Raw genomic sequence first — 115,343 nt, forward strand, 5'->3', positions numbered from 1 at the left:
TTCATCGTCAAGATCGTAGCCTTCAAGATTAGCAGCATAGCGGTCGTACTCATCTTGCTCGATAGCAGCGTCAACCATTTCAACAAGAGCATCGAGAGTCTGCTCAAAAGTCAAATCAGAATTATCTAGCGTTGTAACACCGTCTGCTGCTTGAAGAAAATGCGTAACTTTAGCATCTTTAGCGTCACGAGCGTGAATATCGTCTTCTTCAGATTCATTATTTTTAGATTCATTATTTTGCAAATTTTCTTGCGCAATATTCTGCTTGTTTCTGCGAGCTTGACGCACTTCTTCGCGTGCAGTAAGAAGCACTCGAACTTGAGCATTAGGAGCAACAACAGTAGTAATATCGCGTCCTTCTGCAACTATTCCCTCTCCGCCTGAGAAAGAATCTTCATCTGACTCTGAAGCAATATACGCACGCTGAGCAGCAATAAGCATACGGCGAACTGCAGGAATCGAAGATACAGTAGACACATGCGAAGAAACTTCGCTGGAACGCAATTCTTCGCTAATATCCTCACCTTCAACAGTCACTACAGGATTCTTAGGATCAACACTAAAGTCAGCGTCACTTTCAGTAAATAAGGCTCCAACAGCTTCAATGATTTGATTAAAACGTTCAGTATCCGCTGGATTTACAGGATTTCCTTCTTCATCCAATTCAAGCTTCGTGCTTAAGTCAATACCTTGTTTCAAGCACCACCAAGCAGCAGCTCTATACATTGCACCCGTATCTAAATACGCAAAACCGTAGTATTGTGCTAAAGCACGAGAAGTAGAAGACTTACCTACTCCTGCTGGTCCATCAATTGCTACACAAATCACAGGCCAACCTCCTTAGAAAGCGAACGCACTTCTGTTTGAGAAAGCACGCGATACGATCCAGCTTTTAAGTCACCCAATTTAATAGGGCCAATTTGCGTACGAACAAGACGCTTTACAGGGTATCCTACGGCTCCAAAAATCCTGCGAACAATACGATTTTTGCCAGAATGCAACACAACTTTTACCATGGTTGTGTCGTGATTCTGGTCGATTATTGCGCAGCGGTCGAGCTTAATCCAACCATCTTCAAGATTCACGCCTTGCGAAACCAAGCGGCGGCAAACCATACCGTTGATTTTGCCTTCAACAGTTGCAATATAAGTTTTCTCAACCTCATACTTTGGGTGCATTACGTGCTGGCTTAGCTCGCCATCGTTGGTCATTAAAATAAGACCTTCAGAATCGTAATCCAAGCGTCCCATGTGGAAAATTCGCTCGTACTTGTCTCCAACAATATCTCTTAAAGTAAAGCGACCTTTTGGATCGTCCATTGCGCTAAGAACTCGCTTAGGCTTATGCAATGCGAGCGTTACTAGCTTTGTGTTGAACTTTACGCGAGATCCATCAACGCGCACTTTTTGACGTTTTGGATCTACTCGAGTACCAAGTGTTGTAACCAATTCGTCGTCTACTTCAACACGCCCGTCAAGAATAATCTCTTCACACTTGCGTCTTGAACCAAATCCAGCTTCAGCAAGCAGCTTCTGCAGTCGAATGGCGTTCTTGTCATCTGAATGCGCCTGATTGGCGCGGGAATATGCGTTTGGCATCGTTCTCCCAACGTGACCTAAAGAATTACATACATACTTGCGCCAGAATTTACTTAAGAATACGCAATATAAGCAATTCATTACTCATTAACTTACTAAATTTATGTGGCAATTTATTAAATTTGCAATAAATCAAAAAACACCACATCTTCCTATGTTACCGTATGGCATAGCCGTGATAATATAGCCTAGGTTTCATTGTGTTGCAATCATTAACAAAGCGGCACAACTAAAATTAAGGAAAGTTATGATTAAAACTACAGATACACCGTGCAGCACAACTAAAACTGCTGCGCCACTTATTGTTCGTATTGGTACTGAATTTATTGCTACAGCTTTAGCGATGTTCGTTGTTTACACTTTTTATTCTCTTACTACCGTAATGTACGGAATCAACGTTTTAATGATTGCTGCCGGCACTGGTATCGCTTATGCTGCAGCGACATATATTGCATCTAAAGTTTCTGGAGGCCACCTTAACCCTGCAGTAACAGTTGCTTCGATGCTTACTGGACGCACTTCATACACTGCAGGATTATGCTACATTGTTGCCCAAGTTCTTGGTGCTATTGCAGCTGCAGGATTGTTCATTCTTATTATTCCTCAGCAGAATTCAAGCATTAATCCATCACAAGTTGGCCAAGGCTCAGGTTTTGACAAAAAGTATTGGTTTGTTTCAATAGTAAACGGATTCGAAAAGGCATCTCTTTCTGCACGTCAACTAAAAGAAATAAACTTGTCTTTCGGAATAGTATCTGCGTTATTAGTTGAAGTTATTGCTGTTATTTTGATTGTTGCCACTGCATTGCGCAGCACAGACCATGAAGGTAATACTAAATGCGGTTATGCAACACACATCGGTATTGCATACGCAGCTGGCGCTTTCATTACATATCAAATTACAGGAGCTGGTTTGAATCCTGCTCGTTCTACCGGCATTGCATTATTCGCAAACTCTCATGATTTGGAAGTTAAACCACTAAGTCAATTGTGGGTATTCTGGATTGCTCCAATTTTTGCTGCAGCGCTTGTTAGCCTAGTTTTGCTATTAACAAAGCTTCTTTCAAACTCAGCACAAAAACCTGCTGTATCAAATGAAACAAATCCTGCACCAATACAAAACTTTGCAGACACAAAAGCAGATGCTCCTGTAGCACCAGATATGAGCTATGAATACGTTCAAAACGTATCTGACAATAACGTTGCGAACAATCTTTAAGAATAAAATTATAGCAAAAATATAATTGAAGCGTATGTTATAAGCAAACCTATGCCGAGCGTAATACTGATGAAAGAATCAAAGCCAACTGAGCGAACTTTCCAAGGGCTACGCTGACGCATAATTAAGCGCATAACTCCTAGAAGTACAGCCGTCACAGAAATAACAACTGTGGCGGCTTTTACATATCCTATAAATGCCAATAATGCGCAAAGTCCAATAATAATTGCTACAATCCATTCAGCATAAGGTTTACCCTCACGTTTTTCCGACACGTACGGATGTTCCGTTTTAGTGCTTCTAGTCTGATGCTCACTATCTGTCATACTTGTATCATACCTGCTCCGCGATAAGAAAACATGAGTTGTTTTAGGTACCAACACAAAGATGCAGCGCTTGAAGTACACAAACGCTGCATCCATAATATTGATTAATTTATTTGTCTATGAATCTTAGCTAAAGCAATTTTAGTGGAAGAAGTGACGAGTACCGGTAGTGTACATCGTTACACCAGCTTTGCGCGCAGCTTCGAACACTTCTTCGTCGCGAATAGAGCCACCAGGCTGCACGATTGCGCGAACGCCAGCTTCAATCAAAATTTGCGGACCGTCAGCGAATGGGAAGAAAGCATCCGAAGCCGCAACAGCTCCACGAGCACGTTCAGCACCATCAGCCAAAGTATTCGCACGTTCAACAGCCAAATGGCACGAATCCACGCGATTAACCTGCCCCATACCAATGCCAACAGTAGCATTATCATGCGCAAGTAGGATTGCGTTAGACTTTACACAACGAAGCGAACGCCAGGCAAATTGCAAATCGCGCAAAGTACCAGCATCAGCAGGATCTCCAGAAACAAGCGTCCAGTTTTCAGGATTATCACCAACTGCATCAATCTTATCTGCAGACTGAACTAAAGCACCGCCGTCAATAGGATGAACTTGCAAACCTAAAACTGGCGGAGTTGCAACCTTCAAAATGCGGAGGTTCTTTTTTTTAGTGCGAAGCAATTCCAAAGCTTCAGGCTCATAGTCTGGAGCCACAATAACCTCTGTGAAAATTGGACGCACACTTTCTGCCATTTCTAAAGTGACTGTAGTATTTGAAGCAATCACACCACCGTAAGCACTTACAGGATCGCAAGCGTGAGCTTTCTTGTGAGCTTCAGCTGCATTAGCTCCAATAGCTAAACCGCATGGATTATTATGCTTGCAAACAGCAACTGCAATTTGTGGAGCAAAATCCCAAACCGCACGCCAAGCAGCATCCGCATCCACATAATTGTTGTAGCTCATAGGTTTTCCGCCAAGAAGCTCAGCTTGAGCTAAACCGCCCTTATGCAGAGGATCTAAATACAATCCTGCTTGCTGATGAGGGTTCTCGCCATATCGAAGCGTATGCTCTAAGCTCCAAGTGCGCGTGTAGTTTGCAGGAAGCTTCACAGATTCAGCATTTTTACTATCTTCTTCATCATTTGTGTTCAAACTTTCAGGCTTCTGCCATGCTTTACTTGTCCACTCAGATATAGAAGCATCGTAAGCTGCTGTATGAGCAAATGCTTTACCAGCCAAATATTCGCGCTCTTGCAAATTAAAGCCTTCACCTGAAACGATTCTATTAGCTAAAAGCTGGTAATCTGCAGGATCTGTAATAACGACAACAGACTTATGATTCTTTGCTGCAGCACGAATCATAGAAGGTCCACCAATATCAATTTTCTCAATAATTGCGTCACTATCAGCACCGCTCATTACAGTGTCTACGAACGGATACAAATTAACTACTACAGCATCAAACGGCTTTATGTTTAGCTTTTCAAGTTGCTTTACATGATCAGCATTACTCATATCTGCAAGAATTCCAGCGTGAATATGCGGATCTAAAGTCTTCACTCTTCCATCAAGACTTTCTGGGAAACCAGTAATGTCAGAAACTTCAGTAACATGAACGCCAAGTTCCGCCAATTTAGCAGCAGTAGAGCCGGTTGAAACTACTTCAGTATCAGCCTTTCTAAATGCTTCAGCTAATATTTCAAGTCCTTCTTTATGAAAAACTGAAACAAGAACTCTACGAATTTGCTTTTCACCTGTGGTTATCAGCACATTTGCGTTTGATTCTTTGCTCTGTGTCTGTTGCACGGCGGCCTTCCTTCCCAAAATAGTAGTGAGGAATTATTTTCTTTTAGCCTTCGATGAAACCGTCCTAGGAGCGGCTTTTTTCAAAGGCAAAGGTTGATTATTTTTATTACTAGCCTTATTTTCGATTAATTCTGCAAATTTTACAGGTTTATTCGACTTACTAGCAGCAATAAGATTTAAGCAATATCTCGCACCACAAATAAGTAGAATACTAAAAATTGAAATAACCAATGCTACAGCAGAAGCGTATAGAGTAAGATGACCAACAGCTCTAGTACTTTCAATAATGTCAACTCCAATATAAGAAAGTCGACATTCCCCTAATGAACCATTTGCTATTGAAAAAACAACAGTCCACATAATTGTAATTAAAGCGGATACGCCAACACTATCAGTTGCAGCTTCTATAGCGTTCAACATAAAAGACTCACGCTCAGTTTTATCAATAATATTTTTTAGGCGCAAGCCACAGCCGCTTTTATGCAATAAAGCTACAAACATTACAATAAAGCATAAAGTTGGAACTATAGAGTAAAAAACAGTGCGATGCACAACGTCAATAACAGCATCAGGAAATATTCCAAAAACCGGAATAGGCGGCAAAGATTTACGTTGAGAAACTGTTAAAGTAAATTGTGCAACAGATCCAATATTAAATCCAGATCCACAAATCCAAGATAATGCCCAAATAGCAACATTAGGCAACCAAACTAAGCAAGCAATAGTTGTAAGAATACGCGAACCATTTTGCATGCCTAGTTTATTGAAATATGAATTAACATAACCAAAATTTGTACAAGCCCAAACCACAACAGTTATTAACGCAACAAACGCATATAAACCGAACAAAATTACCGCAGTTCGCTTAGTAATACGAATATTTTTTTGAATATACTCAGGACATATTTGCTTATAACGCTGCTTAGCAGATACAAACAGCGAGCTTCTTGGGAAAACCGCTATAAGTAACGAAATTAAATAAACACAAGAAGATTTACAAGCAACAATAAAAGTAGAATCAAGTAAAGTAACATGCGTATTTTGAGAAAGTATCGCATTAATAGCAGCCCAGACTACAAGCCCAGTAAAATATGCTATATTCCCACCTTTAATACGACGAATTAAGCATACAAGCGTTGAAATAAGTAGAAAAGTAAGGCCTAAAGGAATAATCGTAAGAATGCAATTTCCAAAAGTAAGACCCACGCCTTGAGCAAACATAAACACAGCCCAAGTCATAGACATTGCAGATTCAGAAAGATTACCTGTTCCTTCTTCGATAGAAACCACAAGAAGTGTGAGAGATAAGAAAAGACCTATCGTAAGAGAAAAAATAAAAATAACAATAACAGGAGTTATTACACCTTTAGACATGTTTATTAAGGATGACTTAAGCTTTTCAACCATGCCTTTTCCTTTCAATTCTTTTAGGTGCAAAACCAATATATTGTTTTAAATAGGATATTACTTTAATAATAAGCGATAATAATAAACTTTTAAGCTGGCATAGTAATTAAACTACTGCAAGGATAATCGCATAACTCACTCATTCCACTAATACCAGTAAGTTCAATAACAAAACTAAAACCTGCAACTATTCCTTGAGCGCGCTTGACAATATTTGCAGCAGCTTTTGCAGTGCCTCCAGTTGCAATAAGATCGTCAACAATAAGCACACGTTGACCTGGCTTAATAGCGTCGCTTTCAATTTCAATACTTGCCTGACCATACTCAAGCATGTATGACTCAGTAATAACTGGAGGAGGTAGCTTACCAGCTTTACGAATAGCAAGAAAACCTTTGCCTAACCGAGATGCCAACAATGGTCCAAAAAGAAAACCTCGAGCTTCAAGCCCAGCAATCAAATCAATTGAATCAGCTGGCACAGGCAAGGCATCAATTAAAGAATCAATAAGAATTCGCGAAGAGCGCGCATTTGAAAATATAGGAAGAAAATCACGGAATATAATACTAGGATTGGGGAATCCTGGAACGGTACGAATCAAAGAAGCAAGATAAGCGGCATCATCGTTGCTTACTGTTTTCAACGTTTTCACTGTAATATCCGTTGCTGTCATAATCCTAACGTTCTTTTCTTCACAAGACTTGTTATTGGAATATGGAAAGAATGTCACATATTCGCGTGATGCGTGAGACATGTGCTGACTCACACATCACGACTTAAGTATTAAATTATAAATTTATGAGATAAAAGTTATTACTTTTCAGATTCTGCAGATTCTGATACTGGCTCGTTATCTTCGCTTACAGATTTATTTGCATCATCTTGCTTAGCTTCTTCAGCTTGTGCAGCTTCTTCTGCTTCTTCATCGCTAATAAACGCTGGACGCACATACAATCTGTTCACAGCGCGGAAAGATACTCGCATCAAACTACCTTCTGAATCGATAACAATCTCTTCATATTGAGTATCTACGCTTACAATCTTGCCGATAATGCCGCCGATTGTAATAATTTCAGTACCTGGTTCCAAAGATTCATGGAAGGAACGCATTTCAGCTTGACGCTTCTTAGCATTGCGAGTCTGGAACATCATCATGCAAACCATTGCTACAACGAGAATAATAAGCATGCCATACTGCTGGAAAAATTGAGGCAAAGTAAACTCCTTAAGTATCCAACCCTAAGACGGTCGAAATGCCGTCCAAGTTAATTATTTTAAGCTAGCTCACTGACATTACTAGGCTCTTTAAAGCCCAAATGTTTCCAAGCTTTACTAGTTGCAACACGACCTTTAGGAGTGCGAATTAAGAATCCTTCACGCACTAAATATGGTTCACATACTGTTTCAACAGTTTCAGCTTCTTCACCAACCATTGCAGCTAGATTATTAAGACCAACCGGTCCACCGTTAAACTGACAAACCATAGCCTTCAAAACTGCAATATCAAGTCGATCAAGACCTTGTGTATCAATCTGGTATAAAGCTAACGCTTCAACAACAGCTTCATGATTTACTTCTGACAAATCATGCACAATAGCCCAATCTCTGACACGTCTCAACAAGCGATTCGCTATACGAGGAGTGCCACGAGAGCGTAACGATAGCTCTTTAGCAGCTTGATCTATAAGGCGAATTCCTAAGACTTTAGCAGATCGCTCAATAAGTTTTTCAAGCTCTTCGTGAGGATAAAAATCAAGGTGAGCAGTAAAACCAAAACGAGCGCGCAATGGAGAAGGCAACATTCCTTCCCTAGTGGTAGCTCCAACTACAGTAAAACGAGGAAGAGTTAGCGGTATTGATGAGGCACCAGGACCTTTACCGACCATAACGTCAACGCGAAAATCTTCCATAGCAATATAAAGCAACTCTTCTGCAGCACGAGGCAAACGATGGATTTCGTCAATAAACAACACCTCACCTGCGTCAAGCGCACTTAGTATAGAAGCTAAATCTCCAGCATGCTGGATGGCAGGACCTGAAGTAATTCGAATAGGAACTTGCAATTCATTAGCAACAATCATTGCTAATGTAGTTTTTCCCAATCCAGGAGGGCCAGCCAATAACATATGGTCAGGCGCAACATCACGCTTTTTAGCAGCATCTAAAAACAGTTGCAATTGCGCTTTTAAAACTGGTTGACCAATAAAACCTTCTAATGCGCGAGGACGAAGTTCCTCATCACTGAGTTGCTCATTTCCTAAAGGCGTTGAAGAAACCATGCGTAAGGATTCTTCAGCAACACCAGTATTTAGCGCAGAAGTATACTCTTCACTCACTTCAACTCCCCCAATACTAGATTCTTTACAAACATGATTACCTACCCCTATCAAGTGAAGCTAATGCCATTCGTAAAACATTAGGCAAATCTGCATCAGATATAGGAGTAGAAATATTATTATCTGCACAAACTTGCTCAACTGCTCTTTGAGCGTCAACTTGTCTCCAACCCAATGAAACAAGACCCTCTATTACGCATTGCACGCTAGAATCAACAATCTGCTTATTAGATTGAGTAGAATCATTAGAACTATCTGCCAGTATTGAAGAATCAAGAGAACCCTTCAATTCCAAAATAATCTTCTGCGCACCCTTTTTCCCTAAACCAGGAGCAGAAGAAAGAGAAGTTACATCTCCCTCAGAAATAGCTTGTAAAAGACGATCAACATTCAAAGTTGAAAGCATAGAAAGAGCAACTTTAGGACCAATTCCACTAACTTTTTGCACTTGCAAAAACATTCGTTTAGCAGCTTGAGTTGTAAAACCATAAAGAGTTAAAGCATCTTGCGAAACTTGAAGCGACGTATAAACGCGAGCTTCCTGGCCTTCATGCAAAGAAGACAAATCTTGAGAAGGCATATAAGTCTCATAGCCAACTCCAGAAACAACAATAAGAGCAGAACGAGCATCAATTGACGCAACTTGTCCAACAAGCATTCCAATCATAAACTCACTCCCACTTAACAAAAACTCATAGCTTAAAGCACATAAAGTCAAATACAATTATAATAGAACATCTGTTCTATTAATATCCTACATGCCTCGAACGACAGAAGAAGATTTACGCGCCTGAGCTTGAGCTAAAGCCCACTGTTTCTGCGCAGCAGTTAGATGCTGCTCGCGCTCGCCACCTTGTAAAGCACCAGAAGGACGAAGAGCATGACAAATAGCTTGAGCTAAAGCGTCGGCAGCATCAGCAGGAGTAGGCAAAACATTAAGTCCAAGTAGTCGCGCGACCATGCGCTCTACTTGAGGTTTTTGAGCTTTTCCGTTTCCAGCTACAGCAAGTTTAACTTCAGTAGGAGTGTGTAAAGCAACAGGAATATTGCGCTGAGCTGCAGCAAGCATTGCAATACCTGCAACCTGTGCAGTGCCAAGAACAGTATTTCGATTTTCTTGCGCAAAAACACGTTCAATAGACACAGTATCAGGCGAAAAACGCTCAATTTTTTCAACTAATCCATTATAAATCTTTAAAAGTCGCAAATCTTGCGAAAGATCAGGCTCAGACCTCAACACATCGACGTGAATAAAAGAAAGCCGACGCGAGACGCCGGCTTCAATCACGCCGACCCCGCAGCGAGTAAGCCCGGGGTCAACGCCCAAAATCATCATAGGAGACTATTCATCTTCCTCAAGCTGAGCCATAACTTCATCTGAAGCGGTCCAGTTGCTGTAAATATTCTGAACATCGTCCAAGTCATCGAGATTATCGATTAAGCGAGAAACCTTTTGAGCATCTTCGAAGCTCAATTCAACCTCATTATTTGGATGCATAATGATATCTGCAGAATCATAGTCGAAACCAGCTTCCTGCAAAGCCTTACGCACAGTTACCAAATCACTGGAATTGGTGTAAACAGAATAAACATCGCCATCATCAGCAACATCTTCAGCTCCAGCTTCAGCTGCAACTTCGAAAAGCTTATCGTAGTCAACACCTTCGGATGGAACTTCAATCAAACCTTTACGTTCGAAGTTGAAGCTCACGGAACCGCTTGTTGCCAAAGAACCGTTGCCCTTAGTAAGAGTTGAACGCACATCAGCAGCAGCACGATTACGGTTATCAGTAAGGCATTCAATAATCAATCCAACACCTGCAGGAGCGTAACCTTCGTAAACAATCTCTTCATAGTTTGCGCCGCCAGCTTCTTCACCAGAACCACGCTTTACAGCGCGCTTGATGTTGTCAGCAGGCATGGAAGCCTTTTTAGCTTTAACGATGGCATCGTACAGCGTAGGGTTACCATCAGGATCGCCACCACCCAAACGTGCAGCAATTTCAATGTTCTTAATAAGCTTGGCAAAAAGCTTGCCACGCTTTGCGTCGATAGCGGCCTTCTTGTGTTTTGTAGTCGCCCACTTGGAATGACCTGACATGATACTCCTAAAACGTACAGTTAATCAAACGAAACGATTTTATTGCGCTTTCGCGACAAATTTTATTTATCTTTTATATCAAGCCCATGCTTTACTTCAAAAATACGCTGGAAAACTGTAATAATACCGCCAATAGCAAGCAGAATCATAGCAAAACTTAACCAAAAAAGTTGATTTGTAAGACCAACAAGCCCCATAGCAACAAGAATCACAGCAACTCTATCTGCACGAGTTATTAAACCTTTTTTAGAATCTACATTTATTGACTGACCGCGAGCGCGAGTGTATGAAGTTACGAAAGCTGCCATAAGAGCAACCAAACAGCTTAATAATCCTACACACTTTATTGCATTGCCATTCAAAGTTGAAATCCAAGTGCACATATCTTTTTCGTGAGCTTCATACAAACAAATGCATACAGAGGAAAATAATGACCAGTCTGCAATGCGATCGAGAGTTGAGTCAAGAAATGCACCAAATTTTGTGCCGCCTGTTGTCAAAGCAGCAACAGAACCATCTAAACTGTCCGCAAGCACAAAAATAGTTAAAAATATAGTGCCAACAACAAACTGTTTAGTAAAAGCAGTAACAAAAGCAATAATAACTACAGCTATTGTTCCGACAATTGTTACACAGTTAGCACTTATGCCTAATCGGACTAGCAATTTTGCAATTGGAGAAATAGTGCGCTTAAACCCGCTGCGTAATGATTCCAACATTGAATGCAACCTTCCTAGCGTAATCAAGCAAATAAAACTTGGGTTCAATAAACAATCTCATATTAGTCAATCGGCTGTAATACACACAAAAGCCCACACAACGTTAAGAAGTGTGGACTTTTGCTTATTTCGTTTATTTATTGCAATTTAGTTTTCAAGCGAAACTGTGCTGCTTAAGTAACGTTATTTAAATTACATAACTTAAATAGCTTATGCTACTTAGTGTAGCGCTCGAAATCTTCTGCAGTATTGACCTGAACGCGCTGCTTAATGATGGACAAAATCCACTCTTTAGCTTGCGAAACAGGAACGCCATTCAATTGGCTGCCATCGCGGAAGCGGAAGCTCACAGCATTGTTGTTCACATCCTCTTCGCCAGCAATCAAAGTGAATGGCACCTTAGACTTAGAAGCGTTACGAATCTTCTTGCCGAAGCGATCGTCAGAGTTGTCCATTTCGCAACGAACCATATTCTCTTCCAAATCGCTAATCAATTTTTGCAAGTGTGGAGCGAACTCGTCTGCAACAGGAACGCCAGTTACCTGAACTGGAGCCAACCATGCTGGGAACGCGCCCGCGTAATGCTCGAGCAAAATAGCGAAGAAACGCTCAATAGAGCCAAAGAGTGCGCGGTGAATCATCACAGGACGCTGGTGGCTACCGTCAGCCGCAATGTACTCCAACTTAAAGCGCTCAGGCAAGTTGAAGTCGAGCTGAATAGTAGAAACCTGCCAAGTGCGACCGATTGCGTCTCGAGCTTGCACGGAAATCTTCGGGCCGTAGAATGCAGCTCCACCTGGATCGTCCACGAGTTCCAAACCAGACTCTTTAGCAACCTCTGCCAAAGTATTAGTTGCTTCTTCCCAAATCTCGTCGGAACCGACGAACTTATGCTCATCCTTAGTGGAAAGCTCCAAGTAGAAGTCGTTCAAACCGAAGTCTTTAAGAAGACCAAGCACAAAGTTAAGCAAGCTCTTCAACTCATCGCGCATCTGCTCGCGAGTGCAATAAATGTGCGAATCATCCTGAGTCAATCCACGAACACGAGTTAAACCATGCACAACGCCAGACTTTTCGTAGCGATACACAGTACCAAACTCAAACAAGCGCAAAGGAAGCTCGCGATAAGAACGCTGGCGAGACTTGAAGATCAAGTTATGCATTGGGCAGTTCATTGGCTTCAAGTAGTAGTCAGCACCTTGGCGAGTTACGTTACCGTTTTCGTCGCGCTCTTCGTCAAGCTTCATTGGAGGATACATGCCATCCTTGTACCACTGCAAGTGGCCGGAAGTCTCATATAAGCCACCCTTAGTAATGTGCGGAGTTTGTACGAAGCTGTAGTGATGCTTTCTGTGCTGCTCGCGCGAATAATCTTCCATTGCGTTAATAATTGCAGCACCCTTTGGATGGAATACGGCTAAGCCTGGGCCAATCTCGTCTGGGAAGGAGAACAAATCCATCTCTTGACCAAGCTTGCGGTGATCGCGCTTAGCAGCTTCTTCCATGCGAGTTGTGTAAGCTTTAAGCTCTTCCTTGCTAGGCCAAGCAGTGCCGTAAATGCGCTGAAGCATAGGATTCTGCTCCGAGCCACGCCAGTAAGCTGCAGCCACACGCTCAAGCTTAAAAGCCTTAATGTAACGCGTGTTTGGAAGGTGAGGTCCGCGGCACAAATCGCTCCAAACCTTGTTTCCTTCGCGATCTACATTGTCGTACATGCTAAGCTCATGCTTGCTGATTTCGCCAGAGGCAGCAGGATCAAGAGCTGCTTCCTTATCCCCAATCAACTCCAACTTATAAGGTTGATTTGCTTCTTCTTCGCGCGCTTCGTCCTCTGTTACAACGCGACGACGGAAGCTTTGAGACTCTTTAATAATGTGCTGCATATGCTTTTCGATTTGCTTCAAATCGTCTGGCGTAAATGGAGTATCAACATCGAAATCGTAGTAGAAGCCGTCTTTAATTACAGGACCTACGCCCAACTTTGCGTCTGGTCGAATTTCTTGAACAGCTTGAGCCATCACGTGAGTAGCGGAATGACGCATGATTGCGATGCCATCTTCACTATCAAGGGCCACTGATTCCACGGTATCGCCGTCATGAAGAGACGTGTACAAATCACGCAACTCGCCATTTAAACGCACAGCAATAATATTCTTATCTTCCGCGAAAAGTTGGGCGCCAGTGAAGCTTGCATCCACCTCCTTGCGTTCCTCGTTTACGGTGATGGAGATGGTATTTTCAGCCATAATTGTCCTTTTCTATCGGGGTCTTGCGTTACTAATGTGCAGACCTGGACTTGTGTGGCGTCGATAAACTTACGCGATTAAACAATCAACAAAACGCGCAAAAACGACGTCAATCGCGCGCATTTTTCACGCGCAATTCGTTGACATTCTAGGACAACAGAGCGACTTTTAAAACTCTTTTGCTAAATAGCGTTTTCGGCTACTTTTTCTCGCCTTGCATGCAATCTTGATGAAAAATCATTAATTTTTATAAAAATGCTTTCGCCAATCTTGACTATTAAGAAGAAAGCTCCAGCGCAAATAGCAATAGTGCCACCGGCAGAAAGCTTCAGTATTACAGCTAAAGCTAGTCCAATTAAAGCAATTGAAACAGCAGTAATTACGCATGCAAGTACGAATTTATTTATAGAAGCAATTCTTCCCTTTAATGCTGCAGCAGGAGCAGCAATAAGAGATACTGAAACAACTGTACCAACTGCTGGAATAATAACGGAAACAGTAATAATAATCAAAGCAAGAACCATGCCCTGTATAAAACCTGATCTTCCGCCTGCAGCACGGTAATTAATAGGGTCAAACGAGCAATGCACAAGATTAGCAGAATTAAAAATCCATAATCCCAAAACAAGCAAGAAAGCAACAGAGGCTGAAATTACGTCTGCAGGAGTGCAATTAAGCAATGATCCAGTTAAAAATCCCTCAATACGCAATGGCAATGGAGCAAACCACTTATTTAAAAAGTATCCACTAGCAAAGCCAACAGTTAAAGTAATACCAGCTGCAGCTTGCGAAGAAATGCCTTTAAGATGCGAAAGTGCATACATTACTAAAGAAAGTACAACACACGCAACAGCAGCACCGACAAAAAGCCCAAGCGACAAAATATTTTGATCTATTGTATAAGCAGAAGTTAAAACTACACCTAATACTGCTCCAGGAAAAGCAGCATGAGTAATAGATTCAGTAAAGAATATTCGCTGATTAAGAAGCGCGAGAGAGCCAACAAAACCACATAGAGCACCTACAACAATTGCTTCAACTATAGGTAGAGCAATAATTTGCCAAATACTTACCATCTATTCCCTACCTTTACAAGATTTTGCTAAAACATGCATATCGGTACCGCTTGTATGAGTTTTATGCGCAAAAACTATAGATGAAATGACTTGGAATAGCCAGCGTACAATAAGCACAACTACGAACATTGCACACATGCTTAATGCAATTGCAGCTTGAGGAGAAATAGGATGATCAAGCTCCAAATTCATAACGTACATACCAAGAACAACTCCAGCAATACCAACAAAGATACCAACTGCAACCATACGCCCAACTGTTCTAGACACTAAACGAGCACTAGCTCCTGGAATAATAAGGTACCCGATCACAAGAAGAACACCAACAGCTGAAGATGCAGAAACAACAACCGCAGCAATGCCAACGTTAAGAACAATATCGACAAAAAGAGTATGCACTCCCATTAATGGAGCACTTGCTCGATCGAAAGCAACAATAATCTGCTGTTTCCAAGTTGCCAAAAGCACAATAATTGCAAACAAGCAAATCCACATTGCTTGAGTCATTCGCTCATCAGTGACATCAAGCAGCCTACCAAACATCAATGCCTCGAGCTGACCTGACATATCACCTTTTTTTAGTGAAATTACTACACCAAGAGCAAAGAAAGTAGTTAAAACAGTTGCGATAATCGATTCATTTATGCGAGTTGAACGAGAAGCCCACACTAATGCAGCAACTAAAAATACTGAACAAATTGCAGCACCAGGAATAATTTGATCTATGCCACCGTATAAAGCGCCTACAACAATTCCAGGAAATATGCCATGCACAATAGCTTCCGCATTAAATTCAGCACATCTCAAGTTCACAAATACACCAACGATTCCGCTAGCTATAGATAGAACTATAAGTAAGCAGAACGGGCGAAAAATATAAGGAGCAGAAGCAATAAAATCAAAACCAGGAATTGGTTCCAGAACTTTTCTTAATGACTCAACTAATTGGGCAAGCATTGAAAATCAGCCTTCCGCAATTTCCGAAAAAGTAAGACCTGCAGAAGCAGCAGGCATGCTTCCACCATATGCACGAGTAATATTTTCTTTAGTCATTACTTCTTTAAGCGCGCCAAAAGCAATCTGCTTGCCAGCTAAAAGTAGCGCTTTTTCACAAATAGCATCTGCAATAACTAAATCGTGCGTAGATACAACAAAAGCAATACCTTCTTGCTTTGCTGATTTCATAATATTAAGAAGTTCTCGGCGATTCGGTTCATCAAGACCATTAAAAGGTTCGTCGAGCAAAATAAGCGTTGGCTTTGCAACAATCGCGCGCGCAAGAAGAATGCGCTGGCGCTGACCGCCAGAAAGGTCACCAAATCGCACATCTGCGCGATTTAATAAACCAACATGATTAAGAGCATCCTCAACAGCTTTTTTCTGATCTTTTTTAAGCAATCCAAGAAAACCTGTCTGTCTACTTAAGCCCATTGCAACAACTTGCCGTGCAGTAATCGGGAACGTTAAATCCAAATCAACCTGCTGTGGAACATATCCAATAGACAAAGCCTTAGGCATTTTCAGTTCACCGCGACTTACGCGCACGATACCAATAATAGCCTGCAAAAACGTTGTTTTCCCAGAACCATTTGGACCTATTAAAGCCAAAGCTTCCCCGGCTTGCACACTGCCATTAATACCAGTCACTACAGTTTTATAACCGTATGCCAGGTCGCAATTTTTCATTGCAAGGACGCTCTTATTCACTATATTTCCAGTCTTTTCAGTTTATTAATAAGTATTCGTAACAGTAACTTCTTGCTTTCGCTATTAAACTTTCGCTATTAAAGTTACTGTTACGATACTATTATTTTTACTGTTATTTATATGTTACTTCTTCAATGCAGTCTTAACTGAATCTGGAAGTTCAGGAACATTACCATTCCAAGCTTTCACCAATGTTTCAACATTGTGAACAATGGAACCGATGTAAGTTTCGCCTGCAGATCCGACTGGTCCAAGCGAATCTCCATAAAGTGCGTCGTCGCCAATAACAGCCTTTACTCCTGCTGCTGCAGCAACAGCCTTGATAGACTTGGAATTGTTAGAATTCTCAGCAAAAATCGCAACAGCTCCGGACTTCTTGACATCTTCTGCAGCTTTCTGAATATGATCTGCAGTAGCATCCTGCTGGCTGTTGAAATCAGAAAGTGCTGCACCAATGAACTTCACATTGTAGTCACGAGAGAAGTAACCGAATGCATCGTGAGAAGTGAAGAGAACACGATGCTTTTGTGGCACACTATTCAAAGCTTTAGTTGCCCAAGCATCCAAATCAGTCAAAGACTTAACGAACTTTTCAACATGCTCATCGAAAATAGATTTACTCTTAGGAAGAGCTTTTCCGAGGAAATAACCGATATTCTTAACCTGAATCATCGTGTTCTTCGTGCTGGTCCAAATATGTGGATCGTACTGGAATTCAGGCTCCTTCTCGCCTTCTTCTGGAGGGAATGGCCACTTTTCAGCATGCACCTTAGCGATACCGCGATCAACCTTGTATGGAAGATCCTTTTCCTTAGCAGTCTCAGCCTTTGGATCCTTGATTTCGTCAGCAGTGAGAATACCGGAAGTTACACCCATAGTGCCCTTAAAACCGGTAGCTTTCACAGCTTGATCCAAGAAGTGCTCGAGATCTACACCAGAAACAAGCATCAAATCAGCCTTAGAAAGAGCTTTAGATTGAGCTGGAGTCATTTCATGCTCATGAGCAGAAGCGTTTGGCGCAAGCAAGCAGGTCAAATTAATTGTTGACTTTGCTTTGTCTTGAGGAGCTCCGATTACAGACTTCTTGCCCTGAGAATCAGTCTTATTGAGGCTCAATCCAGATTTTGCGTCAGCAGTTGAAGCGATTTGAGTTACGTAATCGCAAATTTGAGTTGTAGTTGCCACTACATTTACTTGATTGCCCTTCGCCTTATTTTCGGCATTTTTTGCGGAGCCGCAAGCACCCATAGAAGTTGCTAATAATGCAACCGCAGCTGCAGTTGCGAAAATTCGTGAAGTTTTCACACTCGTTCCTTTCGGGAATCTTTAACTGTTATTGCATGGGTTGATTGTGAGAGGTACTCATGAAAGCTATTCATGAAAAAAATAATCATTCGCAATAACGCTTATAGCATAAGAAAAATATACGTGACGGTCAATAAAAAATGTGAAAAAATATAATTATTTTTGCAAAAATGCGTTTCGTGAATTTTTCATCTGCTATAATGCAAAATTTCAAAAAAGACCATGCTGCTTTCTGCTTTATCTTGCATTAAAAAACGTTAATATACCAACGAAAAAATAAATGTGATTATAACATTTGGACAAATTTATTAATCAGGCATTTTTGTTTATTTTTTACGCAAAACTAGTAGCGACACGCCATAATATTCACGACACGCAGAATAACAAAAAAATTACAAATATTTTCAAAATGTTTACAAATTGTAACAATACATAAGTTTAGACAGTAATACACATGTTTAGCCAACTCTGCATGTGCTTAATGACGATTACACTTAATACTATGTTTGGCAATACAGATGGTATGAATTACATTGCAAAACCTGACAGTTCGCACACTGACGCTAAAAACTCTGCAAATAATGAAATATCAGTAGATATTCATCTTGCTTCCACACCATTGCGCACGCCTCATGCAAGCGATAATAAATATTCAAGAGGCGTTCTAGGCGTAATTACCGGTTCAAACGACTATCCCGGAGCAGCAGTGTTAAGCACAAGCGCTGCAATACATGCAAATATTGGAATGGTCCGTTATTCAGGTCCTCTTCGTGCACAAAATTTAGTATTGCAAGCATCCCCTGAAGTAGTAGCATACGAACAATTAAACGGAAAAATCGACGCAATAACAGTTGGATGCGGCATACCAGACGAAAGCCATTGCAACGACGAAACGGCTTTATCTCAAAGAAAATACATTGCTAGCATACTTGCAAAATACTCCAACGAAAACGAAAACGACAACAAAAACGACAACAAAAACGACAACGCTGAAACGCAATTAAATAACAATCTTCCGCCAATATGCGTAGATGCTGGAGCATTAGACTTACTACCAAAACAAGTTTGCGAAAAAGTAGTTCTCACACCTCACGCAGGAGAATTAAGCTCGCTTTTTACTAGATACGATTTAGAAGTAAGCGCACAACAAATAGCCAGCAACCCAACACACTACGCTCAAAAAGCAGCCGATCTTACTGGAGCAACTGTGTTAGTTAAAGGCGCAACAACAGCAGTTGCATCACCATCAAAATTGCACTCTCCTATTTATATTGCACAATACGCTCCATCCTGGCTAGCAACTGCAGGCTCAGGAGATGCGCTAGCAGGAATTTTAGGAGCATTGCTGGCTCAGCACGAAAAAGATAACGAAAACAACGCGAACAACAACGAGAAAAACAATGCGAACAACAAAAATTACGCACTTATTGCAGCGAGCGCAGCTGTGATTCATGGAGTTTGCGCAGTATTTGCGTCACGCAGTAGCGGAGGAAACAATTACACTCAACTAGTGCAAGACATAGTGAAATCAAAGCGTGCTTTAACTTTGGAACATCCAATTGTGGCAAGCGACATTATAAATGCATTACCGCATGTTCTTGGGATTCTTATTAATATAAAGTAGCGCGCGGAATAATATCAGCAGTGTACAAAATTAACGCATGAAACAAAATACGCGAATGTAAAATAACGTATGAAACAAAATAGAAGGAGTAGAAATAAATGACTAACGCACAAAATATTGAGATCCATGACGTCATGTTTGATTATTGCAGAGTTCTACTCGAATGGAATTGCCGAAACTGTTTGCAAAACCAGTTCCCGAATTTAGTTGATACTATTTGCCCTAATGGAAGCTTTGGAAAGAACGATTTAGCCGGGTTCTATGAATTTGAGGACCGCATGGATGGCGGCGAGCTTTTGAAAGATCTTATGCCTGAATACGAACGTCGCTTTGGAAGCGAACTTGCTGAAGCTTTCCGTTGGTATTGCGCTCATTATGACCAAGTTTTGACACGAATGATGCCTGGAATGGTTGATTTATTGCATGATTTACGTAAAGCTGGATACGGCGTATGGGGCTTAACAAATTGGTCTAAAGAAACTTTCCCACTTGCGTTACGCAAATTCCCAGAACTTTCTACTCTTTTGCAAGGAACCATTATTTCCGGTGTTGAGCATTTGCATAAGCCAGAACCGGAAATTTTTGAACTTGCTATAAGTAGATTTGGATTAAATCCGCAAACAACTGTTTTCTTCGACGATAAGCCAGCAAATATTGATGGAGCTCATAGAGTTGGCATGCATGGATTTGTTTTTACAACTGCAGAGCAAGCGCGTAAGGATTTAGCTTCAATAGGAGTAAATCTTTAATAATTGCTTAAATATTTAGCTTATACTACTAAGATTATATATAAAACTATGGTTATGTGGAACTATGGTTATGACAACTAAGAATTAGGTTATGCCTATACCTTTTGCTAGATTCGTTAGCGGCTCATTTATGTGATTTTTGATGATTATCGTAACTTTTAGCTCACGAAAGAAGCTCGTATGACTTTGCTACAACTGAAGTATATTGTAAAAATCGTTGACTGCGGTTCAATGAATGAAGCAGCACGAGCACTATATATTTCACAACCAGCATTGAGCTCTTCTGTAAAAGAGCTTGAAAGAGAACTTAACATTGAAATTTTCACTAGATCCACTCAAGGAATTGCATTAACAGCTGATGGAGCTGAGTTTTTGACGTACGCTCGACAAGTAATTGAGCAGGCGGATCTTCTTGAAGAACGATACAAAAGTACGAAGCCTCGCCCACAATTATGCAGCGTTGCAACACAACACTACATGTTTGCTGTTGAAGCATTCGTCGATATGATTCGCAGTATTCATTCTAACGAATACGAGTTTTCAATTCGCGAGACGCGCACAAAAAATATCATTAAGCAAGTAAGCGATATGCGCGCAGACCTTGGAATTCTTTATCTTTCTGACTACAACAAGGATGTAATCGGCAAGCTGCTTCGTGAAAAACATTTGGAATTCCACCCGCTTTTCCGAGCAAAATTGCATGTTTTTCTTTCTAGAAATAATCCGCTTGCAGTGCGAAAAAGCTTGAGCTTGGAAGATTTGAAACCGTATCCGTTTATTCAATACGAACAGGGAGAAGAAGGAAGTTTCTTCTTCGCAGAAGAAGCGGTTTGGCCTACTCGCCCACCGAAAAAGATCAACGTTTCTGACCGCGCTACCATTTTAAACTTTATTATTGGGTTGAATGGTTACACTGTTTGCACTGGAATAGATAACGGCGATTTAAACAATGAAAAAATTGTCACTATTCCGCTTGAATGTGATGACACTATGCTTGTTGGCTGGATTACCAACGAGCGCACGAAGCTTTCAAGAGCTTCACTCGCTTATCTTACGCAACTTAAATCTGTGCTTGTAAGACATGGTTACGCGCTTATAGATTCACGAAATTAGTTTATTAACTTACTCGCTTATTAACTTATTGCATGTTGAACTATTAAATGATTAGTTCGCAAAACAACAATCAAATAAGTTGAACTTGCAAAATAACACAAACTAAAAAATAACTCATAATACAAGTTGTCCACATTTCTTTAATCGAATTGACGCTCACTTTTTCCATTCATAAAATCGCTATTAATTTGTTGCAAAGAAAAAGGAGATGCGTGATGGGCATTATTAATGTAGCGGCAAAAATATTGGAAATTATGGGACCAATGACAACTATGAAGCTGCAGAAGCTTGTGTATTATTCTCAAGCGCACAGCTTAGCTACAACTGGATTGTCACTATTTCCGGAAGATTTTGAAGCTTGGACGAACGGTCCGGTTTCATTGGAACTATTTAACAGGCATCGAGGAAGATTCACAATTCGCAAAGAAGAACTACTGATTTCTCTTCCAGAAAGATGCGCAACTTTAGAATATGAGCAGGTCAAGATTATAGAGGAAGTGTGCGCAAAACTTGGAAATCTTACAGGAAATCAGCTCAGCGAAAGAACGCATAAAGAAGATCCGTGGATTCGCGCGAGAATCGGCATATCTGCAAATCAAGGCAGCGAGGAAATAATTTCCAAGAAGTCAATGCACGACTACTACATTAAGCATCCTATTGTGTAAATGCGCGAATGTCCGAAGAGCGCCAACTAGAGACCGTAACGCAGTATGCGCTCGCGCGGGTAACGCGCTCGCTTACGAAACTCGCGTTGGAAGTCCACTGGACTTCCAACTTAAGCGAGTTTCCGCTCCGAGTTGCTTTCGCGCGCTACGCTCTAAGCGCGAAAGCAGGTCGGAGCGCACACAAACAATTAAGGCGAGCACGTTGTTATTAGCAAGTGCCCACCTTAATCATTAAAAAACATTCTTATTTTATAGTACATCTAAATCGCAGTGCCGTGCTCGTCAAGGCGCGGATTCTGCCTAGAATTACTAAAGCTAAAGAACAAGCCAAACACGCCTAATGCAAACAAAACGGAAACTACCACAACAAGCACAATAGGCTGGCTAGGAAGCCACATAATCACCAAGAAAGCAAGCGCGGAAAGCAAAATCACAGCCCAGGAAAACACTCCGACAACTTTACGAACAACATTCCAAGTATCATCGCCCAACTGAGATCGCTTAACATTGCGAGCCAGTCTCTCCTCCTCAGCTGTCACGTTAGAAGTTGGCTTCCAAGGACCAGTTCCCCTCTCTTGAAGTCTTCTAGAGCGTTCTTGTAAATTGTATTCGTCAATCATGCCTCCGCGAGCGCGACCTTTTGTTTCATCATATTGAGAAGGAATCCCCTTGCGGCTCTGCCTTTCCTTCGCGCGACGCTCTTTGCGGTTTGCCATGATTGTTCCTTTCTACATTGAATTTTCGTATATCAAGCATTTATGACACAATACGCACTATTTTAGCACGGTAAGGCCTTCTTCACACGCGTCGACAATTCTTTCTATTAATAAATCGTTGAGCAGCCTACCTTTGCGTGTTGCGATAATGCGATTTTCGTGCAACACTGCCAAATCTTCCTTACACACTTCGCGTAACACTTTTTGCAAATGCGAATCATCGAACACCTTATTAGTTTCGCGCATCTTTTCGCACAATTGCAAAATATTAAGACCTTCTTTAATGCGAAGCCCAAGCATTACTTCTTCAATAAGCGCATCTTCAGCATTTATACACTCGTAGTTTTGCCACGGCACATTTCCAAGATTTATAGCATGCGCCCATCGTTTTGGGTGCAAAATATCCCATGAGCGAAGGTTATAAAACTCGTTTGGATTAGCTAAAGAAGCACTATCATCCATGCTTTGTTTACTAATACGATTGGCAGCATTGTAGTGCGAATGTGCTCCAGGACCAATTCCAGCCCAATCAATATTTCGCCAGTAGCCAAGATTATGTTGAGATTCAAAACCCGGACGCGCCCAATTAGAAATCTCGTACCATTGTAATCCAGCAGAGTTAAAAAGTTCGTCTGCCAACTCGTATTTTTGAGCTTCATCATCGTCGTTTGGCGCTTGAATAGTGCCAGCAGCGATTTGACGACCCATTTTTGTGCGCGGCTCTACCGTTAGCGCATATGCAGAAATATGGTTAACACCTAGGCTTAAAGCCATTTCTACTGACTCTCGCCAATCGTCTAGACTCTCTCCCGGAGCGCCATAAATCAAGTCAACACTTGAACGCAAACCACATGCGTTTGCTGCTTTTACACCGCGAGTTACGTTTTCTGGAGTATGCGTGCGGTCAAGAGTTTTAAGAACATGCGGCACTGCTGATTGCATTCCGAAAGATATTCGCGTAAATCCGCCTTCTGCAAGCGTTTCAATATACTTTTCGTCTGCAGTATCCGGATTTGCTTCAGTAGTTATTTCCGCGTCTTTATTAAACCCCCACAAGTTGCGTATTTCTTGCAAAATTCGCACTAAATCTTGCGCTTTAAGAACTGTTGGAGTGCCTCCACCGAAGAAAACAGATTGCGCTTTAGGTTCGAAAATTCCGTGATATTCCTGCCATTTTTTTACAAGACGCATCTCTTGAATCGCAACATCCGCATAACCTTCGCGACTTGCACCTTCACCCAAATCGCGAGCAGTATACGTGTTAAAATCGCAATAACCGCAGCGGCGCAAGCAAAACGGCACGTGCACGTACACTTCAAAAGGCATACTTTCAGTTTGCATAGCTGATTTATTTAATTCAGCATCCAACTCTAAACTCATCCTTCAGACTTTTGCGCTGCGCGAATCTTATCTTTAGTATCGCGATCGTTTGCGCTCTCGTCTGTAGCCAAAGCCGCAACGAATGCTTCCTGCGGAACTTCAACATGTCCGAGCATCTTCATGCGCTTCTTACCAGCCTTCTGCTTTTCAAGAAGCTTACGTTTACGCGTAATATCGCCGCCGTAGCATTTAGCGAGCACGTCTTTTCGAAGAGCGCTAATAGTTTCACGAGCAATAATTCTAGAGCCAATTGCAGCCTGAATTGGAATTTCAAACTGCTGACGAGGAATAAGTCCACGAAGCTTCTTAGTCATCATAACGCCGTAAGAATAAGCCTTATCTCGGTGCACAATCGCACTAAAAGCGTCAACCTTATCTCCCTGAATAAGAATATCAACTTTCACTAAATCGGCAGCTTGCTCGCCATCTTCGTGGTAGTCAAGAGAAGCATAGCCTTTTGTGCGGCTTTTAAGCTGATCAAAGAAGTCAAAAACGATTTCTGCAAGAGGAATCCTGTAATGCATTTCCACGCGGTCTGCACTAATGTATTCCATTGTGCCCATTTCTCCGCGATGATCCTGGCACAAATCCATTACAGCACCAATAAATTCTTTCGGCGTAATAATATCTGCAGCAACCATTGGCTCAATAATGCGCTTAATCTTGCCTTCTGGAAACTCGCTAGGATTTGTTACGTGATGTTCTTTACCATCTTCGCTAGTGACGTCATAAGTTACGTTAGGAGCAGTGGAAATAAGATCCAAGCCAAACTCGCGGCTTAAGCGCTCTGAAACAATCTCCATGTGTAGAAGACCTAAGAATCCACAACGGAAACCAAAGCCCAACGCAACAGACGTTTCTGGCTCGTAAATAAGAGCTGCATCATTAAGTTTTAGCTTGTCGAGAGCATCTCGAAGATCTGGGAATTGAGCGTTATCAATTGGGAAAAGACCTGCGTAAACCATAGGTTTAGGGTCGCGGTAGCCATCCAAAGGCTCAGATGCAGGATTTACGGCGCTAGTAATAGTGTCGCCGACTTTAGATTGACTCACGTCTTTTGCGCCTGTAATTACGTAACCTACTTCCCCAGCTCCAAGCGCCTTTGTTGGAGTCATATCTGGGCTAATAACGCCGATTTCAATAGGATCGTGCGTCATGCCGATTCCCATCATATGCAATTTTTCGCGCGACTTAAGTTCGCCATCAACCATACGAATATAGGTGACAATTCCGCGATACGAATCATATACTGAATCAAAAATGAGCGCGCGAGCAGGAGAATCAGGATTTCCGCTTGGGGCTGGAACTTCCAGCACAATTTGATCAAGTAAGTCTTTAACACCTTCGCCGGTTTTACCAGAAACGCGCAACACGTCCTCCGGCTTGCAACCAATTAATCCAGCTATTTCTTCAGCATGCTTGTCTGGCTCTGCGCTTGGCAAGTCGATTTTGTTAAGCACAGGAATAATCGTCAAATTGTGGTCGATTGCCATATAAAGATTAGAAAGCGTTTGCGCTTCAATGCCCTGAGTTGCGTCAACAAGCAGCACCGCACCTTCGCATGCTGCCAGCGCGCGTGAAACCTCGTAAGTAAAATCGACGTGACCAGGAGTATCAATCATGCCAAGCGAATACTCTTTGCCTTCAAAAGTCCACGGCACTCGAACAGCCTGAGATTTAATAGTAATACCGCGCTCTTGCTCAATATCCATGCGATCCAAGAAACGGTCTCGCATTTCACGCTCTGGCACGATTCCTGAAAGTTGTAAAATGCGGTCAGCTACAGTAGACTTGCCGTGATCGATATGCGCAATAATGCAGAAATTGCGTATCAACGATTGATCCGTAAATCCTGGCTGGTTATGCGGTGTAATCAAGGCAAATATCTCCTTTTAAGAATGCGAATACATGAAAACATGCAAACATAAATCAAGCACTATAACTAATCAATATTAGCAAATCTACTACCTTAGCGTAAAGTGCAAAATACGAAAGTTATTTATTAAATAGCATATTCAATAAGTTTTTAATTAAACCAACAATAACAAATTAATTATATAAACTACTATATTTATCTAATAAGCATGATACACTTATCATTTGTATGTCCTTATATAGCAAACGTCGTTTGGAGTAACAGTGGCAAACATTAAGTCGCAGAAAAAGCGTGTTCTCACTAACGAGAAAGCACATAAGCGTAACGTAGCAGTAAAGTCTGCTTTGAAGACTGCTATTCGTGCTACTCGTGAAGCCATCACCGCTGGTGATAAGGCTGCAGCGCAGGCCGCTTTCGCAGTAGCCGCTAAGAAGCTTGACAAGGCTGCAGGTCGTGGCGTGATTCATAAGAATCAGGCTGCAAACCGCAAGTCTGGTCTTGCTGTAGCGATTAACGCTCTGTGAAGTTTGTGCAGGTAACTGCATAACACAGCATGTAAGGAAAATCCCCAGTACCAATCGGTGCTGGGGATTATTTATATCACTCTATCGGCAACGTAATTTAGACGATATACGCCAATACGAGTACCACTACGAGTATAACTGCCACGGCAGCAGCAAACACCACGTAATCCATCGGCTTCACATGGTGATGCTGCAACAATGCATGGCATACAAACGCTGCAATCAGCAAGATTACCCCTGAAATAGCATTGGCATACCAAGGTAAATGATTGATGCACGAGAAAACAACACTCGTCAGCCAAATGGTAGCAAACGAAGCAAGCCATGACCGATGCCCTGTTGTGGCATGCTTCTTCGAAATAGTTGCATCATCCATATTAACACCCCAATGCTGCTGTCAAAGTGCCACCTGCAGCGCTACAAGCTATATCAGCCGAAACACCAGCAATTGGTGACGCCAATCCAGAAATACCAAGTGATAATGGAGTACAAACTGTTGCATCCCATAAAACATTCCATCCCACACCAATCCATTTAGGAATACAATGATGTTTCTTTCCACCACGTTCTAAAGCTGTCTCTAAGGAAACAGTAGGAGCAATCCTATGAAGAACTTTGCTATAACCAAAATCAACATGCTGCCCGTCATGAACTGTTAAATTGATAGTTGCTATAGTATGATTTGTTGCATCTCTCCAAGTAGCTATATTATTCTTTACTACGATAGTATCACCAGCTAGCGTATGCACATTCAATCCTTGTCCAGATACTGGAACAATTGAACGTCGACCATCTGGAGAACGCAATCCTCTCATTTCAGACTTAAAATTCCCATATTGTGATGTTGATTGAACTGCAAAAGATGGAGTTGCAAACACCATACTTCCAAGTAATGATGCTGCAGCTATTAACAATGAACTAACTTTCTTCATCATAAGATGACCTCTCTAATATTGGCCTTATCAATTAGTGAGTAAGCGTATTCCAGTAAACAGCATGTTGGCCAAACATGTGGTGAGTGATTCACGTTGTTATGCTCACAAGGCGATAATATAATACTTGATTGATAGAAACGCCGTCATAATCAGGTAAGCGGCAAAAGTGTGTCTGTAAACGTGTTTATTCAGGCGTGTCGTTAGTGTAGTGTTCCTTTTCTAATTGATATATCTGGGTAGTAATCTGCCCTACATAAGTCAAAGCTTGTATCGAAACCCGAAGACCCAATTGATTGCTGGTCATCAATAATTTTCTTTGTTACACCATTGCAAAGCAATAACTTTACCCTTGCTTGCCGCGGTTAATAAACACCACCCGTATGGAAGGTATGTTCCATCGATTTGAACATAGTCATAAATTTCGCCTGTCTCGGGTAATTCTGGTTTAACATTCCAATACCATTCAATCCGATATCGCCATGTTCTATCAGAACCACTAGGACAGGCTTCACATTGAGTCTGGTTTCCCATAATCCAATGAATGAATTTATCAAATTGTGCTACATGTGTAATATCTTCACGTTTCCTTGTAAAAGACATTCCACATGCAGTACATCTCCAACGGATAGCACCTTTACGTGTTCTACCATTTCTCTTCATTGAATGAGAGCATATTGGGCAGCGTTTACTACTTAATCTAGGCATGTATTAAGCACATCGCACGCCTTATACCTCTATTTGTTTTCAATGTCAAGTAATACTAAATGTTAAGCTTTTTAGCTTAATGACAGCGAGCTTCCCTTGGTATTTCAACGAAAACTCGGGTTTTTAGACACACTTTTTTGCCGCTTACCCAATATTAACGATGACGACGATTATTAATACGACGAATACGAGGACGTCTAACCTTAATAGGTTCCGTGCGGTTCATTGCTCCAAATAAAGTTAAATCTAGTTTCACAGACAACAAACGCATTGCAACAACAAGAGCAACAATAAGGACATCAAGCAATATTTCAACAGTTAAACCAAAATAACCTGCATGCCTTGCTTTTACAACAAAAACGGTTAGTACACATCCCACTGAAGCAGGGAAAGCGTACCAATGCTTATCCCGCACAATAACAGGAACTTGGTTCAAAATCATGTCGCGAATCAAACCGCCTCCTAAAGCAGTTGCCATTCCTAAAAATACTGAAGCCATACCAGACATGTGGAAATCCAAGCCTTTTGCTGTGCCATTCACCGCAAACAAACCCAATGCCAAAGCATCAAGCGTAAGCATAAGCCAACGCCATTTATCAATCTCAGGGTGAGCAACAGCCACAATAACACCAGAAAGCAAACCTGTAATAACAAAACCACGATCAGCAATACCAACAGGCGGCAATGCTCCAAGCAACACATCACGAACAATACCGCCACCCAATGCAGTTATCCAAGACGTAGTAATAATCGCAAAAACATCATAATTCTTACGAATAGCCCACATGCCGCCAACCATGCCACAACATCCCATAGCAACATACTCAACTATAAGAAAAAAGATGTTATCCCCTAACGCACCTTCCAAAGCATTTCCCTTCAAATAAATTCACCAAAACACTGCGCGCATAACAAACAAACGCGTTGTACTCTATACGATATCTAAATATAGAGTACAACGCGCCATAAGCAACATTAGATTAGATAATATTAACTAACTTATATAAATCAGTCGCAAACTTTCCACATCCAGTTATGCTTATCTTCGACATCACCGAGTTGAATGCCAAGTAACTCATCGCGCAAAGCCTGAGTCAACTCACCAACACCACCATCGGCAACCTTAAGATCGAATTCATCGGACTTAAAGCGACCAATTGGCGTAATGATTGCAGCAGTACCGCAAGCAAAGACTTCAGTAACCTCGCCAGAACGAATGTCGTCAAGCAACCCTTGAAGAGGAATCATGGTTTCAACAACCTTATGTCCTGCTTCCTCAGCAAGCTGAATCAAAGAACGACGCGTAACGCCAGGAAGAATACTGCCAGTAAGAGATGGAGTTTCCAAATGGCCATCCTTGTGGAGTGCGAACATATTCATGCCACCAAGCTCTTCCAAATAAGTCTTAGTTGCAGCATCGACGAAGCACACCTGCTCGCAACCGTGCTCAATACCCTTGTATTCACCAAGCAAGGAAGCAGCGTAATTTCCACCGCACTTAGCAAAACCAGTACCACCAGGACCAGTACGGAACCACTGATCTTCAACCCAAATGCTAACAGGCTTCAAACCACCCTTGAAGTATGGGCCGGATGGAGAAGCGATAACACAGTATTCAACTTCGTGAGCTTCGCGCACACCGAGGAACGGCTCGGAAGCAAACATGAATGGACGCATGTAAAGCGTATACTCTCGACGGCTCGGAACCCATTGCTTATCTCGCTTTACCAAGGCTGCAACCGATCCAATAAAATCATCAATAGAGAGTTCCGGCAAATACAAACGCTTAGCAGAATTTTGGAAACGAGCAGCATTAATATCTGGGCGGAAAAGCCAAATAGAGCCGTCGGCGCGCTTATAAGCCTTCAAACCTTCAAAGCACTCCTGAGCATAGTGCAACACAGATGCACCTGGATCCATTTTCAATGGACCATAAGGCTCTACACGACGATCAGACCATCCTTCGCCTTTAGTCCAAGACATATGAACCATATTGTCGGAGAAAATCTGACCGAAAGCAGGCTTATCAATAAGTTCGTTGCGCTTTGCGTCCGAAACTGGATTATCATTCGGCAGAACTTCAAAGTTGCCAGCCAATTTGTTCAACAGAGTTGTATCGCTATGATCATAAGACTCATAAGCGTCAGAAAACTCTGGAGCTACTTCTAAATCAGCCATTATGTCTCTTTTCTATGTGGATTATTTCTACTTGCCTTTTACCGCAATTAACGTATAGAATAATACGATTCTTGTTTTTCGCAAAACTTACACGCCAAAATTTTTCAAAAAATATTTCAAGAAATACGCTTTAAACTAAAATTTATTTAGCAAATTCATTGATTTATACAAAAAGCCGCATAAGAACTGACTTATGCGGCTTAAAATTTTAAACTATTTTATAAGTTATAAGTGAATACGTTAACTTACTTTTCTTCTGCAGCAGGAGCAGCAGCTGGAGCGGCGGCAGCAGCATCTGCAGCAGGAGCAGCAGCTTCGGCTGTAGCAGCATCTTCAGGAACAGTGACGCTCACAACGGATTCTTCGCCATCCATATCGAGCTCAACACCCTCAGGAAGCTTGACATCCTTAGCAAACACCTTGATGCCGTCGGTCAAACCATCAACGTTAACAACCAAACGCTCTGGCAAGTTAGCAACGTCTGCGCGAACCTTGAGCTCCTGGACATCCACGAATGCAACTGCAGCACCCTTTGGAGTGCCTTCAACGAAGACTGGAACTTCAACGTCAATCTTTTCGCCAGCCTTAACTTCGTAGAAGTCAATGTGTTCTACAATGCGCTTAACAGGGTTACGCTGAACATCCTTAACAACTGCAATGCGAGATTCCTTGCCAAACTTAATAGTGAACAAAGCATTAGCGTGACGCAAAGCCAAAGTGGTTTCGCGCATTGGAAGAGTAACATGCACTGGTTCAGCACCGCCAGCATAAAGGCTTGCTGGAATCAGCTTAGCTACGCGCAAACGACGAGCAACACCCTTACCAAACTCAGTGCGCAATTCGCCTTCAAGAGTAATTTTTGTAGCCATATCGGTCTCCTTATGGTCTGGATAGTTTAGTTTGTTAATCCAGCTTCAGGCGCACCGACGCGCCGAAAACCATAAGAGGCTATCAGCCCAGTCGATAACGGAACTCTGCCACAAAGCTAGCGGCATATTCCCTCGCCAAAGCAACTTTGCTATTCTAACGACAGGCTACGACTTATGGCAAATACAAAATTATTACTAATCAAATCGAATATAACTGCTACTTGAGCATACGAACGATTATTATAGTTAATAGTATGCAAGTGCATAGCATGATACTATGATGTGCGCTTAATCCGCAAGCCGTTTGGCATAATGAAGGAGCAAATGTGTCCGTTTTTAATGCACTCCAACAGCAAGCGTTTAATCTTGCCCGTAAAGCATTGCGTATTGGCAGTAACTTCGCGCACCCAGTCAGCGATGACCGTGCAGGCGAACCAGACTACCTTAATACGGATCAAGAAAACACAAATACTTTACTTTCACAAAAGCAACGCCTTCCACACGTAGAAGAGTGGGGCGCGCAAATGCCAACAACGACGTTTATCGATCCGGAAACAGGCTTGCTGACCACAAAAACCGAAAGCGCAGCACCTCTTGACGAAGGCACAAGCATTTATGACTTATATGCAGATCGCGCAGCACGTATGGGTGACGATCCGCTTTACACTTATAAAGAAAACGATAAGTGGGTCACAAAAACAGCTAATCAGTTCCTTCAAGAAGTACGCGATGCTGCAAAAGGTTTGATGCACTACGGATTGCGCAAAGGCGACGCCGTTGCCCTTATGTGCAAAACATCATATGAGTGGGACGTCACCGACGCAGCAGTTATGGCTTGTGGTGGTGTTCTTGCAACTATTTATGACACGGATTCAGCTGAGCAAATTCGCAATATTGTGAATAATTCCGACTCGCGTTTCCTTATTGTTGAAACAACTGACATGCGAGATAAAGCTGATGGAGCTATTGAAGAATGCCCAAGCTTGGAACGCATTATTTGCATTGAAACAGGCGGTTTAGCAGAACTTCAAGCTTTCGGATACGCTGTTAGCGATGAGGAACTAGATGCTCGCATTGATTCTGTAAAGAAAACAGACTTGTGCTCTATTGTTTACACTTCTGGTTCCACAGCTGCACCTAAAGGCGTGGAAATGACTCACGAACACTATTGCACTACAGCGTTGAATTTGCCTGTTTACTTGCCAAATTTGCTTAGCGAAAAAGACGGTTCTGTGCTTTTGTTCCTTCCTCAAGCACACTCTTTTGCAAGAGCAATTAACTATATTGTTGTTGCAAGTACGTTGCGCATTTATATTGCTCAAGGTATTCCTACTTTGATTTCTGATTTGCAAGTTGCAAAACCTACGGTTATGATCGTTGTCCCTCGAGTTCTTGAGAAGGTTTATAACGCAGCTTCGCAGAAGGCTGGTCACGGTGCTAAAGGCTTGGCTTTCCAGGGTGCTGTTGTGACGGCTCAACAGTATATGAAGGAAGTTCAGGAATTTGGTGATGCTAAAGCTCTTACTAAAGCTCGCCGCACTGCTTACGATCCGCTTGTTTATCGTCCACTTCGTCAAGCTCTTGGCGGTCGCGCACGCTGGATTGTTGCAGGTGGAGCTCCTCTAGATCCTGAATTGCTTTCATTCTTCCGCGGAGCAGGAGTTCCTGTCTACGAAGGTTATGGTCTTACAGAAACTACTGCACCATGCGCGTTTACTCCTATTGGAGTTCCATTCCGAGAAGGTTCTGTTGGCATCGCATTCCCAGCTTTTACTTTGCGAATCGCATCCGACGGCGAAGTTCAAATTAAAGGCACTTGCGTATTCCATAAGTATCACAAAAACGATGAAGCAACAGAAACTTCATTTACTAAAGACGGATGGTATGCAACAGGCGATTTGGGACGAATTGACGACGATGGCATGCTTTATATTACCGGACGTAAGAAGGATTTGATTATTACTGCTGGCGGTAAGAATGTTGCTCCTGGACCTATTGAAGAGATGATTAAGAGATGCGAACTTGTGTCTCAAGCTCTCGTTCTTGGAGATAAGCGTCCGTTTATTTCTGCACTTGTTACTTTAGACGAAGAAACTTTACGAAATTGGCTTAAACTCAAGGGTCTTGACGCCACTATGAGCATGGAAGAGGCTGCTAATAATGCTGTTGTTCGTGCTGAAGTGCAAAAATTTATAGATCTTGCCAATGAAGGCGTGTCACGCGCAGAATCTGTGCGAAAGTTCATTATTTTGCCAGAAGAGTTTACGCAAGAAAACGGCTTAATGACTGCGTCTATGAAGATTATTCGTCCACGAGTTATTAAGCGTTACACTACTTTACTTAATACACAAATGTATACGACGCGCAAAAAGTAGTTTGTTTAAATTAACTTAACTAAGTGCATATCGCAAAACCGCGGCTTAACTTGTTTTATTCAACTTGCTCGCCGCGGTTTTGCATTAATTTACGACAATTTTGTGCAAACACATTAGGCTTAAGGCACAATAAAATTAAGTAATTGTCCAATAATATCGAAATAAGCAAAATATGCTCTACTAGAACCCTAAACGCTCAAGCTTCTTAGGGTCGCTCTGCCATCCTTTTGCAACTTTCACGTGCAATTCAAGCACAGCTTTTGTTCCAGTAATACGATTTACCGCCGTGCGCAAACGCTTCTTTACGCGCACTAAATGCTCCGCACGATGACCAATAATAATCGGCTTTTGAGAATCACGCTCAACATAAACAGATACAAGCACATGCGCTTTGTTGTCTTCGTATTGAGTATCTTCGCCATCCCCCGGATACACAATATCGTCAACTACAACAGCTAAAGAATGAGGCAACTCGTCGTCCAACTCTTCCAAAAATGCGCCGCGAATAAGCTCCGAAATCATGCTTTCTGTGCTTTCCTCACTAAGCTGATCCGCCGGATACATTTGCGGACCTTCCGGCAAGTTTTGAATCAAAACATTCTTAACTTCGTCAACATTGTCACGTTCCAACGCACTCACAGGCACAATATCCGTAAAATCAGCAAACTGCTGAATTTGAAGCAAATGCGTAACTAACTCACTGCGACTAAGCGTATCGATTTTCGTAACAATACCGATAAGCGGAACTTTCCAAGTCCAATTGCCCTTCTCATCTTTTTTAGCAAAATCAGAGCGAAGACGGCTTAAAATTCGCCTATCTCCTGGTCCTATTTCCTGGTCTGCTGGGAGCAAAAATGCAATCGCGTCAACATCTGCAAGCGACTCGTCAACAATATCGTTCAAACGCTGACCAAGAAGCGTACGAGGACGGTGAATACCAGGAGTATCAACCAACACCATTTGTGCATTATCGGTAGTAACAATCCCTCGAATAGCCTTACGCGTAGTTTCCGGACGAGAAGACGCAATAGCAATTTGCGTACCAATAAGAGCATTCATAAGCGTAGACTTACCAACGTTTGGTCTACCAACTACAGCTACGAAACCGGAACGATAACCGTGAAAATCAGGAGTAGAAATCGTTGCGCAAGTTGAAGCGTCTAGATTTGCAAACATCTCGTCGTCAAAGTCATCAGTGTCATCGAAGTCATCAGTATCGTCAAAGTTGTTAATATTATTCACGTTATTCTTACCGTCCAGTTCTTTATTTCAGCATATTCGTTTGTTTCATAGTACTAGCTTGCTTCAAAGCATTGGTTTGTTTGCTTTCAGCAGATTTTTCGGAAGAGCTAATGTCATTTTGATTATCCTTAGACTCTTCCAAAACTTGCGCATCTCGTTCTACTAAAATAGTAGATACTTTCTTTCGCCTACCAGCTGAATCTACAGCAGTTAATTTTAGTCCTCTTGTAATAGCACTGGAACCAACAATCGGCACATTACCAATCAACTTCGTAAGCAAACCAAACACAGTATCCACATCGTCTTCGTCAATATGAACTTCAAAAATATCTTCCAAATCTGCGATTGACGTTCGAGCAGGCATCTTCCACACGCCGTCACGTATTTCTTCCGGATCTGCATGCTGAGTGCGATCGTGCTCATCTTCCAACTCGCCAACAATTTGCTCAATAGCATCCTCAATAGTAACCAAACCAGCAATTCCACCATATTCGTCAACCACTACTGCCACATGCTGGCGAATTCGCTGCATTTCGTGGAATAAATCGTCAACCGGCTTCGACTCAGGAACAAGCATAGGGTCTCGGCTAATTGTTTCAACTGCTCTAGAAGATGCTGCAGGATTAAACACAGTAGCGCGTACAGCATCCTTCAAATAAGCAACACCTACTAAATCATCTACAGAATCTCCAATGACGGGAACTCGAGAAAATCCTGAGCGAGAGCATAATTTAAGGAAATTTTCCAGCGTTTCGTCGCTTTTTACGCAAATCATATCGGTTCTAGGTACCATTATTTCGCGAGTCAAAGTATCTGAAAGCGTGAGCACATTGCGCATCATTTCCGAAACTTCCGGATCGAAATCATTCGCTTCAACAAGTCGGTCAATACTAGCCTTTGCTTGATCCAGCTGAATATCTTCCAAAGCTTCATCATCTGACGGATCAACATGCTTTTTCCTAGAAGTGACGTCAACATCGCTAGCAATATGCACTAAAGGATTAATCGCAATAGCAATAGACACAATGCGAGAAAGCCGCATCAACTTTGCTACAGGTTGAGCCGCACCAACCGAACGTGGGCGAACAAGAATAGAAATCACAGCTACAACTACTGAAACAACAACACCAATAATAAGAGTTACCCATAAAGGCGAGCCGAAAAATGCAGCTAAAGAAGCAAACAAAACTCCATCTAAAACGTTACATAGCACACGCACAAAAGCGCATGCTCCAGAAGTTGTATAACGGTCAGCAATCAGTTTTTTTACACGATGGATTCTAGCAATTCGACGCATACGCACTATGGCACTAGTTTCATCATCATGCGTTTGCGCTTCAATCATAAGATTATTTAAGCTTGCACGAGTAACTCTAGGCACTGCACCTTCTGCAGCAGCCATCGCAAGCGAAAGCCATACAAGCAGCATTGCCAGCACAAGCAATGCGGCTAAACCAATCCAGACATGCAACGGCAATTGCGGAACTGATATGCTAGAAAATATTCGTTTAATATATTCCATAATTATGCTCTTAATGCGCTTTAATGCTGTTTTTTATTTTTATTTTTGACGCTACTCGCTTCATGCTCAGCATCGTAACGCTCAAGCTCGTTTATTGCACCTTCCGGCAACGTAGCATCATACAATTCTCCAGATCGAGCAGCGAAAAAAGTAAGCATTAGTTGACGTTGCAAACCAAACATTTGCTTTTCTTCTTCCGGAGTAGTGTGATCATAGCCAAGCAAATGCAAAATACCGTGAATAGTTAGCAACAACATTTCTTCCATAGTACTGTGCCCAGCTGCGAGCGCCTGCTGTTGAGCAACCCACGGGCAAATCACCAAGTCTCCAAGCATTCCTTCAGAAACTTTTTCATCGCTTCCAGGAGTAAGCTCGTCCATTGGAAAACTCATAACATCCGTTGGGCCTTCTAGGTTCATCCAACGTTCATGCAAACAGGCAATTGGCTCTGGATCAACAAAAGTAATCGATAAATCCGAATGCGTACTTACTTTCATTTGTTGAAGAACCCACATTCCAAGATCTGAGAAGATTTTAGCGTCAATATTCCACACTGTTTCATTCATGACTTCAATGCTCATGATTTATCTGTTATTCCTCTCAGTAGATTCTTTAGTACGTTCACGTTTTTTATGTTCAAGCATTGCATCGTAATTTTCGTATGCTTCCACAATACGACCAACCAAAGCATGACGCACAACGTCTTCTGCTTGCAAATGCACAAAAGCAATATCTTTAACTTCGCCCAAAATCTTCTCAATAGAAACAAGACCAGAACGCACAACTGCTAAATCAACCTGCGTACTATCTCCTGTAATCACCATGGTTGTATTAAAACCGAGTCGAGTTAGGAACATTTTTAATTGCTGAACAGTCGCATTTTGCGCTTCATCAAGAATAACAAAAGCATCGTTTAATGTGCGACCTCGCATATAAGCAAGAGGAGCAACTTCAACAACATTCTCGTCAAGATAGCGTTTTAGTTGTGCAGATCCAAGCATATCAGAAAGCGCATCATAGAGTGGACGCAAATATGGATCAACTTTATCGTTTAAAGTGCCAGGCAAGAATCCTAAGTTTTCGCCAGCTTCAACAGCAGGACGAGTAAGAACAATTCTGCGGACTCTTCCATCTTCCAATGCACGAACAGCTTTAGCAACTGCTAAATACGTTTTTCCAGTGCCAGCAGGACCAATTCCAAACGTTACAATATTGCAATCCATTGCTTGCACGTACGCCGTTTGACCAGCAGTTTTTGCGCGAACAGGATTTCCTCCAGCAAACGTAATCACGCCTTTACTCATTCGAGCTCTTCTGCTCATAGCACGGCGATGCGCTTCTTCACTAGAAGGCAACAGCTCACTTGAATCTCTTGAAAACTCATTTTCAGCGCGCGAAACAGAATTATTAATTGCATACGACGAAGAAATAATACTATTCCCAAGCACTCCACCATCATGACCGATACGGTTTATACGCACATTGTGTTCATCGTTATGCAAAATATCACGCTCAAGCATGCGTCTTACTTCGTACGCATCCATAGGTTGCTCGTAAGCTGCATCAATCATGCGCCTAAACGCATACTCAGCTTTAGCTGCATCTTCATCTGCTCTAGCTGAACGAGCAACAATTTGAACATCTTTGCCTCGCACAGTAATATCTGCTTCTGGAAAAGCATGTTCTACTTCACGCAAACCAGCATCTGCAGCACCTAAAACTGCAACCGAGCTTAATTCGCTAGGAATTTGCACAAAACGCGTAGTACTTTTCGTCACGGTTTACAAGCTACCTTCTACAAGTTTTTCGCCAGTCAATACATGAGCATGAACATGAAACACTGTTTGACCAGCATCAATACCAGTATTAAATACGAGTCGATAATCACCGTTGAATTCATCATCAGCAATTTTTTGCGCAACACCAGCAATATGAGCCAAAGTTTCAGGAGCCTTACTAGCAAGCTCAGCAACATTCTTATAGTGATTGCGCGGCACAATCAGCACATGCACTTTTGCTTGCGGATTAATATCTTTAAAAGCAACTACCGAATCGTCTTCATAAACTCTGCTGCTTGGTATTTCTCCAGCAACAATTTTACAAAAAATGCAATCAGCATCAGTATTGTAAGTGATACCACTCATGGTTTCTCCCCTATTTGTTACTAAATGAAATCAATGCCTTAAACCAAAAGCAATCGACATGCTTCTTACTATTTTACACAATTATGAGCACTTTTAGATACGATTTATGCGATTATTCGTAACGTCCTAAAGCGCGCGAAAGAAGAGAAAGAGCTACAGGTCCTGCAGTAGATGCGCGAAGAATATTACTGCCTAAAACGCAGCTTTTAGCACCAGCATCAATAAACATTGACACTTCGTCATCACTAATACCACCTTCTGGCCCAACTAAAACGTAAACAGTGCGCTCTTTACCATCCTCCAAACAGCGCTCGCTAAGAGTATTTACTGCTTGTTCTATTTGATTCCAGCAATCAGTTGCGTCTTGATGCAATACAATTACGAGATTTCCGTAAACGCACGCACGCCTACATATTGCCACTATTTGCTTGCTTGAAACACATTCTTGAAGTTCAGGCATCCATGCGCGACGAGATTGCTCTGTAGCAGACTGTAAAACTTGGCTCCAACGCTTATCTGTGCGACCAGGTTTCCACTTTGCAATTGAACGATCCGCGCACCAAGGGATTACTTCATCCACGCCAATTTGCGTAGCCATATCAATTGCTTGCTCATCGTGCCCTGTTTTTGCCAAAGCTTGAACAAGTGCAAGTCTAGTCATTCGCGGAGCTTCCCTAGTAAACGCTTCTACACGAACTAAGCCATTTTCAACATCCGTCACCTTTGCATGAATGCGCAAGCCTTTGCCGTCAGAAAGTTGCAAAGCATCGCCTTCTAATAGTCGCATGGCAGATATAGCGTGACGTTTTACTTGCGATGGAAGCGTAATCGTCCACCCTTCTTCGATTCCTTCTGCAAGCACAGGAGCATTATCGTGATCAGTATCAAGCAAAAATAAAGCGTCAGTCATAGTTCAAGCCTAACGTGAGGATGCGCCAAGTACTAAAAAATGTTTCTGTGCAAGTATTGTGGCAAACTAGAACAGTACGTATTGGAGGTTTGCAATGAGTAATGAGCTTGGTGATAACACTGCGCTTGTTACTTTGCGTATTTCACGCTTTACTCCATTTAATAAATCTGAAGATGATTCAAACAGTAAACAGACAGGGCGCAAGCGCAGAGAAAGTCCTTTTGCACGTAGAAAGCGCAGTAATCCTTTCGCAAAACTAGATTCTTCAGAAAATAACATAAATAATTCTTCCGAATCTAGTGAATCCAGTGAATCTTCCGAATCTTACGAATCTTCTCCAAAACGAATTCAAGGTAAGCATTGGGTTCAAGATTACAGTTTACGCGTTCATTCTACTGACACTATTCTTGACTGTTTACTAGCTATTAAACGCACAATCGACCCAACTTTAGCTTTCCGCTACTCGTGCGGTCACGGCGTTTGCGGTTCTGACGCTGCAAACGTAAATGGCATGCCAACCTTACTATGCAGTGCAACTATTGGCGCAAACGCACGTCCTGAAAGCACAAATAGCGTGCAATCTCGAGGCTTTAGAAAAACTGGCACTACTAGCAGCTCCGCACAGTCGACAAAATCGCCAACTTTACAGCAAAAATCTAAAGAAACTACCACTTTGCAAAATGGCACTTTTGGTGTTATTGAACTTGCTCCACTTTCAGGATTTGCAGTTCAGCGAGATCTTATTTGCGATATTTCGCCTATGATTTCGCAAATAAAACGCTTAGAACCTTATTTGCAAGCATCTAACGTTTCTACGAGAAATACTGAAGGGAAACTCCAGCTTATTGAGTTTTTGCAACATCCTGAGGAACTTAAAAAATTTGAGCTTTTGAGCAATTGCATTATGTGCGGTGCTTGCGAAGGAATTTGCCCAATTTATGCAGGCGGAGAAGCCTTTATTGGACCTGCAGCATTGGTTAACGCGGCTCGTTTTATTTATGATTCCAGAGACAACGCAACAGAGCATCGCCTTGATCTAATAGACAGCAGCGACGGTATTAGCGCATGCCAGTCAGTTAGAGCATGTTCAAGACAGTGCCCTCGCGGAATTGATATTGGCGAAGAAATTTGGCAGCTTACAACGCTTGTAAACGAGCGCAAGAACTCTTAGATTATTCAATTCCAGATGCTATTCGCACCGCCTCTATTGGGTCGTCTGTGACAGCAAATAAGTGCAGATCTAATGAAGAAATAAAACCTCGTTGAATTACTGTAGACTTCAGCCAGTCAATCAAACCATTCCAATACGAAGTACCGAAAAGAACAACAGGCACGCGCGCAACTTTATGCGTTTGCACTAGAGTCAAAGCTTCAAACATTTCATCCATCGTGCCAAAACCGCCAGGGCACACAATAATTCCAGAAGAATACTTCATAAACATTGTTTTACGCACGAAAAAATACCGAAATTGCATGCCAAGATTAATCCACTTATTCAAACCCTGCTCATGAGGAAGCTCAATCCCCAATCCTACAGACGTACCACCAGCTTCTGCAGCTCCACGGTTTGCAGCTTCCATAATTCCAGGACCGCCACCTGTAATAACAGCAAAACCACGTTTTGCAAGCTCTGAACCCATAGTACGAGCTAAAGAATACTCAGGATCATCTTCTTTTATTCGAGCAGAACCAAAAATACTAACAGCTTTACCTAACGATGCGAGCGCGTCAAAACCATCAACAAACTCAGCTTGAATACGAAGCGCACGCCACGGATCCGCGCTACGCCAATCCCATTTCTTATCTACTTCTACACCAACTCCAGAAACAAGCTGCTGATTGTTATCGTTACGAAGAAGCGTTTCTGTAGTGCTCTCCTTAGGAATCATAGAACCGCGCATTACAACAGAACCACGATGATACGTGTTATTCCAAGGTGGAACATCTACTGAAAAATCTTTACTATTAGACATGACTTCTCCTAGAAATTTACTTTCAAATATGTTGAAAATAATAATTAAAAACTATTCTTCAACCTCATCTAATTCTTCTTCCATATGCTTTGCTTGCATAGAAAGTAAGAAGCCAGAAACTCCTGCAGCAACAATAGAAGCAACAAGAACGCCAAAACGTGCTTCAGCAGACAAATCTGCGTCAGAATACGCAAGAGAAGCAATAAGAAGAGAAACAGTGAAACCAATTCCACACGCACATGCTGTAGGCATTAAGTCTACTACGCGAAGACCATCAGGAACTTTCAAACCTAGAACACGCTTTGATATCCAAGCAGTTACCATAATTCCAACAGGTTTACCAATAACAAGAGCAATAGTGATAGCAATCAAAATTGGCGAGAAGAACAACTCCCAAGTCAATGTTTCAAAATGCACTCCTGTAGCGAAAAGAGCGAAAATTGGAAGAGCCAGTAGCGCAGAAACAGGCTGAATTTTTTCGCGATAGCGTTCAGCACGAAGCGTTTTTTCGCCATGAACTAAATGCGCAGGAGTTAGCAAACCAACCATCACTCCAGCTAAAGTTGGATGCACGCCAGCTTCATACATCATAACCCAAGCCATAATTCCTACTATTGCAACCAACGGCCATGGGACGCGCTTCAAACGCACTAAAGTAGTCCAAATCAAACCGCAAGCAATTACTCCAGCAAACCAATACCACGCGTTAAGAGATGAGAAGAACACAGCAATAAGTGCTATTCCAAGCAAATCGTCTACTGTAGCAAGAGTCATAAGAAATGCACGCAAAGCGTGTGGCAAAGTTTTTGCAAATAAAGCAAGAACAGCAAGAGAGAAAGCTATATCTGTTGCCGTAGGTATTGCCCACCCGTCACGAACCATATCAAGCGAAGGTAAAGCACCAGAAGTAAGACGCATAATCTCCTGCCCGGCATGCAATTCAGAAAATACAGTTACTGTAGCAACAAACAGTAAAGGAGGCACAATCATTCCGCCAACAGCACAAATCATTGGCATTGCAGCTGCTCGAGGATCAGAAAGCGAACCAGCAATAAGTTCGTGTTTTAAATCTAAGCCAACTGACAGGAAGAAAATAGTGAGCACGCCGTCTTGCACCCAGTGACCAATTGACATGTGTATATTCGTCCACGGAATGCCTACATGAGTATGCGATACGGCTTCAAATATTGGCGCGGTTAAAGGAATGTTTGCAAGCAATAGGCCGGTAAGAGCAAAACCAAGCATAATTAATCCAGAAATTCGCTCATTATTTGCAATATTGCAAGCTATTCTCCAACTGCGTCGTATCATATTGTAAATATTTCCTCCACTAAATGCATTTATAGCGTTTATACGTTTATATAACGTTTATAACGTTTTATAGTGCAAAATATGTGATTCGCACTTTTAAGTATAACCGAGAGGCATAAACCGAGCGAGTTGCATACGAATTAAAAAAAACGCGGAGCAAAAGCTTCGCGTTTTGTTTGTGCGCCAGACAGGATTCGAACCTGCAACCTTCTGATCCGTAGTCAGATGCTCTAATCCGTTGGGCTACTGGCGCATGTTTCCAGCCTCAAGAACCATGTCCTTGTTTCCGGCAACTTGACTAATATACAACCATCCGCACTAAAACACAAACCCCGGCGTGTCGACCGGGGTTTGTTGTTAAGGAATGCAAGAATTGATAAATTCTCGCTAAGTTGTAAAGATTGAATTATGCTCTGCGCTCAAGCACTTCGTCAACCATTCCATAAGCTTTAGCTTCTGGAGCAGTCAAAATAGTATCCACTTCAATATCTTTACGGATGCGCTCAATATCTTGACCAGTATGCTTTGCAAGAGTTGATTCTAACCAAGAACGCAAACGCAACATTTCCTTAGCTTGAAGCTCAATTTCAGTAGCTTTACCAAAATCTTGACCCATTGCAGGCTGATGAATAAGCACACGCGCATTCGGCAAAATCATGCGTTTACCAGCAGCTCCAGCAGCAAGAATAATAGCAGCAGCAGAAGCAGCCTGACCTAAGCAAACAGTTTGAACATCTGGATTAATGTATTGCATTGTGTCATAAATCGCAGTCATAGCAGTCATCGAACCGCCAGGTGAATTAATGTACATCATCACATCGCGATCAGAATCCATGCTCTCTAAAACAAGCAACTGAGCCATAATGTCATCAGCAGAAGTGTCATCTACTTGCACACCCATGAAAATAATGCGATCTTCAAACAGCTTAGTGTAAGGATCTTGCGTTTTCATGCCGTATGGAGTTTGCTCGCCAAATTGAGGCAACACGTAACGATTAGTAATGCGCTGGGCAGAAGTGACACCGCCAAAACCAGCTAAACGCTCAGCACGCGCAACAAACTTTGCTTCTTCACTTGCCATAATTACTCCTCACCGCGCATAGAAGCAGGAGTGGTCACAATCTTATCTACGAAACCATACTCCAAAGCTTGCTGAGCTGTAAACCAGTGATCATATTCGTTATCTCGGTAAATCTCCTCTACCGTATGACCAGTCTGCTTTGCAGTCAATTCAGAAAGCGTTTTTTTCATATCCATAATAAGCTCTGCGTTAATTCGCACATCCGTAGCAGTGCCACCGACACCGCCAGAAGGTTGATGCATAAGCACACGAGCATGTGAGGTAATATAACGCTTACCAGGAGTGCCAGAACTAAGCAAGAACTGACCCATAGATGCAGCCATGCCAACAGCAATAGTCGCAACATCTGGCTCAATTAATTGCATAGTATCGTAAATTGCCATACCAGCAGTAATTGAACCTCCAGGCGAATTAATATACAGCCAAATATCCTTCTTAGGGTCTTCCGCAGCAAGCATTAACATTTGTGCGCAAATAACATTGGCATTCTCGTCTTTTACTTCAGATCCCAACCAAATAATGCGATCTTTTAGCAATCGATTAAAAATAGAATCAGTTGATGTAGACGCTTCAGCCTGTTCCATCACAGGAGAAGCTGTAAAAAGCTCAGTCACTATATCTCCTTGTTACCACGTAATTATTTCTACACTACCTTGTGCGCATGACCACATAGAAAATATTGCGAATATGATTTGAATTGAATGTTTTACACCAAATTTCTAGAATTTTATTCATATCAACAGATGTAATTTTTACTTATTATCCTACACTAGTATGCATTATTGAGTATATTTTTATCGGATTATCAATTCATTATAAGGAGTAATTATGGATTCTAACCAATTGCCAGATAACAACTACTCGCCTGCTCCGATGCCAAATAACGAGTATCCAAATAATGGTTACCAAAATAATACATACCCAAATAATGTAAATCCAAATAACGGATACCCAAACAATGGTTATGAAAACAATGAGTATCAAAACAACGTATACCCAAATAACGGATACCAGAACAACAATTACCCTAATAATGTAAATCTAAATAATGGTTACCCAAACAATGGTTATGAAAACAATGAGTATCAAAACAACGTATACCCAAATAACGGATACCAGAACAACAATTACCCTAATAATGTAAATCTAAATAATGGTTACCAACCAAACGTATATCAGAATAATCAACAACCAGTCAACAACTATCCTGCAAACGCTTATCCAAATGCAACAAATACAAGTGCTCATAAGTCAAAATACACTTGGCTTATTGTTGTCATAGTAGTAGCAATAGTTGCAGTAGGTGGCTACGTAATTTCAAAACCACATTACAATTCAACTAATCTTAAGCCACATTACAATTGCTCTGCACCTAAAAGCGCAAATATTGAAGAATACGTACATTGCCATTCAGAAGAAGCTAAAAAACTCACTAATGGATTTAATGATGCCACTAGCAGCTCACCATTCAACATAACGTTTGCCACTAAAGGTGATCAGCTCAATATAAATGCAAAGTTCAAAAAGCACCTATCTGATTTAGAAATTACAGCGTTAAAGACTGGAATGCAAACATACGGCGATAGCCTCTCGAACTTGATGCCACAATCAGCATCGGATGAAATGAAAGAAAAAATTATTGCACCAGTGCGCATACATTTCTCCTTCTCAAACGATGATGGAACTTTTATTGCAGATAAAGAATTCAGTTTTAATAATTAATTAAAAAATAACTAAAATAACCAACATAACTAAAAAAATATTTACTAATAACAAATGCGCCTTTGCTAATACTGAACTAGCATAGGCGCATTTATTTTGCATATATTGTATTTTCCATACTAAAAAAATTTAAACATTATTTGCGGCTAAAAATTTTTGGTATCATCGTTATGCTTCTAGATACAGCACAAGAAACAACCATTGGAATAATCATAATCATAGGCAAATTCACTAATTGTGCTACCAAAAAAAGCGCAAACCACAATGACTTTCGACTTGCAGTTAGCAGACTTGCAGCACCAAAAATAGCAGCTATTACCAATATTTTGGGCTGACTTGATAACATGCCACCAACAACTGGAATGTTCATACTTATAAAACCTATAATCAGCCCTACGCAAGCTCCAGACGACATACTCGGCTGAAGCACACCACCACTTGCGCCAGCTCGAAGAGTGCAACTTGTTAAAATTATTTTTGCAACAACCAGTAGAAGCAAAGTTACCAAAGAGTTTTTGTCAATTGCAATACTTGTTTTTGCAATGTTATATGCGTATTGCGCTAAAGCTCGACCATTGCCCATAATGGCTGGATTCCATGATGCAACTAATCCTGTTACTAAGCCCATTAATGGCAAAAAATATAAAATTTGGTAATTGTGAGCACACTGAGAGCGAGCCCAATGAATCATCTTATGGAAAAGAGTGCCAACAATACCGCAAGCAATGCCAACTATAATTGCAAGCAGCAACGCAGTCGTGTTGACAATATGGATGTCATCAAGACTTGACAAACAATAGTAAGGCTCATACCCAAGCACAAAAATAGTAGTCAATGATGCAATTTCACTTATACATAACGCAATAGCAAAAATACTAAATTTTTGTATAAGCCAATACCATTTCGAACGCTTTAAAGAAGATTTCGAGTCATGAGAAAAACGTGGAATTGCAACCAAACCTAGCACCATAATCGCACCCGCTATTGGAGCGCGATAAACTCCAGCTAAACCAGCACCAGCAGCACTTGCAACCAAAACGCGAGCTTGAAATTCACTGACTCGAATAAAGCAGAGTAACTTCTGAGTAAGCATTGCAGCCAATTCTCGAGGCGCAACTTCCCTACCTAAACTTGCGCCAGAAGCAACTATAAAAATTTGTAAACATACATGGATAATCGTCGTATTAAATGGCATTGATTGACCACGAACAGCATGAGCTATATCGACAATACGATTAGAAGATTTTGTCCATAACCACATCCAAATAATTGCAGCAACAGACATCACAATTAATACAACAGCAACGTAGTGGAATACTGGCAATCCAACTGGCGAAGGTTTAAGAGCAGATTCTGAAAATCCGAACATTACGTTTTGCACAGCATGTAGTAACAGAGTTAATAATATTGCACCAACCCCAGCCATAACTGCAACAAAAAAAGCAATAAGACTTAATCGTAAACATGTAAAAACATAGTTCAAACACTTACTAGGTTTTTTACTGCCTACTATTTGCAAATTGCGTTTTTCCATTAGCAGCAGCCTTCCTTATGTTATTTGTTTTTCATTTTATTTGTTTTTCACTTTTTTTAAAGTATAACAACAACACAAAAACCCAGAGCAAAAGCCCTGGGTTTTTAGCGAATATGAGAAAGTATAAACTTTTTCTTGTTTGAAAAATACTACTTAGAAAGTTCGTCAGCAACTTCTGCAGCAGCAGAAGTTGCCTTCACGCTTTCGTCTTCGTCATCATCCTCAGACAAGAATGCACTCAAGTCAAGAGCTTCTCCGCCAGAAACGAACTTTACAGCACGCATACCAGCAAGCAAGCCCTTAGAGCGAGCAACTTCCTGTACAGCAGAACCAAGCTGACCGTTGTTAACGATTGCGTTAATGAACTGGTTTGGATCCATGCCGTACTGCTGAGCAACAGAAACCAAGAAGTTGGTGACATCAGCCTGGGAAACAGTCACATCCATCTGTTCAGCTAAAGCGTCAAGAACTATTTGGTCGCGAAGTTCCTTCTCAGCAGCCTGCTGCGCTTCGTCCTTCTGCTTCTTGGTAGCTTTTTCAGGATCAGGGGTCATGCCCTTCAAATGCTCTGAAACAGCCTTATCCAAAACACCCTTTGGTACAGGAATTTCAACTTCTTCTTGAAGCTTAACAAGGAATGCGTCACGGGCATTAGTTGCCTGACGACCTTCAGCAGCCTGCTCGCAAGCCTTGCGAATATCTGCCTTCAAATCCTTCAAAGTATCAAACTCGGAAGCTTCCTGAGCAAAATCATCATCAAGCTCTGGCAATTCCTGAGTCTTTACGGAATTAACCTTAACCTTGATTTGAGCCTTCTCGCCCTTATGCTTGCCGGACTCGAGAGTACCTTCAAAGGTGGTTTCTTCGCCGGCAGAAAGGCTATCCAAAGCCTCATCCAAACCGTCAAGCAACACACCGGAACCGATTTCGTAGCTTACGCCCTCTTGTGCATCAACTACTTCGTCATCGATACGAGCTTCCAAATCAATGTTAGTGTAATCACCCTTAGCTGCAGGACGGTCAACACCAACCAAAGTAGCAAAACGCTGACGGAGACTTTCCAAGCGCTCCTTGACATCCTTGTCGGAAACCTTTGGCTTCTCAACTTCAATCTCAACGCCCTTGAACTTGTTCAACTTGAAATCTGGACGACGCTCAACTGTTGCTACAAACTTAAGACTTGCATCTGCATCAGTCGACGTTGGAACTTCCTGAACGTCAAATTCTGGCTGATCCATTGGGCGAATCTTCTTTTCTTCCAAAGCCTTGGAATAAAGCTCTGGTACAGCGGAATTTACGGCTTCGCCGGCAACAGCTGCGAAACCGACGCGCTGATCTACAATCTTGCCTGGCACATGTCCCTTACGGAAACCTGGCACGTTAATTTGCTTAGCAATCTCCTTACGAGCTTCTTCCAAGAATGGCTTGAAGTCTTCGAGATCTGCGGTAATGGTGAGCTTAACTTTAGTTGGCTCAAGATTCCTGACGCTGATTTTCACGCTTGCGCTCCTGAAATTACGTTTTTTCTAGCTTCTGCCGTATGGCACAACCGTTACATGATAGCGCGAGTTACGGACTCAGCTACCAATCGGGTTTGCCATTCGCGAGCACCATGCTCACTTAAGAATGTTTTAACATCAATATCTTGCGCATCATCATGCCAGCAAAGATTACGAATAATCTGTGGTTTGATAATAATTTCTGCAGGAGTATGAGTGTATTCAGAAATTTGATTTAACTCAGCTTTTACTCTTTGTAAACGCTCGTAACGCTTAGGGTGATGTTCTCGCCAATATTTCATAGATCTAGGAGCGCTTTGGAAATCTTGCATATCCTGCAAGTACTGCGAATCCGATAAATCATGGCAATCCTGACAATCATTAGAACCTTGCGACTCGTCAGTATCTGTTGACTTAAGTACGTTCGTTTTACGAGATTCGCGCGAATTAAGTTGAATAGCTCCATTCGGTAATACTGGATGCACATCATCCATAGCCGTTTCACCAGATTTAGCGCGCAAAATAGCATTCTCTATAACGTTTTTCCAAATAGATGGTTTAACTTTGCGCTGAATTGGAGCGTAACGCTCGAACATTTTGTCTTGCTCACTGCCAGTGTGCATTCGCACTCGCTCATTCAAAGAACGAATAGCACGAAACGCACGCGCATTACTAGGTTTACGCTTACCAGCTTCAATAATCGCAGCGTCAGAAAGTAGCAGAGTTGGCGCAATATCATATTCACGCGCTAAAGCATCTCGCTTTTGCCACAATGCTTTCGCAATAACTAAACCAACACGATCGTGCATAAGTACGCTAATATGCGATATTTTAAGCCATGGACGTGGATGCGGAGCTTTCTTTTGTGCACCCTTACTAAGTAAGTGTTTAAATTCTTCTTCCGCCCAAGAAAGTTTACCTTGCTTTTTAAGTTCGACGCGCATTACTTCTTCTAGCTCAATAAGTAATTCAACATCTAAAGCTGCGTAATTTCGCCAATCTCTAGGAAGTGGGCGGTAAGACCAATCTGCTGCAGAATGTTCTTTTGCAAGAGTAAGACCCAAATAATATTCAGTTACAGAGCTTAAACCAAAGCGCTTTCTGCCAAGTAATTTAGCTGCGATTTCGGTATCAAATAATGCAAGTGGGCGCAAACCAATATTGAAAAATCCTGGCAAATCTTGCATCGAATCGTGAATAATCCAAGGCACATCCCCTACTGCCTTGTTAAATTCGTTCCAATCAGCTCCAAGTTTTGTAAGTTCTATAGGATCTAATAATCCAATTCCTGCACCCTTACGTTTGAACTGAATCAACCAATCTTCATGACTGTAGCGAAAACCGGAAGCTCGCTCAGCGTCTGCAGCTAAAGGACCGGAGCCTGCCGCCAACAAGCTGCAATAATCTTTATATGCTTCAAGCGTATCAATGACTTCTGGAACTCCTTCTCTAGGCTCTTTTAAAAGCTTTGGTTCCTCGTTCAAGTACGCCTCCCGATTGCATGCTTTACCCAAATTCTTACGCTTTTTGCAACTTATTCTGTACTTTTTGCAAAATATCCGTAAAAAATATTTAAGCCGTGTTACAGATTATGCATCTTTAACACGGCTTCAACTTTCGCACACAACTACGACTATTCAAAAATAAAAAATCAAATAAATAATCAATTAAATAATCAATCTGTTTTATTGTTTGCTACTTCGTCATTTATGCGCTTAACAAGCCTAGTTTTAAGGAATCTAGTAAGAGTAAATGCGACTGCCGAAGCTAAAACTGTTGGAACAACGTAGCCAGCATGTAAACCTAAATCCGAAAAGTTGACTATTGGAAAAGTGACAAGTTCTGTAACAACAGCTATAACAATAGATATTATCGGCACTTCAATAAGAAGTTTCTTATCGAAAGATGCAACAATGTTTATTGGCAATAAAATTATTGGCAAAATAACGAAAATAGTAAGCGCTGTAGCAAAACCAAACTGATCGTTACACCGCACAAAAACAGCTAACGCTAATGTAAAAGCTAATGCAATCCAACAACCTATTCTGCGCTTCATTGCGTATCCTTTCTCTAAAAAAGAGTATTTGTATAATTATACAAAAATCCTTCAAAAAAAAACAACACGATACGCAAAGATTGCCTAAATTACAGTTACATTTTTGACGCAATTTAAATGCAGTCTAAATGCAATCTAAACGCAGTCTAGTACACAACAAAACCGTGATCTTTGAACTGGTTTACAACTCGTTCTTTAAGTGCTCTAGAAGGCCCTTTTTGATTCTCAAGAGGGTACGAAATTCGAAGCTCATGCCACTTTGGACGTCCTAGTTGATGGAATCCAAGCACGTCAATATGCTCAACAGCATCACCAAACGAATCGCAAATCTCAGCAACTTTTTCAACATTTTCTTCGCTGTCTGTCAAACCTGGAACAAGCACAAAACGCACCCAAATCTTCTTACCAGCCTTCGCTAAGCGCTGGCCAAAGTCAATAGTTGGCTGTAGCAAGCCGCCAGTTACTTTTTTATACGTTTCTTCAGTTCCTGATTTAACGTCAAGAAGACAAAGATCAATGTCTTCAATCATTTCGTCCGTGTAATTGCGATTCAAAAAGCCGGAAGTATCCAAGCAAGTATGCACGCCCATCTCTTTTGCAGCGCGAAATACTCTAGATACAAAAGCTGGCTGCATCATGGACTCGCCGCCAGAAAATGTGATTCCTCCACCTGTTGCTTTAAAAAGACTTTGATAGCGGTCAACTTTTTTAATCATTGCATCCAAATAGACTGGCTTGCCGTCACGCATTTTCCAAGTATCAGGATTTTGGCAATACTGGCAACGAAGTGGGCAACCGCTCATAAACACCGTCATACGAGTTCCAGGACCATCAACAGAAGTATTGATATCCCACGAATGCACAAATCCAATATCGCCAGTTTTAAGAGCAACTAAGCGATCTTTACGATCCAGCCCAATTGGCGACTCAAATCCAGAAAGTCCACCCATTAAAGTTTGGCGAGCATACTCTTTTGACTCCTTCAACATATGCTGAGTTGTGGTACGAAACGCTGTGTTTTCAGCCATCTAACTGCCCTCCAAACTATTTATAAATAAATAATAAATAATATACGCAATTAACAAAAGCCGGGAGCGAAACTAGCCTCGCTCCCGGCGGTGTTTACTAATCAACCAAATCAGTCAGTAACTGAACCCTGGTGGAATGTACGAGAAATAACGTCGAGCTGCTGCTCCTTAGTGAGCTTTACAAAGTTCACTGCGTAGCCGGAAACTCGAACCGTCAAATGCGGATACTTTTCTGGGTGCTCAACAGCATCTTCAAGCTGTTCCTTACGCAACACGTTGATGTTTGCGTGGTACAAGCCGTGACCGTTGCCAGCATCCAAAATGCCAACCAAGTTGCTAATGCGCTCGTCTTCGTCACGACCCAAACCGTCAGGAGTAATGGTGTTCGTAAGCGAAATGCCGTCAAGAGCATCATCGTAATCAATCTTTCCAACGGAGAACATCGAAGGAAGCATACCGTGCGAATCCATGCCGTTTTCTGGGTTTGCGCCTGGAGCGTACGGAGTGCCCTTCTTGTGACCGGATGGGAAGGAACCAGTGTTCTTGCCATACTCAACGTTAGAAGTAATAGTCAAGATGGACTGAGTTGGAACAGCATTACGGTACACAGGCAAACGCTTTACCTGACCCATAACAGTGCTTACAACCCACTTTGCTAAGTCGTCTGCACGATCGTCGTCGTTACCGTAAACTGGGAACTCGCCAACAGTCTTGTAGCCAACGATTAAGTCGTCGTCGCCGCCCTCGATGTACTCGTACTCGTGGCCTTCAGTGGTCTTAGCATCCTTGTTGTAGATTGGGTAAACCTTTGCATACTTCAAAGCAGCCAAGGAATCTGCAGCAATAGACAAGCCGGACATGCCGCAACCAAGCGTACGGTAGACTTCCCTATCATGCAAAGCCATTTCGATGGACTCGTAAGCGTACTTATCGTGCATGTAGTGGATGATATTCAAAGCCTCAATATAAGTCTCGGAAAGCCATTCCAAAGCCTTCTCGTAGTTAGCCTTAACCTTCTCGTAGTCGAGAGTGCCGTCAGCTTCTGGCTTGATTGGGTCAATAACACCCTTATCGATAACTTGCATGCCGGTCATTTCATCGCGGCCGCCGTTAATAGCGTAAAGCAAAGCTTTTGCAGAGTTCACGCGAGCTGCGAAGAACTGCATTTGCTTACCGACGCGCATTGGAGAAACGCAGCAAGCAATAGCAGCGTCGTCACCCCAGTGCTCACGAATGTCTTTATCGGACTCGTACTGGATTGCAGAAGTGTCGATAGAAATTCGTGCGCAGAAACGCTTATAAGCTTCTGGAAGCTTTGGATCCCAGAAAATAGTGATATTTGGCTCAGGACCAGGTCCCAAATGCTCAAGAGTCAAAGTGTTGAGCAAACGGAACGAAGTCTTGGTTACGAAAGTGCGGCCATCCTCGCTGAAGCCTGCATCGGACCAAGTTGCCCAGTAAGGATCACCAGAGAAGATTGCGTCGTAATCCTTAGTACGCAAGAAGCGCACAATACGAAGCTTCATAACAAGAGCGTCAATAATTTCCTGAGCGTCGGTTTCGTTAATTAAACCTGCCTTCAAATCGCGCTCAAAGTAGCAATCGAAGAATGCGGAAACGCGACCGAAGCTCATTGCAGCGCCATCCTGGCTCTTAACAGAAGCAAGATAGCCCATGTAAGTCCACTGAACAGCTTCCTTAGCGGTCTTAGCTGGACGAGTCAAATCCAAACCGTACTCGTTACCCAAGTTAATAAGCTGCTTCAAAGCCTTAATCTGCTCGTCATGCTCTTCGCGGAAGCGAATCCAATGCTCAATTTCGGTCTCGGTAAAATCGTTACGGTATGGAATCGAATCCTTGTCGCGCTTCTTAAACTCAATAAGCATGTTCACGCCGTAAAGAGCAACACGACGATAATCGCCAATAATACGACCGCGGCCGTAAGCATCTGGCAAACCGGTCAAAATCTTGTTGTGGCGAGCAATCTTAATATTCTTGGTGTAAACGCCAAACACGCCATCGTTATGAGTCTTACGGTAGACGGTGAAAATCTTCTTGATTTGAGGATCTACTTCCTTGCCAGCTTCTTTAATAGCTTGCTCAACCATGCGCCAACCGCCGTTTGGCATCATAGCGCGCTTGCAAGGCTCATCAGTTTGCAAACCGACGATTACGTTATCTACTTCTGGGCTTTCAATGTAGCCTGCTGGCATTGCGTCAATACCTGCTGGGATATGAGTTTCAACATCATAAACACGACGCTCACGTTCAACAGCTAAGTAGTTGTCGTCGAGATACTTCCACATGTGCTTCGTTTTTTCAGTGGCATTTGCCAAGAAACTTTCGTCACCTTCATATGGCGTATAGTTCTTTATTATAAAGTCGCGTACGTCAATGTCTTTCTTCCAATTGCCGTCAGTAAAACCATTCCACGCTTCGGTACGAAGATCCTCTTCACTGAGAACTGGCGCATCAACTGATGTCATGTTTAGACTCCTTTTGTACCCGCAACGCATCTTCACGCTGCCTTAATAACAATGTTAGAGCATAAGTAAACGCATACACGAGTAGTTTTGCAAAAAATCTAGTGAAATATATCACATTTATTCACGAAAAGCTGTGGTAACAGGCATTCTGCGATCCCTGCCAAAAGCAATAGCACTTACTTTTGGTCCAAGCGGATACTGCCTGCGCTTCCATTCTGCGCGATCAACTAAACGCATAACCGTGTCAACAGTATGCTCGTCAAAACCATCTTCAAGCAAATCCGCTCTACCATGAGCAAGCTCAATATGAGCCTCTAAAACACGATCAAGCAAATCGTACTCAGGTAAAGAATCAGAATCCTTTTGCCCTGGACGCAACTCTGCACTCGGAGGCTTAATAATAGAATTAACCGGAATAAGCACACCATCTTGCGGAGCTTTCGCTTTCGTAACTTCTGTTTGCTCAGAATCCTCATATCCAACAATTGGCAGCATACCAATGCCTACTCCAGCATTCGCAGCGCGATTCCTCCAACGAGAAAGTGCCCAAACGCGCGTCTTAAACAAATCCTTAATAGGAGCATACCCTCCTACCGCATCGCCATAGATAGTAGAATATCCGCAAGCAAGCTCCGATTTATTACCAGTTGCGAGCGCCAAAACACCGCGCGAATTCGAGTAAGCCATTACGATTACGCCACGAACGCGAGCTTGCAAGTTTTCTGCTGCAACACCTTCTAATGAAAGTTGCGATTGGAAAGCTTTAAAAAGCGGTTCAATTGGTTGCACATCATAGTGAGCGCCAATTCGCTCTGCTAAATCGCGCGCATCGTCTTTAGAACCGTCCGAAGAGTACATGCTTGGCATAGAAATGCCATACACATTTGCTCCACCGCAAGCATCGGCAGCCATAGTAGCTACTAAAGCAGAATCAATTCCTCCAGAAAGTCCTAAGCACACACCCTTAAAACCATTCTTACGCATGTAATCTCTAAGACCTACAACACACGCACAATACACTTCTTCGTCTGCGTCAAGTTTTGGAGCAATGCTTGAAACTTTCTGCTTTTTCAGCGAGTTATCAAAATCAACAAACGACAAATCTTCATCAAACATTGCCGAGCGTTCAAGTAAAGTTCCGTCAGCATCAACAACAAAACTTCCACCGTCAAAAACCAAATCATCTTGGCCGCCGACTTGGTTCACATATACGACTGGCGCATTGACTTCAACAGCGCGCTTTTGAGCCAAACTCAAGCGCACATGAGTTTTACCTTCCTCATATGGAGAACCGTTCATAGTTATTAGCGCATCGATACCAAGTTTTGCCAAACGCGCAACAGGACCGCCGTCTTGCCAAATATCTTCGCAAATAGCAAAACCTAGACGCATTCCATCTACTTCCAGCAGCTCACACTTATTGCCAGAAGAGAAAATACGAAACTCGTCAAAAACACCATAATTTGGCAAGAAATGCTTGTCGTATTGCAACACAGATTTACCTTCATGCAATACGAGAAGCCTGTTTCGAGGCTTTCCAGCAGACTCGTCAAAGCCAACAGTTCCAACTACTACGTAAAGCTCCCCCAAGCCTTCTTCCGCAAGTTTTGTTGCAAGCAAGTCTGCAGCTTTTTGTGCAGTTGTGCGGAACGTGGCACGCAAGGCGAGGTCTTCAATAGGATACCCAGTCAAAGTCATCTCAGGAAACACAACCATGCGAGCACCCGACTGCTTTGCGCGCGCAGCATACTTCAAAACTTTTTCAACGTTGCTATCAATGTTCCCAACGCAGGTATCTATCTGCGCTAACGCCAATCGCAAAAAACTCATACATTACAGTCTAGTAGATAGCTTCATTGCAAGTAAGCGACGTGTTGAAAAACTTATTTTTTCTCTTTCCACACTGCAAGTATGCGAATTATTAACACGTCATAAATAATACTAATAAGCAAAGTGTAGAATTATTGATTTTTCTCGCCTATATTGATAATTCGTTACTCGCGAAGGGGATTTAACTTTAAACAAATTTCACCGAACAAGGAGCAGGAAATATGCGAAAAATTAAAGTTATTGCATCAATTACAGCACTGGCAGCATTAGCGACTTTCACTTTAAGTGGCTGCGGTAGCTCAAAAGCAGGCGCAAAGGATGACAAGACCATTACTGTTGCAGCTTCACCTACCCCGCATTCTGAAATCTTAAATAAAGTTGTAAAGCCAATCTTGCAAAAAGAAGGCTACAAGCTAGTAGTAAAGGAATTTACTGACTACGTGCAGCCAAATACAGCTACTGAAGAAGGCGAAGTTGACGCAAACTACTATCAGCATTTGCCTTATCTTGACAACTTTAATAAGGAAAAGGGAACTCACCTTGTTTCAGTAGGTGGAATTCATTTTGAACCATTTGGATTGTATCCAGGAAAAACCAAGACGATTAAAGCATTAGCAAACGGAGCAACTGTTGCAGTTCCAAATGATCCTACTAATGAGGCTCGCGCATTGCTTCTTTTGCAAGATGCCGGATTGATTAAGTTGAAGAATCCAAAGGATATTAACGCTACTACAAAAGATATTACTGAGAATCCTAAGAATTTGAAGTTTAAAGAACTTGAAGCGGCAACAGTTCCTACTGCCATTAAGGATGTGGATCTTGCTGCCATGAACGGCAATTACGCTATTCAAGCTGGTTTTAACCCAACTAAAGACCCACTTACTTCAGAAAAAGTTGGAGGCATTGCGGCTAAAACTTATGAAAATATTATTGTAGTAAAGAAGGGCTCTGAAAAGTTTGCAAAAATCAAAGCCTTACTCAAAGCTTTGAAGACAAGCGAAGTGCGCGACTATATTACTAAAACTTACAAAGGCGCTGTGCTCCCTGTTTTCTAAAAAATACTCACAATGTAGCCACCTAATGCCGCATGTGTATGCTTCGTGTATGCTTTGCGGCATTATTTTATAAGCGTGTAATATACGTAATGTGCGTGCTAGTTAATAATCTAGTTAATGACGCTAGTTAGTAACTCTAGTTAGTAACTCTAGTTAGTAACGAAGTATATTTCACACAGAAAGCAATAATCTGTTAAGGAAAAGCATGATTCAGATCGAACATCTTCACAAAAGCTACGGCAAAGGTAGCAAAGCGAACGAAGCATTACACGACATTAATCTGACTATTGAATCGGGAGAAGTATTCGGAATCCTTGGTTCTTCTGGTGCAGGAAAGTCTTCGCTAGTTCGTTGCATGAATCTGCTTGAGCGACCAACTTCCGGCAAAATTATTATTGACGGAAATGATATTAGCGAAGTAAAAGATAAAGAACTTGCAAAAGTACGCACTAATATTGGCATGATTTTCCAGAATTTTAGCCTTTTCCAGCAGCGTACAGTATTGCGAAACGTCACTTTCCCATTAGAGCTGAATCACACTGCAAAAAAGGAACGAGAAGAACGCGCAAACTACTTACTTGACTTAGTTGGTTTACAAGATTTTGCAAACCGCTACCCTAGCCAGCTTTCAGGCGGACAGCAGCAGCGCGTAGCAATTGCACGAGCATTGGCGAATAATCCGTCGATTATGCTTTGCGACGAAGCAACAAGCGCACTTGACTCCACAACTACTGCGCAAATCCTTGATTTATTGAGCCGAATTAACCGCGAACTCAACGTAACGCTTGTTATTATTACGCATTCGCTGGCTGTAGCACGAAATATTTGCGACCGAGTTGCAATGATTGATGGCGGACGCATTGTGGAATTAGGTGACACTGATACGCTTTTTGCAAATCCACAAAGCGATATTTTGCGAACTCTTATTGCAGATGAAAAACAGGAAAATCATCGCGCTAAAATTACAAGCACGATTGCAAGCGAGCTTAACAATAAGCCAGAAAACGCACAAACAGACGAACAAACAAACGCGCTTACCAACGAGGTGAAATAACAATGTTAGAAGCTGCTACACAATTTTTTAACGACTACGGCAACTTACTTATTGAAGGCGTGCAAGACACACTCGTAATGACATCAGTTGCAACACTTTTTGCATACCTTATTGGACTTCCAGTTGGCGTACTTCTCATTACATCAAACAAAAAAGGCATTTGCCCCAACGCGCCAATTAACGCAGTTCTAGGCTGGATTGTTAACATCGTGCGTTCTGTGCCGTTTATTATTTTATTAGTTGCAATAATTCCTTTCACTCGTCTCATAGTTGGCACTTCTTTGGGAGTTCCTGGGGCTATTGTGCCTCTGGTGATTACGGCTGCACCATTCGTTGCTAGAGTAGTTGAACAATCTTTAGCCGAAGTTGACGGAAGCTTAATTGAAGCAGCACAAAGCTTTGGAGCAAGCAAATTGCAAATTGTTTGCAAAGTGTTGCTGTGGGAAGCTTTACCTTCGCTAATTCGCGGAGCTGCGCTTACATTTATTACGCTTTTTGGATTCTCCGCAATGGCTGGAACAGTTGGCGCAGGCGGACTCGGAGATATTGCAATACGATACGGATACCAGCGTTATCAATACGATGTGATGACAGTTGCTGTTATCCTTTGTATTATTCTCGTGCAGATTGTGCAAAGCTTGGGAGATTTTATTTCACGCGCAATCAATCATCACGAACGCTAAAGAAATTCGCAACATACCCACCACCAATTAAATGCACATAATCGTGTAAACTTGCTGGTAATTCGACATTTTGCAGGGGTGCTTTCGAAAGAAGGCTGAGATGGTATTAGTTTGCCTAACCCTTCGAACCTGTTAGTTAATACAACGTAGGGAGCAACGATTTTAGTATGACATCGAATTATCCGTACGCATCAATGCGTAATCAATTTAATCTAAGCGCCTGCTTTATTGCAGACCCACAAGCTTGTAATAATCGTCCGCTTACCGATATTGTCGATGATGCTTTGCACGCTGGAGCGACTTTTATTCGTCTTCATTGCAACAATGAAAACGCTAAAGAAATCACTACTATTGCACGCGATATTGCACAAATCATCGAAGACAATAACAAATGCGATTCTGTAACTTTTGTTATCGACGAGCGTGTTGATGTCGTTTGGCAAGCTCGCAATCAAAGCATCAAAGTTGACGGAGTGCATTTAGCACAAAGCGACATGGAGCCTAGAGAGGCTCGCGCTCTTCTTGGCGAAGATGCTGTAATCGGCTTATCTGTTGAAACCGAAAGCTTAGTTAAAGTAATAAACGAACTTCCAGATGGATGCATTGATTACATTTGCGTAACAGCAATGCGCAATCCTGAAGAAGGATGCGAAAGCACTACTGCCGCTTACGAATTGGAAGCAAATCACACAACGCTGGACGAAGCGAAAATTAATACGATTTGTTCCGCAAGTGATTTTCCAGTTCTAGTTGGCGGAAGAACTGCACTCGACGATATCGATACAATCGCTCACACCAAGGCTGCAGGATGGTTCGTTTCTGAAGCATTGTATTCTTCAGAAACACCAGAATCAACTATGCGTGAATTTGTTGAACATTGGAAAGCTGTGCGAGGTGAAGAAAAGCACGGCTACGCTAAGCGAGTGATAGTTGCAGAAAATTCTGAATCAAAATCTTCAGAAACTCAAGAAAAGAAGCCAACTTTTATTAATGCGAAAGAAGCAAAGGATGCTGCGAAATTAGCTAAACAACAGCGAGTTGACATTGCAGCTCGCGGATGCACTCAGCGCGATAAAGCTCATATTCGCAAAACAACTCCAATTCATTTTGAGTATGAATATGGTTCTTATGATTTGGAAGTTCCTTATACGGAAATTAAGCTTTCGGATACTCCTGGCGTAGGTCCTAACCCGCCTTTTAAGGATTACAATACAGAAGGTCCAAAGTGCGATCCGAAGGAAGGTTTGGCTCCGCTTCGCCTTGACTGGATTCGCGACCGCGGTGACGTTGTGGAATATGAGGGTCGCAGGCGCAATCTTCAAGACGACGGCAAGCGCGCAATTAAGCGAGGCAAAGCTTCTAAAGAATGGCGTGGACGCACGCATAAGCCAATGAAGGGCGCGGATCATCCGATTACACAAATGTGGTACGCTCGCCACGGAATCACTACTCCAGAAATGCAATATGTTGCAACGCGCGAAAATTGCGATGTAGAGCTGGTTCGCGAAGAAGTTGCAGCCGGACGTGCTGTAATTCCTTGCAATATTAACCATCCTGAAGCTGAACCTATGATTATTGGCTCGCGCTTCTTGACTAAGCTCAACGCAAACATGGGTAATTCTGCTGTTACGTCATCTATCGACGAAGAAGTAGAAAAGCTTACGTGGGCCACGAAGTGGGGTGCGGATACCGTTATGGATCTTTCCACCGGTAACGATATTCACACAACGCGCGAATGGATTTTGCGCAACTCCCCTGTGCCAATTGGAACAGTGCCAATGTATCAGGCTTTGGAAAAGGTTGAGGATGATGCTTCTAAGCTCAGCTGGGAGCTTTTCCGCGACACTGTTATTGAGCAGTGCGAGCAGGGCGTTGACTACATGACTATTCACGCTGGCGTGCTTCTTCGCTACGTGCCGCTTACTGCAAACCGCGTAACCGGTATTGTTTCTCGTGGTGGCTCAATTATGGCTGAATGGTGCTTGCAACATCATCAAGAGAGCTTCTTGTATACGCACTTTGAAGAATTATGCGAGATTTTCGCAAAGTACGATGTTGCATTCTCTTTGGGTGATGGTTTGCGTCCAGGTAGCTTGGCTGATGCTAACGATGCGGCTCAGCTTTCCGAGCTTATGACGCTTGGCGAGCTTACGAAGATCGCTTGGAAGCATGACGTACAGGTGATGATTGAAGGTCCTGGTCACGTGCCATTCGACACTGTGCGTATGAATATTGAGATGGAAAAGGCAATTTGCCAGAATGCTCCATTCTATACGCTTGGTCCTTTGACTACGGATACCGCACCTGGCTATGACCACATTACTTCCGCAATTGGTGGCGTGGAGATTGCGCGATACGGCACCGCAATGCTTTGCTATGTGACTCCTAAGGAACATTTGGGGTTGCCTAACAAGGATGACGTGAAGCAAGGCGTGATTGCGTATAAGATCGCTTGCCACGCAGCTGATCTTGCTAAGCATCATCCACATGCTATGGATCGCGACAACGCAATCAGTAAGGCTCGCTTTGAGTTCCGCTGGTTGGATCAGTTCAACTTAAGCTATGATCCAGATACCGCAATCGCCTTCCACGACGAAACACTTCCTGCAGAACCGGCAAAAATGGCGCACTTCTGCTCGATGTGCGGACCAAAGTTCTGCTCGATGGCTATTTCGCAAAATATTCGTAAGCGTTTTGGCGGAGCAGCTCAGCAGGAGCAGCTCGTTGAAGAAGCACGCAGTCAGGCAATTGCCGATGGTATGAAAGAGATGAGCAAAAAGTTCCAAGAATCCGGCTCATCGTTGTATCAAAGCGTGAAAGCATAAAATGATGAGGTACGGAAGTGCGGAAGCAAAAACTGAATTGCAAGTGCTTCAATAACAATACTTACAACGAATAATAATAGAAGAAGGTTGATATGAACCAAAGCGAGTTTTATAGTGAGCTATTATGCTTGCTATAAGACTCGCTTTCTTTATATCCGCATTTAAATTCTATTAATACAACCTTTCCGTTGCATGCGTTGTAAAGTTTCTGCCGCCTTACAGCAAAAATCCGACATTTTCTGTACACAAGCGTATAGAAAATGTCGGATTAGCAATTAAGAACTTTAGTATTAAAGAATATTAAAGAGTATTAAATCATAACGTTTAATCACAAAACTTCAATAGAAATAATACCTACAGGCTCAAGAGGAGCATCAGATCGATCCGTCGCAACAGCCTCGAGCTTATCGACGACCGCCTTCGATTCATCGTCAGCAACTTCGCCGAAAATTGTATGGTGACCGTCAAGCCATGGAGTTGGCACAGTTGTAATGAAGAACTGCGAACCGTTAGTGCCATGCAAACGACCGTCACGACCGTGACGCTTTCCAGCATTTGCCATAGCGAGCAAATAAGGCTTATCGAACTTCAAGGACGCGTCAATTTCATCGTCAAACTCGTATCCAGGACCGCCAGTTCCATTGCCGAGTGGGCAGCCACCCTGAATCATGAAATCCTTAATGATGCGGTGGAAAGTTAAACCATCGTAGAATGACTCATGCGAAGGTTTTCCACTGAATGGGTCAAGCCACTCGCGCTCACCAGTAGCTAAGCCAACAAAATTTTTGACGGTTTCAGGCGCTTTACTGTCAAACAAATTGATTTTTATATCGCCTTCAGAAGTATGCATAATAACTGTAGTCATGTGGTAATTCTCCCATATTTTCAAGACTGTTTCAATTCGTGTTAAATAAAAATATTCTCATACAAAAATGCCTCACTTTGCGTAGTAAAGAAAGACGCAAAGTGAGACACGTTTTACATTAACTTCATTATGCTAATTAACCCAATACTCAGCAAACTTACTGAATACAATTAAGCAAACATTAAGCAGCTCTAAAACTAGCTGATCTGCAATAACCAGACCAGCTAGCAAATATTCTACTTACTACTGTGGCGAGAAGTACCACGACGCTTAGTTGAGAAAAGCGCAGCACCAGCAGCACTAAGAGTTGCAGCAAACAAGCCAAACACAGACACGTCACTACCAGTCTTACTAAGCTGAGCAGCACTACCACTCTTCAACACCTGAGCGCGCACAGAAGCACGAACATCAGCCGCATGAGCCTTAGCAGCAGCCAAAGCCTTACGAGCAGCAGAAAGCTTCTTAGCCGCAGCATCAACCTGAGCCTGAGTTGCGTTAGGATCAGCAGCAACCTTCTTAGCCTCAGCCAAAGCAGCATCCAAAGCCGCCTGAGCCTTAGAAACTTGAGCATCAGCCTGCTTCACAGCCGGATTGCTTTCAACCGCAGCGTTCACAGCAGCAGAACTTGCGCCATTAGCATTATTAGCGTTAGCGTTGGCAGCATTGGTGTTAGCAGCGTTACCTGCATTACCCGAGTTTACGCCAGCACCAGCGTTACCATTATCAGCATTTCCAGGCTGTGAATCAGACTCAGCACCCTGAATCTGAACATTCAACTCACCCTTATCCACAGTAGTAGGCGCATTATCATTCACACCATAACCAGCTTCAGAACCAGAACCAGGAGTTGGTTTCTTACCGTCAAGAGCCTCTTCAGCTGCCTTAAGCTTTGCAAGAGCAGCGTCAACAAGCTTCTGCTTTTCAGCTTGAGTCTTAGTTGTTACATCTTCCTCGCCTGCAGCAGCCTTCTTCGTACCAGTTAGCTTATCGATAAGATCCTTAGCATCTTGAAGAGCCTTATCAAACGCAGTCTTCTTTTCCGTCGTAGTAGAATACGTATACCTATCTGAGTTCTTAACGTTGCTATCCTTATCAATCTCATCTTGCAACGGCTTGGTATCAACACCATCAAGCGCCTTACGCGCATTTTCAAGCTTCTGAAGTGCGTCGTCTACCGCTTGTTGATCTTTAGCCTCTTGCTCGGGAGTGCGCGGAGTAGAGTCTAGATTCTTATCGTTTTCGTTATCTTCTTTAGCTTTCTTCAATGCCGCTTCCGCGTCAGAGAGTGCCTTGTCAAATGCTTCTTTCTTCTCCTTAGAAGCGGTCGTGTACAGAGGATCGCCAGGTGTAGCCGGCTTAGTGGAATCGTTAGGATCAGCTGGCGTTGGCTTAAGCTTAGAATCGTTATCTACTTCAGCCTGAAGTAAATCAGTGCTTACGCCCGCACCCTTAACTTTGTCATCAATCGCCTGCATTGCCTTAAGAAGATCCTTATACAGCTCATTAACCTGATCCGCATCCTTAGGATCGCCATTAGCTTTGTCTAGCACGGCTCCAGCAGCAGTAGCAGCATCGTCAAACGCTTTCTTTTGCTCATTGCCTTCTTGCAGACCCTTATACTTGTCGCCCTTAGCGAACTTATCAGCGATCTCTTTCAGCTTTTCAAGACGAGCCATGGCAGTATCGGTTGCAGTAGCATTGGCAAGCGCGTCGTCGATGTCGTCAGAAGTTGTACCGTCAGCGTTCTTGTGATCAGAAGCATCAGTATCTTCAATAATCTTCTTGAAAGCTTCCTTCTGCGCATTGTTCAAATGATCAAGCGCAGCAATCTGCTTCTTAGCATCCTCTATCTTCTTAGCCTTCAAAGCGCGATTAGCAATAGCAGTTGGGTCGCCAATCTTCTTTGCATCATTGATGTCATCAATAGCCTTCTGCTTTTCAGCATCTGGAAGATCACTATCTTGAATGCGTTTCTTCTGATCTTCCTTTTCTTTATTAAGTACAGACTGATCATCGTATGTGTTCTGAGAAATATCGCGCTTGCCCTTAGCATCTTCGATTGCCTTGTTTGCGTCATCAAACGAAGTTTTCACGCCATCAACAGCATCCTTGATTTCAGAAGGCTTTGTTGCACTGTTAACAGTGTTCTTGGCATCATCGATTGCCTTAGTGGCAGCTTCATACTTATCTTTAGCTTTTGCTTTCTGCTCATCATTCAACGCCTTGTATGCTGCATCAAGTTCTGCCTTCTTAGCATCAAGCTTGGCAATACCAGCATTCTTAGCATTCTGCTCGTTAATCGCATTCTGGCGCTTGGCTGCGTCAAGATCATTCTTAATCTCTTCTGCAGTAGCAGCAGGATCCTTCTTTGCAAGAGCATCTTCCAAAGCAGTGAGTGCTGCATCCTTCTTGCTTGGATCAGAACCAATTAACTCCTTAAGAGCCTTATCGTCCTCGCTACTAGAATTGCCGTGGCTTAGGAACGGAAGCGCGCCAGCACTAACATCCTTGTGCGCTTCATTAAGATTATTAGCTTCATCTAAAATCTGCTGAACTTCTTCAGGAGTCTTAGCACCAGGCTTGGTAGCATCCCCACTCTTTCCATTCAGCTTTTCCTTGAGCTTATCCTTTTCATCTTGAGTCAGATTGCCAAGACCATCAATTGCATCAGAAGCTTTCTTTTTCTTATCCTGTAGCTCTTGCTTCTTCTGGTCCTCCTGCTTTTTATCTTCCTCTTTTTTCTGCTCTTTTTCCTTATTTTCTTTGTCTTTCTTTTCTTTTTCCTTTAACTGTTCAGGAGTTACATTATTCTTGCCAGCCTGCTCGTTGGCCTTCTTAAGAATATTCTGAATATCATCAGCACCTTTAGCATTATCAATCTCATTCTTATACTGGGTTTTTTGCTCCTCAGTAAGCTTTGGATTGCGGTCGATAAGCTTCTTCGCATCATCCTTCATCTGCTGGAGTTGCTTATCATCAGGCTTTGGAGTTGGCTTGGTTTCCTCCTTACTATAGGTAATAGGAACAGTGAAGAGCTGCTTGCCATTCTGATCCTTAAAGACGATTGACTTATAGTCTTTCGCCCCACTGGTTTCGCTGGAAGTAACTGACTTGATATTATCGTCAGCAATCTCCATGTAAATAGTGTCAGACTTTGGCTTAAGATCAGAAGCAGATGGAAGGTAAGGAATATTCATGCTTTCCGTTTTTATTTGGAAGTTATTCTGACCATCATAGTTAGCGTCAAAGAATGCCTTAACAGCCTTCTTGAAATCTTCTTCAGTAGGCTTATTCGGATCTTTAACCTTAATTGCAGCAGGTTCGTTATACTTGCGCTCAGCTTTCTTGGCATCAGTAAGCTTGCGAATAAGGTCGCGAAGAGCCTTTTCATCCATACCATTGATGGCGTTATCCAACTTATCTGCATCGGTGATTCCAGCGCGCTTCAAGTCGTCATTGGTAAGCCCATCATCTTGACGCTGCTTCAGCAAAGCTTTTGCTTGCTCTTTGAGCTTATCAATTGTATTATCCTGAGATGGTTGAGTATTTCCCTTTTTAACATACAAATCTTTGGCTTGGATGGTAAACAGAGTCCCTTCCATGTCAGCAGCCCAATCGCCTGCACTACCATCATCTTCCATCCACTGGTGACCATGAACTGTAATAGCGTAACCGTTAGTATTATCTATACTAAATGAAGTCATTGGTCCATCATTCTTACCAGATGCACCGTAAGGACCCATATTCTCAGTACCGGCTTTTGGAGTCCAAGTTGTTTTAACAGCAACATCGCTCGTAACAGCTTGCAAATCAGAATCAGATACATTATCGTAATTGTCTTTTACAAACTGCTTTAAAGCCTTTACAGCCTCTTGAACAGTTGGTGTATCGCCTTCAGTCTCCGTCTTTGTAACATTATACTTAAAGGTAATTTTCTGATTATCTGGATCGTTATATGTCTTAGTTTCCGTAGAAGGCGTCTGAGACGTTTGCGTATTTGCTGTCTGCTTGAAGAACACGCTCATGGGATAAGTAGCGTCTTTATAGCCATCCGCCTTAAACGTAATGTAACCTTTACCGTCTTTCACGCTATACGAAACATCAGTAATAGTTACATCTGAATTATCTTTAGAATCCTTACCCTTAACCTTCATTAAGGCTTTTTTATTTGCATCAAGAGCTTGGCTGTTAGTTGTTAAATCTGCTTCTTTCATATTGAATGGATCAAATTTAACTCTTGTTTGGGTTGCAGGCGCTTCAACGATGAACTCTTTTTCAGCAGCAGGAGTTGGAGCAGGCGGCTTTGGAGTTGGATTTTCCTCAGCAGCCTTTTGCTTTAAGAATTGCCAGGAAGGAATCTCTGTTGTTGAACCGTCTGCCCAAGTAATAATAGCGTTCTTGAATTCTTTATCAAAGCTTACAGGAGTTTTACCGTCTTTCTTAGCTGCAGTATAGATATCCAAGTCGGCGTTTGCTTTATCAAAAGCATCGGTTACTTGCTTTTGCTCTTCTGTAGTCAAGCTAGAAAGATTCCCAACCTCAATTGGATCAGGTACCACGTAAGGCGCCCAATCGGAGATTTTTGGTCCTTGGAATACCAAATCTTCAGCAGGAATAGTAAGTTTTGAATCATCCTCGTACGTAACTTCTACAGAACCATCTTCTTTAACATTGAACTCGTACTGTTTACTATCAGCATTCTGCTTCACATGCTTCAAGAACTCGTTTGGAGCTGATCCTCCATTAGCATCAATAATCGCTTGACGAACTTTAGTTTTTTCATCAGGCGTGAGCTTCTTCAAATTCACGACAGGCGTGCGAGTTGGCAAAGTTGGCCTGTACTTATCTTTATCAGTCTCGTCTTTTGTTACAAGCAGGCTCGCAGGAATCGTGCGAGTCGTCTTGTCTTTGAAGGTTATAGTTGCAGAGCCGTCCTTATTTACCACAACACCATTATCAGCAACTAATTCCTTGAAGTACTTGGTGTTTTCATTCGCTTTTTCAATTTTTTCTTTAATAGCCTTTTGCTCGGCTTCACTTAAAGCGTTAGTCTTCTTAACCTTTGTAACCTCTGGATACGCAAGCTTCAAATAATCCGCAATCTTTGGCGTATTGTGCTTTTGACCAACCGCATAGTGCCAGTTACCTGCAAAACGGTAAACGCCAGCGGCAAAACGAAGCGGATTGGTGTCACGCTCTTTCCATGCATTGTCTTCCATCTCGGAAACGTAAGTCATGTCATACCAACGCTGACCAGCAGACTCCCAGTCTACGAAAATACCCTTAAGGCCTTGAGTTTGCTTTTGGTATTCTTCCCATTGTTGTGCGGTATTGCCCGCATTATCGTAGCCTTTATTGTCTTTGGTACCCAAGCCCATAAGCTGTTTCCAGCCTTTGCTGGCAAGAATATTTTCGTCACTAAAATAATAATTAGAAATATTAGTCCATTCCTTAGGACTATTAAAATGTTTGTCAGAAACAACGCCATAACCGTTTGCGTCGGTTGTAATATATTGCGAAGAACCAGCAGGTTTAACCTGCTCCTTGCCATTTTTTGTTAACTTTTCAATACGCTTAAATTGAATATCTTGAGGATCTTTCAAACCAGCAGGAACACCAAACCACCACATTGGACGGAATCGCCAATCGTCAGCTGTAGCATTGTTGTGGCAATTAGAAAGATAATGAACGCGAACAAATTTACCAAGAGGGTCTATGCCTTCAGTACCGCCAGCTTTGGCGTGCTCAAAGGTATCGTAATATTCAACGTCAATGTTGAAATGAGCCTCGGCATATTTTGCATCAGTTTTGAAACCGTAATAAACATTGTTGCCAGTGCCGTCTACATAACCGTCAGCATAGGCAGGCGAGGAAACGAATACCCCCCCCCGAGCACCATAGCACCTGCGAGCATAGCTGCGCACACGCTCTTAGAAAGTGGCGCGTAAATAACGCTGTTACTCGACTTTTGCATAGACTTTTGCAAATCGGCAAGATGCTTCGCACTCATAATCTTCTTCGTCATTATTCCTCATTTCAATAATGTGTCTTCTTTATGTTTCTGCTTATGCATAACTTGTAATATGCAATAATGCAGCAGCCAAACAAATTAGCATTCGCCTCTTTGTTTCATACCAATTTGCTATTTACACAACGCTTCATACTCTCTTAATACGTTTCAAGCATGCATAAAAATGTGCAAACTGACATTCGTACAAGTTATATGGTACTCAACTATTCATACATTGCAAACCTTTTCATGCAATAATTTGTGTAGCGTAAATCACATAATTCGCAAATCACGCATGAATACGTATAAATTACATGTTAAGACGTCATAATATTTATGAAAAAAAAAATTACGATACGCCGCAAGATAATTGAATGCTTACGCAAGGCTACGAGTTACTTGCGTAATGTTATTGACTGCTTACGTAAGACTATTAACTACTTACGCAAGAATATTAGTTACTTACGCAAGAATATTGCTTATTTAAGATACGGCTTTAACTCGTTAATAAGCAAACCGTTAGAAGCAACTACGTCATTTTCGCGTCGCCAATGAATAGGGTTTCCATCCCACTGGCAAACCTGACCCTGCGCTTCTAGCACAACCACGGCACCAGCAGAAACAGCTGGAATATCCCAATGATGCAAGTGAGGCTCAAAATAAGCGTCATAAGTGCCATCTGCCACCTTGCACAAGTCGAGCGACGCAGGTCCAATACGCTTAATATCCGCAGGGCAGCCCTCTTCAACAGAAGCGACTACGTCAAGCGCGCGCTTAGATTCACCAGGTATATAAGACATTCCATAACAAACCACAGATCCTTGCAAAGTAGAAGTTGTGGAAGGCGTAATCTTCTCACGCTTCTCTCCTTGCGGAGTTCTACGAATACGAATAGCACCCTGACCCTTTGCAGCCAAATAAGTCAATCCCAACGCAGGAGCGTGCACAACGCCAAGAACCGGACGAGCGGAGCCTTCATCGTTAAACTCAAAAAGCGAAACCGTAAGAGTCCACTCAGCCATATCGCGATTAAAATTAATAGCACCGTCAACGTTTCCAACGCACCAAAAACGTTCTCCCGGATTGCATTGCTCCGGCTTAGTTTGCCAAAAACCTTGGAAAGGATTCACATAAGTCAAACGATTTTGAATAAAACGCACGAGCTTATCGCCAAAACCAGATTCAGATTTATTAGGATCACCCAACGCAATCGACGTCATATCTTGAGGGCTTAATTGATCCTGATACGCATGTTTACCAACATCTTCCAAAATACGCGCAACTTCAAGCGCAACTTCTCGTAAATTCAACTTACGCTCCCTACCCTAAATGCATAAATTCCCGTATTTATGCACACTCTCTCTCCCATAAATTAACTTTATTTTACTCAACAATAGAAAGATTCACCAACACATTTAAGCTCTGCGGTTAAAAGATACAGAACTTTCACAAAAAATTTAATCATTAATCTTTAATCATCATTCGCAATTTTACATTGCCTACGTACATTACTCAACTTTTACTTTTAAAAACGTATTAATTCGCATTCAAAAAACGCAAGACAGCGCTTAAATCGCGAGTAAGAATGCAGTAAGGAGTAGCCGCTTGAACTGTTGGTTTTGCGCAAAAAGCTACGCCTAATCCAGCGAATTTAATCATTGAAATATCGTTCGCTCCATCCCCCACTACAACAGTTTGTTCGCGATCAATTCCAAGATTAGTTACCCAAGTTCTAAGCGCTTCAACTTTTGCATTAGCATTAACAATATTTCCAAGTACGTTGCCAGTAAGCTTGCCGTCAATAGACTCTAAATGGTGAGCCGCCCAAAAATCAATATTCAAACTCGGCAAAAATTCGTCCAAAATCTCATGAAAACCGCCAGAAACTGCGCCAACTTTCCATCCGTGCGCATGAAGCGTGTCAATTAAAACATTCGCACCTTTAGTTACATGAATTTTAGAAATAATACGCTTTTTGCACTCGTCAATATTCAAATCGCGAAGCATACTCACGCGCGAACGCAAGGAAGTATCGAAAGTAATTTCGCCACGCATTGCTCGCGCTGTAATCGCAGAAAGCTCATCGCCGCATCCAGCTTCTGCACCGAGCAAATCGATAACTTCTTCCTCAATAAGCGTTGCATCAACATCCATAACCAAAAGCCCTGGTTTAGACAAAGTTGGCAACATCGAAGAAAAGTTCATAATCATAATTTTATGCGCAGTAAGCTGCTGCCGAAAGCCTAGCTCCGCGCGCCCAGTCTGCCGCTTTCATAGCTTTCTTTCCCTGCGCTTTTACTTCCAAAAGCTCAAGTGCGCCGCTTAAAGTACCAACCCAAACTTGCTTCTTGCCAGCAAGCAATTTTCCAGGATCAAGCTTCATCAATTCCTCACCATGCGGATCGTTAGCATCTGCCGGAACTGCACGTAAAACATGCAAAGTAATCGGATCCGCATTATGTTCATCGTCCGCATGAAGCTCGCACCACGCGCCCGGATTTGGCGTACAAGCGCGAATTTGACGATCGACTGCAAAAGCTGGCGCATGAAAATCAATATGAGCATCTTCAACAGTGATTTTTTGCGCAACTTCTTGAGGAGTTTGATCTTGCTCAACCGGCACAATTTCACCAGTTTCCATGCCACGAAGAGATGCTGCAAGAAGCGGCGCGCCGTCGTTTGCAAGTCGTGCAAGAAGATCGCCAGAATTTTCGTGAGACTCAATTTTTGTAGTAAACTGCGCCAAAATAGGCCCACAATCCATGCCGCGCGTAATGCGAAAAACCGTAGCACCTGTAATATCATCCCCAGCCCAAATGGCGCGCTGCACAGGAGCTGCACCTCGCCATTGCGGAAGAAGCGAAAAATGAAGATTATACCAGCCGAGCGGCAACGCGTCTAAAACATTCTGTCGCAAAATCTTGCCGTATGCTACAACTGCTGCAGCTTTTGCACCGGTTGCCGCAAGCTGTTCAAGAAACACATCTTCATTTTTAGGATCCGACTCAAGCACTGGCAAGCCGAGCTCAAGAGCAGCCTGTTTCACAGGGCTTGGCACAAGCTTTCTACCGCGACCAGTCGGAGCGTCCGGTCGCGTAAGAACAGCGCGAACATCAAAATGCTCACTATCTTTAGTTAACTCGCGAAGAGACGGAACCGCAACTTCCGGAGTTCCAGCAAACAATATTGGTAATGCCATATTTCCCCACTATTTTAAATTAAAGCAGTAAATTAAATCCGTAAAATCAGCCAGCAAAAGCTTCCTTTAATTTACTAAAGAAACCTTTACGCTCACTCGACTGCTCACTTAACGAATGCTGCTGCACTTGCTTCATAGAACTATCATGCAATTTAGCAAATTTTTCAATCAAAGCACGCTCTTCATCATTCAACTTAGAAGGCGTTTGCACTAGCACATGAACCACGATATTTCCGCGATCTTTAGAACGAAGCTTCGTCACACCAAGATTTGGCAAAGTAATAGTGTCTTCATTTTGGCAGCCTGCAGGAATCGTTATTTTCTGAGCACCATCAAAAGTGTCGATTTCAAGACTACGACCAAGAACAGCCCAGCTCATAGGAACTGTAATCCAACAATGCAAATCATCCTCGTTACGAGTAAATTGCTTATCTGCACGAATATGAATATCAACGTACAAATCGCCGGCAGGACCGCCGCACTCACCAACGCTTCCTTGGGAAGCTAAGCGCAAACGACTACCGTCACGAATTCCAGCCGGCACGTTCACTCCAACTTCACGAATTGAACGCACACGACCATGACCGTGGCAGTTTTGGCAAATATTCTTAATAATCGTGCCATGACCTTCGCAATGCTCACAAGGCATCGAAGACATCATTTGACCGAGCATAGTGCGCACAACTTTTTGGCAGAAGCCAGAACCGTGACACACAGAGCACTGTTCTGGAGCGGAATTGTCGGCAGAACCGGAACCAGAGCAATCCTTGCAAACGCCAAAAGTAGTTAACCGTACGCTAACATTTCCGCCAAAAATAGCGGTTTTCAAATCAATACGAGCCTCAGCTAACGCATCATCGCCAGGCTGCACACGCGAAATTGGTCCTTGCGAATTACCGAAAGAACCGCCAAAGAACTGGCTGAAAATGTCGCCCATGCCCATATCTGCAAAACCAGCACCTGAAGCTCCGGCACTTCCTGCAGAAGGATCGTTAGGATCAACACCCATGTCTACCATTCGACGCTTCTCAGGATTAGAAAGCACGTCGTAGGCAGCATTTACTTCCTTAAACTTTTCTTCAAACTCAGCGCCTGCAATATCAGGATGATATTTGCGGCTCATCTTGCGATAGGCTTTGCGAATTTCGTCGTCGCTAGCATTGTGATCAACGCCTAGAACTTTGTAGTAATCAGTCAATTAATTCCCCTTTTACCTTTTTCTAAAATCATTCTTGCATAAGGCACAGCCAGACATAAGCCGAATAACCAGCCATAAACCAGCCACGTTTTATGAATTTTCGGATATAAACGAATTAAGGTAGCGCGCAACAGCCTTAACAGCAGTCATCGTTGCAGCATAATCCATATGCGTAGGACCAATTGATCCAATAAACGCAGAGTCAGAATCAGCATTGTATCCGTAAGTGCTTGTTACAACAGAAGCGTTAAGCAAACCAGGAGTGTGCGTTTCCGAGCCGATTGCAACACTAACACCACTTGCACAATCGCTTGCTTCCTCACTTAAAGAAGTCATGAGTCGCATAATAACAGCCTGTTCTTCGAGTGCGTCAAAAAGTGAAGCAAAATCAACAATACTTTGTCTATGCGCAAGTTGAGAAGCTCCAGCCATATATAAGTCGTGAGTATGCTCACCGTCATGCATATCTTCTAAAGCGTTAGCAAGTTGACTAATAATTTGCAAAGCTGACGCTAAATCCTTGCGATTTGCGAGCGCATAAACGCGTTTTGAAGCAGATGAAAGAGATAGCCCAATGCAGCACTCATTAACCATATTAGTTAGATGCAATAAGTCATCTGAATTTATAGTAGTTGCTTGAATCATGTGCTGAGCTACACCTCCAGCATCTGTAATCACAACAACCAAAAGCGTAGAAGACGATACTTGAACAATCTCAATTCTTTTTACTTTTGACTTAGACAATGCTGGAGATGCTACGAGAGCGACTTGACCCGTAATACTTGCAAGAAGACGTGCTGAACGTTGCAAAGTATCTTGTAAACTGACAGATCCGCTTAAAAAGTTACGTATAGCGCGACGCTGCGGTTCAGAAAGCGGAATAACAGAAGCCAAACCGTCAACAAAGTAGCGATAGCCTTTTTCAGTAGGAATACGACCTGCAGAAGTGTGCGGTTGAACAAGGTATCCCTCTTCTTCCAAAGCCGACATATCGTTACGAATAGTAGCTGAACTCACACCAAGCTGATGATGCTTTGCAAGAGCCGCAGAACCAACAGGCTCTTGAGAACGAATATAATCCTCAACAACTGCGCGCAAAATCATCATGCGTCGTGACTGCATTACCACTCCTTACAAACACTCTAAATACTATATTCCTATAGTAGTCTATTTCTTAGCACGCAACAGAACATAAAAGCAAACTTTTGACACACTTTGTAACATATTCGTCGCGCGCGAAAGATAGGATTGAAGGGCAATGAGAGGGTAAAAAGCCAGCGTAAGCTGTGCTTAAAAACCCGGATTATTGGAAGGAAAGTAGATCACATGACCGATTTCAACTGGTCTGCATTAGACGAGCGCGCCGTAAAAATGGCGAAGGTTCTCTCGGCTGATGCTGTTGAGCGAGCAGGACACGGACATCCTGGCTCCCCTGTTTCATTAGCACCGATTGCGTACACATTGTACCAGCATTTCATTAAGCACGATCCAGCTGACCCAAAGTGGGCTGGCCGCGATCGTTTTATTCTTTCTGGCGGTCACGCTTCGCTTACGCAATACGTGCAGTTGTTCTTCTCTGGATACGGCTTGACTCTTGACGATCTCAAGTATTTCCGTGGCGGTGCAGACACGCGTACTCCAGGTCACCCAGAATACGGCTTGACTCCAGGCATCGAAATGACTACTGGCCCACTCGGTCAGGGTCTTGCTTCTGCTGTTGGTTTCGCTTACGGCCAGCGCTTTGAGCGCGGTCTTCTCGATCCAGAAGCTCCAGCCGGCACTTCCCCATTCGATCACAAGGTTTGGGTTATCTGCGGCGAAGGCGACGTTGAGGAAGGCGTTTCTTCTGAAGCTGCTTCCTTGGCTGGAAACCAGAAGCTCGGCAATTTGACCGTAATCTTCGATGCAAACCACATTCAGATTGAAGGCGACACTAAGCTCACCTTCTCTGAAGATATTCTTGCTCGTTACCGTGCATACGGTTGGTACACCGATGAAGTTAGCTTCGTTCAGCCAGACGGCTCATACAAGGAAGACGTTCAGGCCTTGGCTGCAGCTATTGAAAAGGCTCAGGAAGTTACCGACAAGCCTCACTTCATTAAGGTTAATACTTTGATTGCTTGGCCAACCCCAGGCAAGACCGACAACGAAGCTTCCCACGGCTCCAAGCTTGGCGAAGAAGCTGTTAAGGGCTTGAAGGAACTTTGCGGTTTCGACCCAGAAGTTTCATTCCCAATCGACGAAGAAGCTTTGGCTCACGCTCGCAAGGTTGCAGAGCGCGGCTTGGCTGCTCACAAGGCTTGGGATGAGGCTCTTGCAAAGTGGGCTGCTGCCAACCCAGATAAGGCTGCTCTTTACGAGCGTCTTAAGGCTGGCAAGCTTCCTGAAGGCTTCGACAAGGCTATTGACGACTTGATTGCTGGCTTCGAAGTTGGCTCTAAGGTTGCTACCCGTAAGGCTTCCGGCGCAGTTCTTAACGCAATTGCTGCTGTTATGCCAGAACTTTGGGGCGGTTCCGCTGATTTGGGCGGCTCCAACAACACCAACATTAAGGGCGCTGACTCCTTCGGTCCATCCGAAGACGCAACTCGCACTTGGCCAAACGTTTCCGAGCATGGCCGTCAGCTTCACTTCGGCGTGCGCGAGTTCGCAATGGGTGCTATTACCAACGGTATTTTGCTTGGTTCTGACACTCGCCCATTCAACGGCACCTTCTTCCAGTTCTCTGACTACGAGCGCCCAGCAGTTCGCTTGGCTGCTTTGATGGAGATTCCAAACCTCTACGTTTGGACTCACGACTCTGTAGCCTTGGGCGAAGATGGTCCAACTCACCAGCCAATCGAACATTTGGCTGCTTTCCGCGCTATTCCTCAGCTTGAGGTTGTGCGCCCTGCAGATGAGTACGAAACTGCTGAAGCTTACCGTTACTTCTTCGAGAAGAAGAACAGCTATCCAACTGCTATGATTTTGACCCGCCAGGGCGTTCCAACCCTCGCTGAGACTGCTGAAAAGGCTCGCGAAGGCGTGAAGCACGGCGCTTACGTTTTGGTTGATTGCGAAGGCACTCCAGACGTAATCATCATGGCAACCGGTTCCGAAGTTCAGTGGGCTGTTGCTGGTGCCAAGACTTTGGCTGCTGAAGGCATTAAGGCTCGCGTTCTTTCCATGCCATCTCTCGAATGGTTCGAAGAGCAGGACGAAGAGTACAAGGAAGCAATCTTGCCAAAGTCCGTCAAGGCTCGCGTTTCCATCGAAGCTGGCTTGGCATTGCCTTGGTACAAGTATCTTGGCGATTGCGGCAAGGCTGTTTCTATCGAACAGTACGGCTTGCAGGGTGACGGCGGTCAGAACATGATTGACTTGGGCATTACTGCTGAGCACGTAGTAGAAGCTGCTAAGGCTTCTATCGAAGAAGCTCGCGCTTAAGTAAATAAGCGAAATAAAGCTTGATGTATCAAAATAAAATTGATATGTCACAAAACTAGAAGTGCTAACGAAACACTTCACAAGAGACAGCGACGGCGTGTTGATGCCGAGCTACCGTTGGTTCGACATCAACCGCTGTTTCTTGTAAAAACGCCAAAATACCGACGTGCCCCAATTGGTGGAGCACAGTGTTAAGGAGATAACATGACTGAAGCAACGCAGCGCACCAGCGATTCCGGCGTTTCTATTTGGTTGGACGATTTGTCCCGTACCCGCATTGAGTCCGGCTCTTTGCAGGATTTGATTGCTAATAAGAATGTTGTTGGCGTTACCACCAACCCATCCATCTTCCAGAAGGCTTTGAGCCAGGTTGGCCCATACGATGCACAGCTTAAGGAACTCGGCAAGGTCGACGTTGAAACCGCTATCCGCGAGTTGACCACCACCGACGTTCGTAACGCAACCGATATCTTCCGCGAGATCGCTGAAAAGACCGACTTCGTTGACGGCCGCGTCTCCATCGAAGTTGACCCACGCTTGGCTCACGATACTGCTAACACTGAGAAGCAGGCTGAAGAGCTTTGGGCAAAGGTTGATCGTCCAAACGTTATGATTAAGATTCCAGCAACTTTGGAAGGTCTTCCAGCTATCACCGCTACCCTTGCTAAGGGTATTTCTGTGAACGTAACCTTGATCTTCTCCCTCGAGCGCTACGAGCAGGTTATCGACGCCTTCATCGAAGGTATTGCTCAGGCAGATGCTAACGGCCACGACTTGAAGCACATTGGTTCCGTAGCTTCCTTCTTCGTCTCCCGCGTTGATAGCGCTGTTGACAAGCTCCTCGAAGCTAACGGCTCCGATGAAGCTAAGGCTCTTGAAGGCAAGGCTGCTGTTGCTAACGCTCGCTTGGCTTACGAACTCTTCGAAAAGAAGTTCGCAGCTGACCCACGTTGGGCTGAGCTTGAAGCCAAGGGTGCTAAGAAGCAGCGTCCACTTTGGGCTTCTACCGGCACCAAGAACGCAGCTTACTCCGACTGCAAGTACGTTGACGAGTTGGTTGCTGAGCATGTTGTGAACACCATGCCAGAAAAGACTTTGAACGCTCTTGCTGATCACGGCAACGGCGCTGCTTCCGTTAAGGGCACTTACGAAGAGAGCCACGCTGTTATGAACAAGCTTGCTGAGCTTGGCATCAACATTAAGGACGTTACCGACAAGCTTGAGGCCGACGGTGTTGCCGCCTTCATCAAGTCTTGGGATTCCGTGATTGCTGACGTGCAGTCCGGCATCGATCGCGTAAACGCCTGATTTGATTAATCAGTAATAAATAAACATAAACCGCACATGTTCGTGGATTAATTCACACATGTGCGGTTTTTGTTTGCGGAGCACTCCAAACGAGAGGAAAACTCCCTACAATTGGAGCACTCAAGCAGATTAACCAACTGAGAAAATAACGGTGATTACTTGCCAGAAAGAGTTTGCCAGCGAGATTTGGTTAAAACGTTACGATGGCGTACGCGAGTTTCGTGCATAAGTGGCACGTCAACGGAAGAATCCACGCAATATGCTTCAAAACCACACTTTTCCTGAACGCGCTTCGACTTATTGTTACCATCGTAATATCCGCACCAAATAGTCGTCATGTTAAGCTCGTCAAAACCGTACTGAATCAAAGCTTTCGCCGCTTCCGGAATATAACCGTTACCCCAAAAAGGCTTACCAACCCAATATCCAAGTTCGCATTCGCTATCACTAGAAGTCATATCTGTATGACCGTTAAGTTTTAATTCAATACATCCAATTGCCTTGTTACTCGGCTTTAAGCACACAGCATAACATTCTTTTGCATTAAGAAAAACATTCTTAATAATAGATTTGCTATCCTCAATACTTTTGTGAACAGGCCATCCTGCAATAGGACCCACATCTGGATCCGTGGCATACTTAAACAAATCTTCAGCGTCGTCTTGAGCCCAAGCGCGCAAGATTAATCTTTCTGTTTCGATTATTTGCTTACTCATTTTTACTCACAATCTAGTAAAAAGGTTTGAATTAAGCCATTGAGCAACGCCGTCGTCATTGTTGGAATCGCAAACTTCGTCCGCAATCGCAAGCAAACGCGGATTACTATTCGCCACCGCTACCCCATAACCACCGGCACGGAACATGTCGATATCTATAATATCGTCTCCAAAAACGACTGTGCTACTAGGCTTTACACCCAAACGATTGCAAATAACGTTCAAAGCATGCCCCTTGTTCGCAAGGGGATTCGTAAGCATCCACAAAACATCTTCGCTAATATGCAAGGAAAAATCATCCGGAATAATACGCTGAAGCTGTTCCTTCTCGCAATCTCGCGGCACAATAATGATTTTGTCTGCTATGCCACTTGGAACATTGGAAAAATCTGTAATAATAAAATCCTGCTCGTTCCAAAGCATACGAACATCAAAATTAGTGTAACGAACGTCGTTCATCACAATACCAAGACGGAGCGTAGGTATTTTATCAAGCAATCGCAGGCAAACATCAGCAGCAAGATTAGAGTCAAAACCAAAGCGAGTAAGAGTATCAATGCTTCGCTGCGAAGTAAGTTCAGAAATAGTGCTGTGAACGCAATCAAAATCAATAAGCGCACCGTTTAGATACGCGCAAACTTGAGCTTTTAAATCGTGAACAAAATCAAAAGCGCTTCCAACAGGACGAGCCGTAATAATAGCAAGCGGAATACCAGATTCGTGCAAACGCTCAGCAGCCTGCACAGTTTCGCTGCTTAAAAAGCGGCCTTCAAAAGTATCGGAATCGTGAAGCATTGTGCCGTCAAGATCAGCAATTACTAAAGAAGGAGAAAAACGAAGCATTATAGTTACCCACTATTTTTAATGTGCATAATGAATTTGTAAATCGCACAAATGCAAGCGCGTACGCAAGATCACACACAAGCCCATAAATTTTGATTTATAAAATAAAAAGCGCGCAATCTTTCGACTACGCGCTTAAAAGAATACTTAGATAAGTGAGAACTTAGTCATAAGGTTCAAGGCAACAATAACAGCCACCCAAATCAACGCTATAATAACCGTCCAACGATTTAAGTTCTTTTCTGCAACACCAGAGCTACCAGCGTTCTTCGTTAAACCGCCGCCGAACATGTCGGAAAGGCCGCCGCCCTTGCCCTTGTGCATCAAAATTAACAATGTGAGCAAAATGCTAGTGAGCACAAGCAACACCTGCAAAATAATCTTCACAGTGGACACAACCAACCTCCTGTTTTACAGTACTCAATTAAGTTTAATAATAACCTTTGACCGCTTAAGCTTATTTAGTCTCTAAACGTGTTTGCGCAGCCGTTAGTCGCACAATATTAGCAAGTTCTTGCGCATCAAGAGAAGCACCACCAATTAAGAATCCATCGACATCTGGCTCCGCGATAAGACTTGAAGCATTAGAAGAAGTTACAGATCCGCCGTAAAGAATACGGACAGTATCTGCAACATCGTCACCGAACGTAACGCGCAAGTCTTCACGAATAGCCAATGCAGCTTCCTGAGCTGAATTAGCAGTGGCAACCATACCAGTACCAATTGCCCAAACTGGCTCGTACGCAATAATTAAACGCTTAGCTTGCTTCGCGTCTAAATCGCGCGTTACATCATGCACTTGCCCTACAGCAAAATCGAGCGCAACACCCTGTTGACGTTCTTTAAGACTTTCACCAACGCAAAGAATTGGCTGCATTCCTGCGGCAAGAACAGCTCGAACTTGATCAACTATATTTGCATCATCTTCAGGATGATACTTGCGTCTTTCAGAATGACCAACAATAACCATTGAACATCCAAGACTTGCAAGCATATCTGCAGAAACATCACCAGTAAAAGCACCTTGAGCAGTAACAGAAACAGCTTGAGCTCCGTACAATATTGGCAAATGGTCAGACTCAACAAGAACTTGCACGCTTCTTATTGAAGTAAAAGAAGGCATAAGTGCAATTTCACAATCGTGATAGTCGTAATGCGCGTCACGCAGTAGCCACGCAAATTTTTGTATAAAATGCGTAGCTTCGCGGTGATTGAAATTCATTTTCCAATTACCAGCGACTAACGGCTTTCTTTTGGAAACCATAATCACCCTTAAAAATTTACGATTGAGATTAATAGTATTGCGCAAATTAGTGTTATGCCGACCTCGATTTACAAAGCGGATTCATAAAATCGAAAGTCGGCATAAGCGAAAATATTTAGTTTATACTTGCTCGCGTAAATATTACTTACTCAAGCAATATTACTTACTCAAGCACACTCAAACCTGGAAGAGTCTTGCCTTCCAAGAACTCGAGAGAAGCGCCGCCGCCAGTAGAAATGTGCGAGAAGCCATCTTCTGGGAATCCAAGATTGCGCACTGCAGAAGCAGAATCACCACCGCCGACTATAGTGAAAGTGCCGTTCTTAGTTGCATCGACCAAGCCCTGAGCTACAGCGCGAGTACCGGCTGCAAACTCTGAAACCTCGAACACACCCATAGGACCGTTCCAAACAACAGTCTTGGAGTCAACAATCTTATCGTGGAAAAGCTTCTGAGAGTCAGGACCAATATCCAAGCCCATCTTGTCTGCAGGAATAGCGTCTGCTGGAACTACTTCTGGAGCAACTGGAGTATCCCCTGCTGGGAAGCCAGCATTCACAACAATATCAGTTGGAAGCACAAGCTCAACGCCATTCTTCTTAGCGGTTTCAATGTATCCTTTAACCTTCTCGAGTTGATCCTCTTCAAGCAAAGAAGTACCAACTTCGTGACCCAAAGCCTTGAGGAATGTGAACACCATACCGCCGCCAATAACAAGACGATCAGCCTTAGAAAGCAAGTTTTCAATAACGCCGAGCTTGTCGGAAACTTTAGAGCCGCCGAGAACAACAGTCAAAGGACGCTCTGGGTTTTCAGTTGCGCGAGAAAGTGCCTTAACTTCCTTCTCAACAAGCAAGCCTGCAGCTGCTGGAAGATCGGCAGCAACATCGTAATTTGAACCCTGAGCGCGGTGCACAACACCAAAGCCGTCGGAAACAAATACTTCGCCAAGAGAAGCAATCTTCTTAGCGTAAGCTGCGCGCTCGGAAGCATCCTTGCTGGTTTCTTCCGCGTTGAAGCGCACATTTTCAAGCAAAACAACGTCGCCATTATTCATGGCAGCTACCTTAGCTTGAGCATCTTCGCCGTAAGTGTCTGCAGCCAAAACAACATTTGTGCCGAGCAATTCACCCAAACGCTGCGCAACTGGAGCCAAGGAAAGCTCTGGAACAACCTGACCCTTTGGACGACCAAGGTGAGCCATCAAAATCACCTTAGCACCCTGCTCACGCAAAGCCTTAATGGTTGGTAAAGCAGCACGAATACGACCATCATCAGTAATCGTCGTACCCTTGAGAGGAACGTTAAAATCAGCGCGAACCAATACGCGCTTACCACTCAAATCTCCCAAATCTTTCAGTGTCTTCATTGGTATCCTTTCCAAACCATATTGGCTTACCATATTTGACTTACATACTGGCTTACCGTGCCGGCTTACTTCGTTCAACAAAACACAAAATCAGCCTCAAACATCAACACATTGCCGGCTGCAATTATACCGCACATCTTCAACAATCCCTATGAACAACGCAGCTTTGCACCAGTGCTCTGCTGACGTTGCGTCTGTAGCCTTACAGTAAAGCTTTGCTACAGCGATTATTTGTTACTTAGTGAACTTTAACAGTATTGCTCTGCAGACACTGATCCCTGTTGATTAGAGAACACTAGCTTTTGCGCTGCTGCACACGCCACACCAATCACTCTTCCTACCACACCAAAAACAACGGTGATGAATTTACGCGTGAGGGGTGGGTGTTGCTTGGTCGAGCAATATAAAAGCGGAACGATAGTAATAATCTTGTTGACGAATACTATTTTGCAGAAAAAGTAAGTAAAAAAAAACTAAACTTAGCTACGCAACCGCTAAGTCCAAATAAGGTATAAGAGCGGAGCGCTGCGAGACAAGCAACCCCACCGCTCACAGCCACATAAAAAAACCCGCCAGCCAATACAGCTACAAACCACGCAAAATCAGCATTAAAGCTGCTGCATACGCGACTTCTCAACCTTCGCTGAAAGCTGCAAAAGTCTACGAATTCGCCCTGCAATCGCATCCTTTGTGATAGGAGGATCAGCCAAGTGACCAAGCTCTTCCAAACTTGCGTCGCTATGCTCAAGGCGAAGCTTTCCAGCCATCAATAAATTATCTGGAATATCGTCGCCCAAAATATCGAATGCGTGACGAACCTTTTCGCATGCCTCAGCAGCAGCCTTAGCACTACGACGCATATTCGCATCGTCAAAATTAGCCAAACGGTTTGCTTTTCCGCGAGCTTCACCGTCCGAACGCTTACCGGTCCATTCGCGAGCAGAACGAGGAGCACCAATCAAAATCAACATTCGCTCAATTGCGTCAGAATCGCGCAACGTCACTCGCTCAGAGCTACGAACCTGACGAGCCTTGGCGCTAATGCCAAGTCGCGCCGCCATAGTTTGCAAAGCATTTGCAGCCTCATGAGTTGGGCAAACAACTTCCAAATAGCTAGCTTTGCCAGGGTCGGAAATAGCACCGTGAGCCAAGAAAGCACCACGCCAAGCTGCTTTGATTTGGGCGATACTTCCACCAACAATCTCAGGTGCAAGACCTGCAACAATTCTCATACGTCGATCAAGAAGACCAGATTGCAAAGCCAGTGCTGCAGCACCACGCTCAACTACCACGTCATAGCGAACTACAGTGCCCGTAGGAGTTTGCCGAGAAACTTGAGCAATTGTTGCTTCCCTCTGGAAATAAGTTTTCAATACCTCAACAAGCCACTGAGCTGCGCGCTGAGAATCCAACTGAGCGCGAATAACAGCTTGATTATTTACTGGCCTTAAGCCGCCAGCAAAGCGCATCATTGCTGCAGCTTGAGCCATAATGACAGTCGGGAGCTCATTGTTGTTTGAAACGAGTTCATTTTTGACGTCGTCAAGAAGAGCCAAGGGACAACCTCCTACTTTTGTTCTTCTTAAAATATGAGTGCTGTTGGGTACTTGCATGATGCTGTGGCACACGACATGCCCGGCTTTCTGTGATACAGAATACGTTGGACATTTTACCGGTTTTTGCACATGCTTTACATGCTTTTAGTACAAGATTTTTTATATTTTATATAATTTACACAATTTTTATTTAATTTTTTAATTAATTTTAATTGATTAGTTTCATAATCGCATTTCACTACTTTACTTTTTGCTACTTTACTTCTCCACTTACTATGATCTTCTCTGTAGCTCTCTTGCAGATACTGTAACTTGCAAACCGTGCAATCTCAAACGTCTAGCAAGCTCAATACTTACGGCAACAGAACGATGCTGACCGCCAGTACATCCTACAGCAATAGTCACGTAATGCTTGTCTTCTTTAGCGAATCCGTCGATAGCTGTAAGAAGCGCATTTTCGTAAGAATCTAAGAATGTAATTGCCGCAGAATTCGATAAAACATAATCTTGCACAGCTTGATCCTTACCTGTAAGCTCCCTTAATTCAGGAACCCAGAAAGGATTCGGCAAAAATCGCATATCGGCAACAAAATCAGCGTCCATTGGCATGCCGTATTTAAATCCAAAGCTGAAAATATGCACAGAAACAGTAGAAGAGCCTTTTCCAAGCAATCCTTCGTAAAGCTTTGTAGAAAGTTGGTGAATACTAAGTGCAGAAGTATCGATAATAATATTTGCGCAATCTTTCAAATGACTGAGCAGCTCTCGCTCTTCTAGAATACCGTCAATAAGTCTGCCACCGCGCTGCAAAGGATGCGGTCTACGCACAGACTCGTAACGCTTGATAAGCACAGCATCTGAAGCATCTAGAAACAGAATTCGCGTTTTTACACCAAGGTCATCAATATGCGCAAGAACTGCAAACAGGTCGTCGAAATATCCTCTAGAACGCACGTCAATAACAGCAGCAAGCTTATGCACTTTAGAACCGGATGAAGTCATCATATCTACTAGCGGTATGAGCAATTTTGGCGGAAGATTATCGATAACATACCATCCCATATCTTCCAACGCGTTAGCAGCGTGCGAGCGCCCAGCTCCGCTCATGCCTGTAATTAGCATAACTTCAAATCTGTCAGATAGTTGCATACTAGTCGACGCGGAACGTTGCGTAGTATGTTGCGCATCACGTTGCACATCACTTTGCGTAGTATGTTGCGTATTATCGCTCATAATGCCTCCTGTAAGGCTTTTCGCATGAGACTACTTAAGTCATCGTAATATCTAGCCTTGTCAGCACTAGGTTTATAACCAAGCTCAGAACCAGTCTCAGCACAATCCTCAGCGCCAGTCTTAGCACAATTCCCAAAATTTTCTTTAGATTGCCTGTACTCAATCGTCATAAGACTTACTTGTGCTAAAGCTTGTTGCAAAAGCATTTCTTCTCCGCCAATAGCGCAACCGTATTGTTGCCATACACTAAGTAGCATGCTTGGGCGAGGATCGTAAACTACGTCAAGCAATGTTCCTAATTTCGTTTGATTATTCGCACTATCTTGACAGTACGCTTTCAACGCAAGCGCAATTGGATCTGCTACATGCGCTGGAACTGTGCTTATGACTATGTCTGCTTCTGCGATTGCACGAACAGCTTCGAGTGAATTTAAAGATTTCAAAATGAGAGATTTATCACATTCTGACAATTTTTCTGCACTCAATTTTTCTGCGCTATAGTCTGCAAATTTTGAAAATACTTCTTCGCTTATTGTTGGGAACTCAATACCTTGCACAGGCTCATACATAGCGTCATTTTCTTCGCTTTTATTATTTTGACCTATGCTTATTTTATTTGGAAAATCAGCGCAATACTTTTGTATAAGATTATTAAAACGTTCAACGCCTTTTACACTACCGTTATCTTCAGTTCTAGCAACAACTTGCACCTGCTCAAGCTTTGCTACTTGCGCAATTTCAATTAAAGCTGCCAGTGCAGAGGATGCAGTGTTGCCGCTGCCAATAATAACAGCCTTTTTTACTTCGCATATGCGCTCATGTAATGCGTGCATAAATGTTATTAATATGCCACTTATGTCAGTGTTGTATAGCTTTATTTGCGATTGCGAAGCGGTTGCTGGGTTGCTAGTAAAAACTGCAGTATTTGCCACGTTAAGCGCGCGCGACCAGTAGTCGCAAGGTGTACCGAGTTTCATTACGGTTTTTTTAAGCGGCATAGTAAGGCTTAAGCCTTTCCAAGAATCGTCAAGATGCGCAATAAAATCGCGAAGCTCTGTTTCGCTTACTTTTTCCTTACTATATTGCCAATTTGTAAGACCTAAAGCCTTATAAGCCGTGTTGTGAAGCACAGGCGACAGCGAATGCGAAATAGGATCTCCCAAAACTGCGCAATGATATATTTTTACCATTTTTCTCTCCCCTATTAGTAAGTTAGTACGCTAATAAATCTTTTGGATCAACACAAAAACGCAACTCTCCTGCAGCACGTGTTGCTACGTGACGAGCTACTTCCTTGTGCAATCGGTTCACTAATTCTTGTCTTAAATAAAGCGGAACTCTTACTACAGCTTTTACACGGTCGTAAATATCGTCAAAATGCTGGTATCTGTCTGTAACAGGCGGATGCATTGGAACAATTCCTAATAATGGAGAAATTGCTGAAAAATCAGCATCTTGACTACTTTCGCACCCAAGATTTTCTTGCATTGCACCAATGTTTTCAAGCGCATGCATAACCGCATCACGAGCACCCCATACGCATGCTGCAGTTACACAAGGCGGCAATATTGCTTGAGCTCTTTCTGAAAGCTCATTGCAAGAAAGTTGAGTCGTATCCCACAATGTAAGCGCACGCGCAAGAACAGGATACGTTTCGCCAATCAAAAGCACACTTCCTCCGCGCGCTCTAGGAGCACATAAAGCAGAAGCTTTCATCCACGAATTAAGTGTATCTATTCGCGCATCAAGCCCCGAAGCGTACAAACTTACCCACGTATCGAGTATTGCTACAACACCATATTCTCCGTTACAATTTGCGTCTTGCGTTTGTACGCGAGGCTCACATCCAGGAGTTGCAACAACAATTACAGGTTTTTCATCAATACACTGGATAATTCCGTTCGGTTGGTGTTGTGACGAAATAATAATAGGCACGTTGCGAAATAGTTTAGATAATTCTTCTGCAACACCAGCAGCGCCAACTTGTATAACTCGCATATTGCTACTGCCACAATTAGAACAAGACCAATTTATTGCACTAGCACCACACCACGAGCAACGTGCTGTTTGCTGACTATTTGCAACATCGAGAGGCCCAGTACATCGTCTACAGCGCGCTTGACGTTTGCAAGAAGAGCATATAGCAGATTGCGTCACACCATCTTGCGCAATAGAAAGCAGCACAGGCTTACCATCCGAAAGAGCATCATTAATAGCTCTTACTGCGCTATGCGGTATGCGAGCGCCAATACTTGGGTCAGCTAATTTCAATAAAGCTTCACGATTAAGCCAACGAACCCACGGAACTAACTTTTCGCGAGCAAGTTTACTCGCACTTACAGGGATGCTAGATCCGCTTATTGTTTCAGCAGTTTTAGCAGATTGAGTAGTTTGAATAACTTTAGTAGTTTGAACAGATTGCTCACCTTGCGCATCTTGCGCATTCGACATATAGCAGTCTACTTCACTTTGACTAAGCGCGCTTCTGGAATACGACATTGACACAAATACGCCGCCATGCCTTTTCGCACGAAACCGCATAACTCCACGCGCTTGAGCATACGGCATCATGCCATCAGCATATTGGTACGCGCAATCTTCAACAATCGCAAATAAAGCATCTCCCTCAACTGGAGCATACATTGCAGCTCTAGTGCCAAGAACGCAAGGAACTATTCCGGACGCGATTGCACGCCAAGCTCTATATCTATCAGCTGGAGGATCCGCAGCACAAAGTCGAGCTACATCGCCATCAAAACTTCCAGCAGAAAAACCACGATGATTCTCACTGACACGCTTATATGGCTTTAATCCGTAAACCATTAGCGCGCGCATTACATCATTTACTTCTCTTAGCGTCGGCAAAACTACAACAGCTTGCTTACACGCGCTTAAAGCAGTGACAATCATCCACGCTAAATCTTGTGCAAGTCGGCAAGAACCTGGTAAAGCGTCTACAATAAAAGATTGAGAAGAATTATTTTCTGCTTGCTTGACTAATTGATTTTCTGTTTTATTTTCACTAAAACTTGCGTCAATAGATTTTTTGATTAATGCATTGTATAAAATATTTGCATTTTCGTAATCATAAATCATGCGAGAAGTTGTAGCGTAACCTGGGTTTGTATTGTTATCGTTTTGCAAACGCTTCTTAAGATTTTCACGCCACTGTTTTCTGCGTTGCAAGCGTATGTTGTCAAAAACTTCCTCATGCTCAACACGAGCTACGCGTTGAGGCACAGCAAGACGCAAAATATTTGAGCTAGTTCCACCATAAGCTTTAGCTATGGCGTCAATATCGTCTCGCAAAGATTTAGAAAGCAAAACATCTGGAGGAAACACGCGCTCTAAAAATCTTAAAGCAGTATGAGGGGTGTCTGTATGCGAAGAACGAGACCAAATAACTCCAGTGAGCTTTTGTGCTCCAAAACGAACGCGTACAAACGCCCCAGGCTGAGCAGATTCATCTTGATCTTGCGATATCAAGTAATCAAAAGTACGACCTAAATGTGAAGCTTGAACATCAAGCATCACATGCGCAATAGGGCATTCATTAGCAGGCACTAGAGAAACAGCATTGCGCTTACGTCTCGTTTTACGCGCTAAGCCGTCTAGCGAAGGTTGCTCTGCCATAAATAACCCTTAGTTTTACTTGAATTACATCACATAATTACTGTTATTTTACAGCAAAATTTATCAATAAAACTACTTTTTTAGCGCATCTTTCAATTGCTCAATACGATTCGTTTCTTCCCAAGGGAATTTAACATCCGTACGGCCAAAATGACCATAAGCTGCAGTTGGAGCATAAATTGGCTGAAGCAAGTTAAGCTCGTCAATAATCGCAGCCGGACGCAAATCAAATACTTCACGCACAGCACGCGCAATATCTGCACGCGTAATACCTTCAGCTTCAGTTCCGAAAGTTTCTACGTTTACGCTTACAGGATCAGCAATACCAATAGCATAAGCAACTTGAACTTCTGCCTTATGAGCTAAACCAGCTGCCACAATATTTTTTGCAACCCAGCGAGCTGCATAAGCTGCAGAACGGTCAACTTTGCTAGGATCCTTACCGGAAAAAGCTCCACCACCATGATGAGCAGCACCACCATAAGTGTCAACAATAATTTTTCGACCAGTTAAGCCCGAATCAGCTGCAGGACCTCCCAAAACGAAGGAGCCAGTAGGGTTTACAAGCATACGGTACGAATCGTACGCAACTTTTTGAGCAAGAACTTCGTCCAACACAGGATTAACAACATGTTCAACAAGCTGATCTTGTAACCAGTCTCTAGAAACTTCTGGGTCATGCTGAGTAGAAATAAGCACAGTATCCAAACGTTTAGGCAATCCTCTTGAATCATACTCAATCGTTACTTGAGTTTTCCCATCTGGACGCAAATGCGCAACAGTGCCATCTTTACGAACTTTAGCAAGCTTTTGAGCTAAACGATGAGCAAGATAAATCGGCAAAGGCATTAAAGTATCTGTTTCGTCGCTAGCGTAACCAAACATAACACCTTGATCGCCTGCACCTTGAGCAGCGTAGTGCTCCTCACGAGAAGATGCACTCTCGCAAGAAGCATCCAACCTAGCAACACCTTGATTGATTTCCGCACTTTGCTCAGTTAAAGAAACCATAACACCACAAGAATCAGCATCAAGACCAATTGTGGAGCTCGTGTAGCCAACATTACGAACAACTTGACGCACGATTCCCGGAATATCGCTATAAACTTCACCACGCACTTCGCCAAAAACCACAAACTGACCAACGGAAGCACAAACCTCTACAGCAACATGCGCATGAGGATCCTGACGAAGCATATCGTCCAATATAGCGTCAGCAATTTGATCGCATAACTTGTCAGGATGACCTTCAGTTACAGATTCTGCAGAAATTAATTTACGTTCTTCCACATTTCCCCCTTAGGTTTATAGTCGATAAAGGCTAAATACAGGCTAAATAAAGCGAAAAACGCAGCCGTGCATCCGCTTTATTGAGCGCGGATGATACGCGACTGCGAATACCCATAAAGACGTTTATTAGCAAGGCTTATTAATTACCTTCGCTTAAATCGTCCTCACCAAGAGTCTCTTCAAGCAATCCAGCATTAATTTCGCGGAAAGCAATAGCTAAAGGCTTTTCTTGATTTTGATACTCAACTAGTGGGCCAACATTTTGAAGCAAACCTTCATTAAGCTGAGTAAAATAAGCATTAATTTGACGTGCTCGTTTTGCAGCAAATAAGGCAAGCGCATACTTGGAATCCGCATGTTGCATTAAATCATCAATCGGTGGATTCGCAAGACCAGTAGGTGTTGGCTGAGTGCCTAATGCCATAATATTCTCCAAATTCTATGGTGCCACAATAGTTCCAAAAGGCTTATTATATGCTATCGATTGGATATTGCGTAAGTTTTAACTATAAGTCGTATTCGCTTGCAATAACATTCCACAGTTCATCTGCGGCACGCTCAGCATTATCGTTCACAATAACAACATCGAACTCTTTAGCTGCAGCAATCTCAACTTTAGCAGTTTCCAAACGTTTTGCTTGCTGCTCAGGAGTTTCAGTACCACGACCAATAAGACGACGCTTAAGCTCTTCAAAGCTCGGAGGCGCAATGAACACGTACACAACTTCTAATCCAAGACGAGCAGCCTCTTGTTTTACGCGCCTAGCTCCTTGCAAATCTATTTCCAGCAAAGTAGGAATATCTTGCGTAAGATGATCCAAAACAGGCTGAAGAAGGGTGCCATAATGAGCCATGCCATGAACCAGCGCGGTTTCCAAGAATTCGCCATTACGCTTACGACGCTCAAATTCTTCTTCATCTAAGAACCAATAGTGAATACCATTAAATTCACCAGGTCTAGGCGCACGAGTGGTAGCAGAAACAGATAGCCAAATATGAGGATGCTTCTCACGAAGTATGCCTTCTACTGTGCCTTTACCAGCCGCAGTAGGACCCGTTAATACGATTAATCGACGTCTAGACTGCGAAACTGCAGTCTCATCCGTGGCACCCATTTGTTTACCTCTCGTTTACACACATTCGCCTGAATCAACAAGAGCCTGACGAATATCCAATGCTATGCGTTCAGTTGCAGCCGAAAGTTCACCAATATTTGGACCATGCGACGCAATCGAACGCGAAACAGTTACCAATACATTACCATGTGTACCAGCAAAAACACGCTTTAAATCGTCAGCTTCTGCACCTTGCCACCCATAACCAGGAGAAAGAATTGGACCAGTAAAACTGGTTACGTCAATTCCACCACCGTTCATCCAGTCGCCAATAGTCGCTCCAACAATTAAACCAACAGAACCCATTCCTTTAGTTTTATTGTTAAAACTTTGAGCCGTTTGAGCAATTCCGTGAGCTACAGTAGTTCCGCGGTAAGTTCCGCTTTGCCTAATAGCAGTTTGCAAACTTGCGCCTTCGCGATTAGAAGTTAGAGACGCAATAAAAACACCGCGACCGTTATTAAGAGCTTCGTTAATTAAGCCGCCCATTGAGCGAGCGCCGTAATACGGAAGAAGCGTAATAGCGTCGGCAAGAAGAGGCGCGTCCGGCTTAAAATATGCGTCTGCAAGCGCAGAAATAGTAGTAGACAATCCTCCATGACCGCAGTCAACAATAGTAATAATATCCATTTGACGAGCGGCATACAGCACACGCTCAAGCGCTGCGAAACCCTTAGAACCATAGCGCTCAAACATGCTGGATTGGAATTTAACTGCCGCTGCCCTACCATTCATAGCTTGCAGCATGCGCATAGAAAAAAGTTCAGCTCCAAGAGCATCCATGTTGTATCCCCAATTAAGCAGCATTTTGCGATGAGGATCGATTCCAACACACAATGGTCCATATTTTGCCATAGCGTTCTTCAAACGCAAACCAAAATCGGATCGTTGCGCCTGCACTTCTTGATCACGAATGCTCTCGGTCATGTATTAAGCCCGACTTTCTTGACTTTCTGCCTGTTCAATTGCAAACAACTGCTGAGCATGTTCTTGTATGCTCATCACCTGATAATCGTTGTTCTTAACAGCTTCAATAGCCATTAATACTGGTGCGAATTCGGTAATAGTAGTGAATTGCGGAAGATCAGCTGCTACAGCTGCCGCACGAATGGCATAACCATCAGTGCGCGATCCCCTTGAATTCGGCGTATTCAATACCATATCAATCTTACCATTTTCGATAAGCTCTACAACATTCTTACCGATTCTTTCATGCGCTTTCTCACTATTTGGCATATCCTTCGCCGTGTCGCCCTGACTAGAAAGCTTATCGACAATCACGGAATCAATACCATAACGACGAAGCACAGAAGCTGTACCTTCAGTAGCCCAAATAGTAAAACCAAGCTCCACTAATCGCACTGCAAGAAGCGGAAGTTGACGCTTATCTGCATCACTTACAGACACAAACACGTTGCCGCTGGTAGGCAAACCACCCTTGTATGCTGCAAGCTGGCTCTTAGCAAAAGCATGTGGGAAGTCACGATCGAAGCCCATAACTTCGCCGGTAGAACGCATTTCAGGTCCGAGCAAAATATCAACCGTACGACCAACAGGAGTGCGGAAACGCTTGAACGGCAGCACAGAAGCTTTAATAGCAACTTGCTGACCTGGATGAATATCACCACCATCGCCTTGCGGAAGAAGAAGCCCACGCTTGCGCTGCTGTGCAATTGTTTCACCAGCCATAATTCGAGCAGCAGCTTTAGCAAGAGCAACACCAGTAGCTTTAGAAGCAAACGGAACAGTACGAGACGCTCGAGGATTTGCTTCAATTACATACAAAGTGTTTGCCATAAAAGCGTACTGTACGTTGATAAGACCGCGAACAGAGCAGCCGCGAGCAATCGAAAGCGTACCCTCGCGAAGGCGTCGAATTTGATCGTCCGAAAGCGTGCTTGGAGGAAGAGTACAAGCAGCGTCACCAGAGTGCACGCCAGCTTCCTCAACATGCTCCATAATGCCGCCAATATAAAGCTCGTTGCCGTCGTAAAGCGCGTCAACATCGATTTCAATAGCGTCCTGAAGGAACTTATCAATCAAAAGCGGCGAAGGCAATCTGCCAGAAACAACCGTGTCTGCTCGAGCCTCATCCAATGCGCGATCAACATACTTTGCAAGCTGAGCGTCGTCGTATACAATCTCCATTCCGCGACCGCCGAGCACGTAGCTTGGGCGCACAAGAACCGGGTAGCCGATTGCGTGAGCTGCATCTTTTGCTTCCTCAAGACTCAAAGCTGTGCCGTATCGAGGAGCGTTCATGCCTTCTTGACGAAGAACCTCGCCGAAAAGCTCACGGTTTTCAGCCAAATCAATAGCCTCAGGAGTCGTTCCCAAAATTGGAACTCCTGCAGCTTTAAGACGAGCAGCAAGCGAAAGTGGCGTTTGGCCACCAAGCTGCACAATCACGCCCTTAACAGGTCCAAGCTTCTTTTCTGCTTCGTAAATTTCAAGCACATCTTCGAAAGTAAGAGGCTCAAAGTAAAGGCGGTCAGACATGTCGTAATCTGTAGAAACTGTTTCAGGATTGCAATTAACCATAATGGTGTCGTAATCCTTGCCCAATTCCTGAACAGCGTGAACGCAAGTGTAATCAAACTCAATACCCTGGCCGATTCTGTTTGGACCAGAGCCAAGGATAATCACAGCTTCGCGATCGCGCTTCTTCAACTCGCTTTCGTCAGCGTAGCAAGAATAGTAGTACGGAGTTGCTGCGTCGAACTCAGCTGCGCAAGTATCAACAGTCTTGTAAACAGGGCGCAAACCGTAAGCCCAACGAAGCTCACGAACCATATTTTCGCCTTCGTCGCCAAGATTACGCAAATGCGCAATCTGCACGTCCGAAAGACCAGCAAGCTTAGCACGCTTCAAAACTTTAGGAGTTAAGGTTTCAGCTTCACGAACTGCGAGCGCAGTTTCGTTAATTTGAGCCAGCTGCTCTACAAACCAAGGGTCGATTTTTGTTGCTGCAAAAATTTGATCTGGCGTTGCTCCACCCCAAAGCGCGCGCTGGATTTGCAAGTAGCGATGCTCGGTTGGAGTATGCATTTCTTCAAGAAGCTTATTAACTTCTTCCTTGCTTGGGCGCTCGCCATCCCAGCTAAAGCACGCGTGACGCTTGTCGATTGAGCGCATTGCTTTTCCAAGGGATTCCTGGAAGTTTCCAGCCAAAGCCATTGCTTCGCCAACTGACTTCATAGAAGTTGTAAGCGTGGTGTCTGCTCCTGGGAACTTTTCGAAAGCAAAGCGCGGAATCTTCGTTACAACATAGTCGATTGTTGGCTCGAAGCTTGCAGGAGTTGAACGCGTAATATCGTTTTGAATTTCATCCAAAGTGTAGCCTAAAGCAAGTTTCGTTGCGATTTTTGCGATTGGGAAGCCGGTTGCTTTAGATGCGAGCGCGGAAGAACGAGATACGCGCGGGTTCATTTCGATTACGATAATGCGACCAGTTTGAGGGTTGATTGCAAACTGAATATTGCAACCGCCGGTATCGACGCCAACGCCTCGAATAATAGCAATACCGATATCGCGCATCTTCTGATACTCGCGGTCTGTAAGCGTAAAGCAAGGAGCAACTGTAATCGAGTCGCCAGTGTGCACGCCTACAGGATCGACGTTTTCGATTGGGCAAACAACTACGACGTTATCTTTTGCGTCGCGCATAAGTTCAAGCTCAAACTCTTTCCAGCCTTCAATGCCTTCTTCAATAAGCACTTCGTTTGTTGGAGAATAGTGAATGCCGGCTCCTGCAATGCGGTGAAGCTCTTCTTCGTTATGAGCAATACCAGAGCCCAAGCCGCCCATTGTGAAGCTTGGACGTACTACTACCGGGTATCCTAAAGTTTCAACAATTTTGTCTACTTCTTCAATCGAGTGAGCAATAAAGGATTTTGCTGACTCAGCTCCGGCTTTTTCAACGACTTTTTTGAAAAGCTCTCGGTCTTCACCGCGGTCGATTGCTTCCAAAGAAGCGCCAATAAGCTCAACGTTATATTTTTCTAGGATTCCTGCACGACCCAAATCCATTGCAGCATTAAGTGCAGTTTGACCACCAAGCGTTGGAAGAAGCGCATCCGGACGCTCCTTTGCAATAATTCGCTCCAAAATCGAAGTGTCAATTGGCTCAATATATGTTGCGTCCGCAAGTTCCGGGTCGGTCATAATCGTAGCCGGGTTAGAGTTGACCAAAATTACGCGAATGCCTTCTTCGCGAAGAACTCGGCAAGCCTGCGTTCCGGAATAATCAAACTCTGCAGCCTGACCAATAACAATCGGGCCGGAACCAATTACCATAACCGACTTAATATCAGTACGTTTTGGCATAGTAAACTTCTCTTTCCGTAAATCTTAAAATCTTACTTGCTTTTTCGAGTGTTTTCGCGCATCAATTGCACAAAACGGTCAAATAGATAGGAAGCGTCGTGCGGGCCTGCTGCAGCTTCCGGATGATATTGCACTGAGAACGCTGGAATATCGAGGCATTGCAAGCCTTCTACAACATTGTCGTTCAAGTCAATATGCGAAACTAGCACGCGACCAAAGTGACCGTTTTCGTAAGGAGATTGCACAGGACCGTCAAGAGGTGCGTCCACAGCAAAGCCGTGATTGTGAGCCGTAACTTCCACTTTTCCGGTTGTAACGTCTTTTACAGGCTGATTAATACCGCGGTGACCAAACTTTAACTTGTAAGTTCCGAAGCCGAGCGCGCGACCAAGTAACTGGTTTCCAAAGCAGATACCAAAGAACGGGTATCCTGCATCCAACACTTTACGCAAAAGCTCAACTTCGCGATTTGCTTGGCCAGGATCTCCAGGACCATTCGAGAAGAATACGCCGTCCGCGTTAAGAGCTTGCAGCGATTCGAAGCTTATTGAGGAGCTTACGACGTGCACACGGCAGCCGCGCTCAGCCAAACGGTGAGGAGTCATGGATTTAATACCAAAGTCAACTGCTACAACCGTGTAAAGCGGATCTTTTCCTTCAAAATCACCGCAAGGCTCAATCGTATACGTTTCTTTAGTGCTGACTTCATCCGTTAAGCGCAAGCCTTGCATTTGAGGAGTCTGCTTAATTTCGTCAACGAAAGAAGCAACGGTACGAAAAGCCCCGGTTGACGGATCAACCAGGGCCTTATTAGAAAAAATGCCGGCACGCATAACGCCTACCGAGCGTAAATGACGTACCAGCTTTCGAGTATCAATACCACTAATGCCAACGATACCTTGCTTTTGTAAATCGTCTTCCAAGGAACCTTCAGCTCGCCAATTGCTAACTACTGGGCTTGGCTCCTTAACCACGTAACCTGCAGCCCAAATGTGGGCAGATTCTGAATCTTCGTGATTCATTCCCGTATTACCTATATGTGGGAATGTTTGAACTACGATTTGTTGATCATAACTTGGATCAGTTAATGTTTCTTGATAACCAGTCATGCCCGTGGAGAACACAATCTCAGCGCGCGTAGAACCTTGCGCACCGAAAGGCTTACCAACGTAAACCTGACCATCCTCCAACACCAATACTGCATCATCACTGCCGAATCCGGCAAAGGTGTCGTTGTAATCCACCTTAACCCCCTTATGGCTTTAGGATATTCGTGGCAAGTCTACTCAGGTTGGCGGACGGGCGACGCGCCGGCGATAGTTATTGCTTCTTACTCGGCAGCAGCTTCTTCCGTAGACTCTTCCGTAGCAGCGTCTTCAGGAGAAGATTCGCCGTTAAACTTTGCCAAGCAAGCATCTTTATCTGCCATAATCGCGCTTAGTAAGCCATGAATAAACGCAATAGCTTCGTCATCGCTATACATTTTTGCGAGCGCAATCGCCTCGTCAATAGCAACTTTATCTGGAATCTCATCATTAAGAAGCATTTCCCACACCGCAATGCGCAAAATATTGCGATCAATAACAGCCATTCTGCCAACTTTCCAGCCAGTCGAATAGCGGTTTAGTGTCTTGTCAATTCTGTTACGTCGCTCTCCTACGCCTCGAACAATCTCAATAGCGTACTCTGGGAGCGGAGTTTGAGCGCCAGGCTCCTTAACTCGCTCCTCAAGCAAAGAAAGAATATGCTGATTCTTCTCATCCGCCTCATACAGCGTATTCAAAGCTCTTTTACGAGCGGTAGAACGTGCCATCGTAACGCCCTTCTGTGTAACGTATAAAAATTACTTAATAAAGTTGTATCAAAAATTACGCGACCCAGCAACGAATAATCGCCGCCGGGTCACACTATAAAAAATTATTGAGAAATAAATAGCTAATTTAATTAGATAACTAATTATTTTAATTAGATAATTAATTCTTTAGTTTTCACGACCAAGGTAAGAGCCGTCACGAGTGTCGACCTTCACCTTTTCGCCTTCACCCACGAAGAGCGGAACCTGGATTTCAGCACCGGTTTCCACGGTTGCAGGCTTAGTACCAGCGTTAGAACGATTGCCTTGCAAGCCTGGCTCAGTGTGAGTAACAGTCAAAATCACTGAAGCTGGAAGCTCAACGCTCAAAGGGGTGCCGTCATGGAAGCTTACGATGCAGTCGGTGCCTTCAAGCAAATACTTGCTCTGCTCGCCAACCAAAGCCTTAGGAATATAAACCTGGTCGTAAGTGGTCATATCCATAAAGACGAAGTTGTCGCCATCTTCGTATGAATATTGCAACGTGCGGTTATCAACGGTCTCGAACTCCATCTTCATGCCGGCATTAAAAGTCTTGTCGACAATCTTGCCCGAGAGCACGTTCTTAATGGTGGTACGCACAAAAGCAGGACCCTTGCCTGGCTTCACGTGCTGGAACTTAACGACGGTCCAAAGCTGACCGTCAAGGTTCAAAACCGATCCATTCTTAATATCATTGGTAGTCTGTGCCACGAGTTACCCGTTTCTTTCGCTAATAGGCTGCAAATTAAGCAGCTAAGAAATAAACCTTGCTTATTATGCCACAAAGTGTCAACTTAATATATTTGAAGATTATTTTTCAGCAAATTCAACAATTTTGAAACAAATTCAGCAACGTCATCTTTATCTGCACTTTTTGTTAAAACAGACACTCCAATCTTGTTCTTGCCCTTCTTAAGAATCAAGAAATAGTTATAAACATTCTTAATTCCTTGACCACGATGAGCCATAACCTCTATGCCGTCTGGAACGTTCACGCCATCAGCAGAAATATCGTAACCCGTCGCATTGGCAATAGTCGAATTTTGCATAGCTTTTGAAAGCATCATCGCAGCATCATGAGAAGAAGTAAGATTTTCGTGACCATCGTTCGATGCATCAATATCACCATATTTGCGAGTAAAAGATGTATTTGCATAGCCATTATCTGACAGCCATTGATCTAATCCGTCTATGCCACCTTGATCATCTAAAAGCTCATTAGCGGAATCATTACTCATTGTCTTAATAACATCTTCACATTTATCTTCATAATCATGATGTGGATTATCCTTAGTATAAAGAACAACAGGGAAGTAAAAACCTACAGCAGGGAATGTTTTACGAGAATTAGAAGACTCATACAATATGCCCTTCTTGCCAGAAATTGCTACAGATACGCTATTATTTGAAGCAAAATTGTTTACTAATTTATTGATTTTTTTGGTATTGAGCTTTTCACTCGCTCCAATAGCGTTATCCTTATCGCTGCTAGTATCACTATCTTCATCGTCTGAATCTAAATCATCATTGGTTAGAACATGTTGCTTAGATTTATTATTTTTGGATTTTGATGATTGTAATTCAGTTTTATTATTTGATTGAGCTGTTCGCGCATTATTTGCATACCACCATGCACCAGCACCTATAACCAAAACACAAGCAATAATAGCGGTTATTAAAGTAATAATTACTTTCTTCTTGCGCTTATCATCCTCTGAATGAGAATAATTAGCCGGAGCTTCGCCTTGTACGTAAGGTGAATTATTCATAGAAGGCTGTTCGTTCGAAGAACCCATAATAGGAGAACCTGAAACGCTTAGATTATCCGATAAAGCTTCCTGCGCAGGAAATACAGTAGTAGGCACTTCGTTAGTAGGCAATTCGTATTGTTGATTTTGGATTGCTGACTCGACTGCTGGCGTAACTTCTAAAAGCGCTCCGCAAGTATTGCAAAACTTGCTATTATCATCATTTTTATTACCACATTGCGTGCAGAACATATTCTTCCTTTAAACAAATGCATCTATTACAACGCATGATTTTACACCAGCCTACAATAAATATTTCAAATTCTTTATAAAAATTGCCTTCTCTTTAACTACAAAGACTGCGTAGCAATAACGCAACACCAGCATACCTACATACAGCAATACAATCATAATGCCATAACACACTATAAATACCGAACAAAATCATACTTCATTAAAACTTAAAAAACTTATATACTACTTTTATGAAACTTCTTGGCAATATTGTGTGGCTAATATTCGGCGGTCTTTTCATTGCTGCAAGCTGGTTACTTATAAGTTTCCTTCTTTGCATAACCGTTATTGGCATACCATTCGGTATTCAAGCATTCAAAATGGCAAAGCTCACGCTCACGCCATTTGGAAAACATGTTATTTACCGAGGCGGCACTAGCACAATTTGGAACATACTATGGATTGTATTTTTCATTGGGCCAATGCTTGCATTAGGCTATATCGTTTCAGGATTCATTTGCTGCTGCACAATTGTTGGCATTCCATTTGGCATACAATCTTTCAAAATGGCAAAACTTGCGTTGTGGCCGTTTGGTTCCGAAATTGTAGAAGATAGTTACGCACCATACGTACGCAAGTAATCGGCAGCGCGCGAAGCTAATTCCTCATCCATAACTGGCTTACCGTCAGCATTAACTAAACGCTCTGCTGCAGCGAAAATTTCGCGCACATTTGCAATTGGCAAAACTGGGAAACCAAACTCCTGCTCTACTGCTTTTACTGCAGAAAGTTCACTGTCTTTCGTGCGTTCCATTCTGTCTACTGCCAAAATCAAGCCAACAACTTGCACATTTGCTTCCGCTTTAAGCTTTGGCAAAGTTTCGCGAACTGCAGTTCCAGCTGTCATTACGTCGTCAACTAACAGAACTTTCATGCCGTCTTTTAACGGTTTTCCAACCATAATTCCGCCGTCGCCGTGGTCCTTTCGCTCTTTGCGGTCGAAAGTAAAACCAACAGGCATATTGTGATTATTCGTCAAAGCCATTGCCGTAGAAACTGCCAGCGGAATGCCCTTATAAGCAGGACCGAAAACAGTGTCGATATCTTGCGGAAGTTTGCCGTCTTCGATTGCTGCAACAACGCGCTGAGCATAATACGCGCCTAAGCTCGCGATTTTCATGCCGTCGTCAAAAGCTCCAGCGTTAATAAAATAAGGCGATTTGCGACCAGATTTCAGTGTAAAGTCACCAAATTTAAGCGCACCTGAATCAAGCAAAAACTTTGTAAAACGTTCGTCTAATTCTGCCATAATTAGCTCTCTTTCTTAAAATAATTTTAAATACTTTCTAAATACTTTCTAAATACTTTTATAAATACTTAATTTCAGCGCCAAGTCTTTCCTTCGGCAAGTAAAGACGCAAGCTTTGGACGAGAATCAAGCAAATCATCAAGCTCGCGAGCAATGCGAATAGGAGCAGTAGGATCCACCAAAGCGGCAGCACCAACTTCTACAGCATTAGCGCCAGCATACAAGTATTCCAAAGCTTTTTCGCCGGAATCAATGCCACCAATGCCAATAATTGGAATATCTGGCATAGCTTGACGAACTCGCCACACAAACCCAAGTCCAATCGGGAAAATAGCAGGACCGGAAACACCGCCCGTGCGATTTGCAATAATCGGCTCGCCTGTTCGAATATCAATTCGCAAACCAACTAGCGTATTAATCATGCTTAAAGCATCTGCTCCAGCATCAACTGCAGCTTTGCAAATCGAAACAATATCCGTCACATTTGGCGTCATTTTTACAATCATTGGCTTATCTGTCATTGCGCGAAGACGCTTAATTAAGCGGTGCAATGCAACCGGATCCGTACCAACGCTCATTCCGCCGTGAGTTACGTTTGGGCAGCTTACGTTAATTTCAAGCATGTCTGCAGCAGAATCTGCAAGCTTTTCAACAACTTGCGCATAATCGTCGTCACTGTGCCCTGCAACATTAGTAATAACAAGCGCTCCCATTTTCTTTAGTTTCGGAAGCTCGTCTACTAAGTAGTGGTCAACGCCAGGATTTTGCAATCCAACTGCGTTTACCATTCCAGAAGGAGACTCTGCAGTGCGCGGAGAAGGATTTCCTTCCCACGGAACAGGTGAAACGCCTTTTGTGCAAATTGCGCCGAGTTGGCTTACGTCGTAAAAGCGTCGGCAAGCTGCAAGCTGGAAAGTTCCAGAAGCTGTACCAACCATGTTTTTCCACTTAACGCCTGCAACTTGAGTTGGATGCTTCCACACGTGGCTTGTGTCAAAGCCAAAAGTTTCAGCGGAATTTGTTGCAGAATTTGCGTTATTTACAGAATTATTTTCGGCATTATTTACAGCACTCATATTTTTTACTCCCAACCCAAACGATTCGCATCAAAAACAGGACCGTCGTTGCAAACTTTCAGCCTGCCTTCCAAAGTGTCAACAACGCAAGCAACGCAAGTTCCGTATCCGCAGCCCATACGCGCTTCTAAACTGAGCTGGCACTCAATATTTCTTTCATGCGCCCAGTGAGCTACAGCTTTCATCATAGGCAAAGGTCCGCAAGACAAAATAACCGTTGGTAAATCGTCTCCAAAATTAAAATGCTGACTTTCTTCAAGTTCGTCAAGAAGTGTAATAACAGTTCCTTCAGCATTCGTAATACTGTGTACGTCTGAAATATATTCTTTCGTTAAATCATCCGCAAAACGCTTGTTACGGTAGCCAAGCACTGCCGTTACGCTAGAATCTTCACGCTTTGAAAGCGTTTGAGCAGCACACAAAATAGGTGGCACACCCAAGCCGCCACTGACCAACACATAATGTGCAGGTTTGGAAATATTAAAGCCAAGTCCCAAAGGTCCAAGAGCGTCAATGCTATCTCCTGGCTTAAGCTCAGCAAACTTAGCAGTGCCTTTGCCAATCACAGCAAAAATCAAAGTAAAAGTATCACCTTCTACGCTTGCAACTCCAAAAGGACGCGGAAGCATAGCAGTCGGGTCAGGGGAATACAAGTTCACAAATTGCGCAGGAGCAGCTTTTTTAGCAATCTCGGAATCTCGCAAAGTTAAACGATACACGCCTTCGTCTAGCTTCTCATTATTGAGTACTTCTACAGCTCTACGCCCCCAAAGGCGCGAATATTTTGCATTATTGCTTTCGTCTGCAGAACTTGAGCCGGAAGAATCAAAAGCGTCTTCACGTAACGTAATTATGGCGTTTCCAGAGGCTTTTCGCGTTGGAATAAACATGCCATCACTCATGTGGTTTCCCCTACCCTTGTATGTGTTTTGTACCGTTGCGTTTTATTTTTAATTTTAATTATATTTTTAGTTATATTTATTTTAGTTATGCATTCTAGCGATACACTGCATTTCTCAAGTCGTCACGCATATTTTTCGCAGCAACAGCTGCAGAATCACGCACAATATCAAGAATGTCATCGAGAGACATGTGCCCTTGATTTTTAGCGTAATCTTCAGACTTTTTCCAAGCACCAATAATACCGCGCGAAGAATTGACAATAGCACCTTCAGAATTTGCATCAAACATTCCAGCAACATCTTGAGCAGTACCGCCTTGAGCACCATAGCCTGGAACCAAGAAGAAAGTGTGCGGCATAATCTCGCGCAAATGCTTGCCCTCCTGCGGATGCGTGGCACCTACAACTGCACCAACTCTTGAATAACCGTGCTTACCAATGCTTGAAGCACCCCAGTTCTCAATCAAATCAGCCATATGCTCATACACTGGCTTGCCATCTTGCAAAATAAGCTCCTGTAGCTCCTTGCTAGAAGGATTCGAAGTGCGAAGCAGCACGAAAATGCTTTTATCGTGCGCTACTGCTTCATCGATAAAAGGCTTCACGCCATCCGAACCCATATAAGGGTTTACTGTAAGCGAATCTTCATGCCAAACGTCAAGATTTTTAGAGCTTTTTAGAAGATTTTTAAGAGATTGAGGAAGCGCGTTACCAGTAGCATTTTCGTCTTCAAAATATGAAGAAAGACTAGCGAAACCGCTTAAATGAGCAGCATACTGACCAGCTGTAGAGCCAATATCTCCGCGCTTTGCGTCACCTATTACAACTAATCCTTGCGATTTTGCGTATTCGCAAGTCATTGCGTACGTGTCCATTCCAGCGGAACCTAGTGCTTCGTACATCGCAATTTGCGGCTTTACAGCCGGCACAAAATCTGCAACCGCGTCGATAATAGCGCGATTAAACTCAAAATAAGCTGTAGCTAAAAGCGTTGGCAGCGCATCCTCGCCTTCTACTTCTTGCAAAACTTCGTCCGCAAGAGAGCTAATAATTTCGGCTGGTACAATACCTGGCTTAGGGTCCAAGCCCACAACACTAGGATTTTGCTTGGCTGCAATCGCTTCAATAAGTTCGTCCATAATTTACTACCATTCCAAATTTATATTTAATCAATCACATTCTCGAGAAAGCAATTTCTGAACCAATAATCGTCGCAACAGGTCTGCCTGTAAGTTGCCATCCATCAAAAGGAGTGTTTCGAGCTTTTGAATGGAACGAATTTGCGTCAACCGCCCAATTTTCGCGCATATTAATCAGCACTAAATCAACGTTTTCAGGGTGCTCAGTAATACTTAAACGCAGCGTTCGCTTGTTTGCGCATCGCGAAGAAACGTTAAGCAAAGCCGCAATATCAGTAGGTCTTCTGCTCATCAATTGCATTGGATTTACTGCCATCAATTCGATTAAATGCTTATCGTCCGTATATCCTGCATCAACAAGCACTTTGTGGCACACACCATACGCGCACTCAAGCCCAATAATTCCGTTAGGAGTGCTTGCAAAATCTCCTGACTTTTCTTCCGCAGTGTGAGGCGCGTGATCTGTTGCAATCATGTCAATTGTGCCATCCGCAATAGCAGCGAGCGTTGCTTGCCTGTCCGCTTTTGAACGAAGAGGAGGATTCATCTTAGCCATAGCACCATATCGCAAAACATCCTCATCACACAAAGCTAAATAGTGAGGCGCAGTTTCGCAAGTAATCGGCAAACCCTCTTTCTTTGCCTTACGAATAGCTTCAAACGCAGCAGCAGTGCTCACATGCTGGAAATGCACATGTACGCCAGTTTCTCGGGAAGCATCAATATCTCGCTGAACAATTGCAAGCTCAGTAGAAGCTGGAATTCCACCAACACCAAGCATTTTTGCAATCGGACCCTCGTTCACAGCTCCCGTATCATGATGCTCACAATGCTCCACGAATGGCAAACCAGTTTGTTTTGCCATAGCTAACACATCTCGCAAAATCGGTTCAGGTACTGCAGCACCGTCGTCGCTTATAGCAGTAATCGGGTGCTTTTTCATAGGAGAAGTTTTTTCGTCGTCGTCGATTCCAGCAACATACTTTTTCCAAAGCTCAATATTGCTTGGTTTTAAGCCTTTACGCCCCAATGATGCGCACACGCTCAAATCGTAGCGAACTGGCAATTTTACGCCGTAAATGCAACCATAACGCTGCAAATAGTCAACTACATTTTCTACATCAAATGGAGCATCTTCCCAAGGCTCGCCGTCAAGAGCTGGAACAGTATTTGGCATAATCAAAACTTGCGTATAACCGCCAGCCGCAGCAGCCTCACTGCCGGTCATCATTGTTTCTTTTGCTGTTTGCCCTGGATCTCTAAAATGCACATGCGGATCTGCAAAACCAGGAGCAACAACCCAATCGCTTGCGTCAATGTCGCCAGTAACGCGCGCATTCTGCTCTATAAGGGCATCCTGACGAACGCCATCAACAATAAGATCAATACGTTCGCCAGTATCCCACACAGAGATATTGCACAAAGTTAAGGTGCCTGATTCGTTCATTTCACTCCCGGTTTTGCGTAATTTTTACAGTTATATAATAATATTATTAAATTTTTTACTTAGTTTCTGCTTCTTCGTCGCAATACATGCAGCGATACTCATGCCTTACGGAATCAGCTTTGTAGAACTTGCGTTTAAGAGTTAATTCGCTGTTTGTTATGCAACGAGGATTCGGGCAAGTAAGATCTTCAGGCACATTCACGTCCGTCACATGCACGCGAGGATCCGCCAAAGAAATTCCGTGTGCATCAACCGCTTGCAATTCGTCTTCTGGAACGTTCACAAAATCAGTTGGCTCGTAGCCGCAAAGCTCGTCTCCAAGAACGGAACTTTCCAAAGCCATACGCATAAGCATACCGTTTTTAACCTGCTCAAAGTATGCTGCGCGAGGATCATCATCAACGTCAACAGCAATCTCGTTAATTCGAGGAAGCGGATGCAGCACAGGCATATGCGACTTTGCTTTTTGTAACTTTTCTTCAGTCAAAATGTACGTGTCACGAAGTCGCAAGTATTGCTCGCGATCCGTAAAACGTTCTTCTTGCACGCGAGTCATGTAAAGCACGTCAAGCTTGCCAATAACTTCCATCAAGTCGCGAGTTTCTTCATAAGTGCACGAAGGAGTGTCAATAATACGGTCGATTACGTACTGCGGAGTTTTAAGCTCATCCGGGCTAATCAGCACAAAATGAACGTTTCCAAAGCGGCACAAAGTTTCAATAAGCGAGTGAACAGTGCGACCATATGTTAAGTCGCCGCACAAGCCGACAGTGAGATTATTAAGGCGGCCGAAACGCGCAAGAATCGTTGCCAAGTCTGCAAGAGTTTGAGTTGGATGCATGTGACCGCCGTCGCCCGCGTTAATAATAGGCGTGCTCACAGCTTGCGTTGCAACAAAAGCAGCACCCTCCTTTGGGTGACGCATTGCAACAACATCGACATAGTTAGATACGACTTTCAAAGTATCGTTTACAGTCTCACCTTTGCTCGCGCTGGAAAGTTGTGCACCTGCAAAACCGATTACTTTTCCGCCTAAACGCAGCATTGCTGTTTCGAAGCTTAAGCGAGTGCGCGTGCTCGGCTCATAAAAAAGAGTGGCCAACACTCTGCCATCGCAAGTGTGAGCCACTTCTTTACGGTGCGAATCAATGTATCGCGCTTTGTCTAAAAGCATTCGTATTTGCGCAGTTGAAATATCGTCTAATGTAACAACACTTTTGCCCGCTAAAGAATTTGCAATTGTGCTTAGAGAAAAAGTTTGATGTAAAGAACTAGAAATTGCGTTCGTCATAATAAGTACCGCTCACCTTCCGTCAATTGGCAAGACGGTCGCAACCACACGCGACCTACGTAATTTTACTGATTAGCGTTGACGAATCTCCCACCCCCGGAGTGGCGGAGAACTATAACTTATTATGCAACATTTAATAAGTACTTAATCCAATAAATCTATTTGTTCCAATACAGTTTGTTGATTACATTTACCATAAGTAACCTTCAAAATATAAACTGTATTTTCTTCTAAAACAACTCTGTAATAAACAAGAAAATTCTTTACAATAATACGACGCACACCAAGTGAATTCCAAGGCTCATACTTAACTACAGGTGCAAACTGAGGAAAAAGAGACAGTCTTTCAATACTAGATTTAATAAAATTAATAATTCTTATGGAAGTTTTCTTAGAGATATTAGATGCAATATAGTCTCTTATATTTTTTAAATCATTTTCTGCATCCTGAGTAACAAGAATATCAAAGGAACTCATTACAAGCCCTTTTCTAACTCAGCAAAAACATCCGCATACGGACGCACTAAACCAGAAACTGACTGCTTATAACTATGCATAAGTTTTGCAGCAAAATCAGTAGATAATAATTCGTCATTTTCTTCTAAATTTTCACCACTGACTGCTTGTTTTATAGGCGCAGAAACATCAGCATAAAAAACTGAAGTGTTGGCTCTTTCTTTTACATTATTACTCATTACTGTATTTTTCATTAAAATCACCTCCCGTCCTGAAATTATAACCTAAAGAAGAGAATGCAACAATAAATGTGAAGCGACTAAAGATTGAGAAATTAGCGAGCGTAGAAAAGACGAGACATGATTTCACGGCACTGACGCATAGTTGCTAAAAGATCGTTTTCAAAAACGCGGCCCTGGTTCGGCTCGTAGCCAAGGTAAGTTGCAATTCCACCCAAAGAATACGAGTCAGTTGGAATAATATCTGCGCGAGCCATTGAGCCAGACCACAAGAAGTTTGCGTTGCGCACCGCGGAACACATATGCCAGCAGCGGCTTAAAACTTCAGCATCCTCGTCGCTTATAAAATGCTCAGATTGCAATGCTTTCAACGCTTGCATAGTTCCAACTACTCGTAAAGATTCATGCTTTGAAGCATATTGCAATTGCATCAATTGCACAGTCCACTCAACATCGCTTAAACTGCCACGACCAAGCTTCAAATGCCTGTCCCTACTCACACCTCGAGGCAAACGCTCCGCTTCCATGCGCGCTTTGAGCTTACGAATTTCAGCAAGCTGAGAATCACTAAGAGGATTTGCAGCGTAACGCAATTCGTTTACAACGCCATCAAGCAAAGCATCCGCCAACTCCTTAGAACCTGCAGCAAAACGCGCTCGCAACAACGCTTGATGCTCCCAAGTGCTAGCCCATTGACGATAATACTTTTCGCAAGATTCTAGCGAACGAACAAGCGGACCGTCTTTTCCTTCCGGACGCAAATCCAAATCGACCATGATTTTTGGTTCAAGCGTAAGAGGACCTTGCAAAATATTACGCAAAATATCTACAGTTTTTTGCGCAAAGCGGTGAGCTGCGTTGAAATCGCAATCTTCACCAACAGGCTTGTAAATTACCATAATATCTGCGTCAGAACAGAAGTTTACTTCTCTACCACCGTAACGACCTAAAGCAATAATAGCAATTTCAGCTTGAGGAGCATTCAAATTCATGACTGACACAGCTTCACGCATGGACCATTGCAAAGTCGCATCTAAAATAGCATCAAACACATCACTCATTGCAAGCATAGAAGTATCGTCATCAATTAGACCACACATCCAAGCTAAAGCAACTCGCTCAATTTCCTGCCGGCGAAGAGCGCGCAAAGACTGCGCAAAATCCGCAATATTACTTGCATAACGCGCAACCATTGCACTAGTTTGCATGTCAAGACTTGCCCTATCGCGCGCAGATAACGCTTCGTCGTCTCCAAGCCAAGTAATAGACTGCATAGACTGCATCATAGCGTCGCCAAGATAGCGCGAATCCGCCAAAACGTGGCAAAGACGCTGAGCTGCGGAAGGAGAATCACGCAAAAAACCAAGATACGTATTTTTTCCGCCAAAACGCTCCGCAAGACGCCGCCACGCAAGCAAACCCATATCCGGATTCTGCCCGTCGCCAAGCCACTTCAACACTGCCGGAAGCAAAATTCTATGAATTTTAGCAGCCCTAGAAAGCCCCTCTGTAAGCGCTTCAACATGCAACTGTGCTGCGCGAGCATCCGCAAAACCAATAGAAGCAAAGCGCGCGCGAGCAGCCTCCGGCGAAAGTACAATAGGATCCGCATCCGTTTGAGCGTTAATAGGAAGCATCGGACGGTAGTAAATATCCTTATGCAAGTGCCGAATTTCACGACGAGCTTTATCAAAACGCGCAACTAACTCTTCCGGACGAAGCCGCACAGCACGAGCAAGGCGGCAAATCTGCTCATTGTTGTTAAGCTGCTCTGTAGAAATTGTGCGCGCGCGATCCAAGCCGCCGTTTCCTTGCGCACCCAAATCTGGGAACAAATGCGTGCGATGCATACTCCACATTTGCTGACGATGCTCAAGAACACGCTCAAAACGGTAGTGTTCTGCCAATAGCGCCGCCTGAGACCTAGAGACGTAGCCACCTTGAGCCAACGCTTGCAAAGCGGAAATAGTATCCCTTACTCGAAGCGACTCATCCTCACTTCCGTGCACAAGCTGCAGCATTTGCACAGTAAACTCAACATCGCGCAAGCCGCCTTTACCAAGTTTCATATCCAAATCGCGTTGAGAAGCCGGAATAAGCGACTCCACACGCTGACGCATATGCTGGCAGTCAGCTACAAAATGCTCACGACCAGAAGCCTTCCAAATAAACGGCTCAACCATATCGCGATAAGCTTTTCCAAGATCCGTATCCCCTGCTGCAGGGCGCGACTTCAAAAGCGCCTGAAACTCCCAGCTACTCGCCCACTTTTCATAATATTCTCTATGAGAATCAAGCCTACGAACAAGAGGACCATCCTTACCTTCCGGGCGAAGCGCAGTATCAATCTGCCAAAGCGGAGGCTCCACAGAGCCCATAACCACCGACTGGCATACTTTTTGCAAAACCATTGCCATAGAAACACCAACGCGCAAAGCAGCATCCTGGTTCTGCTTGTTGCTTAAATCCGCAGGCTCCACAACATAAATCAAATCGATATCGGAAACGTAGTTAATTTCTTGCGCTCCAAGCTTGCCCATAGCAATAATCGCAAATCTGCATGCGGAAGAACCAGTAACCTGTCCTCGCGAAATAGACAACGCTGCCTCTAAAACAGCATCGGCAGCGTCGGAAAGCTTACGACTAATATCTGGCTGCACTTCAACAGGGTCAGCGCTCGCTAAATCAGCCGCCATAATTGCAGCAACATGCTCACGGTAGCGCGCACGAAGCGCAGAAACTGCTTGTGCAAAGCCGAGTGATGTTAAGTAAATTGTGTTAGAATCGCTGCTTTCAGAAGAAACAACTGTTGCAGTGTAAGCTTGTATTGCTTCGAGTAAGTCTTTTACGCGTTCTTCCCTAGTCATTGCAAAAAGATGATTCGGGTCATTTGCTGCAGCTTTTATAAGATTAGGTCTTGTGCGCATAAGCATTGCCAACGCGTTAGACGCACCTAATACTTGCATTAGGCTTGTTAATGAGTCAGATACTTGCGAATTTGAAGTTGAAATATTATTTATTATTTCGGGGTATGTTTCACTTAAATCTTGCAATGAAAGCAATGCAGAATCTGGATCTTCAACTGTGAGCGCGCTTCTTAGTAGTGTTTCAAACGATATTTTATTGCAGTTTTTGCATATTGCCATCATTGCGCAACGTGCGGCATCCGGGCGAGCAAAACCGGCTTTAATAAGGCTTCTTGAGGTGAGTGCGGAAGAGTTCGTGCTGCTTTCGTTGCAGTTGGTTTCAGTAGTTGCACTATCTGTTATGTTCGCACTTTCCATACCGCAACTTTACATTGTGGTGGTGTACAAGGCTGCGAAACTACCTGCTTTCGCGCTCATAGCGTGGCGAGTTTTAGGCATCATTCTTAACGTGGCGCAAGTTTTGGGGGATTTCTCTCCTCGCACGTCCCGTCCTTCAGTCGCTTTGGCTGTTAAAGACTCTCATGCATACTTTGTTCTCTACGAACGTTGCTCCATCAGTCCTCTTTTAGTGCTCGTAAAGAAATCCCCCAAACTCTGCGTGCTAATTCGTTAATAACCGTGTCTATCGCAGAGATTTTTCGATTTTTCTTCTTCGCTTGGCGAATCAGCAGCCTGCGGCTCTGCGCGACGACCTGCCGAAGCGCTTAAAGCGTAGCGCGCGAAGGTAACTCGGAGCGGAAACTCGCTTAAGTTGGAAGTCCAGTGGACTTCCAACGCGAGTTTCGTAGCAAGCGCGTTACCCGCGCGAGCATGTCTTCGCTCAGCACGGACGCTAATGTTCTTTAAGCAACAAATAGTCACCGTTTGCAAAGCACTGGCGCAAAGCTACAGGAACAGCATGTGCAGCGGCAGCGGATGAAAAAATCCCTCGCGGATTATCGGAAGATAACCTGCGAGGGATTTTAGTTACGCGATAGACTACTCGTTAGAGTGCTTACGACGGCGAGAAGCTACGCCAGCAGCACCAAGACCGGAGAAGATTGCAGCAAGACTTGCAAACAAGCCAGTTGCAGCACCCGTCTTAGCAAGACCACCAGCATTACCGGAAGCATTACGCAACGCAGCCTTAGCAGCCTTAAGATTCCTCAAAGCGGCATCAACCTGAGCCTGAGTAGCATTCTTATCAGCAAGCACACGCTTAGCCTCAGCCAAAGCCTTCACGTAAGCTCTAGCAGCAGCAGTATTCGCCTTAGACGCAGCAGAAGAATCTGCTTCAGAATTATTAACCTCGACTCGCAAAGCAGTCTTATCAACCGAAGCACTCTGAGAATCACTAGCATCAGCATCATAGCCGCTACCGCTTCCAACACCACTGCCTATGCCAAACGGGTGATTAATCTTATACTTAGCCGCCTGAAGCTTCTTCAAAGCCGCGTCAACCTCAGCCTGAGTAGCATTCGGATCCTTAAGCACACTGTTAGCCTCAGCCAAAGCCTTGTTATAGGCGTCAATATCCTCAGTCATTCCAATCATAAAGAATACAGAATCACGGAACTTAGCATCAGCATCTGCTTCTGTTTTCAGCTTGGAAGGATCAGTCTTGTAATCATCGGCAATCTTCTTCTTGGCGTCTTGGAGATCCTTCAGAGCATCGTCAAGTTGCTTTTGAGTTGGGACTTTAGTACCATCTGGAAGATCAGTCTTTGGCTTTCCAGTAGTGCGATCAAACTTATCAAGAAGATCCTTGGCAGCCTTGAGCTTCTTGTTATAGTCGTCAAGAGCTTTCTTAGCAGCGTCATCACCCTTAGCAGTCGCATTCTTGAACTCTGGAGTATTCTCGAACACGTCGGTTCTGGTGTCAGTATCTCCGCCCTTCGACTTATCAACTTCTTCTTGCAAGTCATGCGGACTGGTGACGTAGTTCTTAGTAATCTTATCTTTAATTTCCTTCAGATTCTTAAGAGCCTCGTCAACTTCTTGCTGAGTTGGGAGTTGCTTTCCAGCTGGAATGTTGGCTTTTGGATTGCCACTCTCGTCGAATAGATCAAGAAGTTCATTGGCTTTCGCTAAAGCGTCATTGTACGCTTGTATGTCTGCGTTATCCTTGCTGTCAGCACCCTTCTTGGCAAGAGCATTCTGATACTCGGTAGACTTTTCGAACTTCTCGGTGTCTGGCTTAGCTCCGCCGTCGTCCTTAAGCTCTTTCGTTTCTTTCTTAAGAGCGTCGACTTTGGTCTTGAAGTTGTCGTCGATATCCTTCTTGGCCTTCTTCAAAGCCGCAAGAGCATCATCAACCTGCTTCTGAGTTGGACGATCTTCTGGCTTTGCGTTTGGATCAGGATTCTTGACCTTTTCAATAAGCTCGTTTGCTTTAGCAAGCTTCTCGGCATAAGCTTTAAGCTTTTCCGTTGCAGTAGCGTCACCAGCGTTCTTCTTTTCAAGCGCGTTCTTGTACTCAACCGACGCCTCGAACGGAGGTGTTACAGGTTGACCCTGTGCGTCCTTATCGCCGACTTCGTTTTCAAGAAGCTTTGCATCAGTCTTGTAGTTGTTAGCAATCTTGTCTTGAGCTGCTTGCAGTTTCTTTAGCAAGTTGTTTACAGACTTCTGAGTTGCTGTCTTCTTCCAGTTATCATCATTAAGCTTCTGCTTGATTTGATTGAGAACATTCTCGAAGCCAGTGTCTTTGCCAGTTTCACCCAAGTCATTTGTAGCACCTGGATCACCAGCAGTCTTCTTAGCAAGAGCATTTTGATACTCAGGCGTCTTCTTGAAGCCATCATCTGCAAAGTCTTTGGCAGAAGTCAACGCTTCAAAATTCGTCTTGTAGTTGTCAGTAATTTGCTTCTTAGCTGCAGTAAGAGCATCGAACGCATCGTTAATCTGCTGTTGCGTTGGACGTTCGCTGTTCTTCTTGTTTGTATCCTTTGCATCACTTACTAACTTGCGAGCATTTGCAAGAGCATTCTTGTAAGCAGTAACGTCTGCATTTTCATTACCATCGCTTGTCTTAGCTTGAGCATTCTTGAACTCTGGAGTAGCTTCAAAGTCGCCTTCAGTAACAGCAGGAGCATGTTCAGCAGTAGACTTGTTAATTTCTGTCTCAAGACCAGTAGTAACAGTCTTATAGTTATCCTCAAGCTTCTTGCGAGCTTCGTCAAGAGTCTTCAGCGCCTCGTCGATTTCTTTTTGAGTTGGCTTTGCGTCTTGCGGCGTATCTTTATCATCATGCTTCTTCAAAAGCTCTTGAGCTTTTGTCAAAGCTTCATCATACGCCTTCTTGTCTGCGGCGGCCTTGTTGTTCTTATCATCATCAGGAACAAGCTTGCCATCCTGCTCCTTCATGAAGTGAGGATCAGACGCATTGCGATACGCATCAGAGGTAAGCGTTCCTTCTTCTGGAGCAGGAACGTCTGCCTTGGTACCATGCTTCTTTACGCTCGCTTTGAGCTTGGCGACGTCGGTGTTGTACTTGTCAAGCTCGGCGCGAGCCTTGTCAAGAGCAGCCTTGGCGTCGTTAATTTCCTTTTGCGTAGCATCAGGCTTCTTGATGAGCAAGTCTTTGGCTTCGTTGAGTGCTTTGCCGTAGGCATCTGCTGCCGCTTTAGCAGCAGCGTTCTTGGCATCATCCGGTCCCGAGCCATCAGGCTTTTGGAAGCTTGGCTGCGACGCGTTCTTAAACGCAGGGCTTGGATGAGTGGTTGCGTCCTCGTTAATCGACTTAATCAGCTCGTCGGTCTTAGTCGCAAACTTATCCAGTGCCTTCGCTGCTTCGTTCATTTCCTTAAGGATTGTGTCAACATCCCTGTTCAGCGGCTCACCGTTCTTGTGCGCTTGAATGTCTTTCAGGTAGTCCTTATCGTTAGGGTCGCCATCTTCCTTTGGGATAATGTTATCAGGAATATCATGACCATTTGCTTGATCCTTCGGAAGCGTGTTAGTAAGCGCAGCTGTTAGTTTCGCTGCTGCCTTTTCATACGCTTCCTTAGCCTTTTTAGCAGCTTCTACCTTAGCTTTTTCTTCTTCACTAGGATTTTGCTTTTCGGCAAGTTCTTTCAAATTCGCGTAGGCTGGGCTGTGTTGTATTGCAAAGTCATTAAGCGCAGCAGCCGAAAGTCTGCTGGTGTCGGTTGCGTAGGTGTCAATAATCTTGCGAGCAGCGATTAGCTGCTCTTTAACCGCATCAACCTTTTTCTGATCTACGGTGCTCCCAGGCTTATTTAATTCATCCATCAAGTCTTTTGCAGCGTGATAAGCGTCGTTATAGGCTTTGAAGTCCTTAGCAGCCTGAGAATCTTTGCCCTCAGCTTGTGCCTTATCAAAGGCATTGAAGTAGGCCGGCATCAAATAACCGCTGAAGTTGTCCGCAATAGCTTCCGCTAAATCAGTTGCTTTTGTCTGATAAGTTTCAGCATAAAGTACCTTTTCAGCATCTTCGAGTGCTTTCTTGGCATCCTCAACGTCTTTCTTGGTGGCCTTGTCGTCAGCAAGAACCTGCTTAGCTTTTGCAAGTGCGTCATCGTAATTCTTAACGGCTTGCTGAGCAGCAGTATCGCCAGTCTTATTCTTGGCGTTCGTGTAGAACACGCTATGCTTGTTAGGATCTTTATCTAAGCTCTTTTGCACCGCAGCGGCAAGAGGAGCCTTGTCGGTTGCGTTGGCATCAAGTGCTGCCTTAGCTTTCTTAAGATCATCAATAGCCTTGTTTACTTCTTTTTGAGAAGCGTTTGGATCCTTGAAGACCTCATCAGCCTTCTTAACAGCGTCGTCGTACGCCTTGCGCTGTTCAGGAGTCGAGTTCTGGTAAGTTGGATCGGCATTTGTCAGCGTTTGATTGCCTTGATTATCCCTACCCGTGTTTACCTTGCCGTCCTTAGCGATGGCATTATTCAACTCATCCTTGTTGGTGGTAAAGTCGTTAAGCTTTTCGCGCGCAGCATCAAGCTTAGCCTTAGCGTCGTCAACAGCCTTCTGCGTGGCGTTCTTGTCTTCCTTTACCTTATTAGCTTCCTCAAGAGCCTTGTCGTAATCTGTCTTTGCCTTCTTAGCAGCTTCGTTTCTGTCCTTATCATCAGAACCGTCTGCCTTCTTGAAGTCAGGGTCGCTTACGTTCTTGAACTGGTTTGTTGCTTGCGTGCCAGTTGCGGCGGTAGTGCCTTCTGCAGCCTTACCATTAGCATCAATCGAGTCGTTCAGCTTATCCTTGTTGGTGTCAGCACCATCAAGCTCGGCGCGTGCCTTATTAAGGTTAATCGTAGCGTTATCGATTTGCGCCTTCTGCTCTTCGGTAAGGTCTTTTTCTTGCTTGTCCTTAACAGTTGCAAGCAAGTCTGTTGCAGTCTTTAATGCCTTTTCATACGCATCTTTCTTATCAGCAGACGCGTTGTAATACTTCGACTGTGTTGGAACATCCTTGCCCTCAACGTTTTCGGTCTTGTGCTCGCCAATCGAATCCGAAAGGTCTTTCGTCTTATGATTCGTCTGCGGCACAAAGATAACGTTAATTGCCTTTGCTGTATTACCAGGATTGCGGCCTTGCTCCATATAAACATGCTTATAGTACGTCATTGCATACGGCTCAACAAACAGACGCGCCTTGAAAATCTTGCCCTTCTTGCCGGCTACCTTTACAGGGCCAGCTTCTGTATCCCACGAATACGAGCCTGCTTCAGACTCTGCATCACCGAGGTCTACATCAGAATTAGAGACTTTCTGATTCCCAGACCAGTATGGACCACCCATATTGCCAAGCGTAAGCTCGCCCGTTGGCTCGCCATTTTGCAACGCATAGTGCATGTGTGACTTCTGCGCGTTAGTCCCTGTACCTTCATACTGAAGCGTCTCGCCGCCTGTAAGGTCGCGCAAACCAGCTTGCTT

93 protein-coding genes, 1 tRNA gene, 2 pseudogenes and 1 riboswitch (2 of these 97 running past the window's edge) are annotated in these 115,343 nt (G+C 43.4%); of the genes and pseudogenes, 16 read left to right on the forward strand and 80 right to left on the reverse strand.

Annotation, left to right across the window (positions count from 1 at the left end; translation table 11 throughout):
* Positions 1-828: the beginning of a bifunctional cytidylate kinase/GTPase Der gene (gene der / locus P0108_RS03660; protein ID WP_064621405.1), read on the reverse strand. 1,377 nt of this gene lie to the left of the window's left edge; the window shows 828 of its 2,205 coding nt (coding positions 1-828); its start codon is at positions 826-828; its stop codon lies beyond the left edge, outside the window.
* Entirely contained in the window at positions 825-1,598 is a 774-nt protein-coding gene (locus P0108_RS03665) for a pseudouridine synthase (RefSeq protein WP_064621404.1), read from the reverse strand. The genes der and P0108_RS03665 overlap by 4 nt, the downstream gene beginning before the upstream one ends.
* Positions 1,599-1,845: 247 nt before the next feature.
* Here P0108_RS03665 and P0108_RS03670 point away from each other — a divergent pair, with 247 nt between their 5' ends.
* Positions 1,846-2,817, forward strand: a complete 972-nt coding sequence (locus P0108_RS03670; RefSeq protein WP_004108851.1) for an MIP/aquaporin family protein — start codon at positions 1,846-1,848, stop codon at positions 2,815-2,817.
* Between the two features lie 8 nt (positions 2,818-2,825).
* Here P0108_RS03670 and P0108_RS03675 read toward each other — a convergent pair whose 3' ends face one another.
* The 15 genes from P0108_RS03675 to P0108_RS03745 form a co-directional block, all read right to left on the reverse strand.
* Complete coding sequence (locus P0108_RS03675) at positions 2,826-3,143, reverse strand: hypothetical protein (protein WP_012914210.1); 318 nt, start codon at positions 3,141-3,143, stop codon at positions 2,826-2,828.
* A 141-nt stretch (positions 3,144-3,284) separates the two neighbouring features.
* Positions 3,285-4,955: a bifunctional phosphoribosylaminoimidazolecarboxamide formyltransferase/IMP cyclohydrolase gene (purH, locus tag P0108_RS03680; RefSeq protein ID WP_012914211.1), complete on the reverse strand. Its 1,671-nt coding sequence runs from the start codon at positions 4,953-4,955 to the stop codon at positions 3,285-3,287.
* Positions 4,956-4,988: 33 nt separating this feature from the next.
* Positions 4,989-6,362 (reverse strand): cell division protein PerM, encoded by a 1,374-nt coding sequence (locus P0108_RS03685; protein WP_012914212.1) that lies wholly within the window; start codon positions 6,360-6,362, stop codon positions 4,989-4,991.
* An 89-nt stretch (positions 6,363-6,451) separates the two neighbouring features.
* Positions 6,452-7,033 carry an adenine phosphoribosyltransferase gene (locus P0108_RS03690; RefSeq protein WP_012914213.1) on the reverse strand — a complete coding sequence of 194 codons (582 nt, stop codon included), beginning with the start codon at positions 7,031-7,033 and terminating at the stop codon, positions 6,452-6,454.
* A 140-nt stretch (positions 7,034-7,173) separates the two neighbouring features.
* The gene (gene yajC / locus P0108_RS03695) at positions 7,174-7,575 is read right to left on the reverse strand and encodes a preprotein translocase subunit YajC (protein WP_064621375.1); all 402 of its coding nucleotides are present in this window, start codon (positions 7,573-7,575) and stop codon (positions 7,174-7,176) included.
* 59 nt (positions 7,576-7,634) lie between these two features.
* Positions 7,635-8,639, reverse strand: a complete 1,005-nt coding sequence (gene ruvB, locus P0108_RS03700) for a Holliday junction branch migration DNA helicase RuvB (RefSeq protein ID WP_217431467.1) — start codon at positions 8,637-8,639, stop codon at positions 7,635-7,637.
* A 94-nt stretch (positions 8,640-8,733) separates the two neighbouring features.
* A complete protein-coding gene (ruvA, locus tag P0108_RS03705) occupies positions 8,734-9,363 on the reverse strand; it encodes a Holliday junction branch migration protein RuvA (RefSeq protein WP_064621376.1) in 630 nt (209 codons plus the stop codon).
* 87 nt (positions 9,364-9,450) lie between these two features.
* Positions 9,451-10,032, reverse strand: coding sequence for a crossover junction endodeoxyribonuclease RuvC (ruvC, locus tag P0108_RS03710; protein WP_012914216.1), 582 nt, complete (start codon positions 10,030-10,032; stop codon positions 9,451-9,453).
* 6 nt (positions 10,033-10,038) lie between these two features.
* Positions 10,039-10,797 carry a YebC/PmpR family DNA-binding transcriptional regulator gene (locus P0108_RS03715; protein WP_004106544.1) on the reverse strand — a complete coding sequence of 253 codons (759 nt, stop codon included), beginning with the start codon at positions 10,795-10,797 and terminating at the stop codon, positions 10,039-10,041.
* Positions 10,798-10,859: 62 nt separating this feature from the next.
* A complete protein-coding gene (locus P0108_RS03720) occupies positions 10,860-11,516 on the reverse strand; it encodes a CDP-alcohol phosphatidyltransferase family protein (RefSeq protein ID WP_064621377.1) in 657 nt (218 codons plus the stop codon).
* A gap of 215 nt (positions 11,517-11,731) precedes the next feature.
* On the reverse strand, positions 11,732-13,762 hold the full coding sequence (gene thrS, locus P0108_RS03725) for a threonine--tRNA ligase (RefSeq protein WP_012914217.1): 2,031 nt from the start codon (positions 13,760-13,762) through the stop codon (positions 11,732-11,734).
* 182 nt (positions 13,763-13,944) lie between these two features.
* Positions 13,945-14,838, reverse strand: coding sequence for a metal ABC transporter permease (locus tag P0108_RS03730; RefSeq protein ID WP_004108805.1), 894 nt, complete (start codon positions 14,836-14,838; stop codon positions 13,945-13,947).
* Positions 14,839-15,795 carry a metal ABC transporter permease gene (locus tag P0108_RS03735; protein WP_012914218.1) on the reverse strand — a complete coding sequence of 319 codons (957 nt, stop codon included), beginning with the start codon at positions 15,793-15,795 and terminating at the stop codon, positions 14,839-14,841.
* Positions 15,796-15,801: 6 nt separating this feature from the next.
* Positions 15,802-16,524: a metal ABC transporter ATP-binding protein gene (locus P0108_RS03740; protein ID WP_004574322.1), complete on the reverse strand. Its 723-nt coding sequence runs from the start codon at positions 16,522-16,524 to the stop codon at positions 15,802-15,804.
* Positions 16,525-16,668: 144 nt separating this feature from the next.
* On the reverse strand, positions 16,669-17,850 hold the full coding sequence (locus P0108_RS03745) for a metal ABC transporter substrate-binding protein (RefSeq protein ID WP_004108796.1): 1,182 nt from the start codon (positions 17,848-17,850) through the stop codon (positions 16,669-16,671).
* 472 nt (positions 17,851-18,322) lie between these two features.
* Between P0108_RS03745 and P0108_RS03750 the strand changes: the two genes are divergently transcribed.
* The 4 genes from P0108_RS03750 to P0108_RS03765 all read left to right on the forward strand — a co-directional run bounded on the left by P0108_RS03750 (position 18,323) and on the right by P0108_RS03765 (position 22,001).
* On the forward strand, positions 18,323-19,474 hold the full coding sequence (locus P0108_RS03750) for an ADP-dependent NAD(P)H-hydrate dehydratase (RefSeq protein ID WP_473730841.1): 1,152 nt from the start codon (positions 18,323-18,325) through the stop codon (positions 19,472-19,474).
* Between the two features lie 98 nt (positions 19,475-19,572).
* Positions 19,573-20,223, forward strand: a complete 651-nt coding sequence (locus tag P0108_RS03755) for an HAD family hydrolase (RefSeq protein WP_012914222.1) — start codon at positions 19,573-19,575, stop codon at positions 20,221-20,223.
* Between the two features lie 180 nt (positions 20,224-20,403).
* A complete protein-coding gene (locus P0108_RS03760) occupies positions 20,404-21,336 on the forward strand; it encodes a LysR family transcriptional regulator (protein WP_012914223.1) in 933 nt (310 codons plus the stop codon).
* A 215-nt stretch (positions 21,337-21,551) separates the two neighbouring features.
* On the forward strand, positions 21,552-22,001 hold the full coding sequence (locus tag P0108_RS03765) for a Panacea domain-containing protein (RefSeq protein ID WP_004108773.1): 450 nt from the start codon (positions 21,552-21,554) through the stop codon (positions 21,999-22,001).
* Between the two features lie 260 nt (positions 22,002-22,261).
* Here the strand turns inward: P0108_RS03765 and P0108_RS03770 are convergent, their stop codons facing one another.
* Genes P0108_RS03770 through lepA form a run of 3 tightly spaced genes read right to left on the reverse strand, consistent with a single transcriptional unit; the run spans position 22,262 to position 25,974 of the window.
* Positions 22,262-22,717, reverse strand: coding sequence for a hypothetical protein (locus P0108_RS03770; protein ID WP_012914225.1), 456 nt, complete (start codon positions 22,715-22,717; stop codon positions 22,262-22,264).
* A gap of 57 nt (positions 22,718-22,774) precedes the next feature.
* Positions 22,775-24,097: a radical SAM family heme chaperone HemW gene (gene hemW / locus P0108_RS03775; RefSeq protein ID WP_004108768.1), complete on the reverse strand. Its 1,323-nt coding sequence runs from the start codon at positions 24,095-24,097 to the stop codon at positions 22,775-22,777.
* Positions 24,094-25,974: a translation elongation factor 4 gene (gene lepA, locus P0108_RS03780; protein WP_012914227.1), complete on the reverse strand. Its 1,881-nt coding sequence runs from the start codon at positions 25,972-25,974 to the stop codon at positions 24,094-24,096. The genes hemW and lepA overlap by 4 nt, the downstream gene beginning before the upstream one ends.
* Before the next feature lie 262 nt (positions 25,975-26,236).
* On the opposite strand from lepA, the gene rpsT reads away from it, so the two are divergent.
* On the forward strand, positions 26,237-26,497 hold the full coding sequence (gene rpsT, locus P0108_RS03785; RefSeq protein WP_004106518.1) for a 30S ribosomal protein S20: 261 nt from the start codon (positions 26,237-26,239) through the stop codon (positions 26,495-26,497).
* Between the two features lie 97 nt (positions 26,498-26,594).
* Here rpsT and P0108_RS03790 read toward each other — a convergent pair whose 3' ends face one another.
* The 6 genes and pseudogenes from P0108_RS03790 to P0108_RS03815 all read right to left on the reverse strand — a co-directional run bounded on the left by P0108_RS03790 (position 26,595) and on the right by P0108_RS03815 (position 31,184).
* A complete protein-coding gene (locus tag P0108_RS03790) occupies positions 26,595-26,873 on the reverse strand; it encodes a hypothetical protein (RefSeq protein WP_033888441.1) in 279 nt (92 codons plus the stop codon).
* A gap of 1 nt (position 26,874) precedes the next feature.
* Positions 26,875-27,432, reverse strand: a complete 558-nt coding sequence (locus tag P0108_RS03795) for a hypothetical protein (protein WP_012914229.1) — start codon at positions 27,430-27,432, stop codon at positions 26,875-26,877.
* 309 nt (positions 27,433-27,741) lie between these two features.
* Positions 27,742-28,137 (reverse strand): annotated as a pseudogene (locus tag P0108_RS03800) (transposase-like zinc-binding domain-containing protein); the annotation flags it as partial.
* A 154-nt stretch (positions 28,138-28,291) separates the two neighbouring features.
* Positions 28,292-29,005: a trimeric intracellular cation channel family protein gene (locus tag P0108_RS03805; protein ID WP_041160500.1), complete on the reverse strand. Its 714-nt coding sequence runs from the start codon at positions 29,003-29,005 to the stop codon at positions 28,292-28,294.
* Between the two features lie 140 nt (positions 29,006-29,145).
* Positions 29,146-30,315: a branched-chain amino acid aminotransferase gene (locus tag P0108_RS03810; protein WP_004108753.1), complete on the reverse strand. Its 1,170-nt coding sequence runs from the start codon at positions 30,313-30,315 to the stop codon at positions 29,146-29,148.
* Between the two features lie 245 nt (positions 30,316-30,560).
* Complete coding sequence (locus P0108_RS03815; RefSeq protein ID WP_012914231.1) at positions 30,561-31,184, reverse strand: 50S ribosomal protein L25/general stress protein Ctc; 624 nt, start codon at positions 31,182-31,184, stop codon at positions 30,561-30,563.
* Between the two features lie 326 nt (positions 31,185-31,510).
* On the opposite strand from P0108_RS03815, the gene P0108_RS03820 reads away from it, so the two are divergent.
* Complete coding sequence (locus P0108_RS03820) at positions 31,511-33,559, forward strand: AMP-dependent synthetase/ligase (RefSeq protein WP_012914232.1); 2,049 nt, start codon at positions 31,511-31,513, stop codon at positions 33,557-33,559.
* 180 nt (positions 33,560-33,739) lie between these two features.
* Here P0108_RS03820 and era read toward each other — a convergent pair whose 3' ends face one another.
* The 6 genes from era to P0108_RS03850 form a co-directional block, all read right to left on the reverse strand.
* Positions 33,740-34,801, reverse strand: a complete 1,062-nt coding sequence (gene era / locus P0108_RS03825; RefSeq protein ID WP_004108744.1) for a GTPase Era — start codon at positions 34,799-34,801, stop codon at positions 33,740-33,742.
* A gap of 22 nt (positions 34,802-34,823) precedes the next feature.
* On the reverse strand, positions 34,824-36,323 hold the full coding sequence (locus P0108_RS03830) for a hemolysin family protein (RefSeq protein WP_004108742.1): 1,500 nt from the start codon (positions 36,321-36,323) through the stop codon (positions 34,824-34,826).
* Between the two features lie 20 nt (positions 36,324-36,343).
* A complete protein-coding gene (ybeY, locus tag P0108_RS03835) occupies positions 36,344-36,904 on the reverse strand; it encodes an rRNA maturation RNase YbeY (protein ID WP_012914233.1) in 561 nt (186 codons plus the stop codon).
* A gap of 3 nt (positions 36,905-36,907) precedes the next feature.
* Positions 36,908-38,101 (reverse strand): PhoH family protein, encoded by a 1,194-nt coding sequence (locus P0108_RS03840; RefSeq protein WP_012914234.1) that lies wholly within the window; start codon positions 38,099-38,101, stop codon positions 36,908-36,910.
* A 3-nt stretch (positions 38,102-38,104) separates the two neighbouring features.
* On the reverse strand, positions 38,105-38,467 hold the full coding sequence (locus P0108_RS03845; protein ID WP_004108733.1) for a histidine triad nucleotide-binding protein: 363 nt from the start codon (positions 38,465-38,467) through the stop codon (positions 38,105-38,107).
* 112 nt (positions 38,468-38,579) lie between these two features.
* On the reverse strand, positions 38,580-39,377 hold the full coding sequence (locus P0108_RS03850; RefSeq protein ID WP_004108731.1) for a 16S rRNA (uracil(1498)-N(3))-methyltransferase: 798 nt from the start codon (positions 39,375-39,377) through the stop codon (positions 38,580-38,582).
* A gap of 94 nt (positions 39,378-39,471) precedes the next feature.
* Between P0108_RS03850 and P0108_RS03855 the strand changes: the two genes are divergently transcribed.
* Positions 39,472-40,548 (forward strand): succinate dehydrogenase/fumarate reductase iron-sulfur subunit, encoded by a 1,077-nt coding sequence (locus tag P0108_RS03855; RefSeq protein ID WP_473730757.1) that lies wholly within the window; start codon positions 39,472-39,474, stop codon positions 40,546-40,548.
* A 1-nt stretch (position 40,549) separates the two neighbouring features.
* Here P0108_RS03855 and P0108_RS03860 read toward each other — a convergent pair whose 3' ends face one another.
* From P0108_RS03860 to P0108_RS03880, 5 genes and pseudogenes are all read right to left on the reverse strand, one after another.
* Positions 40,550-41,350: an LOG family protein gene (locus P0108_RS03860; protein ID WP_473730758.1), complete on the reverse strand. Its 801-nt coding sequence runs from the start codon at positions 41,348-41,350 to the stop codon at positions 40,550-40,552.
* Between the two features lie 72 nt (positions 41,351-41,422).
* A pseudogene (locus tag P0108_RS03865) lies at positions 41,423-42,661 on the reverse strand (Na+/H+ antiporter NhaA); the annotation flags it as partial.
* A 179-nt stretch (positions 42,662-42,840) separates the two neighbouring features.
* A tRNA-Arg gene (locus tag P0108_RS03870) sits at positions 42,841-42,914 on the reverse strand.
* Positions 42,915-43,067: 153 nt separating this feature from the next.
* A complete protein-coding gene (locus P0108_RS03875) occupies positions 43,068-43,742 on the reverse strand; it encodes an ATP-dependent Clp protease proteolytic subunit (RefSeq protein WP_004106323.1) in 675 nt (224 codons plus the stop codon).
* Positions 43,743-43,744: 2 nt separating this feature from the next.
* Entirely contained in the window at positions 43,745-44,356 is a 612-nt protein-coding gene (locus P0108_RS03880; RefSeq protein WP_004108703.1) for an ATP-dependent Clp protease proteolytic subunit, read from the reverse strand.
* 214 nt (positions 44,357-44,570) lie between these two features.
* Here P0108_RS03880 and P0108_RS03885 point away from each other — a divergent pair, with 214 nt between their 5' ends.
* Positions 44,571-45,464: a hypothetical protein gene (locus P0108_RS03885; protein WP_116440450.1), complete on the forward strand. Its 894-nt coding sequence runs from the start codon at positions 44,571-44,573 to the stop codon at positions 45,462-45,464.
* Positions 45,465-45,600: 136 nt separating this feature from the next.
* On the opposite strand, the gene P0108_RS03890 is transcribed toward P0108_RS03885, so the two are convergent.
* From P0108_RS03890 to P0108_RS03920, 7 genes are all read right to left on the reverse strand, one after another.
* The gene (locus P0108_RS03890; protein WP_473730759.1) at positions 45,601-46,998 is read right to left on the reverse strand and encodes a chloride channel protein; all 1,398 of its coding nucleotides are present in this window, start codon (positions 46,996-46,998) and stop codon (positions 45,601-45,603) included.
* 149 nt (positions 46,999-47,147) lie between these two features.
* Positions 47,148-48,497, reverse strand: a complete 1,350-nt coding sequence (tig, locus tag P0108_RS03895) for a trigger factor (protein ID WP_473730760.1) — start codon at positions 48,495-48,497, stop codon at positions 47,148-47,150.
* 53 nt (positions 48,498-48,550) lie between these two features.
* On the reverse strand, positions 48,551-49,981 hold the full coding sequence (locus tag P0108_RS03900) for an HRDC domain-containing protein (RefSeq protein WP_102155113.1): 1,431 nt from the start codon (positions 49,979-49,981) through the stop codon (positions 48,551-48,553).
* A gap of 191 nt (positions 49,982-50,172) precedes the next feature.
* On the reverse strand, positions 50,173-50,553 hold the full coding sequence (locus tag P0108_RS03905; protein ID WP_012914244.1) for a hypothetical protein: 381 nt from the start codon (positions 50,551-50,553) through the stop codon (positions 50,173-50,175).
* A gap of 146 nt (positions 50,554-50,699) precedes the next feature.
* The gene (gene pflA, locus P0108_RS03910) at positions 50,700-51,581 is read right to left on the reverse strand and encodes a pyruvate formate-lyase-activating protein (protein ID WP_473730761.1); all 882 of its coding nucleotides are present in this window, start codon (positions 51,579-51,581) and stop codon (positions 50,700-50,702) included.
* A gap of 110 nt (positions 51,582-51,691) precedes the next feature.
* Positions 51,692-54,067 (reverse strand): formate C-acetyltransferase, encoded by a 2,376-nt coding sequence (gene pflB / locus P0108_RS03915; RefSeq protein WP_004108690.1) that lies wholly within the window; start codon positions 54,065-54,067, stop codon positions 51,692-51,694.
* 117 nt (positions 54,068-54,184) lie between these two features.
* Positions 54,185-55,897: an NAD+ synthase gene (locus P0108_RS03920; protein WP_004108689.1), complete on the reverse strand. Its 1,713-nt coding sequence runs from the start codon at positions 55,895-55,897 to the stop codon at positions 54,185-54,187.
* A gap of 221 nt (positions 55,898-56,118) precedes the next feature.
* On the opposite strand from P0108_RS03920, the gene P0108_RS03925 reads away from it, so the two are divergent.
* From P0108_RS03925 to thiC, 4 genes are all read left to right on the forward strand, one after another.
* Positions 56,119-56,952 (forward strand): MetQ/NlpA family ABC transporter substrate-binding protein, encoded by an 834-nt coding sequence (locus P0108_RS03925; RefSeq protein ID WP_004106340.1) that lies wholly within the window; start codon positions 56,119-56,121, stop codon positions 56,950-56,952.
* A 205-nt stretch (positions 56,953-57,157) separates the two neighbouring features.
* The gene (locus P0108_RS03930) at positions 57,158-58,006 is read left to right on the forward strand and encodes a methionine ABC transporter ATP-binding protein (protein ID WP_004108686.1); all 849 of its coding nucleotides are present in this window, start codon (positions 57,158-57,160) and stop codon (positions 58,004-58,006) included.
* Between the two features lie 2 nt (positions 58,007-58,008).
* Complete coding sequence (locus P0108_RS03935; protein ID WP_004108684.1) at positions 58,009-58,689, forward strand: methionine ABC transporter permease; 681 nt, start codon at positions 58,009-58,011, stop codon at positions 58,687-58,689.
* 64 nt (positions 58,690-58,753) lie between these two features.
* A riboswitch (TPP riboswitch) is annotated at positions 58,754-58,859 on the forward strand.
* The gene (gene thiC, locus P0108_RS03940; RefSeq protein ID WP_473730762.1) at positions 58,857-61,514 is read left to right on the forward strand and encodes a phosphomethylpyrimidine synthase ThiC; all 2,658 of its coding nucleotides are present in this window, start codon (positions 58,857-58,859) and stop codon (positions 61,512-61,514) included. It overlaps the preceding riboswitch by 3 nt.
* A gap of 328 nt (positions 61,515-61,842) precedes the next feature.
* Here thiC and P0108_RS03945 read toward each other — a convergent pair whose 3' ends face one another.
* The 8 genes from P0108_RS03945 to hrcA all read right to left on the reverse strand — a co-directional run bounded on the left by P0108_RS03945 (position 61,843) and on the right by hrcA (position 73,893).
* Positions 61,843-62,379 carry a peptidylprolyl isomerase gene (locus P0108_RS03945; RefSeq protein WP_064621922.1) on the reverse strand — a complete coding sequence of 179 codons (537 nt, stop codon included), beginning with the start codon at positions 62,377-62,379 and terminating at the stop codon, positions 61,843-61,845.
* A gap of 236 nt (positions 62,380-62,615) precedes the next feature.
* The gene (locus P0108_RS03950) at positions 62,616-68,303 is read right to left on the reverse strand and encodes a MiiA motif-containing surface protein (RefSeq protein WP_473730763.1); all 5,688 of its coding nucleotides are present in this window, start codon (positions 68,301-68,303) and stop codon (positions 62,616-62,618) included.
* Complete coding sequence (locus P0108_RS03955) at positions 68,222-68,404, reverse strand: hypothetical protein (RefSeq protein WP_285089559.1); 183 nt, start codon at positions 68,402-68,404, stop codon at positions 68,222-68,224. The genes P0108_RS03950 and P0108_RS03955 overlap by 82 nt, the downstream gene beginning before the upstream one ends.
* A 464-nt stretch (positions 68,405-68,868) precedes the next feature.
* The gene (locus P0108_RS03960) at positions 68,869-69,699 is read right to left on the reverse strand and encodes an inositol monophosphatase family protein (protein WP_004108666.1); all 831 of its coding nucleotides are present in this window, start codon (positions 69,697-69,699) and stop codon (positions 68,869-68,871) included.
* Between the two features lie 226 nt (positions 69,700-69,925).
* On the reverse strand, positions 69,926-70,579 hold the full coding sequence (serB, locus tag P0108_RS03965; RefSeq protein WP_004108662.1) for a phosphoserine phosphatase SerB: 654 nt from the start codon (positions 70,577-70,579) through the stop codon (positions 69,926-69,928).
* Between the two features lie 25 nt (positions 70,580-70,604).
* A complete protein-coding gene (fmt, locus tag P0108_RS03970) occupies positions 70,605-71,588 on the reverse strand; it encodes a methionyl-tRNA formyltransferase (RefSeq protein WP_473730764.1) in 984 nt (327 codons plus the stop codon).
* Positions 71,589-71,634: 46 nt separating this feature from the next.
* On the reverse strand, positions 71,635-72,786 hold the full coding sequence (dnaJ, locus tag P0108_RS03975; RefSeq protein WP_004108655.1) for a molecular chaperone DnaJ: 1,152 nt from the start codon (positions 72,784-72,786) through the stop codon (positions 71,635-71,637).
* Between the two features lie 90 nt (positions 72,787-72,876).
* Positions 72,877-73,893 (reverse strand): heat-inducible transcriptional repressor HrcA, encoded by a 1,017-nt coding sequence (gene hrcA, locus P0108_RS03980; protein WP_473730842.1) that lies wholly within the window; start codon positions 73,891-73,893, stop codon positions 72,877-72,879.
* Between the two features lie 219 nt (positions 73,894-74,112).
* Between hrcA and tkt the strand changes: the two genes are divergently transcribed.
* Both tkt and tal read left to right on the forward strand, forming a co-directional pair.
* Positions 74,113-76,212, forward strand: coding sequence for a transketolase (gene tkt, locus P0108_RS03985; protein WP_473730765.1), 2,100 nt, complete (start codon positions 74,113-74,115; stop codon positions 76,210-76,212).
* Positions 76,213-76,416: 204 nt separating this feature from the next.
* Positions 76,417-77,520, forward strand: a complete 1,104-nt coding sequence (gene tal / locus P0108_RS03990; protein ID WP_064621925.1) for a transaldolase — start codon at positions 76,417-76,419, stop codon at positions 77,518-77,520.
* A gap of 155 nt (positions 77,521-77,675) precedes the next feature.
* Here the strand turns inward: tal and P0108_RS03995 are convergent, their stop codons facing one another.
* The 18 genes from P0108_RS03995 to P0108_RS04080 all read right to left on the reverse strand — a co-directional run bounded on the left by P0108_RS03995 (position 77,676) and on the right by P0108_RS04080 (position 98,699).
* Complete coding sequence (locus P0108_RS03995) at positions 77,676-78,236, reverse strand: GNAT family N-acetyltransferase (RefSeq protein ID WP_064621927.1); 561 nt, start codon at positions 78,234-78,236, stop codon at positions 77,676-77,678.
* A 6-nt stretch (positions 78,237-78,242) separates the two neighbouring features.
* Positions 78,243-79,079: an HAD hydrolase family protein gene (locus tag P0108_RS04000; protein WP_064621929.1), complete on the reverse strand. Its 837-nt coding sequence runs from the start codon at positions 79,077-79,079 to the stop codon at positions 78,243-78,245.
* Positions 79,080-79,226: 147 nt separating this feature from the next.
* Positions 79,227-79,475, reverse strand: coding sequence for a preprotein translocase subunit SecG (gene secG, locus P0108_RS04005; protein ID WP_004119067.1), 249 nt, complete (start codon positions 79,473-79,475; stop codon positions 79,227-79,229).
* 61 nt (positions 79,476-79,536) lie between these two features.
* Positions 79,537-80,343: a triose-phosphate isomerase gene (gene tpiA / locus P0108_RS04010; RefSeq protein WP_064340411.1), complete on the reverse strand. Its 807-nt coding sequence runs from the start codon at positions 80,341-80,343 to the stop codon at positions 79,537-79,539.
* A 163-nt stretch (positions 80,344-80,506) separates the two neighbouring features.
* Positions 80,507-81,712: a phosphoglycerate kinase gene (locus P0108_RS04015; protein ID WP_473730766.1), complete on the reverse strand. Its 1,206-nt coding sequence runs from the start codon at positions 81,710-81,712 to the stop codon at positions 80,507-80,509.
* A gap of 608 nt (positions 81,713-82,320) precedes the next feature.
* Entirely contained in the window at positions 82,321-83,268 is a 948-nt protein-coding gene (gene whiA / locus P0108_RS04020; RefSeq protein WP_012914259.1) for a DNA-binding protein WhiA, read from the reverse strand.
* Between the two features lie 273 nt (positions 83,269-83,541).
* Positions 83,542-84,417 (reverse strand): RNase adapter RapZ, encoded by an 876-nt coding sequence (gene rapZ, locus P0108_RS04025; protein WP_100066708.1) that lies wholly within the window; start codon positions 84,415-84,417, stop codon positions 83,542-83,544.
* 80 nt (positions 84,418-84,497) lie between these two features.
* Positions 84,498-85,691: a shikimate dehydrogenase family protein gene (locus P0108_RS04030; protein WP_064621960.1), complete on the reverse strand. Its 1,194-nt coding sequence runs from the start codon at positions 85,689-85,691 to the stop codon at positions 84,498-84,500.
* A gap of 22 nt (positions 85,692-85,713) precedes the next feature.
* A complete protein-coding gene (locus P0108_RS04035) occupies positions 85,714-88,134 on the reverse strand; it encodes a primosomal protein N' (protein WP_473730767.1) in 2,421 nt (806 codons plus the stop codon).
* A gap of 72 nt (positions 88,135-88,206) precedes the next feature.
* Entirely contained in the window at positions 88,207-89,424 is a 1,218-nt protein-coding gene (gene metK, locus P0108_RS04040) for a methionine adenosyltransferase (protein WP_064621955.1), read from the reverse strand.
* Positions 89,425-89,563: 139 nt separating this feature from the next.
* Entirely contained in the window at positions 89,564-89,848 is a 285-nt protein-coding gene (gene rpoZ / locus P0108_RS04045) for a DNA-directed RNA polymerase subunit omega (RefSeq protein WP_004108619.1), read from the reverse strand.
* An 82-nt stretch (positions 89,849-89,930) separates the two neighbouring features.
* Positions 89,931-90,539 carry a guanylate kinase gene (gmk, locus tag P0108_RS04050; protein ID WP_012914263.1) on the reverse strand — a complete coding sequence of 203 codons (609 nt, stop codon included), beginning with the start codon at positions 90,537-90,539 and terminating at the stop codon, positions 89,931-89,933.
* 15 nt (positions 90,540-90,554) lie between these two features.
* The gene (pyrF, locus tag P0108_RS04055) at positions 90,555-91,466 is read right to left on the reverse strand and encodes an orotidine-5'-phosphate decarboxylase (protein WP_064621953.1); all 912 of its coding nucleotides are present in this window, start codon (positions 91,464-91,466) and stop codon (positions 90,555-90,557) included.
* 3 nt (positions 91,467-91,469) lie between these two features.
* On the reverse strand, positions 91,470-94,865 hold the full coding sequence (gene carB, locus P0108_RS04060; protein ID WP_004108615.1) for a carbamoyl-phosphate synthase large subunit: 3,396 nt from the start codon (positions 94,863-94,865) through the stop codon (positions 91,470-91,472).
* Positions 94,866-94,897: 32 nt separating this feature from the next.
* Positions 94,898-96,109, reverse strand: a complete 1,212-nt coding sequence (gene carA / locus P0108_RS04065; protein ID WP_473730768.1) for a glutamine-hydrolyzing carbamoyl-phosphate synthase small subunit — start codon at positions 96,107-96,109, stop codon at positions 94,898-94,900.
* 86 nt (positions 96,110-96,195) lie between these two features.
* Positions 96,196-96,678, reverse strand: coding sequence for a transcription antitermination factor NusB (nusB, locus tag P0108_RS04070; RefSeq protein ID WP_004106395.1), 483 nt, complete (start codon positions 96,676-96,678; stop codon positions 96,196-96,198).
* A gap of 168 nt (positions 96,679-96,846) precedes the next feature.
* Positions 96,847-97,410, reverse strand: coding sequence for an elongation factor P (gene efp / locus P0108_RS04075; protein WP_116440461.1), 564 nt, complete (start codon positions 97,408-97,410; stop codon positions 96,847-96,849).
* 83 nt (positions 97,411-97,493) lie between these two features.
* Entirely contained in the window at positions 97,494-98,699 is a 1,206-nt protein-coding gene (locus tag P0108_RS04080) for a zinc-ribbon domain-containing protein (protein WP_473730769.1), read from the reverse strand.
* 233 nt (positions 98,700-98,932) lie between these two features.
* Here P0108_RS04080 and P0108_RS04085 point away from each other — a divergent pair, with 233 nt between their 5' ends.
* Positions 98,933-99,322: a YccF domain-containing protein gene (locus P0108_RS04085; protein WP_004108603.1), complete on the forward strand. Its 390-nt coding sequence runs from the start codon at positions 98,933-98,935 to the stop codon at positions 99,320-99,322.
* Here the strand turns inward: P0108_RS04085 and pyrE are convergent.
* From pyrE to P0108_RS04135, 10 genes are all read right to left on the reverse strand, one after another.
* Entirely contained in the window at positions 99,298-99,990 is a 693-nt protein-coding gene (gene pyrE / locus P0108_RS04090; RefSeq protein ID WP_473730770.1) for an orotate phosphoribosyltransferase, read from the reverse strand. The two genes, P0108_RS04085 and pyrE, sit on opposite strands and share 25 nt — an antisense overlap.
* Before the next feature lie 74 nt (positions 99,991-100,064).
* Positions 100,065-101,066 (reverse strand): dihydroorotate dehydrogenase, encoded by a 1,002-nt coding sequence (locus P0108_RS04095; RefSeq protein ID WP_119522732.1) that lies wholly within the window; start codon positions 101,064-101,066, stop codon positions 100,065-100,067.
* A gap of 5 nt (positions 101,067-101,071) precedes the next feature.
* On the reverse strand, positions 101,072-101,968 hold the full coding sequence (locus P0108_RS04100) for a dihydroorotate dehydrogenase electron transfer subunit (protein WP_473730771.1): 897 nt from the start codon (positions 101,966-101,968) through the stop codon (positions 101,072-101,074).
* A gap of 94 nt (positions 101,969-102,062) precedes the next feature.
* Positions 102,063-103,106, reverse strand: a complete 1,044-nt coding sequence (pyrF, locus tag P0108_RS04105) for an orotidine-5'-phosphate decarboxylase (protein ID WP_473730772.1) — start codon at positions 103,104-103,106, stop codon at positions 102,063-102,065.
* Positions 103,107-103,140: 34 nt separating this feature from the next.
* The gene (locus P0108_RS04110; protein WP_473730773.1) at positions 103,141-104,553 is read right to left on the reverse strand and encodes a dihydroorotase; all 1,413 of its coding nucleotides are present in this window, start codon (positions 104,551-104,553) and stop codon (positions 103,141-103,143) included.
* Between the two features lie 55 nt (positions 104,554-104,608).
* Positions 104,609-105,844 (reverse strand): aspartate carbamoyltransferase, encoded by a 1,236-nt coding sequence (gene pyrB, locus P0108_RS04115; RefSeq protein ID WP_473730774.1) that lies wholly within the window; start codon positions 105,842-105,844, stop codon positions 104,609-104,611.
* Between the two features lie 144 nt (positions 105,845-105,988).
* Positions 105,989-106,321, reverse strand: a complete 333-nt coding sequence (locus P0108_RS04120) for a type II toxin-antitoxin system RelE/ParE family toxin (protein ID WP_473730775.1) — start codon at positions 106,319-106,321, stop codon at positions 105,989-105,991.
* A complete protein-coding gene (locus tag P0108_RS04125; protein ID WP_174182559.1) occupies positions 106,321-106,554 on the reverse strand; it encodes a hypothetical protein in 234 nt (77 codons plus the stop codon). Before P0108_RS04125 ends, P0108_RS04120 begins: the two co-directional genes overlap by 1 nt.
* 80 nt (positions 106,555-106,634) lie before the next feature.
* A complete protein-coding gene (locus P0108_RS04130; protein ID WP_421788781.1) occupies positions 106,635-109,823 on the reverse strand; it encodes a bifunctional [glutamine synthetase] adenylyltransferase/[glutamine synthetase]-adenylyl-L-tyrosine phosphorylase in 3,189 nt (1,062 codons plus the stop codon).
* A 621-nt stretch (positions 109,824-110,444) separates the two neighbouring features.
* Positions 110,445-115,343: the 3' portion of a peptidase gene (locus tag P0108_RS04135; RefSeq protein WP_473730776.1), read on the reverse strand. 2,028 nt of this gene lie beyond the right edge of the window; only the last 4,899 of its 6,927 coding nucleotides appear in the window; its start codon lies beyond the right edge, outside the window; its stop codon occupies positions 110,445-110,447.

This window comes from Gardnerella sp. c10Ua_244 (assembly GCF_055818055.1).

What these genes read in the sequence shown, in the direction of transcription:
- pyrE (WP_473730770.1), bottom strand. Translation starts at nt 99,990, where the DNA reads ATGGCAGAATTAGACGAACGTTTTACAAAGTTTTTGCTTGATTCAGGT.
- P0108_RS03935 (WP_004108684.1), top strand. Translation starts at nt 58,009, where the DNA reads ATGTTAGAAGCTGCTACACAATTTTTTAACGACTACGGCAACTTACTT.
- P0108_RS03930 (WP_004108686.1), top strand. Translation starts at nt 57,158, where the DNA reads ATGATTCAGATCGAACATCTTCACAAAAGCTACGGCAAAGGTAGCAAA.
- carB (WP_004108615.1), bottom strand. Translation starts at nt 94,865, where the DNA reads ATGCCAAAACGTACTGATATTAAGTCGGTTATGGTAATTGGTTCCGGC.
- P0108_RS03810 (WP_004108753.1), bottom strand. Translation starts at nt 30,315, where the DNA reads ATGGCTGATTTAGAAGTAGCTCCAGAGTTTTCTGACGCTTATGAGTCT.
- P0108_RS03905 (WP_012914244.1), bottom strand. Translation starts at nt 50,553, where the DNA reads ATGAAGCGCAGAATAGGTTGTTGGATTGCATTAGCTTTTACATTAGCG.
- nusB (WP_004106395.1), bottom strand. Translation starts at nt 96,678, where the DNA reads ATGGCACGTTCTACCGCTCGTAAAAGAGCTTTGAATACGCTGTATGAG.
- P0108_RS03685 (WP_012914212.1), bottom strand. Translation starts at nt 6,362, where the DNA reads ATGGTTGAAAAGCTTAAGTCATCCTTAATAAACATGTCTAAAGGTGTA.
- P0108_RS03815 (WP_012914231.1), bottom strand. Translation starts at nt 31,184, where the DNA reads ATGGCTACAAAAATTACTCTTGAAGGCGAATTGCGCACTGAGTTTGGT.
- P0108_RS03730 (WP_004108805.1), bottom strand. Translation starts at nt 14,838, where the DNA reads ATGGTAAGTATTTGGCAAATTATTGCTCTACCTATAGTTGAAGCAATT.
- pyrF (WP_473730772.1), bottom strand. Translation starts at nt 103,106, where the DNA reads ATGGACGAACTTATTGAAGCGATTGCAGCCAAGCAAAATCCTAGTGTT.
- P0108_RS03760 (WP_012914223.1), top strand. Translation starts at nt 20,404, where the DNA reads ATGACTTTGCTACAACTGAAGTATATTGTAAAAATCGTTGACTGCGGT.
- serB (WP_004108662.1), bottom strand. Translation starts at nt 70,579, where the DNA reads ATGTTGCCAACTTTGTCTAAACCAGGGCTTTTGGTTATGGATGTTGAT.
- P0108_RS03955 (WP_285089559.1), bottom strand. Translation starts at nt 68,404, where the DNA reads ATGACGAAGAAGATTATGAGTGCGAAGCATCTTGCCGATTTGCAAAAG.
- P0108_RS03875 (WP_004106323.1), bottom strand. Translation starts at nt 43,742, where the DNA reads ATGGCAAGTGAAGAAGCAAAGTTTGTTGCGCGTGCTGAGCGTTTAGCT.
- P0108_RS03995 (WP_064621927.1), bottom strand. Translation starts at nt 78,236, where the DNA reads ATGAGTAAGCAAATAATCGAAACAGAAAGATTAATCTTGCGCGCTTGG.
- P0108_RS03920 (WP_004108689.1), bottom strand. Translation starts at nt 55,897, where the DNA reads ATGAGTTTTTTGCGATTGGCGTTAGCGCAGATAGATACCTGCGTTGGG.
- P0108_RS04085 (WP_004108603.1), top strand. Translation starts at nt 98,933, where the DNA reads ATGAAACTTCTTGGCAATATTGTGTGGCTAATATTCGGCGGTCTTTTC.
- P0108_RS03845 (WP_004108733.1), bottom strand. Translation starts at nt 38,467, where the DNA reads ATGAGTGGTATCACTTACAATACTGATGCTGATTGCATTTTTTGTAAA.
- thrS (WP_012914217.1), bottom strand. Translation starts at nt 13,762, where the DNA reads ATGGCTGAAAATACCATCTCCATCACCGTAAACGAGGAACGCAAGGAG.
- P0108_RS03740 (WP_004574322.1), bottom strand. Translation starts at nt 16,524, where the DNA reads ATGAAAAATTGCGACCTGGCATACGGTTATAAAACTGTAGTGACTGGT.
- P0108_RS03890 (WP_473730759.1), bottom strand. Translation starts at nt 46,998, where the DNA reads ATGGAAAAACGCAATTTGCAAATAGTAGGCAGTAAAAAACCTAGTAAG.
- P0108_RS04030 (WP_064621960.1), bottom strand. Translation starts at nt 85,691, where the DNA reads ATGGTAAAAATATATCATTGCGCAGTTTTGGGAGATCCTATTTCGCAT.
- gmk (WP_012914263.1), bottom strand. Translation starts at nt 90,539, where the DNA reads ATGGGTGCCACGGATGAGACTGCAGTTTCGCAGTCTAGACGTCGATTA.
- P0108_RS03860 (WP_473730758.1), bottom strand. Translation starts at nt 41,350, where the DNA reads ATGTCTAATAGTAAAGATTTTTCAGTAGATGTTCCACCTTGGAATAAC.
- ruvB (WP_217431467.1), bottom strand. Translation starts at nt 8,639, where the DNA reads ATGGTTTCTTCAACGCCTTTAGGAAATGAGCAACTCAGTGATGAGGAA.
- P0108_RS04125 (WP_174182559.1), bottom strand. Translation starts at nt 106,554, where the DNA reads ATGAAAAATACAGTAATGAGTAATAATGTAAAAGAAAGAGCCAACACT.
- P0108_RS04015 (WP_473730766.1), bottom strand. Translation starts at nt 81,712, where the DNA reads ATGAAGACACTGAAAGATTTGGGAGATTTGAGTGGTAAGCGCGTATTG.
- tpiA (WP_064340411.1), bottom strand. Translation starts at nt 80,343, where the DNA reads ATGGTTTCCAAAAGAAAGCCGTTAGTCGCTGGTAATTGGAAAATGAAT.
- thiC (WP_473730762.1), top strand. Translation starts at nt 58,857, where the DNA reads ATGACATCGAATTATCCGTACGCATCAATGCGTAATCAATTTAATCTA.
- rpoZ (WP_004108619.1), bottom strand. Translation starts at nt 89,848, where the DNA reads ATGGCATTAGGCACTCAGCCAACACCTACTGGTCTTGCGAATCCACCG.
- pflA (WP_473730761.1), bottom strand. Translation starts at nt 51,581, where the DNA reads ATGGCTGAAAACACAGCGTTTCGTACCACAACTCAGCATATGTTGAAG.
- P0108_RS03790 (WP_033888441.1), bottom strand. Translation starts at nt 26,873, where the DNA reads ATGGATGATGCAACTATTTCGAAGAAGCATGCCACAACAGGGCATCGG.
- P0108_RS03925 (WP_004106340.1), top strand. Translation starts at nt 56,119, where the DNA reads ATGCGAAAAATTAAAGTTATTGCATCAATTACAGCACTGGCAGCATTA.
- P0108_RS03720 (WP_064621377.1), bottom strand. Translation starts at nt 11,516, where the DNA reads ATGTTGGAATCATTACGCAGCGGGTTTAAGCGCACTATTTCTCCAATT.
- P0108_RS03750 (WP_473730841.1), top strand. Translation starts at nt 18,323, where the DNA reads ATGTGCTTAATGACGATTACACTTAATACTATGTTTGGCAATACAGAT.
- P0108_RS04000 (WP_064621929.1), bottom strand. Translation starts at nt 79,079, where the DNA reads ATGCTTCGTTTTTCTCCTTCTTTAGTAATTGCTGATCTTGACGGCACA.
- P0108_RS03770 (WP_012914225.1), bottom strand. Translation starts at nt 22,717, where the DNA reads ATGGCAAACCGCAAAGAGCGTCGCGCGAAGGAAAGGCAGAGCCGCAAG.
- tal (WP_064621925.1), top strand. Translation starts at nt 76,417, where the DNA reads ATGACTGAAGCAACGCAGCGCACCAGCGATTCCGGCGTTTCTATTTGG.
- P0108_RS03885 (WP_116440450.1), top strand. Translation starts at nt 44,571, where the DNA reads ATGGATTCTAACCAATTGCCAGATAACAACTACTCGCCTGCTCCGATG.
- P0108_RS03665 (WP_064621404.1), bottom strand. Translation starts at nt 1,598, where the DNA reads ATGCCAAACGCATATTCCCGCGCCAATCAGGCGCATTCAGATGACAAG.
- P0108_RS03675 (WP_012914210.1), bottom strand. Translation starts at nt 3,143, where the DNA reads ATGACAGATAGTGAGCATCAGACTAGAAGCACTAAAACGGAACATCCG.
- P0108_RS04080 (WP_473730769.1), bottom strand. Translation starts at nt 98,699, where the DNA reads ATGTTCTGCACGCAATGTGGTAATAAAAATGATGATAATAGCAAGTTT.
- P0108_RS03850 (WP_004108731.1), bottom strand. Translation starts at nt 39,377, where the DNA reads ATGACTGACGCTTTATTTTTGCTTGATACTGATCACGATAATGCTCCT.
- pflB (WP_004108690.1), bottom strand. Translation starts at nt 54,067, where the DNA reads ATGACATCAGTTGATGCGCCAGTTCTCAGTGAAGAGGATCTTCGTACC.
- rapZ (WP_100066708.1), bottom strand. Translation starts at nt 84,417, where the DNA reads ATGCAACTATCTGACAGATTTGAAGTTATGCTAATTACAGGCATGAGC.
- P0108_RS03670 (WP_004108851.1), top strand. Translation starts at nt 1,846, where the DNA reads ATGATTAAAACTACAGATACACCGTGCAGCACAACTAAAACTGCTGCG.
- P0108_RS03945 (WP_064621922.1), bottom strand. Translation starts at nt 62,379, where the DNA reads ATGACTACAGTTATTATGCATACTTCTGAAGGCGATATAAAAATCAAT.
- hemW (WP_004108768.1), bottom strand. Translation starts at nt 24,097, where the DNA reads ATGAGTTTAGAGTTGGATGCTGAATTAAATAAATCAGCTATGCAAACT.
- fmt (WP_473730764.1), bottom strand. Translation starts at nt 71,588, where the DNA reads ATGGCATTACCAATATTGTTTGCTGGAACTCCGGAAGTTGCGGTTCCG.
- tkt (WP_473730765.1), top strand. Translation starts at nt 74,113, where the DNA reads ATGACCGATTTCAACTGGTCTGCATTAGACGAGCGCGCCGTAAAAATG.
- P0108_RS03715 (WP_004106544.1), bottom strand. Translation starts at nt 10,797, where the DNA reads ATGTCAGGTCATTCCAAGTGGGCGACTACAAAACACAAGAAGGCCGCT.
- hrcA (WP_473730842.1), bottom strand. Translation starts at nt 73,893, where the DNA reads ATGATGATTTTGCGCGCAGTTGTTGAGGATTATATTCGTTCTCAAGAG.
- P0108_RS04110 (WP_473730773.1), bottom strand. Translation starts at nt 104,553, where the DNA reads ATGAACGAATCAGGCACCTTAACTTTGTGCAATATCTCTGTGTGGGAT.
- P0108_RS03690 (WP_012914213.1), bottom strand. Translation starts at nt 7,033, where the DNA reads ATGACAGCAACGGATATTACAGTGAAAACGTTGAAAACAGTAAGCAAC.
- P0108_RS03765 (WP_004108773.1), top strand. Translation starts at nt 21,552, where the DNA reads ATGGGCATTATTAATGTAGCGGCAAAAATATTGGAAATTATGGGACCA.
- pyrF (WP_064621953.1), bottom strand. Translation starts at nt 91,466, where the DNA reads ATGACCGAGAGCATTCGTGATCAAGAAGTGCAGGCGCAACGATCCGAT.
- P0108_RS04035 (WP_473730767.1), bottom strand. Translation starts at nt 88,134, where the DNA reads ATGGCAGAGCAACCTTCGCTAGACGGCTTAGCGCGTAAAACGAGACGT.
- P0108_RS04120 (WP_473730775.1), bottom strand. Translation starts at nt 106,321, where the DNA reads ATGAGTTCCTTTGATATTCTTGTTACTCAGGATGCAGAAAATGATTTA.
- P0108_RS03795 (WP_012914229.1), bottom strand. Translation starts at nt 27,432, where the DNA reads ATGATGAAGAAAGTTAGTTCATTGTTAATAGCTGCAGCATCATTACTT.
- P0108_RS04095 (WP_119522732.1), bottom strand. Translation starts at nt 101,066, where the DNA reads ATGAGTGCTGTAAATAATGCCGAAAATAATTCTGTAAATAACGCAAAT.
- pyrB (WP_473730774.1), bottom strand. Translation starts at nt 105,844, where the DNA reads ATGACGAACGCAATTTCTAGTTCTTTACATCAAACTTTTTCTCTAAGC.
- P0108_RS04130 (WP_421788781.1), bottom strand. Translation starts at nt 109,823, where the DNA reads ATGGAAAGTGCGAACATAACAGATAGTGCAACTACTGAAACCAACTGC.
- P0108_RS03855 (WP_473730757.1), top strand. Translation starts at nt 39,472, where the DNA reads ATGAGTAATGAGCTTGGTGATAACACTGCGCTTGTTACTTTGCGTATT.
- P0108_RS03755 (WP_012914222.1), top strand. Translation starts at nt 19,573, where the DNA reads ATGACTAACGCACAAAATATTGAGATCCATGACGTCATGTTTGATTAT.
- ybeY (WP_012914233.1), bottom strand. Translation starts at nt 36,904, where the DNA reads ATGAGCATTGAAGTCATGAATGAAACAGTGTGGAATATTGACGCTAAA.
- P0108_RS04100 (WP_473730771.1), bottom strand. Translation starts at nt 101,968, where the DNA reads ATGAGTGATGGCATGTTTATTCCAACGCGAAAAGCCTCTGGAAACGCC.
- P0108_RS03735 (WP_012914218.1), bottom strand. Translation starts at nt 15,795, where the DNA reads ATGCTTGCCCAATTAGTTGAGTCATTAAGAAAAGTTCTGGAACCAATT.
- ruvA (WP_064621376.1), bottom strand. Translation starts at nt 9,363, where the DNA reads ATGATTGGAATGCTTGTTGGACAAGTTGCGTCAATTGATGCTCGTTCT.
- P0108_RS03830 (WP_004108742.1), bottom strand. Translation starts at nt 36,323, where the DNA reads ATGGAATATATTAAACGAATATTTTCTAGCATATCAGTTCCGCAATTG.
- ruvC (WP_012914216.1), bottom strand. Translation starts at nt 10,032, where the DNA reads ATGATGATTTTGGGCGTTGACCCCGGGCTTACTCGCTGCGGGGTCGGC.